This window comes from Nocardiopsis sp. NPDC055879 (assembly GCF_053615935.1).
The window spans coordinates 1-115,343 of record NZ_JBSHCT010000001.1; the positions used below are offsets into that span (position 1 = coordinate 1).

At 68.3% G+C, this 115,343-nt stretch carries 95 protein-coding genes and 1 pseudogene (1 of these 96 running past the window's edge); 50 read left to right on the forward strand and 46 right to left on the reverse strand.

From position 1 onward, the window contains the following. Window positions 1-291: pseudogene (locus ACWGKS_RS00005) on the forward strand (serine hydrolase); the annotation flags it as partial. Window positions 292-404: 113 nt separating this feature from the next. Here the strand turns inward: ACWGKS_RS00005 and ACWGKS_RS00010 are convergent. Next, a complete protein-coding gene (locus ACWGKS_RS00010) occupies window positions 405-1,004 on the reverse strand; it encodes a TetR/AcrR family transcriptional regulator (protein WP_358504264.1) in 600 nt (199 codons plus the stop codon). Between the two features lie 95 nt (window positions 1,005-1,099). Here ACWGKS_RS00010 and ACWGKS_RS00015 point away from each other — a divergent pair, with 95 nt between their 5' ends. Then, entirely contained in the window at window positions 1,100-1,558 is a 459-nt protein-coding gene (locus ACWGKS_RS00015) for a nuclear transport factor 2 family protein (protein WP_358504261.1), read from the forward strand. Between the two features lie 67 nt (window positions 1,559-1,625). Here the strand turns inward: ACWGKS_RS00015 and fabG are convergent, their stop codons facing one another. Next, window positions 1,626-2,384, reverse strand: a complete 759-nt coding sequence (gene fabG, locus ACWGKS_RS00020; RefSeq protein WP_358504258.1) for a 3-oxoacyl-ACP reductase FabG — start codon at window positions 2,382-2,384, stop codon at window positions 1,626-1,628. Window positions 2,385-2,702: 318 nt separating this feature from the next. Here fabG and ACWGKS_RS00025 point away from each other — a divergent pair, with 318 nt between their 5' ends. Both ACWGKS_RS00025 and ACWGKS_RS00030 read left to right on the forward strand, forming a co-directional pair. After that, complete coding sequence (locus tag ACWGKS_RS00025) at window positions 2,703-3,200, forward strand: ATP-binding protein (RefSeq protein WP_358504256.1); 498 nt, start codon at window positions 2,703-2,705, stop codon at window positions 3,198-3,200. 247 nt (window positions 3,201-3,447) lie between these two features. Next, on the forward strand, window positions 3,448-4,284 hold the full coding sequence (locus ACWGKS_RS00030; protein WP_067597277.1) for a helix-turn-helix domain-containing protein: 837 nt from the start codon (window positions 3,448-3,450) through the stop codon (window positions 4,282-4,284). 239 nt (window positions 4,285-4,523) lie between these two features. Here ACWGKS_RS00030 and ACWGKS_RS00035 read toward each other — a convergent pair whose 3' ends face one another. The 5 genes from ACWGKS_RS00035 to ACWGKS_RS00055 all read right to left on the reverse strand — a co-directional run bounded on the left by ACWGKS_RS00035 (window position 4,524) and on the right by ACWGKS_RS00055 (window position 9,393). Then, entirely contained in the window at window positions 4,524-4,757 is a 234-nt protein-coding gene (locus tag ACWGKS_RS00035; RefSeq protein WP_304074560.1) for a DUF397 domain-containing protein, read from the reverse strand. Window positions 4,758-5,064: 307 nt separating this feature from the next. Beyond that, window positions 5,065-6,081: a metal ABC transporter substrate-binding protein gene (locus ACWGKS_RS00040; RefSeq protein ID WP_358504251.1), complete on the reverse strand. Its 1,017-nt coding sequence runs from the start codon at window positions 6,079-6,081 to the stop codon at window positions 5,065-5,067. Between the two features lie 82 nt (window positions 6,082-6,163). Continuing rightward, window positions 6,164-6,844: a potassium channel family protein gene (locus ACWGKS_RS00045; RefSeq protein WP_358504248.1), complete on the reverse strand. Its 681-nt coding sequence runs from the start codon at window positions 6,842-6,844 to the stop codon at window positions 6,164-6,166. A gap of 40 nt (window positions 6,845-6,884) precedes the next feature. Next, complete coding sequence (locus ACWGKS_RS00050) at window positions 6,885-8,327, reverse strand: TrkH family potassium uptake protein (RefSeq protein WP_358504245.1); 1,443 nt, start codon at window positions 8,325-8,327, stop codon at window positions 6,885-6,887. Window positions 8,328-8,481: 154 nt separating this feature from the next. Further along, window positions 8,482-9,393, reverse strand: a complete 912-nt coding sequence (locus ACWGKS_RS00055; protein ID WP_358504243.1) for a cation diffusion facilitator family transporter — start codon at window positions 9,391-9,393, stop codon at window positions 8,482-8,484. A gap of 89 nt (window positions 9,394-9,482) precedes the next feature. Between ACWGKS_RS00055 and cmtR the strand changes: the two genes are divergently transcribed. The 3 genes from cmtR (at window position 9,483) to ACWGKS_RS00070 (ending at window position 14,053) form a co-directional block, all read left to right on the forward strand. Further along, window positions 9,483-9,824 carry a Cd(II)/Pb(II)-sensing metalloregulatory transcriptional regulator CmtR gene (cmtR, locus tag ACWGKS_RS00060; RefSeq protein ID WP_358504240.1) on the forward strand — a complete coding sequence of 114 codons (342 nt, stop codon included), beginning with the start codon at window positions 9,483-9,485 and terminating at the stop codon, window positions 9,822-9,824. A 575-nt stretch (window positions 9,825-10,399) separates the two neighbouring features. After that, the gene (locus ACWGKS_RS00065; RefSeq protein WP_358504237.1) at window positions 10,400-13,639 is read left to right on the forward strand and encodes an efflux RND transporter permease subunit; all 3,240 of its coding nucleotides are present in this window, start codon (window positions 10,400-10,402) and stop codon (window positions 13,637-13,639) included. A gap of 219 nt (window positions 13,640-13,858) precedes the next feature. Further along, on the forward strand, window positions 13,859-14,053 hold the full coding sequence (locus ACWGKS_RS00070; RefSeq protein WP_358504234.1) for a hypothetical protein: 195 nt from the start codon (window positions 13,859-13,861) through the stop codon (window positions 14,051-14,053). Window positions 14,054-14,155: 102 nt separating this feature from the next. On the opposite strand, the gene ACWGKS_RS00075 is transcribed toward ACWGKS_RS00070, so the two are convergent. Continuing rightward, the gene (locus ACWGKS_RS00075) at window positions 14,156-14,653 is read right to left on the reverse strand and encodes an ATP-binding protein (protein WP_358504231.1); all 498 of its coding nucleotides are present in this window, start codon (window positions 14,651-14,653) and stop codon (window positions 14,156-14,158) included. Window positions 14,654-15,284: 631 nt separating this feature from the next. Between ACWGKS_RS00075 and ACWGKS_RS00080 the strand changes: the two genes are divergently transcribed. The 6 genes from ACWGKS_RS00080 to ACWGKS_RS00105 all read left to right on the forward strand — a co-directional run bounded on the left by ACWGKS_RS00080 (window position 15,285) and on the right by ACWGKS_RS00105 (window position 24,742). Further along, window positions 15,285-16,835, forward strand: coding sequence for a family 2 glycosyl transferase (locus tag ACWGKS_RS00080; RefSeq protein ID WP_452521273.1), 1,551 nt, complete (start codon window positions 15,285-15,287; stop codon window positions 16,833-16,835). A 603-nt stretch (window positions 16,836-17,438) separates the two neighbouring features. Next, window positions 17,439-18,419, forward strand: coding sequence for an ABC transporter permease (locus ACWGKS_RS00085; protein WP_358504225.1), 981 nt, complete (start codon window positions 17,439-17,441; stop codon window positions 18,417-18,419). An 82-nt stretch (window positions 18,420-18,501) separates the two neighbouring features. Next, complete coding sequence (locus tag ACWGKS_RS00090; protein ID WP_358504222.1) at window positions 18,502-19,407, forward strand: ABC transporter permease; 906 nt, start codon at window positions 18,502-18,504, stop codon at window positions 19,405-19,407. A gap of 15 nt (window positions 19,408-19,422) precedes the next feature. Next, entirely contained in the window at window positions 19,423-21,591 is a 2,169-nt protein-coding gene (locus ACWGKS_RS00095; RefSeq protein ID WP_358504219.1) for an ABC transporter ATP-binding protein, read from the forward strand. Between the two features lie 70 nt (window positions 21,592-21,661). Then, complete coding sequence (locus ACWGKS_RS00100; RefSeq protein ID WP_358504216.1) at window positions 21,662-23,377, forward strand: ABC transporter family substrate-binding protein; 1,716 nt, start codon at window positions 21,662-21,664, stop codon at window positions 23,375-23,377. A 201-nt stretch (window positions 23,378-23,578) separates the two neighbouring features. Continuing rightward, window positions 23,579-24,742 carry a pectate lyase family protein gene (locus ACWGKS_RS00105; protein WP_358504213.1) on the forward strand — a complete coding sequence of 388 codons (1,164 nt, stop codon included), beginning with the start codon at window positions 23,579-23,581 and terminating at the stop codon, window positions 24,740-24,742. Between the two features lie 13 nt (window positions 24,743-24,755). Here the strand turns inward: ACWGKS_RS00105 and ACWGKS_RS00110 are convergent, their stop codons facing one another. From ACWGKS_RS00110 to ACWGKS_RS00130, 5 genes are all read right to left on the reverse strand, one after another. Further along, window positions 24,756-25,577 (reverse strand): hypothetical protein, encoded by an 822-nt coding sequence (locus tag ACWGKS_RS00110; RefSeq protein ID WP_358504211.1) that lies wholly within the window; start codon window positions 25,575-25,577, stop codon window positions 24,756-24,758. Window positions 25,578-25,652: 75 nt separating this feature from the next. Further along, window positions 25,653-26,270, reverse strand: a complete 618-nt coding sequence (locus ACWGKS_RS00115; RefSeq protein WP_358504208.1) for a hypothetical protein — start codon at window positions 26,268-26,270, stop codon at window positions 25,653-25,655. Continuing rightward, a complete protein-coding gene (locus ACWGKS_RS00120; RefSeq protein WP_358504205.1) occupies window positions 26,267-27,139 on the reverse strand; it encodes a hypothetical protein in 873 nt (290 codons plus the stop codon). Before ACWGKS_RS00120 ends, ACWGKS_RS00115 begins: the two co-directional genes overlap by 4 nt. 361 nt (window positions 27,140-27,500) lie before the next feature. Then, entirely contained in the window at window positions 27,501-28,595 is a 1,095-nt protein-coding gene (locus tag ACWGKS_RS00125) for a pilus assembly protein TadG-related protein (RefSeq protein WP_358504202.1), read from the reverse strand. 322 nt (window positions 28,596-28,917) lie between these two features. Further along, a complete protein-coding gene (locus tag ACWGKS_RS00130) occupies window positions 28,918-29,289 on the reverse strand; it encodes a hypothetical protein (RefSeq protein ID WP_358504199.1) in 372 nt (123 codons plus the stop codon). A gap of 386 nt (window positions 29,290-29,675) precedes the next feature. Here ACWGKS_RS00130 and ACWGKS_RS00135 point away from each other — a divergent pair, with 386 nt between their 5' ends. Then, complete coding sequence (locus ACWGKS_RS00135; RefSeq protein WP_358504196.1) at window positions 29,676-30,062, forward strand: hypothetical protein; 387 nt, start codon at window positions 29,676-29,678, stop codon at window positions 30,060-30,062. A 103-nt stretch (window positions 30,063-30,165) separates the two neighbouring features. Here ACWGKS_RS00135 and ACWGKS_RS00140 read toward each other — a convergent pair whose 3' ends face one another. Further along, window positions 30,166-30,402: a GntR family transcriptional regulator gene (locus ACWGKS_RS00140; protein ID WP_358504194.1), complete on the reverse strand. Its 237-nt coding sequence runs from the start codon at window positions 30,400-30,402 to the stop codon at window positions 30,166-30,168. Window positions 30,403-30,576: 174 nt separating this feature from the next. On the opposite strand from ACWGKS_RS00140, the gene ACWGKS_RS00145 reads away from it, so the two are divergent. Together ACWGKS_RS00145 and ACWGKS_RS00150 are read left to right on the forward strand one after the other, a co-directional pair. Continuing rightward, entirely contained in the window at window positions 30,577-30,777 is a 201-nt protein-coding gene (locus ACWGKS_RS00145) for a hypothetical protein (protein WP_358504191.1), read from the forward strand. After that, window positions 30,774-31,163, forward strand: coding sequence for a hypothetical protein (locus ACWGKS_RS00150; protein WP_358504189.1), 390 nt, complete (start codon window positions 30,774-30,776; stop codon window positions 31,161-31,163). The genes ACWGKS_RS00145 and ACWGKS_RS00150 overlap by 4 nt, the downstream gene beginning before the upstream one ends. An 89-nt stretch (window positions 31,164-31,252) precedes the next feature. Here the strand turns inward: ACWGKS_RS00150 and ACWGKS_RS00155 are convergent, their stop codons facing one another. The 5 genes from ACWGKS_RS00155 to ACWGKS_RS00175 all read right to left on the reverse strand — a co-directional run bounded on the left by ACWGKS_RS00155 (window position 31,253) and on the right by ACWGKS_RS00175 (window position 37,810). Further along, complete coding sequence (locus ACWGKS_RS00155; protein ID WP_358504186.1) at window positions 31,253-33,793, reverse strand: glycosyltransferase family 4 protein; 2,541 nt, start codon at window positions 33,791-33,793, stop codon at window positions 31,253-31,255. A 1,435-nt stretch (window positions 33,794-35,228) separates the two neighbouring features. Then, entirely contained in the window at window positions 35,229-35,879 is a 651-nt protein-coding gene (locus ACWGKS_RS00160) for an aggregation-promoting factor C-terminal-like domain-containing protein (protein WP_452521278.1), read from the reverse strand. 58 nt (window positions 35,880-35,937) lie between these two features. After that, window positions 35,938-36,465, reverse strand: coding sequence for a hypothetical protein (locus tag ACWGKS_RS00165; protein ID WP_452521280.1), 528 nt, complete (start codon window positions 36,463-36,465; stop codon window positions 35,938-35,940). A gap of 8 nt (window positions 36,466-36,473) precedes the next feature. Continuing rightward, window positions 36,474-37,550 (reverse strand): OmpA family protein, encoded by a 1,077-nt coding sequence (locus tag ACWGKS_RS00170; protein WP_452521282.1) that lies wholly within the window; start codon window positions 37,548-37,550, stop codon window positions 36,474-36,476. Between the two features lie 47 nt (window positions 37,551-37,597). Continuing rightward, the gene (locus tag ACWGKS_RS00175; protein WP_452521284.1) at window positions 37,598-37,810 is read right to left on the reverse strand and encodes a hypothetical protein; all 213 of its coding nucleotides are present in this window, start codon (window positions 37,808-37,810) and stop codon (window positions 37,598-37,600) included. A gap of 794 nt (window positions 37,811-38,604) precedes the next feature. Here ACWGKS_RS00175 and ACWGKS_RS00180 point away from each other — a divergent pair. From ACWGKS_RS00180 to ACWGKS_RS00200, 5 genes are all read left to right on the forward strand, one after another. Continuing rightward, window positions 38,605-39,798 carry a hypothetical protein gene (locus ACWGKS_RS00180; protein WP_452521286.1) on the forward strand — a complete coding sequence of 398 codons (1,194 nt, stop codon included), beginning with the start codon at window positions 38,605-38,607 and terminating at the stop codon, window positions 39,796-39,798. Window positions 39,799-39,804: 6 nt separating this feature from the next. Next, window positions 39,805-40,290 (forward strand): hypothetical protein, encoded by a 486-nt coding sequence (locus ACWGKS_RS00185; protein WP_452521288.1) that lies wholly within the window; start codon window positions 39,805-39,807, stop codon window positions 40,288-40,290. A 197-nt stretch (window positions 40,291-40,487) separates the two neighbouring features. Beyond that, window positions 40,488-41,291 carry an FKBP-type peptidyl-prolyl cis-trans isomerase gene (locus ACWGKS_RS00190; RefSeq protein WP_452521289.1) on the forward strand — a complete coding sequence of 268 codons (804 nt, stop codon included), beginning with the start codon at window positions 40,488-40,490 and terminating at the stop codon, window positions 41,289-41,291. Window positions 41,292-41,625: 334 nt separating this feature from the next. Beyond that, on the forward strand, window positions 41,626-42,075 hold the full coding sequence (locus ACWGKS_RS00195) for a hypothetical protein (protein ID WP_452521291.1): 450 nt from the start codon (window positions 41,626-41,628) through the stop codon (window positions 42,073-42,075). Window positions 42,076-42,108: 33 nt separating this feature from the next. Next, window positions 42,109-42,462: a hypothetical protein gene (locus ACWGKS_RS00200; RefSeq protein WP_452521293.1), complete on the forward strand. Its 354-nt coding sequence runs from the start codon at window positions 42,109-42,111 to the stop codon at window positions 42,460-42,462. Between the two features lie 58 nt (window positions 42,463-42,520). Here the strand turns inward: ACWGKS_RS00200 and ACWGKS_RS00205 are convergent, their stop codons facing one another. Beyond that, the gene (locus ACWGKS_RS00205; RefSeq protein ID WP_452521295.1) at window positions 42,521-42,877 is read right to left on the reverse strand and encodes a hypothetical protein; all 357 of its coding nucleotides are present in this window, start codon (window positions 42,875-42,877) and stop codon (window positions 42,521-42,523) included. Next, on the reverse strand, window positions 42,874-43,221 hold the full coding sequence (locus ACWGKS_RS00210) for a hypothetical protein (RefSeq protein ID WP_452521297.1): 348 nt from the start codon (window positions 43,219-43,221) through the stop codon (window positions 42,874-42,876). The genes ACWGKS_RS00205 and ACWGKS_RS00210 overlap by 4 nt, the downstream gene beginning before the upstream one ends. An 81-nt stretch (window positions 43,222-43,302) precedes the next feature. Between ACWGKS_RS00210 and ACWGKS_RS00215 the strand changes: the two genes are divergently transcribed. The 5 genes from ACWGKS_RS00215 (at window position 43,303) to ACWGKS_RS00235 (ending at window position 49,392) form a co-directional block, all read left to right on the forward strand. After that, the gene (locus ACWGKS_RS00215) at window positions 43,303-43,608 is read left to right on the forward strand and encodes a GntR family transcriptional regulator (RefSeq protein ID WP_452521298.1); all 306 of its coding nucleotides are present in this window, start codon (window positions 43,303-43,305) and stop codon (window positions 43,606-43,608) included. Window positions 43,609-44,236: 628 nt separating this feature from the next. Then, a complete protein-coding gene (locus ACWGKS_RS00220) occupies window positions 44,237-44,461 on the forward strand; it encodes a hypothetical protein (protein ID WP_452521300.1) in 225 nt (74 codons plus the stop codon). Beyond that, window positions 44,458-44,841, forward strand: coding sequence for a DUF6507 family protein (locus ACWGKS_RS00225; protein ID WP_452521302.1), 384 nt, complete (start codon window positions 44,458-44,460; stop codon window positions 44,839-44,841). Before ACWGKS_RS00220 ends, ACWGKS_RS00225 begins: the two co-directional genes overlap by 4 nt. A 67-nt stretch (window positions 44,842-44,908) precedes the next feature. Further along, on the forward strand, window positions 44,909-48,508 hold the full coding sequence (locus ACWGKS_RS00230; RefSeq protein WP_452521304.1) for a hypothetical protein: 3,600 nt from the start codon (window positions 44,909-44,911) through the stop codon (window positions 48,506-48,508). Window positions 48,509-48,684: 176 nt separating this feature from the next. After that, window positions 48,685-49,392: an immunity 49 family protein gene (locus tag ACWGKS_RS00235; RefSeq protein ID WP_452521306.1), complete on the forward strand. Its 708-nt coding sequence runs from the start codon at window positions 48,685-48,687 to the stop codon at window positions 49,390-49,392. A 188-nt stretch (window positions 49,393-49,580) separates the two neighbouring features. Here ACWGKS_RS00235 and ACWGKS_RS00240 read toward each other — a convergent pair whose 3' ends face one another. Beyond that, entirely contained in the window at window positions 49,581-50,645 is a 1,065-nt protein-coding gene (locus ACWGKS_RS00240) for an LLM class flavin-dependent oxidoreductase (protein WP_358504127.1), read from the reverse strand. A gap of 113 nt (window positions 50,646-50,758) precedes the next feature. Here ACWGKS_RS00240 and ACWGKS_RS00245 point away from each other — a divergent pair, with 113 nt between their 5' ends. From ACWGKS_RS00245 to ACWGKS_RS00255, 3 genes are all read left to right on the forward strand, one after another. After that, entirely contained in the window at window positions 50,759-51,085 is a 327-nt protein-coding gene (locus ACWGKS_RS00245) for an ArsR/SmtB family transcription factor (RefSeq protein WP_067597387.1), read from the forward strand. Window positions 51,086-52,013: 928 nt separating this feature from the next. Next, on the forward strand, window positions 52,014-54,224 hold the full coding sequence (locus ACWGKS_RS00250; RefSeq protein WP_358504123.1) for a serine/threonine-protein kinase: 2,211 nt from the start codon (window positions 52,014-52,016) through the stop codon (window positions 54,222-54,224). A gap of 343 nt (window positions 54,225-54,567) precedes the next feature. Beyond that, a complete protein-coding gene (locus ACWGKS_RS00255) occupies window positions 54,568-56,619 on the forward strand; it encodes a serine/threonine protein kinase (protein ID WP_358504120.1) in 2,052 nt (683 codons plus the stop codon). A 3-nt stretch (window positions 56,620-56,622) separates the two neighbouring features. Here ACWGKS_RS00255 and ACWGKS_RS00260 read toward each other — a convergent pair whose 3' ends face one another. Continuing rightward, complete coding sequence (locus ACWGKS_RS00260) at window positions 56,623-57,786, reverse strand: DUF418 domain-containing protein (protein WP_358504117.1); 1,164 nt, start codon at window positions 57,784-57,786, stop codon at window positions 56,623-56,625. A gap of 479 nt (window positions 57,787-58,265) precedes the next feature. On the opposite strand from ACWGKS_RS00260, the gene ACWGKS_RS00265 reads away from it, so the two are divergent. After that, complete coding sequence (locus ACWGKS_RS00265; protein WP_358504115.1) at window positions 58,266-59,243, forward strand: nitroreductase/quinone reductase family protein; 978 nt, start codon at window positions 58,266-58,268, stop codon at window positions 59,241-59,243. 10 nt (window positions 59,244-59,253) lie between these two features. Here ACWGKS_RS00265 and ACWGKS_RS00270 read toward each other — a convergent pair whose 3' ends face one another. The 8 genes from ACWGKS_RS00270 to ACWGKS_RS00305 all read right to left on the reverse strand — a co-directional run bounded on the left by ACWGKS_RS00270 (window position 59,254) and on the right by ACWGKS_RS00305 (window position 66,713). Continuing rightward, entirely contained in the window at window positions 59,254-60,150 is an 897-nt protein-coding gene (locus ACWGKS_RS00270) for a type II secretion system F family protein (RefSeq protein WP_358504111.1), read from the reverse strand. Window positions 60,151-60,176: 26 nt separating this feature from the next. Next, window positions 60,177-61,109 carry a type II secretion system F family protein gene (locus ACWGKS_RS00275; RefSeq protein WP_358504109.1) on the reverse strand — a complete coding sequence of 311 codons (933 nt, stop codon included), beginning with the start codon at window positions 61,107-61,109 and terminating at the stop codon, window positions 60,177-60,179. A gap of 64 nt (window positions 61,110-61,173) precedes the next feature. After that, the gene (locus ACWGKS_RS00280; RefSeq protein WP_358504106.1) at window positions 61,174-62,499 is read right to left on the reverse strand and encodes a CpaF family protein; all 1,326 of its coding nucleotides are present in this window, start codon (window positions 62,497-62,499) and stop codon (window positions 61,174-61,176) included. Window positions 62,500-62,534: 35 nt separating this feature from the next. Then, a complete protein-coding gene (locus ACWGKS_RS00285; protein ID WP_358504102.1) occupies window positions 62,535-62,888 on the reverse strand; it encodes a TadE/TadG family type IV pilus assembly protein in 354 nt (117 codons plus the stop codon). Further along, a complete protein-coding gene (locus ACWGKS_RS00290) occupies window positions 62,885-63,289 on the reverse strand; it encodes a pilus assembly protein (RefSeq protein WP_358504547.1) in 405 nt (134 codons plus the stop codon). Before ACWGKS_RS00290 ends, ACWGKS_RS00285 begins: the two co-directional genes overlap by 4 nt. A gap of 49 nt (window positions 63,290-63,338) precedes the next feature. After that, window positions 63,339-64,760 carry an AAA family ATPase gene (locus tag ACWGKS_RS00295; RefSeq protein ID WP_358504099.1) on the reverse strand — a complete coding sequence of 474 codons (1,422 nt, stop codon included), beginning with the start codon at window positions 64,758-64,760 and terminating at the stop codon, window positions 63,339-63,341. A 6-nt stretch (window positions 64,761-64,766) separates the two neighbouring features. After that, window positions 64,767-65,525: a Flp pilus assembly protein CpaB gene (cpaB, locus tag ACWGKS_RS00300; RefSeq protein WP_358504096.1), complete on the reverse strand. Its 759-nt coding sequence runs from the start codon at window positions 65,523-65,525 to the stop codon at window positions 64,767-64,769. A 78-nt stretch (window positions 65,526-65,603) separates the two neighbouring features. Next, window positions 65,604-66,713 carry a hypothetical protein gene (locus tag ACWGKS_RS00305; protein ID WP_452456706.1) on the reverse strand — a complete coding sequence of 370 codons (1,110 nt, stop codon included), beginning with the start codon at window positions 66,711-66,713 and terminating at the stop codon, window positions 65,604-65,606. Between the two features lie 597 nt (window positions 66,714-67,310). Between ACWGKS_RS00305 and ACWGKS_RS00310 the strand changes: the two genes are divergently transcribed. The 4 genes from ACWGKS_RS00310 (at window position 67,311) to ACWGKS_RS00325 (ending at window position 71,820) form a co-directional block, all read left to right on the forward strand. Continuing rightward, the gene (locus tag ACWGKS_RS00310; protein WP_358504094.1) at window positions 67,311-67,727 is read left to right on the forward strand and encodes a YkvA family protein; all 417 of its coding nucleotides are present in this window, start codon (window positions 67,311-67,313) and stop codon (window positions 67,725-67,727) included. A 180-nt stretch (window positions 67,728-67,907) separates the two neighbouring features. Further along, window positions 67,908-69,161: a 4-hydroxybenzoate 3-monooxygenase gene (locus ACWGKS_RS00315; protein WP_358504091.1), complete on the forward strand. Its 1,254-nt coding sequence runs from the start codon at window positions 67,908-67,910 to the stop codon at window positions 69,159-69,161. A 19-nt stretch (window positions 69,162-69,180) separates the two neighbouring features. Continuing rightward, window positions 69,181-69,783, forward strand: coding sequence for a hypothetical protein (locus ACWGKS_RS00320; RefSeq protein WP_358504088.1), 603 nt, complete (start codon window positions 69,181-69,183; stop codon window positions 69,781-69,783). A gap of 669 nt (window positions 69,784-70,452) precedes the next feature. Beyond that, window positions 70,453-71,820, forward strand: a complete 1,368-nt coding sequence (locus ACWGKS_RS00325) for a DUF222 domain-containing protein (RefSeq protein WP_452521314.1) — start codon at window positions 70,453-70,455, stop codon at window positions 71,818-71,820. Window positions 71,821-72,707: 887 nt separating this feature from the next. Here the strand turns inward: ACWGKS_RS00325 and ACWGKS_RS00330 are convergent. From ACWGKS_RS00330 to ACWGKS_RS00355, 6 genes are all read right to left on the reverse strand, one after another. Then, window positions 72,708-72,914, reverse strand: a complete 207-nt coding sequence (locus tag ACWGKS_RS00330; RefSeq protein ID WP_452521315.1) for a hypothetical protein — start codon at window positions 72,912-72,914, stop codon at window positions 72,708-72,710. 1 nt (window position 72,915) lies between these two features. Beyond that, window positions 72,916-74,355, reverse strand: coding sequence for a TRAFAC clade GTPase domain-containing protein (locus ACWGKS_RS00335; RefSeq protein ID WP_358507278.1), 1,440 nt, complete (start codon window positions 74,353-74,355; stop codon window positions 72,916-72,918). Window positions 74,356-74,375: 20 nt separating this feature from the next. Continuing rightward, window positions 74,376-76,337, reverse strand: a complete 1,962-nt coding sequence (locus ACWGKS_RS00340) for a GTPase-associated protein 1-related protein (RefSeq protein ID WP_358507280.1) — start codon at window positions 76,335-76,337, stop codon at window positions 74,376-74,378. Window positions 76,338-76,357: 20 nt separating this feature from the next. After that, window positions 76,358-77,557: a TRAFAC clade GTPase domain-containing protein gene (locus tag ACWGKS_RS00345; RefSeq protein ID WP_358507282.1), complete on the reverse strand. Its 1,200-nt coding sequence runs from the start codon at window positions 77,555-77,557 to the stop codon at window positions 76,358-76,360. Continuing rightward, window positions 77,554-78,834 carry a hypothetical protein gene (locus ACWGKS_RS00350; RefSeq protein WP_358507284.1) on the reverse strand — a complete coding sequence of 427 codons (1,281 nt, stop codon included), beginning with the start codon at window positions 78,832-78,834 and terminating at the stop codon, window positions 77,554-77,556. The genes ACWGKS_RS00345 and ACWGKS_RS00350 overlap by 4 nt, the downstream gene beginning before the upstream one ends. A gap of 384 nt (window positions 78,835-79,218) precedes the next feature. Beyond that, window positions 79,219-81,318: an acyltransferase family protein gene (locus ACWGKS_RS00355; protein WP_358507286.1), complete on the reverse strand. Its 2,100-nt coding sequence runs from the start codon at window positions 81,316-81,318 to the stop codon at window positions 79,219-79,221. A gap of 371 nt (window positions 81,319-81,689) precedes the next feature. Between ACWGKS_RS00355 and ACWGKS_RS00360 the strand changes: the two genes are divergently transcribed. The 3 genes from ACWGKS_RS00360 to ACWGKS_RS00370 are packed head-to-tail and all read left to right on the forward strand — an operon-like array spanning window position 81,690 to window position 85,650. Continuing rightward, window positions 81,690-82,430 carry a toll/interleukin-1 receptor domain-containing protein gene (locus ACWGKS_RS00360; RefSeq protein WP_358507288.1) on the forward strand — a complete coding sequence of 247 codons (741 nt, stop codon included), beginning with the start codon at window positions 81,690-81,692 and terminating at the stop codon, window positions 82,428-82,430. Beyond that, window positions 82,427-84,466, forward strand: coding sequence for a hypothetical protein (locus ACWGKS_RS00365; RefSeq protein ID WP_358507290.1), 2,040 nt, complete (start codon window positions 82,427-82,429; stop codon window positions 84,464-84,466). Before ACWGKS_RS00360 ends, ACWGKS_RS00365 begins: the two co-directional genes overlap by 4 nt. Next, the gene (locus ACWGKS_RS00370; protein ID WP_358507292.1) at window positions 84,463-85,650 is read left to right on the forward strand and encodes a hypothetical protein; all 1,188 of its coding nucleotides are present in this window, start codon (window positions 84,463-84,465) and stop codon (window positions 85,648-85,650) included. The genes ACWGKS_RS00365 and ACWGKS_RS00370 overlap by 4 nt, the downstream gene beginning before the upstream one ends. 46 nt (window positions 85,651-85,696) lie before the next feature. Here the strand turns inward: ACWGKS_RS00370 and ACWGKS_RS00375 are convergent, their stop codons facing one another. Beyond that, window positions 85,697-86,974 carry a helix-turn-helix domain-containing protein gene (locus ACWGKS_RS00375; protein WP_358507294.1) on the reverse strand — a complete coding sequence of 426 codons (1,278 nt, stop codon included), beginning with the start codon at window positions 86,972-86,974 and terminating at the stop codon, window positions 85,697-85,699. Window positions 86,975-87,199: 225 nt separating this feature from the next. Between ACWGKS_RS00375 and ACWGKS_RS00380 the strand changes: the two genes are divergently transcribed. Beyond that, a complete protein-coding gene (locus ACWGKS_RS00380; protein ID WP_358507296.1) occupies window positions 87,200-88,285 on the forward strand; it encodes a hypothetical protein in 1,086 nt (361 codons plus the stop codon). A gap of 114 nt (window positions 88,286-88,399) precedes the next feature. Next, a complete protein-coding gene (locus ACWGKS_RS00385; RefSeq protein WP_358507297.1) occupies window positions 88,400-89,047 on the forward strand; it encodes a dihydrofolate reductase family protein in 648 nt (215 codons plus the stop codon). Between the two features lie 39 nt (window positions 89,048-89,086). On the opposite strand, the gene ACWGKS_RS00390 is transcribed toward ACWGKS_RS00385, so the two are convergent. Then, window positions 89,087-90,295 carry an ROK family transcriptional regulator gene (locus tag ACWGKS_RS00390; RefSeq protein WP_358507299.1) on the reverse strand — a complete coding sequence of 403 codons (1,209 nt, stop codon included), beginning with the start codon at window positions 90,293-90,295 and terminating at the stop codon, window positions 89,087-89,089. Window positions 90,296-90,468: 173 nt separating this feature from the next. On the opposite strand from ACWGKS_RS00390, the gene ACWGKS_RS00395 reads away from it, so the two are divergent. From ACWGKS_RS00395 to ACWGKS_RS00405, 3 genes are all read left to right on the forward strand, one after another. Beyond that, complete coding sequence (locus tag ACWGKS_RS00395; RefSeq protein WP_358507301.1) at window positions 90,469-91,833, forward strand: extracellular solute-binding protein; 1,365 nt, start codon at window positions 90,469-90,471, stop codon at window positions 91,831-91,833. Window positions 91,834-91,932: 99 nt separating this feature from the next. Beyond that, window positions 91,933-92,769, forward strand: coding sequence for a carbohydrate ABC transporter permease (locus ACWGKS_RS00400; protein WP_358507456.1), 837 nt, complete (start codon window positions 91,933-91,935; stop codon window positions 92,767-92,769). Beyond that, window positions 92,766-93,650: a carbohydrate ABC transporter permease gene (locus ACWGKS_RS00405; protein ID WP_358507302.1), complete on the forward strand. Its 885-nt coding sequence runs from the start codon at window positions 92,766-92,768 to the stop codon at window positions 93,648-93,650. Before ACWGKS_RS00400 ends, ACWGKS_RS00405 begins: the two co-directional genes overlap by 4 nt. Before the next feature lie 16 nt (window positions 93,651-93,666). Here ACWGKS_RS00405 and ACWGKS_RS00410 read toward each other — a convergent pair whose 3' ends face one another. From ACWGKS_RS00410 to ACWGKS_RS00420, 3 genes are all read right to left on the reverse strand, one after another. Next, complete coding sequence (locus tag ACWGKS_RS00410) at window positions 93,667-96,789, reverse strand: alpha-mannosidase (RefSeq protein WP_358507304.1); 3,123 nt, start codon at window positions 96,787-96,789, stop codon at window positions 93,667-93,669. Between the two features lie 65 nt (window positions 96,790-96,854). After that, on the reverse strand, window positions 96,855-98,276 hold the full coding sequence (locus tag ACWGKS_RS00415; protein ID WP_452521322.1) for a PEP/pyruvate-binding domain-containing protein: 1,422 nt from the start codon (window positions 98,274-98,276) through the stop codon (window positions 96,855-96,857). Further along, window positions 98,273-98,890, reverse strand: coding sequence for a transcriptional regulator (locus tag ACWGKS_RS00420; RefSeq protein WP_358507308.1), 618 nt, complete (start codon window positions 98,888-98,890; stop codon window positions 98,273-98,275). Before ACWGKS_RS00420 ends, ACWGKS_RS00415 begins: the two co-directional genes overlap by 4 nt. Window positions 98,891-99,060: 170 nt before the next feature. On the opposite strand from ACWGKS_RS00420, the gene ACWGKS_RS00425 reads away from it, so the two are divergent. The 5 genes from ACWGKS_RS00425 to ACWGKS_RS00445 all read left to right on the forward strand — a co-directional run bounded on the left by ACWGKS_RS00425 (window position 99,061) and on the right by ACWGKS_RS00445 (window position 103,997). Beyond that, a complete protein-coding gene (locus ACWGKS_RS00425; RefSeq protein WP_358507310.1) occupies window positions 99,061-99,747 on the forward strand; it encodes a GntR family transcriptional regulator in 687 nt (228 codons plus the stop codon). Between the two features lie 201 nt (window positions 99,748-99,948). Further along, window positions 99,949-101,292, forward strand: coding sequence for an MFS transporter (locus ACWGKS_RS00430; protein WP_358507312.1), 1,344 nt, complete (start codon window positions 99,949-99,951; stop codon window positions 101,290-101,292). Next, window positions 101,289-102,209: an ornithine cyclodeaminase family protein gene (locus tag ACWGKS_RS00435; protein WP_358507314.1), complete on the forward strand. Its 921-nt coding sequence runs from the start codon at window positions 101,289-101,291 to the stop codon at window positions 102,207-102,209. The genes ACWGKS_RS00430 and ACWGKS_RS00435 overlap by 4 nt, the downstream gene beginning before the upstream one ends. Before the next feature lie 274 nt (window positions 102,210-102,483). After that, window positions 102,484-103,422, forward strand: a complete 939-nt coding sequence (locus tag ACWGKS_RS00440) for a VOC family protein (RefSeq protein WP_452521325.1) — start codon at window positions 102,484-102,486, stop codon at window positions 103,420-103,422. Window positions 103,423-103,550: 128 nt separating this feature from the next. Next, window positions 103,551-103,997 carry an N-acetyltransferase family protein gene (locus ACWGKS_RS00445; RefSeq protein WP_452521327.1) on the forward strand — a complete coding sequence of 149 codons (447 nt, stop codon included), beginning with the start codon at window positions 103,551-103,553 and terminating at the stop codon, window positions 103,995-103,997. A 27-nt stretch (window positions 103,998-104,024) separates the two neighbouring features. Here ACWGKS_RS00445 and ACWGKS_RS00450 read toward each other — a convergent pair whose 3' ends face one another. After that, on the reverse strand, window positions 104,025-107,027 hold the full coding sequence (locus ACWGKS_RS00450; protein WP_452521329.1) for an NB-ARC domain-containing protein: 3,003 nt from the start codon (window positions 107,025-107,027) through the stop codon (window positions 104,025-104,027). A 369-nt stretch (window positions 107,028-107,396) separates the two neighbouring features. Between ACWGKS_RS00450 and ACWGKS_RS00455 the strand changes: the two genes are divergently transcribed. After that, window positions 107,397-109,946 carry an MMPL family transporter gene (locus tag ACWGKS_RS00455; RefSeq protein ID WP_452521331.1) on the forward strand — a complete coding sequence of 850 codons (2,550 nt, stop codon included), beginning with the start codon at window positions 107,397-107,399 and terminating at the stop codon, window positions 109,944-109,946. Window positions 109,947-110,056: 110 nt separating this feature from the next. Here the strand turns inward: ACWGKS_RS00455 and ACWGKS_RS00460 are convergent, their stop codons facing one another. Further along, window positions 110,057-110,923, reverse strand: a complete 867-nt coding sequence (locus tag ACWGKS_RS00460; protein WP_452521332.1) for a tetratricopeptide repeat protein — start codon at window positions 110,921-110,923, stop codon at window positions 110,057-110,059. Between the two features lie 241 nt (window positions 110,924-111,164). Then, window positions 111,165-112,064, reverse strand: coding sequence for a dihydrodipicolinate synthase family protein (locus tag ACWGKS_RS00465; protein WP_358507326.1), 900 nt, complete (start codon window positions 112,062-112,064; stop codon window positions 111,165-111,167). 153 nt (window positions 112,065-112,217) lie between these two features. Here ACWGKS_RS00465 and ACWGKS_RS00470 point away from each other — a divergent pair, with 153 nt between their 5' ends. Together ACWGKS_RS00470 and ACWGKS_RS00475 are read left to right on the forward strand one after the other, a co-directional pair. Further along, the gene (locus ACWGKS_RS00470) at window positions 112,218-112,955 is read left to right on the forward strand and encodes a DUF2071 domain-containing protein (RefSeq protein WP_358507328.1); all 738 of its coding nucleotides are present in this window, start codon (window positions 112,218-112,220) and stop codon (window positions 112,953-112,955) included. A gap of 247 nt (window positions 112,956-113,202) precedes the next feature. Beyond that, the gene (locus ACWGKS_RS00475) at window positions 113,203-113,994 is read left to right on the forward strand and encodes an SGNH/GDSL hydrolase family protein (RefSeq protein ID WP_358507330.1); all 792 of its coding nucleotides are present in this window, start codon (window positions 113,203-113,205) and stop codon (window positions 113,992-113,994) included. A 200-nt stretch (window positions 113,995-114,194) separates the two neighbouring features. On the opposite strand, the gene ACWGKS_RS00480 is transcribed toward ACWGKS_RS00475, so the two are convergent. Continuing rightward, window positions 114,195-115,343, reverse strand: partial view of a DUF262 and DUF1524 domain-containing protein gene (locus ACWGKS_RS00480; protein ID WP_358507332.1) — the 3' portion only. The gene runs 948 nt beyond the window's last position; 1,149 of the gene's 2,097 nt are visible here — the last part of the coding sequence; the start codon falls outside the window, past its right edge; it ends in the stop codon at window positions 114,195-114,197.

Here is a 115,343-nt window from a genome sequence, read left to right on the forward strand (position 1 = left end):
GGTCCCGACCAGGCGTGGGGTGTGTCGGCCGTCGCCACCGGCGGCGACACCGTCGGACTCAAGAACGGGTGGACCCCACGCGAGTCCAACGGGGGACTGTGGATCATGAACAGCGTCGGCTACGTGGCCGGGCCCGAGCACGAGTACCTGATCGCGGTGATGTCGGACCACAACACCGACTACGCCACCGGGATCACCCTCCTGGAGGACCTGGTCACCGAGGTGGTCGAGGCCATCGAGGGGCCCGGCGCCCACGACGACCACGTCGCCGTCGGCACCACGCTCTACTGAGGAACGGTCACTCCTCCAGGGAGGAGAGCACACAGAACTCGTTGCCCTCGACGCTCGCGCACCCGCCGACCACGGCCGGTGGGTGCGCGAGCGTTCGGGTCCGGCCCTCGTCATCAGCGGGCGTTCAGGGCCCGAAGGAGGTATGTGACCAGGGCGTTCAGGTAGTCGGGATCGACCTCGGCACGGAGTATGTTCAAGCGCCAGTACAAGGGCGCGGCCAGCAGGTCCAGGGCCAGGGGCAGATGGGTGTCCTCGGGGAGTTCCCCGCGCTCGATGGCCCGACGCAGGGTGGCTTCCCCGAGCGCGCGGCGTGGTCCGCCGATCGCGCTCTCGATCGCCCGGGCCAGGTTCGGGTCGCGTCCGGCCTCGGCGGTCAGGTCGGGCAGGATCGCCGCGAAACGCGGATGGGTGAGCCAGGCGCGCACCGCTTCCAACGTGGCGCGCAGGTCGCCCTCCAAGGATCCGGTGTCGGTGATCTCGGCCGGCGGCACGCTGAATTCGGTCAGTGCCGCGATCACCATCTCTTGTTTGGAGGGCCAGCGGCGGTACAGGGAACTCTTGCCGGTACCGGCGCGCTTGGCCACGCCCTCCATGGACAGGCGCCCGTATCCGCGCTCGGCGAGTTCGTCCAGTACGGCCTCGGCGATGGCCGAGGTGACTTGGGGACGCAGGACGGCGGCTCCGGTGGGTGTGCGCCGGGTGTGGTCGTTCATGTCGCCATCATACGTGTGGACGATACGGTACCGTTCCGTTAGAGTTCGTCGGGACGGTACCGTATCGTCCCAATGGAAGGAAAGGTGGTCGCGTCATGGGCGCACCGCTCAAGAACGCCTCCGACCTCATCGACGAGGGCCTGAGGCTGATTCTGGCCAAGGACATGCTCGGTTTCGCCGACCTGTGGGCGGAGGAGGGGACCATGGAGCTGCCGTTCGCGCCACCCGGCGCGCCCCGGTGGTTCGAGGGGCGCGCGGCGGTGCGGGAGTACCTGCGCCACTACACCGACCACTTGGACGTGCGGGCGGTCCACCGGAACGCGGTGCACGTCACCACCGACCCGAACGTGGCCATCGCCGAGCTCGAAGTGGAGGGTGTGGCCAAGGAGACCGGAAGTGACTACCGGATGCGCTACATCGCGGTCGTGATCGCACGCGACGGGGAGATCATCGAGTACCGCGACTACTGGGACCCGCTGGCCGCCCAGGAGAACACGGGCGAATCCGCCGCCGAGGCGACCCCCTTCCCCGAGCGCGCCGGCCACTCCGCCTGAGTGTTCGTCCGAAACGACAGTGCCCCACCGGACATCATCGCCGGTGGGGCACATGTTCTCCCAGCGGTCAGTCCAGGGGGCCGCCGGCGACGTAGAGGACCTGGCCGGACACGAAGCCCGCGTCCTCACCGGTGAAGAACGCCACCGCGTTGGCGATGTCCTCCGGCAGGCCCACGCGTTGCACGGGGATCTCGGCCTGCTTGAAGGCCTTCATGTCGTCGTACTTGATCCCGATCCGCTCGGCGGTGGCGCGGGTCATCGCGGTCTCGATGAAACCGGGGGCCACCGCGTTGCAGGTGACACCGAACTTGCCCAGCTCGATGGCGAGGGTCTTGGTGAAGCCCTGCAACCCCGCCTTGGCCGCCGCGTAGTTGGCCTGGCCGCGGTTGCCCAGCGCCGAGGAGCTGGACAGGTTCACGATCCGGCCCCACTTCTGGGCGGTCATGTGGGCCTGGGCGGCCTTGCTCATCAGGAACGAACCCCGCAGGTGCACGTTCATGACGGTGTCCCAGTCGTCGGGGGACATCTTGAACAGCAGGTTGTCGCGGAGCACCCCGGCGTTGTTGACCAGGATCGCGGGAGGGCCGAGCCGCTCGGCGACGGTGTCGACGGCGGCGGTCACCTGGTCGGCGTCGGAGACGTCGCAGCCCACCGCGATGGCCTGGCCACCGTCGGCGGTGATCCGGTCCACGACCTCTTGGGCGTCGGACTCCTTCAGGTCCAGAACGGCGACGGAGCGACCTTCACGGGCGAGGCGCTCGGCGGTGCCGGCGCCGATGCCGCGGGCCGCGCCGGTCACGATCGCCACACGAGGCGTTGGGGACATGGTGTTACCTCCATTGATCACGTGGTGGGCGCGGAGGAATCATATCCGCATGCCTACTGGTCGGTACGTACCCGGGTACGCCTTTCAGTTCTGCGGGAAACCGGCGTTCCATGACTTCTTCAGTCGTCCGTAATGGTGTTGACCTGCGCCGCCGCAAAGCTTTTCGGTTGGTGCCGCCGTTTGCCTGCGCGTGATCGGGCCGTGGCTTACGATGTCATCCAAGACTGAGATGCACGTGCATTCGGCCCGTGCAGCAGCACGAGCTTCACACCCATTCTGTGGTCTGCGGTGCGGTGCGTCAGTGAGGAGTTGAAGGGCATGGAGTGTGCGGAGGCGGTGGCGGAGCCTGCCGACGCATGGTGGCTCAGGGTCCTGACCCACGGGTCCCCACGCTGGAACACACCGGTGTGCGGTGATCGGCACGACGCCGTCACGTGGACTTTCGAGCCCCGCCCACGGACGGTCGGCGCGGCCAGGGAGATTTCCGACGCCCTGCTCCTCGAATGGGGCATGGAGCACTTGTCGAGCGATGTCTCGGTCGTCGTTTCGGAATTGGTCACCAATGCGGTACGTCATGGAGGCCCGATCGCCTTGACCGAACGGGGCCGATCGGGTATTCAGCTCTCCCTCATGCGCAGCGGTAGTGAATTCATCTGCGCGGTTCGTGACGGTGGAGATCACTTGCCGCGCAGAAGGGAAGCGATCTCCGGGGTCGAGGGAGGCAGAGGGCTTGCCCTGGTGAGTGCTTTCGCGCGAGAGTGGGGAGTGATTCCCACGCCGCCCGGTGGAAAGTTCGTTTGGGCACAATTCGTGTGAGTCGATGACTCGGGGCTCGTTGCCGGGCGTCCCGCCGTGCGAGGCGGGGCCGTCGGCCGGGTGGGCCGCCCCGGGGAGGGGCGGGCGAGGGTGGAACGGGACGCCGTCGATACCGTGGAGGTGTAGTGTCCCGGTCGCACGACAAAGGGGACCGGGCGAACCGATACTCTTGTTCGGAGAAAGAAGAGAGGCGGCGAACGTGGATATCGCTCATTTGCGTCAGGGGAGTGGCCCCACCGTGCGCCGCATGCTCCTGGGAGAGCAGCTTCGACGGTACCGGCAACTACGTGGCATCTCCCGTGAGGAAGCGGGCGAGAGGATTCGAGCCTCCGCTTCCAAGATCAGCCGTATGGAACTGGGGCGGGTCGGATTCAAGCCTCGGGATATCGAGGACCTCCTCAAGATGTACGGGGTCACCGACCGTAAGCTCCTGAGGGAATTCAAGGAACTGGCCCTCGAATCCAACAAACCGGGTTGGTGGAAGGAGTACGGCGACGCCCTCCACAAGTGGTTCACCCGCTATGTGGGCTTCGAGGAGGCGGCCGACCAGATCCGTGTCTACGAGTCCCAGTTCGTGCCGGGGTTGTTGCAGACCGAGGACTACGCCCGCGAGGTCATCTCCGGTGGTGTCGACACCGACACCCTCTCCGAGCAGCGCATCCAGGCCAGACTCAAGAGACAGGAACACCTCAACAGCGGCAAGAAGATGTGGATCATCCTCGACGAGGCGGCGGTACGTCGGCCCATCGGGGGCCGCGAGCGCGGCAAGGAGATCATGTGCGGTCAGCTGCGCCACCTGATCGACATCTGTGAGAACCGGGACAACATCACCCTGCAGATCATCCCGTTCGAGGTGGGTGCGCACGCCGCCGAGGCCGGGTCCTTCACGCTGCTGCGCTTCTCCGACTTCGAACTGTCCGACGTCCTGTACCTGGAGCACCTGACCGACGGCGACATCGTGGACAAGCGGTCCACGGTCGAGGCCTACACCAAGGCGATGACCAAGCTCAGCGTCTCGGCCGCCACCCCTGACGAGACGGTCTCGATGCTCAAGGACATGCTCAAGGACCTCGACGAGGCCTGAGTCCCTTCCAGCCCCCACACCCTTTGCTGAAGAACCTCTTCGCCCCGGTGGGTGGGGCAAGAGAAGGCTCCGTCTGCGACGGAGCCCCCTCTTCTCGCTGGAGCCCGTAGCTCGGGTGACCCGGGAGAGAGCAAGGGGGGTGGCTTACCGGATCGGCACGTACACCGCCCCACGGTGTGTCGCACCGTCGTGCCACGAGATACGGGTGGGCCCCTCCGTTCCGCGCGAAGCGGGCCGCCCTAACCGAGCAGGTTGTCGAAGTCGCCGTCCTTGGCGCCCAGGATCAGGCAGTCGATCTCCTCCTGCGTGTAGACCAGGGCCGGACCGCTGGGGAAGCGCGAGTTGCGAACCGCGATGGATCCGTCGTGGAGACGCGCCATCTCGACGCAGGCCCCCTGTGAGTTGCTGCGCTTGGCCTTCTGCCAGGAGGCCTCGGTCAGGTCGGTCGCGCGGATGCCGTTGTGTGCGGTCATGTTCCTGTCGCTCCTTGCGTCTTCGACTGAGGGAATGCGTGCGTGCTAATGCATTAACGAATGCACGTGCATCAGCACCATCACTCTCACGAGCATAGCGTGATGCTCGCCACTTGTCCGTGGGTTTGGTCGGATGTAAGCGCTATGTAATCGTGTCCTCGTCGGCAAGACGCCCAATCATGGCTTCGTTGCTGGTCAGGAGTCTGTGAGTTGCTTTGGGACCTTGGTCTGAAAGTGACGCGGATGAACGCTCGGTAACGCGCGAAGGCCCCGCCGAAGTATCGACGGGGCCTTGCGGGGCCGGTGGCTATTCGCAGGAGAGCGCCGTGGTCAGCGCTTCCAGGTTCCCGCGCATGATCGAGGGGTAGTCGTCGCCGGGCGACTGATCGGTCACGCCTTCCAGGGGGTCGAGCACCTCCACCTGAGCGTCGGTCTCGGCCGCGATGGTGTCCGCGGTCTCGGCGGGCATGAGCGGTTCGGTGAAGATCGTGGAGATGTCGCGCTCGTTGACGATGTCGGCGATGTCGGCGATCTGCGCGGGGGAGGGCTCGCTGTCCGGGTCGACCCCGCTGACGCCGATCTGCTCCAGGTCGTACCGGTCGGTCAGGTAGCTGAAGGCGGTGTGTCCGACCACGACCTCACGGTGCTCGCAGGAGGACAGCCCCTCCTCGTACTCATCGCCGATGGCGGCCAATTCGTCGGCGACCCGCTCGGCCTCCTGCCGGTAGGTGTCGGCGCCCTCGGGGTTCGCCTCTCCCATGCGTTCGGCCAACGCCTCGGCGGTCTGGGCCATCAGGTCCACGTCCAGCCAGAAGTGGGGGTCGTGCTCGCCGTGGTCGTGCCCGTCCTCGCCCTCGTGGTCGTGCCCGTCCTCGTGGTCGTGCCCGTCCTCGCCCTCATGGTCATGGTCGTGACCGTGGTCGTCGTCCTCGCCACCGTCGGCGGGGCGCAGCGATACGAGGTCGGCGACGTCGAGAGAGGCGTCCTCGCCCTCCTGGGCGACGGCCTCGTCCACGGCGGGTTGGAGGCCGCCCACGTGGAACACGATGTCGGCCTCGCTGACCTCGGCGATCTGGCGGCCGGTGAGCTCCAGGTCGTGCGGTTCGGCGCCGGGTTCGGTCAGCTGGACGACGGCGGTGGTGTCCCCACCGATCTCCTGGGCCAGCCATTCGAGCGGGTAGACCCCCGTGACGACGGTGAGGTCGGCGTCGGCGGGGGAGACCCCGTCGCCACCGGTGTCACCGCCCTCACTTCCACAGCCGGTGATGATCATGGCGAGGGCGGCGCCGAGGGCGGCGGTGCGCACGGAGGTCCTGGTTCTCATGGGACCATTTTCGGGAAAATGAAAACGGTTGTCAATTTGTCCGCTTTGGCGCCTCGATCACGGTCCGGTCCTCCGGGAGGGTTCAGGGACGTTGACTCTCGGCGAACCGTTCCACGTCGTCGGTCCTGCCGGCCACCACGATCAGATCTCCCTTGTGCAACACGGTGTCCTGGGTGGCGTAGGTGAAGGAGGCCCCCACCCGCTTCACCGAAACCACGGTGATGCCGAACCGTTGCCGAACCTGGGTCTCTCGCAGGGTCTTGCCGAACATCTCCTTGGGTGCCTTGGTCTTGCCCAATGCGAACCCCTCCTCCAGTTCGACGTAGTCCAGCATCCGGCCCGAGACCAGGTGCGCGACTCGCTCGCCGATGTCATGTTCGGGCAGTACCACGTGGTGCGCGCCGACCTGTTCCAGGATCCGACTGTGCCTACGGCTGGTCGCCTTCGCCCAGATGCTCTTCACTCCCAGGTCCACCAGGAGCGAAGCGGTCAGGATGCTCTCCTCCAGATGGGAGCCGATGGCCACGACCGCCAGGTTGAACTGGTGGGCCCCCACCTGGCGTAGGGCGTCTTCGTCGGTGGAGTCCGCGATCACGGTGTGGGTGAGCACGTCGGCGTAGGACTGGACCAGGCGCGGGTTGGAGTCCATACCCAGGACCTCCCAACCGCGCCGGACCAGTTCCAGGGCCAGTGAACTACCGAATCGGCCCAGGCCGATGATGAGGATGCGCTTGTCATCGTTGCGTCGGTCGATCTGGGGCAAGACCCCTCCTTGCGTGGGTTGGACTGCGCGGTGTGCTGTCTCAGCCGATGATGGGCCTGGCCTCGGCGAAGGTGTAGTGACGGTGTCGGTCACGGAACGCGAGTGCCGCTACGAACGTGATGGGACCGATGCGCCCGGCGACCATGAGCACGGTCAACAGCACCTGGGTCCATGCCGGAAGGTCCGGGGTGATTCCGGTGGACAATCCGACAACGCCGAACGCGGAGACCATCTCGAACAGGACGTGGAGGAACTCGAACGTGGTCGTGCGCAGCACGAGCAGGATGCTGAACGCCACGAGGGTGGCTGAAAGGAAGACCAGGCTCAGAGCCTGACGGATCACGTCCGGGGGAAGGGCACGGTCGAAGGTGTGCACCCGGGTGTGTCCGCGGACCTCGGACAGTACGACGAGGAAGAGGACGGCCAAGGTCGCCACCTTGATGCCTCCGGCGGTTCCGGCGCTGCCGCCGCCAACGAACATCAACATGATAGTGAACAGCAAACTGGAGTCCGTCATCTCGCTCACGGGGACGACGTTGAGTCCACCACTGCGCGGCATCACGCCGTGGAACACACCGTCGGTGAGCCTGGCCGTCCAATGAAGCTCGCCCAACGTGAGCGGGTTGTTCCACTCCATGAGAGTGATGAGGAGGGTGCCGCCCAGCAGGAGCACGAGGCTCGTGGTGATCGTGAGTTTGGTGTGCAGGGACCAGCGGTCGCCCTTTCGCAGACTCCGCCATACCTCGAGGATCACCGGGAAACCGATGCCTCCCAAAATCACGGCCGCACTGATGGGCAGGAGGATCATGGCGTCGCCGGAGAACCGGGTCATGCTGTCGTCGTACAGGGAAAGCCCGGCGTTGTTGAACGACGAGACCGAGTGGAAGAGCCCGGAGTAGGCCGCCTCCCACCAGGTCATGCCGTAGCCGAGCCACAGACGAGGAGTGATGAGAACGAAGATCGTGCTCTGTACCACCAAGAAGATGACGACGACACGGCGTACCACTCCGGAGACCTCGCCGACCTCCAGGCTTCGGGTCTCCGCTTGCACGTTCAGGCGCATGCGCAGGCCGAAGCGGTGGGCCAGGGCGCTTCCGAGCAGGGCCGCCAAGGTCATGATGCCCATCCCGCCGACCTGCATCAGCAGCATGACGATCACTTGACCGTAGGTACTCAGGTCCTGACCGATGGAGATCACGCTCAGGCCGCACACGGCCAGGGAGGTGGTGGAGGTGAACAACGCCGGGACCAGGTCCAGCCCTTGGCCGTCCGTGGTGGTGAAGGGGAGCATGAGCAGGAACGTGCCCACCAGGTTCACCGACAGGAACATGGTGAGGAAGGCCCTGGCGGGCTTGCGCCAAGCGCCGATCTCCCGATGGGTGACCTCGGGCGCCTGGGTGGCGATACCCGAACTGTGTCTACGTATCGTCCAGGGAAGACGTCTCCACCAAAGTCGCACGGAGCCCGGGTTCTTCCTGCTCATGGAGCGACCTTACTCATACCGTCTTTTCGACCCACCGCTGCTTCTACCTTCTCATTCGTGAACCCGTCCGATGGTGCCACGGGCCAGGGGCGAGGTGGTACGTGGAAGTGGCGCGAGACGAGAAGGTGAACGGTGTCATCGGTGGTGGCGGGGTTCAGTCGTGGCGGGCGCCCTCGTGGTCGGCGTGGCCCGGCGGCTCCAGTTGCAGTGTCGAATGGTCCACGTCGAAGTGTCCGCTCAGACACTCGTGCAGTTCGTCGAGCATCCGTCCGGTGTCGTGCAGGTCCTCCTCGGCCACCACCACGTGCGCGGACATCACCGGGACCCCGGAGGTGATGGTCCACACGTGCAGGTCGTGCACGTCGATGACGGCGGGGTGCCCCATCAGGTGCGAGCGAAGGTCGGCCAGGTCCATGCCCTTGGGCGCGGCCTCCAGCAGGATGTGCACGGCCTCCTTCAGCAGCGACCACGCGCGGGGCACGATGATCGCGGCGATGGCGAGCGAGACCAGGGTGTCGGCCTGCTGCCACCCGGTGAAGAGCACGATGAGACCGCCGATGATCACGCCCACGGAGGCGAGCGCGTCACTCATCACCTCCAGGTAGGCGCCCTTGACGTTGAGGCTCTCCTTCGCGCCCGACCTCAGCACGAACATCGCCACGATGTTCATCACCAGGCCGAACCCGGCGACCACGATCATGCCGAGCCCGGACACCTGGGCGGGTTCGCGGAACCGGTCGACCGCCTCCAGCACGATGAACCCGCACAGGACGAACAGCACGATCGCGTTGACGGCCGCGGCGAGGATCTCGGCGCGTTGGAGTCCGAAGGTGCGCCTGCCCGTGGCCGGCCGACCGGCGATCCACACGGCCACCAGTGCCAAGGCCACCCCGAAGGAGTCGGTGACGGTGTGTCCGGCGTCGGCGAGCAGGGCGAGACTGCCGCTGAACGCGGCCCCGGTGACCTGGACCACCGCCACGGTGAGCATCAGTACCAGAACCACGGCGAGCCTGCGCTTGTTGGCGGCCCCGGCCGTGATCGGCCCGTGGTCGTGTCCCACGCCCATCGTTCCCCCGTCCTCAGATCCATTAGTACACTCAAGACTGTTTATACAGCCTGCACTGTCTATACAGCAAAAAATGTACAATGGTTTTCATGTTGACCTCAGAGCAACGCCTCTCCGCGATCCAGCGCCTCGGACGCGCACTGTCCGATCCCACCCGGTGCCGTCTGCTGTTGGCCCTCCTGGAGGGGCCCGACTACCCGGCCGGGCTCGCCGACCGGCTCGGGCTCACCCGGCAGAACGTCTCGAACCACCTGGCCTGCCTGCGCGACTGCGGACTCGTGCGCACGCACGCCCAGGGTCGGCAGGTCAGCTACGAACTGGTCGACGAATCCCTCGTCCATGCCCTGGACGACCTCCTCCACGTGGTCTGGGGCACCACCCAGCCCCACGAGACGCTCGCCCCCTCAGAGGAACAGCCCCGAGCCGTCTGAACCACCCCGCCGCGCCGTCGCCGCTCACCCGACGCATGCGTACGGGTGCGCATCGCGTGTACCCCCCGTGCTCGCTTCCGGATGACCGGAATCGGTCATCGTGATGTCCGTTACACCTTCGGCAGTCGCCCCTGTCGGCGTGAAGATCCACTTCGGGCCAGTGGGTCCCCCTCACCCGGCGAGTGTCCCTAACTTTGGTCGATACCGACCCTGACGGAAGACTGACATCTCCCTGATAGTTCCCTGAACTCTCCGGAGTCGGCGCAACTTCCGATATAACGCGACGTAAGGTGAGCGTGCGCCCGGCGGATGCGGGGCCCGACGACGGGTCTACCCGAGCGGGCGTCCCGCCCCGGACGAAACGAACACCCGCATCCCCCATCACACGACTCGCGGATCGGCCCGTGCCCAAGGTCGCCCGTTCGACCACGAACGGGCGCACCCCCGGTCCGGGAACCGTCCCATCACCCGGCGAGCTAGGAGCGAGCACCTCTCATGTCCAGACCGGCCATCACGGCACACGGCGAGCGGTACCCGGACGGACCCACCGCCCCCCACGCGGAAGGGATGCGCGCGTGAACCGCCTTTCGGTCATATCGCTCGGCAACCGGGCGCTGGTCCTCCTCATCACGCTGGCCGTGCTGCTCTTCGGCACCTTCGCCGCGCTCTCGGCCAAGCGCGAACTCTTCCCCGAGATGACCCTGCCGATGGTGATGGTCTCCGCCCAGTACCAGGGCGCGACCCCCCAGGTCGTCGAAGGACAGGTCACCGAACCCCTCGAACAGGCGCTGCAGGGCGTGGAGGGCATCGACACGATCACCTCCACCTCCAGCACCGGTTCGGCGCAGATCATGGCGGAGTTCGACTACGGCCGCGACCAGGACGCACTGGTCCGCGAGGCCCAGGTCGCCGTCGACCAGATCGCCGGCATGCTCCCCGAGGACGTCGATCCCTCAGTCATGTCCATGAGCATGGACATGATGCCGGTGATGCTGTTGGCCGCCGCCTCCGACAACGGCGACGAGCAGGCGATGGCGTCCACCATCGAGAACGTGCTCATCCCCGAACTGGAGTCGGTGCCCGGCGTCCGTTCGGCCGACCTGACCGGTCTGCCGGAGGAGCGCGTCGAGATCACCCCCGACGAGGACGAACTCGTCGACGCGGGCGTGAGCGTCCAGGACCTGTCCAACGCGCTGGAGTCCAGCGGCCTGCTCATGGCCGGCGGCTCCATCGACGAGGACGGTCGCAGCCTCAGCGTCACCACCGGCGACCAGCACACCGACCTCGAAGCGATCGAGGACCTGTGGGTGCAGCCCTCCGCGGGCGCCGCCGACGAGTCGGCCGCGATTCCCGGCGCCCCGCCGGCCGCGGCACCCTCCGCGGTGCGGCTCTCCGAGGTCGCCGACGTCGAGATGGTCACCGAGGATGCCTCCTCCATCGCTCGACTCGACGGCAACCCCAGCATCGCCCTCATGGTCATGGCGACCCCCGACGGCAACACCGTCGAGGTCTCCGACGGCGTCCAGAACGTGCTCGATGAGCAGTCCGACCTTCTCGGTGACGACGTCGAACTCGCCGTCGTCTTCGACCAGGCACCCTTCATCAACGACTCGATCACCGACATGTTCGAGGCCGGCGGTTACGGTCTCGTCGCCTCGGTCATCGTGATCCTGGTCTTCATGCTGTCCATCCGCTCCACCCTGGTGGTGGCGGTGTCCATTCCGGTGTCGGTCCTGGCGGCCTTCGTCGGCATGCAGGCCTTCGGCTTCACCCTGAACATGCTCACCCTGGCCGCGATCACCATCGCGATCGGCCGGGTGGTGGACGACTCCATCGTCGTCCTGGAGAACATCCGTAGACACATGGACTACGGCAAGGAACGGATGTCGGCCGTCAAGGACGGCGTCCGCGAGGTCGCCACGGCCGTGGCCTCCTCCTCCTTCGCCACCATCGCCGTGTTCCTGCCCCTGGCCTTCGTCGGCGGCATGGTCGGCGAGATCTTCATGCCGTTCGCGGTCACCAGCAGCCTGGCTTTGGCCGGTTCGCTCCTGGTCGCGCTGACCATCACGCCGGTGCTGTGCTACTGGTTCCTGCGGCCCGCCGAGGTCGGGGACGTCCCGAGCGAGGAGATCGAGCGCAAGGCGCACGAGCGCGAGATGCACACCCCGCTGCAGCGCGCCTACCTGCCGGTCATCCGCTGGATCACCACCAAGCGCAAGACCGCCACCGCGGTCACCCTCGCGGCCAGTGTCGCGATCCTGGTCGGCACCGTCGCCCTGGCCGCCACCTCCGAGACCGACTGGCTCGGCCAGGCCGAGGAGAACAGCTACACCGCCATCCAGGAGCTCGAACCGGGCACCTCCCTGGAGGCCGCCGACGCCGAGGCCGCCAAGGTCGAGGAAGCACTCGCCGGAATGGCCTGGATCGACACCTACCAGGTCAACGTGGGTGGCAACCCGATGATGGGCGGTGGGGCCGCCGACCAGATCGACTACACGATCACCGCCGACCCCGACACCGACCAGTTGCGCAACCGCGAGGTCCTGCGCGACACCTTCGCCGACCTGGACACCGAGCACGAACCGCGCCTGGACTCCACGGGCGGTATGGGCGGCTCCGGCATCGAGGTGCGGGTCACCGCCGAGGACCAGACGACCCTGGCCGAGGCCGCCGAGCTGGTGGAGGACGAGCTGCGCGCCATCGACGGCGCCGACGACGTCACCAGTGGTGTCTCCGAGTCGCAGCCCTCCCTGGAGGTGCACGTCGACGGTGAGGAGGCCGCCGAGCAGGGGCTGAGCGAGGCCGCGGTCGGCCAGACCGTCGCCGCCGCCTTCAACGGTCAAAACGTCGGCACCGCCACCATCGACGACATCCGCCGCGACGTGGTCGTCCTGGTCCAGGACGCACCGCAGACCGTGGCCGAGCTCGAAGAACTGCCGATCGCCACGCCCACCGGGCAACTGATCGAGCTCACCGACGTGGCCGAGGTCGTCGAGGTCCAGCAGCCGCCGGAGCTCACCCGCATCGACGGTGTCACCAGCACCACGGTGTCGGCCAACCCGAGCGCCTCCGACCTGGGCGCGGTCAGCGCCGAGATCACCCAGGCCCTGGACGGGCTCAGCCTGCCCTCCGGCGCCACCGCCGACCTGGGCGGTGTCAGCCAGGACCAGACCGAGGGCTTCGCCCAGCTGGGTCTGGCCCTGCTCGCCGCGATCGTCATCTGTTACCTGATCATGGTCGCGACGTTCAAGAGCCTGATGCAGCCGCTCATGCTGCTGATCTCGGTCCCGTTCGCCGCCACCGGTTCGCTGGGTCTGCTGTGGCTGACCGGAACCCCGATCGGCGCCGCCGCCCTGATCGGCATGCTCATGCTCATCGGCATCGTCATCACCAACGCCATCGTGTTGATGGACCTGATCAACCAGAACCGCAACAAGGGCATGGAACTGGGCGAGGCCATCGTCGAGGGTTCGCGCCACCGCCTGCGGCCCATCCTGATGACCGCGGTCGGCACCATCGCCGCGCTCATCCCGATGGCCACGGGCCTGGCCGGTGGCGGAGCGTTCGTGTCCGCACCCGTCGCCCTCGTGGTGATCGGTGGTCTGATCACCTCGACGCTGCTCACCCTGATCCTGGTGCCCGTCCTCTACCAGCTGGTCGAGGTGCGCCGGATGAAGCGTGAGGCCAGGGGGCAGGCCCGCTACGAGCGTCGCCGCGCCAAGGCCCGTGCCAAGGCGGGGGTCGACACCGCCACGGGTGAGGCCGACCGGGTGCCTGAGGAGACCTCCTCAGAGGACTCCGGCCACGGTCGCTGACCCGAGCGCGACCGACGAGAAGGGGGCGTCCCGCACACCACGTGCGGGGCGCCCCCTTCGTCGTCCGTGCCCGTAGCGGTGACATCGTCGCGACACGCCCGGAAGCGGGGGTGGACCAAAGTCCGGAAACCCCTGTGAATCAGGGGATCTCGGACGCTTCCTCTGTGTCACCGGTATGTCGATTTGTGCTATCCGCGCACTCCAGGCAGGCTTCCCCCCATGGATGACGCGAAGAAGAACCTCGAAGACCTGCTGCGCGACGAGCTCGGAGACGAGCCCTCGCAGGAGGCCAAGGACTACGCCCGCGAGCTGTACGAGCGCTTCAAGCTCCCCGCCACCGACCCCGCCACCGCGAACCCGGCCCCGGCCGCCCCCGCGGCCCCGACCGAACCCGCCTCCGGCTCGGAGGGCTGAGTGCCCGACGCCCTCGGTACCGTCACGGAGACCACGGGGCCACCGTTCGGGCGCCAAGGTGTCTCCCGTAACCCATTGCCGACCTAGGGCGCCCGAACACCCCTAGGGACAGGGACGGTCGTCGCCGTCCCATTCGAGTTCGAACCACACCTGGCGGCCTCGGCCGTCAAGTCGTGGCTCGGTGCCCCATTTGCTGGCGAGCGCCTCCACCAGGTCGAGCCCCCGGCCGTGCTCGGCCGTGTCGTAGGGGTCCCGATGCTGGGGCAGGGGCGCTTCCGTCGTGCTGCCCAGGTCGCGCACCTCCACGCGGGCCCAACCCGGCGCCAGCCGCACGCACACCTCGAACTTGCCGGTGTCGCACCCCGAAGCGCTGTGCCTGATGGCGTTGGTGGCGAGCTCACTGGTCAACAGCGTCGCCGTGGTCAGTTCCGGTGACTCGGCCAGTTGCCTGGCCACGAATCTGCGAGCGTAGGAGATCTGGCTCGGCAGACCGGGAAAGCGTCTGCGGGCCGGTCTGGGAATGGACCCCGTACGGGCGGAGCGTCGATCGCCGCCGTCCTGTCGGGTGGTGGCGTTCTGGGTGCTTCTGGACTCTGCCATGGGTCTCGCCGGGCGTTGGGAACGGTGGAGAGGGGCCGAAGTCGAGTGGTCGTGGTCCGAGGGCGCGGAACGAGGGGTGGCGGTCTCACACATGTGGGTTCACTCCCCGGGGATGTGTGTGCGCGGGCAGGGCTGATGGGAAGCCTGGCCCTCGGAGCGTCCATGCCCTTTGTGGGTCACGGCGCGTGGACACACGGGGCGAAGCCCCCTGGGTCAGGGAGGGAAGCGTCTCGGTATCGCCGGGAGTGCGGTACGAGGGCGGCGACATGTGTCGGCGGCGAAGCCGCGGGGCTTCACGCCGTGTGGTGGTGGGGCCTGCGGGCAGCCCATGGGCGATGGTCATGTCCGGTGTTCGGTGTGCCCTACGACACTGAAGGGCCTACTCGCGCTCAGCATACGCTCCGTGCCTCCCTGGAAACCCAGTCGACCTGGTTCGGACAGGGTAACCCTGCCTGAACTGGATAAAGGGGGGATGAAGTGGTCCGGGACGGTCCTCGACCGTTGGATCGAAGCGGGGAACGGCGCTCCGGCGGACTCTCGTAACAAGATAACAATTAGATGACACTGGGTCGAATTTTGCCACTTCGTCCACTCTTGCGTGTGTCCATCATCACGGGCCAAGGTATGGGTCATGGCCGTGCCAACCCCCGAACCACTGCCCATGGGTCTCGGTGTCGAGATCGATCGCGCCGTCCGGTTCACCGACGAGGGCCACGTCCTCGTCGGTGGGTCCCCACCCCACGCCCTGCGGTTACCGGCCGAGGGCGTGAGCTCGGTGATCCGCCGGCTCAGCGGGGCTCGGCCCGACCATCACCATGAACGCGTGCTGGCCCGGATCCTCGTGGACGCCGGACTGGCCCACCCACGCCCCGAACCCACCGAACCCGGAGCCGACACCCAGGTCGTCCTGGTCGGGCACGGCGTCGACATCGACTCCGGCGCGTTGGACGCGACCCTGACCCTCCTCCACGCCGAGCACCCCCACGTGCGCGTGCTCGTGGTCGGCGTGACCGGAGCGGCCGAAGAGGTGGCCCTTCGACACGGTGCGCGCGTGGTCCGGGGGCCCACGGAGGGCGCCGCCGCCCGGACGGTCGGGCTGTGGGCCTGCGACGCCGAGTTCGTGGCCTTCCTGGACATCGGTTCCGAACCCGGACCCGGTTGGCTCCGCGCCGCGCTCGGCCACTTCGCCGACCCCGACGTCGCGGCGGTCGTGCCGCGTGTCCTGGCCGCTCGGGAACCCCACGGGAACCTGGGCATGACCATCGCGGCCCTGCGGGCGTCGGGCTCCGACCGTGGCACGGACCCCGGGCCGGTGCTCGCCTCGACCCCCTTGGAACCGTTCCGTGCGCTGGTGGTGCGCCGCGAACCCACCCGGTCGGACCCGGCCCTGGGCGCGGTCGCCGAGGCCGACCTGGTCTGGGCACTGGCCGGGCGCGGCTGGTCGGTGCGGTACGAACCCCGCTCCCGGGTGCGGATGCCCATGACCGCCGGACTCGGCGCCTACCTGCGCGCGCGTTGGGAGTTCGGGGCGGCCGGAGCCGCGTTGGCCCGACGTCATGGCCTGCGTGCGACCGGTCCGCGGGTCTGCCCGACCGCCCTGGCCGCCGTGGCGCCGGCCGCGGCCGGACACCCCCTGATCGGGCTCACCGTGGCCGCCGCGGGGGTTGTGGCCACGGCCGGGGCCCTGCGCTCGGGGGTGGCCTTGTCGCCGGTGGACGCGGTGCGTCCCGGGTTGGTGGAGTCCGCGCACACGGTGCGGGCGCTCGCGCGGGAGGTGCGGACGACCTGGTGGCCGGTGTCGGCGGGGGTGGCCGTGGGCGGTGCGTTGGCCTGGGCGCGTGGTCGCTCTCGGAGCGGTGGGGCCGGCGCGGGTCGAAGGGCGGGTCGTCGGGCCTTGGTGGCGGGCGCGTTGCTGACCGTGCCGCATCTGGCCTCCTGGCGACGCCGACACGGTGCCGCGCTGGTGGGTCCCCTGGCGTGGACGGGGTTGTCCGTCGCCGGGGACGCGGCGTGTGCGTTCGGTACCTGGTGGGGGGTACTGCGTTCCGGTTCGGTGGCCCCGCTGGTACCACGTCCCCGACCGCCGGTGTCGACCACGTCCTTGGTATCCCGGCAGGTGGGAGGGGGTCCTTCGATCCCCTTGCGCAAGTCCGGGTCAACCTCCATCGTTAGCGAGCGTTAACTCGTGTCACACACGGTGAAAATATTCGAGTGTTCGGCGGCCGGGCTTCGGGGTCCCCGATGCCGGTTCTCGTGACCCTGCGTGATATTCGGCCTCGTCTTCGGGGGAGCGACGTCGCTCCGGTGGGCCTTGTTCCGCGTGTGGCGTGAGCGCCGACGTTTCCGTGGGCGAGGGTCGCGGAGAGCCCGGTTTTTGTAAACGCCGTTTACCGAATTGCCCCCTGGTGGGTGAAGTCTCCCCAGTTCAGGATGTATATAATGACGAAGTGTGTTCGCCTGGGTGCTGTCTGTGTAGAATTCGACATTTCACCAAGTGCTTGCGGTCCAAATCGCCACCGTTGTCCTTTCTTGATGCGTCGGTTACCGGCAAGTGTCTAGACGTCGCGCAGACTCTTGACATTCCGGTTACGGAACGTGAATCGGATGTCAGTGTGTTTCTTCGATCACTGGGAGTGACCCTCGTGGGGTCGGGAGACCGCGAACGCTTAGCCGTCCTTACGGTTGGAGCGCGAGCGAACCCCTGCCCGACCCGGATCACTCCCAGTGGTGGTGACTCACAAGCACAGATCAAGCGCCGGGCTCGGTGTGAGGTTCGGAGATAGTTTTGGGCAAGTTCCTGGCCAGGCGGCTGCTGAACTACGTCGTCCTGATTTTTCTGGCGACGAGTTTCGCGTACCTTCTCGCGGCCACCAACCTGCAGCCGCGCGTGTACTTCGAACAGATGCAGCCGCCACCGGCGCCCGAGGTCGTCAACGCCCAGCTGGACACCCTCAACCTCAACGACCAGACCCCGCTCGCCGAGCGATACGTCACCTGGCTCAAGGGCGTCGTCACCGGTGACTTCGGCAAGAACATCCAGGGCGGCGACGTCTCCGCCCAGATGTGGATGAAGGCCGGGGTCACCCTGCGGCTCATCACCGTCGCCACCGTCCTGGGCAGCGCGCTGGGCATCGCCATCGGCGCCTACGCCGCCGTGCGTCAGTACCGTGCCTTCGACAAGGCCGCCACCGGCGCCTCCTTCTTCGTGCTGTCGATCCCCACCGTCGTCATCGCGATCGTCATCCAGGTCATCGCGGTCGCGATCAACGACGGGCTCGGCTTCACCTTCCTCAAGTACGTCGGCGAGTACTCGGCGGGCTTCCAAGGAAACGCGTGGGAGCTGCTCCTCAATCGGATCCACCACGCGATCCTGCCGACCCTGGTGCTGGCACTGGCCCTGTTCGCCGCCTTCGCCCGCTACCAGCGCAACATGATGCTGGACGTCCTCGGGTCGGACTTCGTGCGCACCGCCATGGCCAAGGGACTCACGCGACGCCGGGCGCTGTTCAAGCACGCCCTGCGCACCGCGCTGATCCCCACCATCACCTACTTCACGTTCACCTTCGGCGCCCTGGTCTCGGGTTCGACCTTCACCGAGAAGATCTACGGCTGGCACGGCATGGGCGCCTGGCTCATCGACTCCATCTCCCGCCAGGACGTGCACGTGGTCGCCGCGGTCTCCTGGTTCATGGCCGTCACCATCATGGCGGCGTCGTTCCTCTCGGACATCCTCTACGCCTGGCTCGACCCCCGGGTGAGGGTGTGACGATGTCCCGCGACCCCGAACCGACCAGCCTCCTCGCGCCCCACAAGGGTGCCCCCGCAGCAGCTTTGTTGGAGACCACGCCATGACCACCGTCACCGAGACGACACCGGACGTGCCCACCGCGCCACCGGCACCCAACCGGTTCAAGGACATCGCCCGCCAGCTCATCGAGACCCGACGCGTCATCGTCGGCATCGTGATCCTGGTGCTGCTGACCCTGTTCGCCTTCCTCGGGCCGCTGATCAGCGCTTGGGGAGTGGGAGAGCGGGACTACACCGCGCTCCTGGAGGGGATCTCACCCGATCACTGGTTCGGCACCAACCGAACCGGCCAGGACATCTTCACCCAGACCACGGCCGGTCTGCAGAAGTCGATGCTCATCGGCCTGCTGGTCGCGCTGATCTCCACCGCGATGGCGGCCGTCATCGGTGCCTTCGCCGGCTACTTCGGCGGGTTCACCGACAAGGCCCTCACCTGGATCGCCGACCTGGCCCTGGTGCTGCCCAACTTCGTCATCCTCGCCATCCTGTCCCGGCACTTCGTCGGCAACGGAGGTTGGCTCATCCTGGTCATCCTCCTGGCGGCGTTCAGCTGGATGGTCACCTCCAAGATGGTCAGGGGACTGACCATCTCGCTCCGTGAACGCGAGTACATCCATGCCGCCCGCTTCATGGGCGTCCCCTCGCACAAGATCATCTTCCGGCACATCCTGCCGAACATGTCGTCGCTGCTCATCGCGGACGCCACCATCATGGTCAGCGCCGCGATCATCGGCGAGACCGCGCTGAGCTACTTCGGTCTGGGCGTTCAGTCGCCCGACATCAGCCTGGGCGTGGTCATCGCCGACGGCGCCTCGTTCGCCACCACGGCGCCCTGGGTCTTCATCTTCCCGACGGTGCTGCTGGTGCTGCTGGTCCTGGCCGTGAACATGATCGGGGACGGGCTGCGCGACGCCCTCGACCCCGCCGCCAAGTCGCGTCGGTCCTAGGGGGAAGACACACCAATGAGCACCGAGACCATCGTGGAGAACGAGTCCACGAACAACGACGACACGGCCCGCACCCCGGTCCTGGAGGTCAGCGACCTCACCGTCACCTTCCCCGGGATGAACAACAACCCCGACGTCAAGGCGGTGCGCGGCGTCAGCTACGCCGTCCACTCCGGTGAGGTCCTGGGCATCGTCGGCGAGTCCGGGTCCGGCAAGTCCGTCTCCTCCATGGCCGCGATGGGGCTGCTGCCCGAGCACGCCGAGATCACCGGTTCCGTGCGCCTGCACGGTGAGGAGCTCCTCGGCAAGAACGACAGGGAGATGGCCCGCAAACGCGGCAAGGTCATCTCGATGGTCTTCCAGGACCCGTTGTCGGGCCTGACACCCGTGTACACCGTGGGCGACCAGCTGGCAGAGGCCTTCCTGGTGCACAACCCCAAGGCTGGCAAGGCCAGGGCCCGGAACCGCGCGGTGGAACTCCTGACCCTCGTGGGCATCCCCAACCCCGAGGCGCGGTACCGCTCGTTCCCGCACGAGTTCTCCGGCGGCATGCGCCAGCGCGTCATGATCGCCATGGCCATGGCCAACGACCCCGACGTCATCATCTGCGACGAGCCCACCACGGCCCTGGACGTCACCATCCAGGCGCAGATCCTGGACCTGCTCCGTACCGCCCAGCGCGAGACCGGGGCCGCGATCGTCATGATCACGCACGACCTCGGCGTCGTCGCCGGGTTCGTGGACCGACTGTTGGTCATGTACGCGGGCCGTCCCGTGGAGATCGGCAGCGTCGACGAGATCTACTACGGCAGCCGCATGCCCTACACCATGGGCCTGCTCGGCGCGGTCCCCCGGATGGACCTGGAGGACCAGGGCGCGCTGGTGCCGATCAAGGGCAATCCGCCGTCGCTGTCCGACCTGCCCCCGGGGTGCCCCTTCGCTCCGCGTTGCCCCATCGCCCGGCCCGAGTGCGATGAGGCCGAGCCCGAGCTGCTCACCATCGGCTCGCGCGCCTCCGACACCGACGTGGACCAGGACGAGGACACCGACGCCCAGCGTGTGGCGTGCGTCCGATCCGCCGAGATCGAGGCCGGCGGGTGGACCGCCCAGGACATCTACCCGGTGCCGGAGATCCCCGAGCCGGTGCGCGCCACGGGCGACCGGGAGGACCTCGCCGAGGTGCTGCGGGTCCAGGACCTGATCAAGCACCACCCCCTGATGAAGGGCGCGGTCTTCAAGCGTCGCGTCGGCACGGTGTACGCCGTGGACGGTATCGACTTCGACATCCGGGAGGGGGAGACCCTCGCCCTGGTCGGGGAGTCCGGTTGTGGCAAGTCCTCCACCCTCATGGAGGTCATGAGCCTGGACCGGCCACAGCGCGGCGGCGTCGAGGTCATGGGCCGTGAGGTCGGCACGCTCTCCCGAAGCGAGAGGTTCGGGCTGCGTCGCGACATGCAGATCGTGTTCCAGGACCCGATGAGCTCCCTGGACCCGCGTATGCCGGTCTTCGACATCATCGCCGAGCCGCTGCGCACCCACAAGGTTCCGGTGAGGGAGGTCACCGAGCGCGTCTACGAGCTCATCCGACTCGTCGGACTGAACATCGAGCACGCCACCCGCTTCCCCGCGGAGTTCTCCGGTGGTCAGCGTCAGCGCATCGGCATCGCCCGGGCCCTGGCCCTGGAACCCAAGCTCCTGGTCCTGGACGAGCCGGTCTCGGCACTGGACGTGTCCATCCAGGCGGGTGTGATCAACCTGCTGGAGGAGCTCCAGGCCAAGCTCGGTCTGGCCTACCTGTTCGTGGCGCACGACCTGTCCGTGGTCCGGCACATCGCCGACCGGGTGGCGGTCATGTACCTCGGCAAGATCGTGGAGATCGGCGACACCAAGTCGATCTACACCCGGCCCAGTCACCCCTACACCCAAGCCCTGCTGTCCGCCATCCCCGTTCCGGACCCGGAACGGGAACGGGCACGCACGCACATCGTTCTGGAAGGGGACCTCCCCAGTCCCGCGAATCCGCCCTCGGGTTGCAGTTTCCGAACGAGGTGCCAGAAGTTCATCACTCTCTCGGAGTCCGACCAGGAGCAGTGCATGAGCGTCGAACCGACGATCCGTCCCACCAACGGTGGGGACCAGGGATCCGCCTGCCACTTCGCGGAACGGCGTAGCGACCTTGTCTGATCCACGGTTCGAAGGCACGGCCGGTGCCGCCCCGCGCACCGGTCACACCATCCCTAGGAGGGAAATCCCCATGCGTATCGGGAAGGCGCGTTACCTCGCCCCCGCTTTCGCTCTGGTGCTGTTGGCCAGTGCCTGCGCGAGCGACGACGGCCAAGACGAGGGCGACGCCCAGGCAGAGCAGGCGTCCCTGCCGGCCGACGACCTCAACCCCGCGGACCGCGACGACCTCAAGGACGGAGGTGACTTCATCTGGGCCCTGAGCGAGTACGAAGAGCAGCACAACATGCACCACGTCCAGGGCAACAAGGGCGACGTGCGTCGTGTCATGGCGGCGGTCATGCCGTCCCCGATGCGCTTCGACGCCGAGGGCGGGTTCGCCGCCAACGAGAACTACGTCCTCGACTACGAGGTGAGCGACGACGGTCTGGAGACCGACTTCGTGCTCAACCCCGACGCGGTGTGGTCCGACGGTGAGCCCATCACCTGGGAGGACTACGAAGCCCTCGCCACCACCATGAAGGGTGAGCGCGGCAGCGAGTTCGAGATCCTCTCCAGCACCGGCTACGAGCGGATCGACGAGATCGTCGAGGGTGAGGACGAGTACTCCTTCACCATCAAGTGGAGCGAGCCCTTCGGCGACTGGCCCACCCTGTTCTCCCCCCTGTACCCCAAGGAGTACATGGAGGACGAGGAACTCTTCCTGGAGGGCTACGACAAGGACATCCCCGTCACCGCAGGTCCGTTCGGTGACGTGGAGTTCGACGACGTCGCCTCCCGCATCACCGTTCACAAGAACGAGGACTGGTGGGGCGACGAGGCCAAGCTCGACCGCATCATCTTCGCGGGCCTGGACACCAACGCCCAGTCCGGTGCCTTCGCCAACGGTGAGGTCGACGCCTTCTACCTCGGCTACGACGCCGCCGGCTACGAGCGCGTGAAGGACATGGAGAGCGAGGGTGCCTACTTCACCCGCGCCGTCAACCACGGGCACCGCTTCACCGCGCTGAACGGCTCCAGCCCGCGCCTGGAGGACAAGAAGGTCCGACAGGCCGTCGCCCTGGCCATGGACCGCGACACCATGGCCGAGGTCGCCCTCGGCGCCGTGGACTGGCCGATCACCGGTGAGGTCAACCGCCTCCTGCGCTCCAGCCAGAACGGTTACCAGGACAACAGCGGTGACCTGGGCGAGCGTGACCTCGACCGCGCCGCCGAGCTCCTGGACGAGGCCGGCTGGACCCTGGAGGACGGTGAGGAGGTCCGCACCAACGAGGACGGCGACAGCCTGACCCTGGCCTACGTGGCCTCCGAGGGCATGGACCTGGCCGTCGACGAGGGCGAGATGACCCAGCAGATGCTCGCCGAGGTGGGCATCGAGGTCGACGTCCAGCAGGTGCCGGCCAACGCGCTCTTCTCCGAGTACGTGACCCCCGGCAACTACGAGTTGGCCACCTTCGTCTACACCGGCACCTCCCCCTTCTCCTCCGACTCCAAGGGCAACTACGGCATGCCCGTGGACGAGGAGGGCGAGAACTGGGGCGCCAACGTCAGCCGTTACTCCGTCCCGGAGGTCGACGAGCTGTTCGACGAGATGGCGGTGGAGACCGACCCGGACGAGTACGCCCGGATCGCCAACGAGATCGACGCCCTGCTGTGGGAAGAGGTCCTGACCATCCCGCTGTTCGAGCGTCCCGGTTTCTGGGTCATGAAGGACGACCTGCACAACTTCGGTGAGTTCGGTCTGGCCGCCGACTTCGTGTACGAGGACATCGGCTGGGCCGCGGAGTAACCTCCACGGTCGCCTCCGACCTCCGGGCGCGGTGAGCGTCCCGGCGGCCCCGAACACCACCGAAAGGGCGTCGTCCCCCGAACAAGGGGGCGGCGCCCTCGCTCGTGCGCGGCCGGGGACCGCCTTGCCCACGCTCTCCCCGGGCCTGAGAGAATCGGTACGATTCGACCCCCTCCCTCCCCGCTCGTTGGAAAGTTCCAGATGCGAATCCACCCCCTCGCCGCGTCCTGTCTCGCGGTCCTGCTGTGTGCGGCCCTGGTCTCCTGCTCCCGTTCCGAGGAAACCGCCGAGAACACCGAGACGCCCACCGGCGCGGCGGTGAATCCGGACCCGGAGGACGCCGACGAGAGCAGTCCACCGCCGCAGGAGCCAGAGGAGGAACGGCCCTACGGCGCCCCGGTGGGTTGGGCGGCCGAGCCCGGAACGGTGGAGGCGGTACCCGGCCAGGACGGCCAGGACGGACAAGACGGCCAAGACGCCGATGACGGCGAAGGCGGCGGGGACGGTGCGGAGGCCGAGGAGGCCGAGGAGACCGAGGAGGGCGCCGAGGGCCAGGACGCCGAACATCCCGGGGTGACCGGTGGCGCCGAAGGGGAGACCGTCACCGCCACCGACGCCGACGACCTCGCCGAACACCTCTCCTCCGACGAACCCCTCGTGGTGGAGGTCGAGGGCGACATCGACCTCGACGGCACCATCGCGGTCGGCTCCGACAAGACCGTCCTGGGGGTGGGCGAGGGCGCCGAACTGACCAATGGCCGACTGGACGTCGACGGCTCCACGAACGTCATCGTGGCCAACGTCGGCATGGACGTGGACGGCACCGCCATCGCCGTCCACGGCGACGCCCACCACGTGTGGGTGGACGGCTCCACCTTCACCGGTGAAGGCGACGCCGCCCTCGTCATGGTGACCGACGGCGCCGACCACGTCACCCTGTCCTGGAACCACTTCGTCGAGGCCGAGGCCGCCGTCACCATCGGCTCCGCCGAAGACGACACCGGCGCGCTGCGGGTGTCGGTCCACCACAACTTCTTCGACGGCACCACCTCCCGGCACCCGCGCGCCCGCAACGCCGAGCACGTCCACGTGTTCAACAACTACTTCCGGGACAACCCCGAGTACGGGGTCAGCTCTGCCCAGGGCTCCAAGGTGCTGGTCGAGGGCAACTACTTCGAACGCACCCCACTGTCGGTCTCCAGCGAGGACGACGAACCCGGCGACGTCGTCACCCGCGACAACCTGCTGGTCGACTCCGAACAGCCCGAGTTGCGCGGCGAGGTCCCCGACCCGCCCTACGCCTACGAACTCGACGACACCGTCAGCGTCCCCGACCTGGTCACCGCGCGAGCCGGAGCGCTCTGAGCCGGTCGACCGTTCATTCGGTCACCGCGTGGTAGTCGTAGGTCTCCCCGTCCCCGTCGGCCGTCTCGTAGCTGAGCCGGCGGGGATGACCTTCCTCGTCGACCCACAGGTCGAACTCGGCGTTCGGTAGAGGCGTCAGCGTGTTGCGGCCGGTGTCGCTGTCGTAGCCGCCCATCGAGGCGGGGAAGTTCCCCGAGTACCGGTGCGCGGTGTGCGTGCTCGCCGGGACCCCCTCCGGGCCCGTTGGCAGACGAACCTCCTCGATCTCCACCAGTTCCAGTCCCACGGCGGACTCCACCAGCGCGTCCATGGTGGCCAGGAGGAAATCCACCGAACACAACCGCAGGTCCGCCTCCGTGGGAGGGTCCAGCAGGGTGAGCCCGTCCAGGCCCTTCTCCGCGGTCATCAGGTGGCCCGCGTCGGCCAGCTCGTACCGGAACACCTCCACGCCCTCCCCGGTCCGGTGGTAGTGCTCGAACTCGACGTCGAGGTCCTCGCCCGCGCGCGCCCAACCCCGGCCCGCCTCCGTGCCCTGCGAGTACTGGGCGTAGCTCACCTGTACCGAGGGCGAGGATCTCAGCTCCTCCGCGGCCATCTCCAGGACGGCCTCCGCGTCCGCGGGGTCGGCTTCCCCGCTCCGCTCCTCGGGTGGATGGGTCTGTGGACTCGGGTCCTCCACCGGGGTGGACACCCCCTGTGAACCGCCGTTGAGGACCAGCCGGGACACCCCCCAACCACTCGCGATGACCGTGAGACAGACCGCGACCACGAGCAGGGTCATCGGCCAGTCCGGGCTCTGCGTCGGAGCCTGGTCCGCCGGGTCGGTGAAAGGCATCGATGTCGACACTGACAACGCCTCGTTTCTGCGGTTCGAAGTGGGGGTGTACCGCCTACGGGGAGTACGACGCGGTCACTCACCGCTCCGTTCGAGCACGACCCGCACATAATCCCTTCCGACACCGACGAAACGGAGGGTGTACTGGATCTCAGGGGACTCCAGGTACCCCTGGAGGAAGCCGAAGGTCTCCGTTTCCGCCAGCGCCCGCAGCAGGCGTCGCGAGCCGTGTTCCCACACCAGCCGCACCGCCGTGCGCGCCGCCACGGTCGAGTCGAACCCGCCCCCGGCGAACAGGTCGTGGAGTTCCTCGGGGGTGAGTCGCAACAGCGTGGCCTCCAACAGGTCCGAGTCCAACAGCCCCAACAGGGCGAGCGCGCAGTCCACCCTCCCCACCGGGTCCGGGGTGGGCAGACAGCGCAGGACCGTCTCCGCGATCTCCACCGGGTCCGGGTCCCCGTCACCGAACGGTGTGCCTTCGTGGTCGGTCGTGGTCGATCCCGGGTCCAGGGCTCGCTCCGCGGCAGTTCCCCACGGTTCGGCCACCCGTGGTGCGATCACGGTGAGCGTGGCCGCGAGCGACGCGATGAGGGTCAGGAGCGCGGCGTACTCCACCACCCCCGCGCCCTGGTCCGGGTGTGGTGGGCGGTGGTCGTGTGCCTTCGCGTCCCGGTGGTGCGGACTCCGGTTCACGCGCCCACCTCCCCGACCGGCCGGGGCGGGCGGGTCTCCAACCGGCGAATGGCCCAGCGGATCCGCTCGCGTTCGGCCCGGGTCGGGTTCCAACCCCGCGCCAGCAGTGCGTCCCGCAGCCGACGCATCAACCGGGCCGGACGACGTTGCAGGTCGTGCACCCCGATCGACACCACCAGCCACCCCGCGTCCGCCATCGCCCGGTAGCGGACGCGGTCCCTGGCGCGCTCGTGCCGGGCCGAATGGTGGGCGGCGCTGTCGTACTCCACCGCCACCCGGTGCTCAGGCCACCCCAGGTCGGCGTGGAACAGCCCCTGCGCGGTCTCCACCGGACACTGGGTCCTGGGCCGGGGCAGACGCGATGCGCACACCATCACCCGGGTCCAACTCTCCGCCGGGGACCGACCGCCCGGATCGGAGAGGTACACCGCCCGCCGTAGCCGGGGCCGCGCACCGCGTGGGTGCCGCGACAGCGCCGCACCCAGCCCCTTCGGATCCACCAGTCCCAGGGCCAGGAACCGATCCAGCGCCGCCGTGGCGTCGTACAGGTTCTCGGCTCCGTGGGCCACGTCCAGCGCGGTGCGGGCCGGCGTGGTCAGCCGCACCCCTCTCAGCAGGGCCCGATCGGCCGGGGCGAGCAGCTCGCGATGGGGGATCACCGCGTGCCGCGACACCTTCTCCACCCCGGCCGGCACCGCCACGTGCAGCCGTGTCCGGGTCACCCTGGTGCCCCGTGGATACAGGTCCACGCCCCACAGGTAGGCGGCGGTGCGACCGAAGGCGAACGCGTCCCCCGACAGCTCCGCCAACACCGGCCGCAGGACGCCCGACAGCAGCTCGCGGTCGGGAGGTGGTGTGCCCAACGGCACGGAGGGCCACCCCGGGTGACGAGGCCGCGGCGGGGGAGGCGTGCTGTGAGGACGGGGGAAGAGCGGGATGCTTCCGTGAGGTACGACGTGTTCTCGCGTCATATCTCAAGGTTCGGCGGCCCGTGTCTTCGCGGCAAGCCCCGATCCCGAACCTGTGGATAACCGAGAACCCCCTGCTCAGAGGGGGTTCTCGGGTGTGGTTCCCAGGCCTAGTGCGGTGACCGAGAAGGTTCACCGGCTCGACCTGTCCCCGTGATCTTGCTACCAGAAGCAAGGAAAGCTCTTTCCTTGCTTCTGGTAGCAAGATCACGGGAGATGAGAACTCATGAGCCGACCCGGGCGAACGTTTCCGGCCACAGGACTAGCGGAAGGGTGGTGGCCCGGCGGACAGGTGGATGTGGTCCACGTGGTCCTGCGTCGGACTTCCCCGGTACCCGGCGGACCTCCTCACGCTCTCCCAGGGTCCCACCGCGTCCCGCGCCGGATTCCAGATGTGGTAATCGTAGATGATCCCCTTGACGTTCAGCTCCTGGTGGTTCTGGATGAGCCAGTCGATCACCTGGATGGCGGTGGCGTGCATGTCCGGCGTCGGCGTCGCGCCCAACTCGGCCATCATGTAGTCCACGGCCTCGCCGTACCCGTGGTCGCTGGTGGGCTCGTCACGGTAACCGCCCGCGGACAGGTAGAAGCCCGGGAACTGGTCGTTGAGCGCCTGGTGGGCGGCGCACATCTGCGGGTGCAGGCTACCGAGGTTCGCGCAGTCCACGATCGCGCCTCCACCGAACACCGAGTTCGGATCGAACTCGTACTGACCCTCCTGGTCGACCAGGTGTACGTCGAACAACCCCGAGGCCTGCTCCGAGTCGCCCACCGGCGAACCGTCACAGTTGATCCCGTCGTCGTCACGACCACAGTCCGCGTCGAGCTCGATGATCGCGATCGCCGCGGCGCTGCCGAAGGACGTCTCGCTCATGTCCTCCTCGCCCTCGCAGACGATGTCGTTCCAGTGCCGCGAGGCGTCCGGCTCCAGCTCCCGCTGGCAGAGCGCGCCACGTACCTCCACCCGGACGATGTTGCCGGAACGTCCCATCACGTTGTCGCTGGCCCGGATGTCGGTGAGCACCGCCCCGTTCTCCCGCGCGAAGTCCTCCGCCCGAGACTCGGCGATCTCCTCGTCGTAGCGGGGCATCGGATAGGAACCACCGGCGAGTTGGTCGGACGCGCTGTCCTGTAGGGCGCTCACCGCGGCCAGGGCGGCGGCGTCCGCCGCCGTCTGGGCCTGGGAACGCTGGTCGTTGGCGAACCCCACCCGCATGAACAGCACGGTGAGCGCCAACAGGGCGATGGTCATGCCGAACAACAGGAGGATGTTGGCCTGGCCGTCGTCGCGGCGTCCCTGGAGGTGCCGTCGACGCCGCGTTCGGGGTCGTTCGGGGCTGCGGAGGATACGTCGCATGCTGGTCCGGGGGTCGTTCCCGCGGGGGAGCGGGGCGGGGGCTCGGGCGGGGCCGCACGAGCCGAAGGCAACGAGCGGCACGGGGACGTAGGCGACCGAACACGAATCGCGCACACCCCCGCGCCGGGCAGCTTAACCCGGCCGGTTCCACCGGTACAGGGTCGACCGGGACATAGCGTCCGGTGCGGGGTCGTCACCGCAGGTGGTGGCGGTGCCGCGCGGAGTGGGGTGACCACAGGCGGCCAGTGACCGCCTCGGGAGACCACCCACGGCACTCACGTCACGCGGAGCCGCTCACGTGGTCTCGGTCGAGCGGACTCGGTCAAGGGGCCGGCGACCGATGGGTGGCGTCGTCGAGGATGTGCGCGATCTCCTGGGCGGCGGCCCGGGCGGTCTCGGTGTCGGTGGCCTCCGCGGCGGCCAGTTCGAGCCGGGCCAGCCGGGCCGCCCGCCGTGGGCAGTTGCGCAACTCCACGAACACACCCCACCGGCGTAGGAACATGCGCACCGGGATCGGATCGCCGGTACGCGAACACAGGTCGCGGACGTAGCGGTGCTGGATGTCGAAGGTCGACAGCGCGTCGGGGGACACCCGACGCACCGCGGCGCGCAGGGCCTTCCCGTCGGCCGGTGGCTCCACTACGGACGCCTCGGGGACCGTGGACGGTTCGGGGCACAGTGGCTCACAGGACATTCGACTCACCTCATCGCAGGTGGACCGGGGGACATGGGTAGAGCATGCGCTGTTCCCAGGGGTGGGACAAGCGAGATCGCGGAACCTGTGGAAAACTCCCCGCTCGGTCGTTGCGCCCGTAAAAGCGGTGGCTCGCCCGGTGGTGCTTTGAGTGGAATGCGCCGGAACCGCCGCGTACGAAGGCACCGGAACGAGCCTCGACACATAGGACCGAAACTCTCCGTGAACGGCCGTGCGCTGTCCGAAACCCCTTGTCGTGGGAAGTCGCGCTCGGCCGAATCTAGGGAAGCCGACCGCGGCGTATTCTGCTGGCCAGGCCATGGCCGCCCTCGGCCGTGGTCGAACGCACGGAGGGTCCAGCGGCCGTGAACCGTCCACCAGAACCCATGGAACAGCTCCCGACCACGCCCTACCCGCGTGCGGCCCTGGCCGCCTGCGCGGCGCCACCGGTGGCGGCCCTGTTGATCGGCCCATTGGCGCGGATCTTCGACGTCTTCGCGATCGAACTGCCCAACGGTGCCGTGTTGCCCATGGGGTACGTGGTGTTCCTGGTGGCCCTGTTCCCGCTTTTCATGCCACCCGACGTCCGCCACCTGGCCTCGCTGGTCTCCGCCGGACTGCTCGCACCATTGGCGGTGGTGTGGCTGCTGTGGTCCGCTCCGGTCGGGGTGTACCTGCTGCCGGTGGTGGGTCTGTCGTTGGCCGCCTGGGCCGTCGACCACCCCAGACTCCTCAGCCGCCCGCAACGCACGGTCGTCCCCGGCGACGGGTAGCGGCACCGGTCAGGGGTGGTCGTCCCCGCTCGTGGGGGTGGCGTCGGGGCGGGCGGCAACGAAGGTGCCGCGCCCGTGCACCGTCACGATGATTCCGCGCCCGTCAGGCTTCTTGGCGTTTGACGTAGGTGCCCTTGCCCTGGGACGTCACGACGAGGTCGCGTTCGATGAGGATCGCGTACGCCTCTCGTGCGGTGCGGCGGGAGACATCGAATCGGGCGCAGACCTCCGCTTCCGAGGGAAGCCGGGAATTAGGTCGGTAGGTACCGTCCTCGATCTGCGCGGCGATGATGTCGGCGATCTGCCGATACATCGGTTCGGGGCCTTCGAGTTCGTGCATAGTTCGACACTAAACGGGTCGGAACGGCCTGTAGCGGGACGTAACGAGACGTGACAAGTTGATACAAGTGCTTTATCGTTGGAAGACCGCGAAAGGCGGGACCCCGGCGACGTACCGCAAATACGTCCCGGGGCCGTGGCCGACCTGAACAGACAGGACGACATGAAGACCCTAATGGCAATCCTCGCCCTCCTCGTACGACTGTCCCGGCCCAGCCGTGGCTGGCACACCACCTACGACACCTACCTGGGCGCCCTGCGCACCGAATTCAGCGTCGGCCGCGCACGTCGCGTGCGCCGGGCCCGACGCGTACGTCGTTACGTCGAGTCACTCCCCACCCTCGGGGAGCCCACCCTCGGGGAAGCGGTCGCATGACAGCCCTCGACATCCTCACCCATGACGACAGCGCCCACACCGAGGAACTGGTTCGCCACCTCACCCACCTCCTGCGGCACCCCGGCGGTCCCGTGCACGCCCGAGCCGACCTCGACCGGGCGGACATGACCTTCTCCCGACTGGATCGGATGCTCAGGCAGGGTCGGTCACTGCCCAGCTCCTGGCACATCGACCCCTACGCCTCGGACACCGAACACTCCCGCATCACCGACCTGTACGACCAGGTGAGCGAGGAACTGCGCACGCTCGGAGACACGAACCTCTCCCGGCGGGCGTTGACCCGGGCGGGGGATCGGTGGGGCAGGCTCGACACCGCGCTCCGCTTCGGGGCGCCCCTGCCCGAACCCTGGTGGCCCTCGCCCTGACCCTGGAATCACCCTGGGCCACGCACGGGGCGCGGGTTCGACCACCCGCGCCCCGTCGACCGTGCTCCGACCACTCGCCCCCGGCCTCGTCAGCGGAACCGTCGATTCAGCCCATCCACCAAGTGCACGTCGGCGACGGTCAACAGCACGTCCCCCGAGTCCAACGGCGCCACCGTCGCCGACCGCACGTACACGCCGCGACTCCACGCGCGATTGGTGCTCGGGAAGATCGCGTTGGCACCCAACCGTCCCAACGCCCCAGGCGGCCCGGCCAACAACCGCAGCTGCCACTGCGCCCGCAGGTTCTTCGTCCCCAGGTGGTCGCCATGTCGCAGCAACGGCAACCGGCCCGCCAACCGCGCCTCCTCCTGGCCGGACGCCGCCGCCACCGCCTCCAACGGGAAACGCCGGCCCGCGTCGGTGCCGCGCACCACCTCCAGCGCGTACGACACCCCCTCGGGCAACGACGAACCCAGCAGCACCTCCAGGCGCAGATCCTCCCCACGTCGCCCACCCGGACGGACCCGGACCGACTCCACCGGAATCGTCGGCGCCAACGGAGACGTCTTCAACCCCAACCGGTCGTTGATCGTGTAGTACGGACGCACCTTGGTCCCGGGCCCATAGGTGGGTTTCACCGGCTGGGCGGCGTACTCGATGATCTTCTTGTAACCCACCACACCGGACAGGTGACGGCCCACGGTGCACTCGGTCCCGTCGGACAACACCAGCCGCAACTGCCACTTGTCGGAATCGCCGTGCCGCCCGCGTGCGACCGTTTCCGGGTCGATCACCGCCGTGAACTCGCCCCCGTGCGCGACCGCCGACGGAAACTCGTGGCGGGGCTGCGGGGAGCCGTGCAACCGCACCACCATGCGAGCCCGGGCGTCGGGCTGTGACCGGCCCAGCATCCGTCCCTGCACGGTGATGAGACCATCGGCGACCTCCACGTGTTCGACCTCGGCGTGGTGTCGCGAACTCCGCACCTGCAGGATCAACCGACCCTTCGGGGAACGCGCGGGGATCACCAGGGCCAGATCGCTCATGTGCGCGCTGGACAGCGGAAACCCGTGCTGGTGGATGGTCACGTCCCGCACCGGCGTCTCCTTCCCGACCTCCTGGTTCAGGGCGTCCACGGAGTCCAAGGCGTCCATGGCGTCCGTCCGCTCCGAGGAACCATCGACCCGGCTCACCTGCCAGGTCCCGGTGGTCAGGTCCAGTTCGGCGGCGTCCACCAGGACCCGGCCATCGGGCTCCGGGATCAGCTCCACCCGCCGTTTCTCCGTGGTGAGCACCACCGCGTCCGGCACCCGCGAGTCGAGCGGGTCTTGCACCTGCCCGGACTCCGTGCTCGGCCCGAAGTCCAACTCCGTCACCCCGTCCGGACCCACCTGGACCCGGCACGACGCCGGCATCTCCGCCCGCGGCATCGGCAGGTGCGGGACCGGGTTCGCGGGCATGCTCGCCCCGGCCAGCTCGTGGAAGAGCTCCTCGTGCCGGCGCACCACGTTCACCGGGTCGAAGCGTTCCGAATCGCTCAACGCCGCCGCCGACATGCGCCGCCGCAACCCGTCATCGCCCATCAGGTGCGCCAACCCCTCCGCGATGCCCGGGGCGGACTTGTTGGGGACGAGCAGGCCGTCCTCCTGGTGTCGGATGATCGACGCCGGCCCGTGCGGGCAGTCCGTGCTCACCACGGGCAGCCCCGAACGCATGGCCTCCACGATGGTCATCCCGAACGGCTCCTCACTGGAGGTGACCGCCGCGAACGCGCCCTGGGCCCACGCCTCCTCCACCCGAGGATGCGGACCCATCAGCCACACCCGATCCTGCAACCCCAGCTTGCCCACCAGTCTGCCGATCGCCCCGCGTCTGCTGCCGCGCCCGTAGATGCGCAGGGTCCAGTCCGGGAACTCGTCGCTGACCATGGAGAACGCCTGTACCAGCAGATCGTGGCGTTTGCTGGGGGCGAGCCGGCCCGCCGCGACGATCGTGCGGGTGTTGTGCCCGTTGACGGTGAACGGCGGCGCCGGCACCGAGTTGGGGATGGACAGCAGCCGCACACCCGGCAACGGCATCCGCTCGGAGTAGGTGCGCGCGTCGGCCTCGGTGACCGTGACGAAGGCGTCCAGGTGCGGATACTCCTCCGCCATGACCTGGCGCAGTTCGTCGGAGTGCTGCTCGTAGGTGAGGTGTTCCTGGCCGACCTTGACGATCCGATTGGGCGCCGCCCGAGCGATCACCACGTTCAACCCGGGGCGGGTGCCCACGACCACGTCGGCGTCGGTGGTGGCCAGGTACTCCTCCAACCGGTCGTCGGTGAGGCGGCTGTGCGTGGAGCCTCGGCCGTCCTCCGGAGGAAAGAGGATCGGTGGCAGACCGGCACGTTCCGAACCTTCGTACAGCGGACGCCCGCCGACCCCGGTGGCCTGGTCGTCCTTTTGCCGGATGTCGACCAGTGGGCGCAGGGTGACCTGGGCGGGGACGGGAAGGACGGGGTCCGCGCGGTGCCGGAACACCGAGACGATCTCCACCTCGTGCCGCGCCGACAGGGCCGCCGCCTGGTTGGCGACCGTACGCACGGTGCCGCCGATGCCGTACATGTCGTTGATCAGATAGGCGATCTTCATTGAGCCCCCATGCTCCGGCACCACCCTTCGCACGTCCACGAAGGCGACGCCCGTGTCTCCCTGCGCCCACACCGAGCCGCGCCTCCCAGGGGAGGTGGTGCGGGGGTGAGCGATCAGATTATGAGGAGGAATGGGGGCAAAAGTTCTGATCTGTCCACTACTGTCCGAAGATTTGCCGGTATCTGTGGGGGTTTTGCGGCGATTCCGAACAGCGGAAACCGGAGCGTGAAAGTGGGGGCCGACAGCGTGCCACGCGGGTGGGCGAGAGCCGGCGAGATCGTGGAGCGGGCGCACGACAAGGAGGACACGACACGCGGTCGTGCGCCCGACCACGGCACGGGAACCCGCAGAGATACCCGTGGTCTGAGAACCCGCTCCCCCGCCTTTGCAAGGGGTGCTCGAAGAGGCAGGGGAGCGGGGCGGAGGCGACACGGTGGATTCCGACTCGTCCGGTACGAGACCGGAACGGTTCCCGAACGACCCTCCGGGGTTCGGGAACCCCCAGGCCGCGGAACCGTACCTACCGGGTGGGGCCCGCCCCCCACACCGGCGCCGCCTCCTGGTCCGAGGTCACCCGCCGAGCGGGGACCGCGAGATCCGAACGCCCTCAGGGGGCGCCATGGCCGGCCGCGCGGGCTCGACGGTGAGCGGCCGTCGGCGCGCTCCGGTTTCGGCCTCGCCGGGAGTGAGGGGTGGGGGTGCATCACCGTGCGTCGGGGGGTTACGGACGGCGATCAAACTCAGGAGGGTCAACCGCTGGAGCGTTCGCGCCAGGGTGTCCGCGTGCCGGGGCCTTGGGCCTCGAACCACCCGTTTGGGCAGGGGCGAGACCGCGCCTGGGGAGGCTGGTGAGACGAGTGCGTCCGGTGCGGCGGAAGTGCCGGAGACCGCAGTGGTGGTGGGGGAGGCGCCGGGCGTTGAGGACATGTTGGGAGGTGTGCTGTCCAAGACGGTTCCTGACGAGTCGGGGGCTCGTTGTCGGACGGGCCGAGGGCGGATGCGGGGGCAACACCCGTGGGTCCGTCGGGACGCGGAGAAGTAGGCCACTTCCTTATCCACCGAGCAAACGTGTGGTGGAAGAGCCACCTCTCATGTTCCATGCTTGGCAACGCTGCGTTGCCTTCCATGGACACTCTGCCGGATGAGAGGGAAAAAGTCGTGGCCCGAAGGTGACTTTCCGTGGCCGAATCCGGCCACCATGGGGGACTTGCAGGTCGCAGAGGGTGAGTGACACCGATACGGCTGTGCTGCCCTTGGAGTCGGTGCGGCCAGTGCGGTGAAGGCCGATTCTGGGGCCGGTGCCGGTTCCGATGGCGGAGCCAGGGAACGGCGAAATGGGTCTCCGGGCCGACTCACGGATGGCTGGAGAGCCGCGTGTGAGCGAGCTCGGAGCGCGCGCCGCCGGGGCTGCTTCGGTGGGGGAGCTGCGGCGGCCTCAGTAGGACTTGGTGCTCTGCCAATACGACCAGGCCTGGCATGGGGTGCCGTAGGTGTTCTCGATGTAGCTCAGCCCCCAGTCGATCTGCACCGAGGCACTGTTCTGGAAGCCATCCGGCATGGCTCCGTGCACGGCCGGGTTGAATCCGACGATGCCGTGCGTGCCGTACTCCGGTTCGACGATGCTCGGGTCCCAGCCGGACATCTGGCTCCACATACTGTCCAGACAGGTCCACTCCTGGTCGGTCCAGCCATAGGCCGTGGCGGACTGCATGGCGATGTTCTGGTTGTCCGCGTGGTTGTTGTCGCCGCCACCACCCCACTCGTATTCCTCGGGGTCCTCGGGCCGGTCGTGATCCACCCAGGTCTCGTCACCGCATTCGGGCCCGCCGACCAGACAGACCATCTGGCGCACCCCGTTGTTGAAGGTGGAGCTGATCTCGCTCTGGTAGATGAGCGTGATGATCGCGGCGGCGAAGACGGTGACGACACCGATCTCTACGAAACCCGCCCCACGGTCACCGTTCTCCCGCTGGGCAGGACGGAACCAGCACAGGGCTTTGTTGAGCCGGCGGTTCACCCGGCCTGAGGGCCTGGGCGAAGAGTTCCGTCGTGAATCCCCGAGTTCGGGGCGGTGGGGAGTGGTCAACGCCGCCTCCAGCGGAATCCATGTGGGGGTGTGAGGGAGCAGGTGATCGGGTCAGAGGTCAGGAGATCGGGATGTCCTCGATCGGCTCGAAGCCAGGGATCTCCAGGGTGATGGCGTCCACGTCCTCAGGCACGGAGTACATAGACCAGTAGGCGACCTGTTCGCCTGGATCAATGATCGCCAGGAACTCGGTTGACGTATTCCCGGAACACAGGCATTCAGTAGTTGAATCCATGAGTGGATGGTGCCTGCTTGATCCATTTTCAGAAGTTGCAGTTACTCCCGAATAGTATGTTGGGTCGCTATAAGTGTAGGACTGCCCGTGGGGCCATCCAAAGTAAACTTCTGAACCGCCATTATTCTCTATGCTCCACGTGATGGAAACAAAGGTGCCAGCTTCTCCACGCTCGGCCGTATGGGCCTCTGCAATTAGTCCGTTGCTCATGTCTTCGTTGGACTCTGCACTCCCAAGAGAATCCAAATTCTCGGTCATTGGGAACTGAGAGGCGAGTGCTCCCGATGCAGTGCTGAAAGGAAGGAGGCATGATATGGCCAAGATGCTGGCTGCTCGCATCTTATTTTGCATGACGATCCTTACTTCTCGAACGTGACACTGACTCGCCGATTTCGCTCGCGACCTTCTTCAGTTTCGTTGTCAGCAATCGGATCGGAGGATCCGTGCCCCTCTACCTCGAATGTGATTCCAGAGCGTGTAACAAGATCGTTCAAAGCAGTCTCTACGCTCTCGGCTCGTTCCTCGGAAAGGGGGACGTTGATGCTATCGTCTCCGGTATTGTCCGCGTGCCCGTCAATGGAAACAACGGAAGCACTAGCATCATCGACTTCCTGTGCAACCTGTTCCAGGATCTCTTGAGCCTCGTTGTTCAGTTCGGATTTGTTGGTCTCAAATAGAACATCCGATGATAGAAGGATGCTTACTTCATCTGAGTCTTCGGTTCTGCCGGATTGGTCATTATCCAAGCTATCTGTGATAGTCGTTAGATTGAGTACCTGGGCTTCGCCCAGGTTACTGTACTCTTCAGAATCTGAACTGTTGCTGATGGGAATATCAATAAGTGGAGGGGTTATGGGGGTTGTGACCGTCATTGATCCTAGGTCGTCCGGTGGTTCCGGGAAGGCGACCCAAAGATCTGCGGACTCACCACTTGGAATTGCCCCGGTTAGTTCATTGCAGAAGCAAAGGCCGTTGTCAATGGTGTAGCTAAGGTACCGTTGCTGATTAACTTCATCGACTAAGCTTACTTGGCTTGCAGAGTGTGGTGAGTTAGAGTCTGAAAGACTGTAGCCTAGAATGTAAGGGTCGCTGGAGTTGTTGATGACACCGAGTCGTAGGCGAAGTAGGTTGTTTTCAAGTCTTTCAAGGGCGTAGATATCAATTTGAAGGTCTGCACCTTCGGTTGTTGAAGATGTGGTTGAGCTTGCCAGGATCTCATTTTCCCCAGAAGCTTCGGGGCTTTCCGTAGAGTTTGCCTCGGGATCCGCCCCGCTTCCAGTCTGTCCATCTTGAGAGTTTCCTGATGAATCCGTCACGCATCCAGATGTAAGAAACATAATTAGAATGGTGGGTAAAGTGAGCCATGGATAATACTTTTTAGTAATAGGAGAACCTCCGACAGGGTTCAACTTCTCCCCATTCCTCTGGTTGTCCAATTCTTATATCTTAGGGTCGGGTAATTTGGTGGGATTTCTTGATCTACTTATTCGACCATGAAGACTCGATCGATGGCCCCAGTGATGCCTTGAACGATGCGCTCGCCAATGCCGCTTCCGTAAAGGACAGCGGCCACGATGCCGACGAACACGATGATGGCCCCGTATTCGACGAAGCCGGCGCCCTTGTCCTTGTGCTCGGTGTCCTGCGGCATGACCATGGTGCTGGCCTTGGCCCAAAGCTTGTGAGTGAAGTTCATGGGGGTGACTCCTTACCGGGGTGGGGGCTATGTGGACTACCGCTACTGCGCGGCAATCCGCTGATGGTCCTGGGGCTTGGGTCCGCCGGCGCTTGTGGCGGGGGCTCTGTGACCCCTCATCACTCCACTATCGAATAGGAGGCGGTGCACTACGCCGGCCTCTGACCGGATGTGGCCAGGCCTGTTGACGTCACGCCCATTGCAGCGCAGCCAGCCTGAGATTTCTGGGGGTTTCCGTGAAATCCCAGGTGAATGCGGGTGCGCATTGAGTTCTGTGTTCACGTGGCCGCCGCTTCGTGTGACCGCTCGACTTCCCTCAGCTTCCATGATCGCACGCACTTCTCTGATACGTCACGAGTGGGTGTATTCACCCAGTTCAGAGCGTTGGCGTCCGACGTGGACGATCTTCACCGCTCATATTCTGGTACCTGGTTCCAACTAGTCGGTCGCTCATATCGCCGAGCAGGTCAGTGACTCCTTGTCCCCGCAGGTCACAACTTCACCGTGCGCATCAGCGGGTGGAAAACCACCTGGAGGCTTCGGTCTTCTCACCGTGGGACAGCTCTTCGGACCCGCCTCTGCCCTGGCCCCACCCTGGGTACCTGTCGCCATGACCGCCCCAACCGAACCGGTCCTGCGAGCCTGTCTGTGGTCGGTGGCCGGTTTTGGCCATCTATCGACGTTGCCGACCGTGGGGGGCCGGCTACTACTCTGATGTCCGCCCCGTCATTCCCCCTGCGAGCGGATGTCTTGTGTTGCGCCGTATTCATGACTCCGATCGTGGAGCATCCCTTGTGGAATACGCCGCAGTGATCGTGCTGGTGGCAGCGATCGCAGCGGCCTTCTTCCTCTCTGGACTGCCCCGAGTCATCAGTGATGGGATAGCCGATGCTGTAGGCGATGCTCTCGATGGTGGTGCGACCGCTTCGGGGGGTGACCCCGGCGAGGTCGACCCCGGCGACTCCGATCAGCCCCTTAACGGTGATGGTGCACCTGGCGGAGGGACTCCCGGAGGGGGAACCGAGGCGCTGCCTCTCCTCGACGGTTCCGAGGGCTACGAGGCACAGCCACTCCTTTACCAGCCAGAGGCAGGTAACGGGGTGACACCGACACACGGTTCGTACGACGCCGTGGTCGCGGAGGTCGGTGCCGAGGGTGGAAACCGTCGGGACGACGGGTACGAGACGGAACTCACCGAAGATGGCACAGGTGGAAGCGGGCCGGACGAGGACTTCGATGAGATCGGTTTGGGCCCTCCGGTCGAAGGTTCCTCAACCGGAGAGGAAATAGATCCGCTGGAGTGGGAGGCTCCCGATGGCCACAACGAACATGGGTCGGTGGAGGTCACGGAGGAGCACGAGGATTCACACCGCACCTGGGCGCAGATAGCCGCGATGGCGGGCGCAATCCGTCTGGACAACGCTTCCAAGAACATGACCCACTTCCTCGCGAACAGTGGGGAGCCTCTGGAGCAGGACGTTGACGATATGCTGAATTCTGTCGACAGGTTCAGCGCTGCCGCTGAAGTGCAACAGCAGGACCTCCTCGAAAGAGCGATCCGTCAGGCCGACGAGGAGGGCGGCAACGGTCCCTACACATTCCCTGTCAGGACTGATTGGTCAGTGCATGTGGGGGATAAAGAGGAAGACGGAATGGACTGGTACTACGGCTCGGGGAGTTGGAGCTACAGCCAGACCGGGGAGATCACCGTCACCCGTGAGGACGACGGGAGCTGGTCCTATGATATGGAGACCCAGGTTCATATGAGAGACCAGTACGATTGGCACGGGGATGACGACGGAGGGTTGGGGGTCACCATCCCCTTTTTGGGTCAAGTCAATGACGAGGAGCTGGCGGAGCTCACGCGAGCAGGACTGGCTCAGGAGTACACCATGTACGGTACTTCTGACTCGGTCACCCGCAGCGGTTCGTATGATTCGGACGAGGGGCCGCATGATGAGTCCTCAAGCGGCCCGGGGACCAGGTGAGCGCTGATGACACCACGAGCTACATTTCCTGCACTGGCCGTAATTCTTTCGGTGCTTCTGGCCGGTTGTTTCGGCGCTGAAGAGGAAGCCGATCGCGAGCCTGATTCTGACACCACGGCAGAAGCCGAGCCGAGTGACTTCGAATCGCTCTCCGGTGCTGATATCCCTGAGTCCGCCGAGTCCGTCGAGGTATTCTCTGTCGGTGACGTCGATTCGCTTCCCACGTACGTCGCCACCTTCACCCTGCCCGACGAAGAAGATGCCAGAGCCTTCTGTGAGAGCGGAAGCATTGGCAACTATCTTCCCGTATCCGGCGGTGAGTTGCTCGATGAACAGCACGAGCGCCACTTCATCGGGGAAGCGGAACTGGTCGATCCCCACAAATGCTCATCAGCCAAGCAGGGTGAGAACGTCGACCGCAGTGTCGTGTTCAGCTTTCCAGAAGCGGAGCGAGTTTCGGTGTGGGCCGTGACGGAAGAATTTGGGCGGTAGAGGTGACTTCCCCCCGCCCCCTCGCGTTCACCTGGCGAGGCGCACGAGGTTGGCGCCCGTGCGCCGGTGTCGCCGTGCTCCTGTTGGTCGCGTCGACCGCGTGCTCTTCTGACACCACGGCCACCTTCCCGGAAATCTCAGGGGATGTTGGAAGAACCCCTACCGTTGAATTCACCGGAGACCCCGATATCGACAGGGTGGAGACCCTCGTCGTCACCAGCGGGTCCGATGGCACGGTCGCCTCGAACGACCTGGTGGCATCGCACCAGGTGATCTATGAGTGGGGCTCGGACGGATACGTGCGCGAGACCTATTCCAGCTACGAGGACGACCCCCTGTTCATCTCCGTGACCGCCCTCGCCGAAGTGGCCCCCGAAGCGGCTGGGGCCTTCGAGGGTGAGGAAGTGGGAACGCGCATGGCCATGGTCTTTCCACCCTCTCATTCCGCGCTTTCTCCGGACCCCGAGGGCGAGGTGGAAGCCGATGAGGGTGACACGTCGACGCTGTTCGTCTACGACATCGTGGACCGTTACCAAGCCGGGGCGACCGTGGGCCAAGAGGAGAACCTGGCGATTTTCGACGGCGACGGTGAACTGCCGGACGTTCGTGTCTCGAAGGGGCGACAACCCCAGGTGAGCGTGCCGGACATCGAACCTCCCGATGAACTGATCACGACAAGCCTGATCGAGGGAGATGGGGAAACCGTCACCGCAGGGTCCACGGTGATCACCCAGTTCCACGCACAGACCTGGGATGACGACGAGGAGTTCGACTCCACCTGGGAGCATGGAGCCGTTCCCAAGAACTTCGCGCTGGAACCGACTTCGGTGATCGAGGGCTGGCTCGACGGATTGGAGGGCGTGCGGGCCGGCAGCCGCGTCATGCTGATCGTTCCACCTGAGTCGGGGTACGGGGCCAGCGGGAACGAAGCGGTGGACGTGGGCCCCGATGAGACGTTGGTCTACGTGATCGACATCGTCGACGTCATCCCATCCTCCTGATTCTCGCCAAAGGGCCTGATCACCATTCCACCCCGTGTGCACCACTCCCTGCGGCCGCTGCTCGGCTCTTATGGGTTCGTACTACTTGATCCCCTCGGCCTCCTCTCGTTCCAGCGCTACGCTCGCGACCGTTGGGAGCGGAGGCATGGGTGATCACCCTTCTGCTGAGTTCCTTCTGAGGGGCCGGTCCGTGCGGGCTTCGTACGAGGTACGGCACCGGGAGTTCGGAGGCAGCGAAGGCATCGAGCTCGTCATGGACGATGGTTCTTCGGTGCGGGGAGGAACCGATCAGGGAGCCGGGTGAGGGGCGATGACACCACGAGGTTTCGCTCCGGTGTCCACGGCGCTTTTGTCGGTGCTCCTGCTCGGTTGTTCGGCGGTCGAGGATTCCACTGAGCCCGAGCCCATGGCGGAAGCCGAGGTGAGCGACTTCGAGGAGCTCTCCGGGGCGGAGATCCCTGAATCTGCCGAGTCCGTCGAGGTCTTCGCCGTTGGTGATGTGGATTCTTGGGCGACGTATGTCGCCACCTTCACCCTGCCTGACGAAGAGGAGGCCGGAGCCTTCTGTAGGAGCGGAGACATCGGCAACCACCGCATCGTTTCCGCAGGAGATTTAGAGGACAAGGATCGTCAGAGACACTTCATCGGGGACACGGAATTGGTCGATCCTCGCCGGTGCACCTCGGTCAAGCAAGGCGAGAACGTCGACCGCAGTGCTGTGTTCAGCTTTCCCGAGGGGAAGCGGGTCTTGGTGTGGGCCGTCACGGAAGAAATCGGCTGGTAGACGTGTCCATGGATCGCGTGCATGGAGGAAGGCGTGTCCGAACTTTCCAGGTTGGCTGCGGTGCTGACGGACCCCAAGGGCTTCCGTGCTGACCAGGACCGGCAGGTCGCCGTCATGGAGTTCGTGGAGAAGCTGACCTTCGCCACCGTGGACGACATCTTGGAGATGCTTCGCACCGACTTCGAGAGTCGATGGGGGTTGCCGGTATGGGCACGCAACCTGGCCTACCGGCTGGCCTGCCTACAGCGGCCGGACGACCCGTACCTGCTCCGGATGGCCGCGTCGGACCTCTACCTCCACGGACCGGACTGGGACCGCCAGGCGGAGGAGCTGAACCGGCGCGCTGCCCGGCTGGAAGCCGAATCCGCGGACACTGGGCTGGGATGAAGCGGAACCACGAGGGCCCGGCCGGGGCGCCACTTCCGGCCGGGCGCTCGGGGTGTTGCTAGCCGCGTTCCCAGGGTTCGGGTAGCGGCGCGCCGCCGGCGATGGCGGTGCGCAACATCCCCCAGCGGTCTCGGGCGCGGCAGAGCGCCCGCCAACAGGCGGCGTCTCCGCCGGTTTCCCGGAGTGCTTCGGATAGTGCGTCGTAGTGCTCGGTCACCTCCATGCACTCCACGCCCCCACTACCGAGCCGGATACCCCAGGGTGCGGGCAGGGCGTCGCCGGAGCGAAGGAGTCGGTCGAGGCGTCCGAAGACCGCGTCGGCGGAGATCAGACGTGTGACCGGGTCCGCAGGGAGGTCGGACTCGTTGAGGAGGCGGGTGAGCCGGTCAGCGAGGGCATCGGTGGCGCGCATCATGCGGGCACCCCCTGGAGGAGAGCTCGCCGGGTCTCCCAAGCTCGGTAGGGGCCCCGGACGATCTCGACTCGCAGCGAAGCGTCCTCGATCGGCCGCCGAGGTGCCGGGATCGGAGGACCCGGAACCGAGGGAAGGGGCGGAGCGGGCGGCAGCGGTTCGGGACCGTGGGAGTGCGCGGCGGCGTGGTCGGCCGGGGCGAGCACGTAGCGGCGGACCCGGCGAGAGCGACGGCGGCGCATCTCGCCACCCAGTTCACGCAGATATCCGAAGGCGGTGGTGTGCGCCCCTCGCGTGGGCCGCGACAACCGAACCAGTAGGGATAGCAAGGCAGTAACGTATGACATGGCAAGCGCTCCAAGTTCGCTTGTCCGGGCCCGGGGTGTTGACAGCACCGCCGGGCCGCATGATGTTTAGGAACGATAATAGTGCAGTACAGCTATAGCACGCTAGGCGTTTCAGCATTGCTCGAAGTGGATGAGATTCTTAGCGTGCTCGACATGGATTGGAAAGAGGGGCTCTCTCGCTGGGTGCAGATCACTGATGAGCTGGAACGACGTATCGAAGCCGGTGAGTATGAGCCGGGTGATCGAGTCCCTTCAGTCCTCAGCATCATGCAGGAATTCCAGGTTGCCTCCGCGACGGCTCAGAAGTCTCTGGTGGGCTTGCGAGACAGAGGACTCATCAAGACCTACCCAGGTATGGGGTCGTATGTGAAACAACGTGGCTCTTGAGTGGCTCGAAGCCGAGGTGCGCAGCTTTGGGGCGGTGGGGGTGGCTGTCCCTATGCCGCCCTGCCCGCCAAGGTCACCTGGCTAGTGGTGACGTTGCCCCAGCGGGGAACGTTCGTCGCACCGACGTCGGATACCTGAATCCCGGCACCTGCCCTTTGCCCTGTCCCTGAGCCGTGACGATCTTGCTCGTAGCGCCATGTTCGGCGCCCAACATGGCGCTACGAGCAAGATCGTCACGGTGAAGGCGGCCAGTGTCGGCCACTGTCACTCCCTCGTAGTGGCCTTCGTCACCCCACTCCCTCGTCCCCTCGGGGCTCCTCTGCCGCCCACGTGTCGTGACCTGGAGTGTTGGGGCGGATCCAGTTTTTGCCCTGAGCCACCCAGCGCCACCCCACGCCACACCAGGGCTCCCCAAGCGTGCGTCGACGCGGAAAAATCACCAGAATCGCAACCACACCGACGATTCAGGCAACCAATCTGACAACAGGCGCATATCGACCCTTGGGAAGGCAGGCCCGTGAGGTTCGCGTTCGTCTATGACGAAACGGGGAGCACACATCCGACCGGGGACACACCCCCACCCCCGGAACAAGAGGAACAACGATCGGACCGGCCGCCGCACCCCGCTGTGCGCATCGCCGTAGCCGCCGAACGGGTGCGCACCCGAGGCGCCACCGACTTCCATCGGACCCTGGCATGTCTGGACCGGATGTGGCACACCATCTCGGTCCACGACTCCACATCGCCCAACGCTTCCGGGCAGGCGATCGACTGGGCGAGCGATGAGGTCGACTCCGACGAGATGTTCCGTCCCCAGGCGTTCCGCGCTCCGACCGAGGGAAGCCGACCGTGAGTGAGTGGTCCATCGACCCCGTCCAGGTCGGCGCGGTGCTCTCCGAAACCGCCGAACATCTGGGTGAGGAGGGTGGCGGCTCCGGGCTCATGGGACACATGAGCCAGCTGGAAACACGGATCACCGCGGTCAACTCCCACATCAACAGCGCCCCCATCGGGATCGCGATCGGTGAGTTCGCCGAGCACAACTTCGCCATGTTGGGCGACATGCTCTCGCTGACCGCCTCAGGTCTGCAAGGCGCGGGTGAGGCCACCACCGCCTATGTCGAGGGTGATCAGGACATGGCCGCCGAAGCCCAGGCCCAGGCCGGCGATATCCCCGACCCCAACGCTCCGTCCGGACCTGTGGACGGTCCCGGCGCGGGCCGACCCGTCTGACCCACTGACCCCCTGATTCCTGGTTCCTCTGTTCCCCCTTCCCCCTGTCTTGTTTTTGGAGTTCGTTGTGCCGATCGCGGACCCGGGTGCGGGTGCGGCCACTCCCGCACCCCCTCTGAGCGTCAAGGAGCAGGAAGACAGTCTCAAGGACGGCGATGGCATCATCAGCCCGTTGACCTTCCCCGACCCGCCGGTGTCGGTGGGTTATGTCGAAGCGATGGCCTCGGGGTTGCGTGAGTTGGGCACCTCGATCGCCGACACCGGTAACGACATCACCGGGTCTTGGGCCGGGTTGAGTGCTCACTACTCCGCTCCGGAGGCCGAGACCCTGTTCTCGGTGCTGGACCCGGTGGCCACCGACGGCGACACCGTGGGTGAGGAGTTGGACCGGGTGGCCCGGGCGTTGGAGAACTTTGCCGAGGATGTCGCCGACATCAAGACCCGCTGGTCCAACCTGCGGGTGGAGGCCTATGACCTGCGCTCGCGTATCGCCGCCGAGGGCGATGACTGGGACAAGGGTGGTGGGTTCCTCGGGTTCGGTGATGCCCCGTTGAAGGAGGAGAACGACGCCCTGGTCGAGCAGGGCCGCACGATCATCACCGATTACACCGAGGTGGAGAACACCTGCGCCAACGCCATCAACGCCGGGATTTCCGGTCGTACCAACTTCGAGAAGCAGCCCGAGGGTGACGCCGAGCTCGACCCGAACGTGTTCTACCACGGGTTCGATCAGGACCTGTCGGAGTTGGCCGAGGCGTGGGGGCATGAGAGTGCCCAGACCGACCACGGGTGGTGGGTCGATGTCAGCCATGCGGTGTGGGACTTCGGTGTGGACGCGGTGCAGGGTGTGGGCGCGATGGTGGGCGCGCACTCTTCCGAGGGCTGGTTCCAGGCCTCGTGGGGGGACGCGCTCAAGGAGTACCACTGGGACAACCTGACCTCGGCGGCCTCGTTGGTGGGAATGTACGACGCCGAGTCCGACTCGTTGGGGTGGAACGGCGGGGAGGGCGTTGGTGAGGCGTGGAAGGACCTGGCGCACTCGGTGGTGCCGTGGGAGGAGTGGGGGGATCGGCCCGGTTATGTGATCGGGACGGCGGCGTTGAACGTCATCGGCCTGGTGGGTGGTGCGGCGTTGACGGCCACGGGTGTGGGTGCGGTGGTGGGTGTGCCGTTGATGGCCTGGCGTGGGATGTCCATCGTGGACGGGATGGGCGGCTCGGGTCGCGGCGGTGCCGGTGGGGTGGATATCGATCTGCCCGATGTGTCCCATGTGCCGCAGTTCGGTGGTTCGGGGTCGCCGCTGATCAACCTGGCCGGCAGGGCGCTGGACGCCACCGGGTTCGGCCCGAGCCAGTTGGCCGATTTCAAGGCCATGGTCAACCGCTTGATGCCGTCCGGGCATAGCGGGGTTGAGCCGGCCGGTTCCGCCTCGACGCAGACGGCCGGGGAAGCCGCCGGTGGTGGTCGTGGTTCGGCGCAGACCGTTGGGGAGGCCGACCCCCGTTCGATCCGGCGTCCGGTACAGGTCTCCGCTACTGCTGACTCGGGCGGGAGTAGTACGGCTGCGGCGGGTGATGCGACGGTCTTCATTGAGCACGGCGCAGGGGAAGCGGATGGTGGCCGCTCCGCTGGTGCTCGGCCCGTGCAGGCGACCGCGGAGGTCGAACAGCGCCCGACCCAGCGTCCGGCGCAGGACCCCACAGTGGGCGATGCGTTGGTCGGTGACGACATTCTCAACCACCCCGACCTCGCCGAGATCGACAACAAGACCAAGTCCGACCCCGCAGCCCAAAGGGACCTGGCCACAGTGGACCGGGACCGCGCAAGCTCCCGACCCGAGATTCCTTTCTCACCGGAGGTGCGGGAGGCTTCCGGGGCTTCATCGCAGTCCACGGACGACTCCCTCAGCAGGGTCGAAGACAACGATCAGAACCGCGACCCGAACGCGGGCAAGGCCCTGGCGACAGTGGGTGCTGGTCACTCGCCGGACACCCTGAGGGCGTCCGCGTCCAGGAACCCCCCGATCTTCCCGGAACCGATGTGGCTCGCCGGCAGTAACGAGTTCGGAGGCGGTCGGCCCTTCGGTAACGAGATCGCCGAGGGATCTGGGAACCGCAACACCGACATGCACGACAACAACCCTGTCGCCCGTAACCAAGACGGGGGATCCCTCAACTCGGCCAAACCCGATCTGGGCACCTCGGGCCATCGTGACCCGATCAGCTCTAGAGAATATGGAAGCACCCAGCGGGACGGCGGGGATTCGACCACAGGTCGAAGAGGTGACGGTCCGGTACCTCCTGGCGGACGTAGAGACGGCATCGACCCTGATCTTGAACCCCGCAAGGATGCCTCTGAACGGGACACCGGCCCTCGGCGCACAGATCAGGACGGGGGCTCGCCCAAGGGTTCTCCGAATGAGGGAGGCGACACCCGGGTGCCGGGTCCCCATCCGACCGTGGACTCTCGGGACAATGACAAGGATGGGACGGGCCCCTCTACATCCGATAAGGACTCGACGGACAATAAGGACAGTAAGCCTGTCTCTGTCCCCAAGGACAGGTTCGACGCACAGGACAAGGCTTACGACCTTCTCCGGGACATGGACTTGGGAACCGGGAGAGAGTTCCGGAACAACCTCGTCGACCTTGTCAACAGTAAAAAGTACGGACCGCTCCTGGAAAGAGCATTCTATCTCTCCAACGGTCATCGCTATAGAACCGACATTGAGATCAACGGGGAAGCCATCCCCACCCTTGTTCGGGCGGGGGATAAAGGCCCCTGGCTCTCTCGTGATGACCTGCTCCCTCCCAAGCCGCCGGACTATCTTTTCGGAACGGCAACCGGGACAAGGGCTGGCCTCGGGGCCGCTGTTCTTCGAAAGTTGGATATAGCCGCAGCGATGCGCAAGGCGTCCTTGATCGCCCACAATCCCTTGGATAAGCGAGTCCAGGCTCTCAAGGAAAAGCTTAAAAATGATAAGTCGAAAATGACCGAGGGGCAAATCGAAAAGCACCAGAAAAAAATCGAAGTCGCCCGTGCCATTCGCTCTCCGATGGCCGCGATGAAAACGAGGCTCACTGAAAGCTTCGGAGAGAAGGCCGCGCATAGAGGTGTGCTGGACAACTTCACGGGAAAGAATGTCACCCTTGAGGAGGTGAAAAGAGATAAGTACGGAAGGATCGTCAAAGACGAAAACGGTAAACCGATCGTAGAAAGTCGGGAAGTCCGGCTTCCGAAGCTCGCTGAAAGTACTGAAGCAAATCCGAACCCGATCCCGGCCAGTGAAAGCGCGCCGAAGAGTGGGAACAGTCAGTTCGATCAGATCTGGCGCACTGACCTCGGTGATGGGAAGATCGGGTACGTCATCGTCGAGGCGAAGAGCAGCCAGGACACACCACTGGGCAAGCGTCTGCTCAAGCCTGTTGATGGTAAGGGTGAGCCCAAGTGGGTATCCCAGGGTAGTCGCGAGTACTTTGATGAGATTCTAAGACTTATGCAAAGCAGGGGCGGGGAGGAAGCGACGCTTGCTCAAGAAATTATCGACAAGCTTGTATTGGAGCCAGATTCTATCCACTATGTGGAAGGCAGGGGTAATCCAGGTGAAACTGGAGACTATCAAGGGAATTCTATGAGGTTTTATGATATTGAAAAGAGGCGGAAATGACCTATTTTATCCCTGCGCATGACCTTAGGCACCGTGAAGAGTCTGACTTGATGGAGAGGATGCGTGGTAATCGAGACAAATATCCGCCAGTCCTAGAAGAGTACCCTGGCAGGATTGATGTCATGGTCGGGTCTTTTCACGTCGCCACTACTTATAAAACTTTGGCGGATCCTGAGGTGGCTGAGTTGGACACCTGGGAGGCGTGGGTGATCGATATGCAGATGCACTACGCACTGTTTAAGATCATGACCTCTCCTGAGGGTGAGCCTTTGGAGTTGATGATCCACCATAAAGTGCGGAAAACGAAGGGGTTCGGGCCGGACTACTCGGCCAACGCGGGTAACTGGACCACCGCGTTCTTCCTGGCCGTGATCTGTCGTGAGCAGGAGCGATACCGGGAGCTCTGTGAGATCTCGGTGGAGACGCTTCGTGAGTACGGGGAGTCGGAGGGCACCCGCTACAACCCCTACGTCTACTACTGGATCGCCGCTCTTCAAGACTTTGTTCTGGGCAGACCGGATCTGGGTGAGAACCTGCTCAAGGCGATGGAGCTGTCCGCGCCTGAGCAGTCCGAGATCGGTACCGCGGAGAGCCTCGACAAGCTGATCTTCCCCCAGCTGAACGCCTTCCGGTACCTGGTGGAGCGGGACAGTGACCGGTTCAACGAGGCGCTGGCCGAGGGGTTGGTGTCGCATGCCGAGTTCTGGACGACCGAGGACCGCGTCAACGAGATCGATGGGGTCTTCCACCTGGGTCTCCTCGCCCTCGCGTGCCTGGCCTATGACACCGCGGAGGTGGATCCTGACTTCAGCCTCGAAGTCGAATCCGGGTATCTGCCCAAGCATCTCGTGCGCAGGTCCTGGTACGGCGAGTTCCCCACGTGAGCGGCCTCTGCGTGATCGACCTCTGTTCGTGCGGAAGCCTGCCCGCCCCAAGCCTTGGACATAAGCGTGGGGCGAGGCCCTCGCGACCTCGCCCCACGCCCCGGTGGCCGGGGGAGACGGTCCGGGTCCTGCCTGACCCGGTTCCGCCACCCTTGACCCAGTTCCCCCGACCAGGGTCTTGTGTCCCGTCAGCCCTCTTTGACCGCCCCCAGGCCGTACAGGTCGGCGAGCGCCTCATAGGAGTACATGCGGGCCTTCTTATCGAAGATCATCGACGAGACCATCAGCTCGTCCACACCGGTGTCGGCGACGAACTGGTCGATCTTGGCCTTGACGGTCTCGGGCGAACCAACGAACGAGTAGCGCAGCATCGACTCCAGCTGCTGCTTCTCCCCGGGCCGCCACATGGTGTCCAACGACGTGGGGTCGATGGGCGGCGGCAGGAGCCCGCGGGCGTTGCGCAGGGTGCCCAGGAACGACTGCTGCATGGACGTGAACAGCCTCCGCGCCTCGTCGTCGGTGGGGGCGATGAACACGTTGACCCCCGCCATGACGTAGGGCCGCGTCGACTGCTCGGAGGGCGCGAAGTTCTCCCGGTAGGAGGCCAGGGCCTCGTACAGCGCCTGCGGTGCGAAGTGTGAGGCGAACGCGTACGGCAGCCCCAGGTGGGCGGCCAACTGGGCGCCGAACAGGCTCGACCCGAGGATCCACAGCGGCACGCGAAGCCCCTCGCCGGGCACGGCGCGCACCGGCTGGCCGGGGGCGGCCGGCTCGAAGAAGGCCTGCAACTCCTGGACGTCCTGCGGGAACGTGGAGGAGGCGGAGTGATCGCGGCGCAGCGCACGCATGGTGCGCGGGTCGGTGCCGGGCGCGCGGCCCAGCCCCAGGTCGACGCGGCCGGGGTAGAGAGAGGCCAGGGTGCCGAACTGTTCGGCGATCACCAGGGGCGAGTGGTTGGGGAGCATGACGCCCCCCGAACCCACGCGGATGGTGGAGGTGCCCTCGGCGATGAAGCCCAGGGCGACGGAGGTGGCGGCGCTGGCGATGGCGCGCATGTTGTGGTGCTCGGACAGCCAGAATCGGGTGTAGCCCCAGCTCTCCAGGTTCTGGGCGAGTTCGCGGGCGTCACGGAGGGCCTGACCGGGCTCGGAACCCTCGACGATGCTCGCGTGGTCCAGGACGGACAGCGCGAGCCCACCCCCGGGTACGGGCGATCCGGGAAGGTTCACTCTGGCGCTCTCGGCTTCGGTCATCTCAGTTACCCCCACTGACCTCGAATGTTCGATGATCGACGATCATCGAACATTGACGGTACACTCGCGCCTGAACGCATACCAAATCCGAACGGGTGAGTGGAGGTGGGGCCTTGGCGCCCCGGGGTGTGTCCAAGGGGCCGGAGCATCCGGCGCTGGACGAGGTCGAACTGGTCACGGTCCTGTCCGCGCTGGCCGAGCCCACGCGGCTGCGGATCGTGTGCATGCTCGCGGCACTGGAGGGTGAGCGGGCCTGGAAGGACATCGATCTGCCGATCGCGCAGTCCACGCTCAGCCATCACCTGAAGATCCTGCGCAACGCGGGTCTGCTGCTGAATCGGACCGAGGGCACGCGGTGCTTCGTGTCGTTGCGCGACCAGGAGTTGGAGGGGCGCTTCCCGGGGCTGCTTGAGACGGTGCTCAACTGCCGGGACCGCTGACCCCACCGCGACCGGTGTCATCCTCAGCTTGTTCACGATGGGACCAACGAAGGTGGCCGCGGTCGAGTTCCCCGGACGTACGGAAGACCCGGCGATCTCTTCCCCCCTGATGCGAGAGATCGCCGGGCCTCCACCCCCCTACGGGAAGGGCCCCTGAACCCTCTGGTCCCCATCTCCCTCCCGGTGCCCGTCGGTCGGAGGGCAGTAGATCCAGAGGCCCTGTGGCGGTGGTGAGGCATCCACGTGCGTGAAGAACGTGGATTCCCCCGATAAACCTCACCGCCGCACTTTGGAAATAGGACTATCGGAAAGTTCTACCCGGGAATGACGAACTTCCGATATTCCTCTCTTCGGTCCGCCCGACCTCGTGTGACTAACGTGGAAAAGCGGGCCCGTGATGTACTCTAGCGCCTCGCCGGACCATTCATGACCCGTGCCGTGGGGCCGGGCCGTGGCCGACGCGACCCCTCGGACGTGGAGTGTCGAGTGCATCGTGTGGACACCACGACTGCCACGGTCCTCGATGCGAGGACCACCACGGTCGGCTGTCCGACGACAACGAGTATGCCCGAGGGCGCGCGTCGTCCGCAGCCATTCGCGATTAATCGTTGAAGTTGATCTTGGGGTTCGGCCGGATCCGGCCATCGGTCTTTTGTTGGTTCATATGCCTCGAAGGAACCGCTTGGTGGTACTGCGGGTCGATCGTGTAGGGCCAACGGGGTTCAGGACGAAGGGCCCGATATCTGGAGTTCGACTGGAAAGCGGGCTCGCGCGAACGCAATGGTTGCACGGGGTTGCAGCCGATGGGTCCGGCGATGGAGGTGAGAACCGCGTCCGCGCGGGCAGGTCCTAGCACCAAGAGGCCGCTGACGGCATCCCACCCTCAGGTAGTGTGCCTCGCTCCCCCCGGCTTGCAGAAGGGTCACTCGTGAACATCGGCGAAGAGTCCACCAACGGCCATCGACCGACCGACGACGTCGGGAACCGGATCGGCGAGACCTTCGGTGGATACCGGCTCACCGAGGTTCTGGGCGTGGGCGGTTTCGGCACCGTCTACCTGGGGCGCCATGACGACGGCCACGTCGCCGCCATCAAGGTCCTGCACGAGCCGGCGGGCGTCTCCCCGGTCGAACGCGAACGCGACCGGGAGCGTTTCCGCAAGGAGGTCGAGCACAACAAGCAGGTCAAGCGGTACTTCATCGCCGAAGTGTTCGACGCCGGGACCGAGGAGGACCCGCCCTGGGTGGTGACGGAGTACGTCGAGGGCCGGACCCTGCGCGAACTCGTCGGTGAGGAAGGCCCCCTGTACGGCGACCCCCTCTACCGGCTGGCGCTCGCCACGGCCACGTCCCTGGGCGCCGTGCACGGCGCCAACATCGTCCACCGCGACTTCACCCCCACCAACATCATCATCACCAGCGAGGGCGTCCGGGTCATCGACTTCGGGATCGCCCGCACCCTGGACAACCGCACCGCCCTGGCCAGCGGCCTCATCGGCACCCCCCGGTACATGGCACCCGAACAGGCCAACGGCTCCGAGGTCACCGCCGCCATCGACGTGCACGCCTGGGGAGCGGTGATGGCCTTCGCGGCGACCGGTGGGCACGTGTTCGACGCGCCCAACGACCACCGCATCCTCGAACGGATCAAACACGACACCCCCGACCTGCGGGGAGTGCCCGACTACCTGGCGAGGATCGTGGCGAGTTGTCTGCACAAGGAACCGGAGCGGCGCCCCACCTCCTACCAACTCCTGGCCATCCTCCTGGGCAAGGAGGTCCCGCTCGAGCACGAACGCCTCGAAGCCGGCCACGCGAGCGGCACCCTCCTGCTGGACGAGGGCGTGCAGGCCTACTGGCGCAGCGTCAGCGGCAGTAGACGGGCGCCCTTCCAGATCGCCGGCGTGTACTACGCCGACCCCACCGAACTCGCCGCCGGCATGCAGGAACGGTGGGCGGAGGCGCACGAGATGCTGAGTGAGCCGCGCGAACGCCACGCGTTGCTGCGTTGGCTGCCCGAGAAGGACAGCGGGGCCCACCGGGTGGTGGGAGCGCTGCCGGAGGACTACGGGGGCGCCGACGTCCAGGCCGCCCACCTGATCGCCGAACTCGACCCTCACCTGGGCGCGCTCTTCCGCGACGTCGACATGTCCTGGGGCGCCCTGTTCAGTACCCGGGACGGGCGCGCCTGGCCGTATCGGGACGGCGAGTACGACTCGCTCATGCACTTCATCGAGCGCTATGACCTGTTGGGGGCGTTCGGCAAGCACCACTGCTTCCGTAACGAACATGAGCCGTGCGTGTGGGGCGCCCCTTGCGTCCTGTACGGCAGGGTCGCCCGCCAGGCCACGGTCCTGTTCGATCGGCTGCGCAAGGGACAGGAGTGGATGAACAGGGTCGCCGAGTCCCTGGCGTTCACCCCGAGGGAGATCTCGCCGGTACGCAAGGGCGACCTGGTCCACATGCTCGCCACCCACGACAAGCGCGACGCGGACGCGGGTGTGCTGGTGGCGTGGGTGACGCAGGGGTTCCAGGAGGGTCCCGAACAGCAGGTCCTCCAGCGGGTGCGCGCCGCCATCGAGGGGGCCGACGACCCATGGCCGGTGGCCGTGGCGCTGCGGGCCCAGCGCGAGGACCTGTCGACGGTGGCGGAGCGGGGGAAGCGGCTGCGCGACCGTGCCGAGGCGCGGCGGGCACGGCGGGCGAAGGCCGTGGGGGAGGGCCGGGACGAGGGCCTGCCCGCCAAGTCGCGCACCGGTGAGGCCGAGCGGGAGCGGTCCCAGGAGAGGCTGGAAGCCTTGGAGAGCGGTGTCTCCCGACACCTGCCCCGGGGCATGTCGATCCTGGGCGCGGGTACTGCGGCGGTGGGGCTGGTCTTCGGTGTCGCCTACACGACCTCCCTGGGCGTGCTCGCGGTGGTGATGGTCCTCGCCGGGGTCGCCCTCGGCGCGATCGGAATGGTCCTGGGACGGGACCAGGGCAGGGAGATCGACGCGCTGCGGCGGCGTCTGGAGGAGGGGCCCGGCACGATCACCCGACCACCCGCCGTCGTCGAGGACGACGACGGCTACGAGGGCGATGTGGGAAGCGAGGAACAGCTCAAGAAGTTGCGCGGGCACCTGTCTGATTTTCCGGGTTGAGTACGAATTCCCTCCTCCCGCCCAACAACCTGATAACGGCCGAGGACGCGAAACGGGGCCTTTGGATGCTGTGGCGCCGGTCTCATTCGCCGATTCGCGAAGGAACGTGTGGAACCTGGAACCACGATGAGCAGCGGCTTCCCGGTCCAGGGGTGGTCGCATGTGTGGTGGCGGGTGGTCGGCCGAAAGCCCTTTCCGGGCGGCCCCGTAGGGCTTTTCGATACCGCAGACCCGGCGACGGGTACCCCGACGATTGGGTAGATTCTCAGGACCACGGGATCGAATGTGCTATCCCGGCACAGGCCACCACAACCGTCCCTTGATGTGTGGAAAGCTGCCCCCAATGGATTTCTCCTCTCCCGCCCTACCGCCGAACGTCGCACCCCTGACCGACGGCGACCCGCTCCAGGTCGGCCCTTACCGCCTGATCGGGCGGCTCGGAGCCGACGGTCTGGGCACCCTCTACGCCGCCGTCTCGCCGGACCACGAGACGTTGGCCCTGAAGATCGCCGACGCCGAATGGACCGATGGCGCCGATGCCGCCGACGAGGACGCGCTCATGCGTCAGGTGGGTGGTGTGTGCACCGTCCCGGTCCGGGACGGCGGTGTCCACGAGGGACGCCCCTGGTCGGCCGTCGGATACATCCCCGGGTTCGAGCTGTGGCAACGCATGCGCGGCCAGGGGCCCTTCAGCGGCAACCAGCTCCTCGTCCTCGCCGCCGGAATGGCCGAGGCCCTCGCCGGCTTCCACTCCCTGGGCCTGGTGCACGGGGATATGCGCCCGGGCAACGTGGTCGTGGCCGCCGACGGTCCCAAGGTCCTCGACTACGGCATCGTCCGCCGTATCGACCCGAGCGCACCCACCCAGAGCGCCCAGAGCCTGGGTTGGTTGGCCCCCGAGCGCTACGAGAGGGCCGCCACGTCCACCGCAACCGACGTGCACGGGTGGGCCGGTCTGGTCGTGTACGCCGCCACCGGCGTCCCGCCGTTCGGCCCCAACCCCGCCGGCCACGTGCCCGGGCGGGTCCCCGGACAGATCGTGTGGGAGATGGCGGCCCGCGCCCGCGAGGCGCGCGTGGACCTGAGCGCCCTTCCCGAGGAACTGCGCCCGCTGCTCGAACGCGCGTTCTCCCCGGACCCCGCCCGGCGTCCCTCCGCGGACGAGGCGTACCTGGAATGCCTGCTGCTGCTCGGTATCGACGAACGGGCCACCGCGGACACCTGGCCCGACCGGCTGCGCGCGCTCATCGCCGAGCACTGGTCCGCCCAGAACATCCCCCCGCACGACCCGGTGACCTGGACCAACGCCGCCCTGGCCCAGACCACGACCGAGCCGGAGCCCGCTCCCGCCGCCGCTGCCGGCACTCCGGTCCCGGCCCAGACCCGGTCCCCGGCCCCGGAGCCCGAACCGGACGCCAACGCCTACCTGTTCGGGGCCCGGGGCGAACCCGGCGCCGCGAACCACACCCAGGAGCTGGTGCTCGAAGAGGACGAGGAGACCGCCGGCGGGCCACGCGTGGGCCTGTGGCTGGTGGTCGGCGCCCTCGGCATGGCCCTGGCGTTGGGTATCGGCTACCTGCTGTTCGAGACGCTCGGCGACGCCGAGCCCGAGAACGTCGTGGCCGAGGAACCCGACCAGGGCTCCCCGGGCGGTGCCGCCCAGGAAACGGAATCGGAACCCGAACCGGCCGAGCCCGAGCCCATGGCCTGTGACGACCCCGAACGGGTCGATGCGCAGGACGCCCGGGCACAGTGGCGTCCGTTCGACCCGGGGGCCGCCGCGGCCCAGACCTACCTCGAACTGCTCACCCCTGGGCCGGAGGGCACCCCGATCGTCGACCCGGAGATCTGGCCGTTCGTCTACCCGGTCGACCACGACACCGTCGACTACGGGTTGGCCACGCCGGGCCTGAGCGCGTTCCCCGTTCTGTCCGTGTGCATGACCCAGGTGGTTCCGGCCGCGGACGGGGCCGAGTTCTCGGTGGAGCTGCGCTACCACCCCGACGTGGGCAGCCACATCGTGTACGCCGAGGACTTCATGACCCTCGTCCCGCTCGACCCCGCGGAGAACGCCGGGGTCGACAAGGAGGTCCACCGAGGCGGTACCGGCAGCGAGCTGGAAGCACCCCTGACACCCCTGACCGTGTTGGGTCCGGACCACCCCTCCGAGACACTGACCGTGTACATCCCGGGAGCCCCCGAGCGCGGAGGGGTGGCCTACCGGCCGGCCGCGCACTCGGGTCCGCTGACGCACGAGATGAGCGGACACTGCTACGACGTGGACGGCACCCTGGAGTGGCGTGAGGAAGAGGCGATGGGCTCGGGCTTCTTCGCGGTCCCGGACACCTCGCTGGAGTCCAACACGATGATGGACTGCCCCGTCGAGGAGGGCTGACCCCTACTCACCCGTGCGACCGGGCAGGTGGATCCCGGCGTACACGCGTCGGCGCAGCAGCGTCTCGGCGGGGCCGCGCCCGCCGCGACGCCGGGAGAGGTCGGCCCACACCAACGTCGCCGCCCACGTCGCCACCGCCACACCGGCGGCGGCCGAGGCACTCGCTGTCGCGCCCCAACCCAGTCCGTAGGGCGCGAACACCAGGGTGAACACCACCGCCTGCGTCAGATAGCAGCTCAGGGAACGCTCGCCCACGGCGGCGACCGCCAGTACCAACGGGTGTTCGGTCGCGTTCGCGTTGGACAGTCCGAGCGCGACCAGGGCGATGAGGGCGGCCCAACCGGCCCCACCCGCCCAGCCGACCGCATCGTGCAGGATCCACAGGGCCGGCTCGACCTCCGGGCCCGGGTTCGGCACCAGGGACGCGCTGACCAGGGCGTCGGGCAGGCCGCCCGCCACCGCGAGCCCCAGACCGACGACGACGGTGCGCACCAGCAGGGTCCGGTGCTGTTCGGGGTGCTCCAGGATCCGGTGGCGTCCGGCCCAAACACCGACCAGCAGTGGGGGCATCACCACCAACACCAGGGTCACGGGCGTGTACAGCACCCACTCGGCGAAGCGTTCGCCCATCGCCGCCACGAGGTCCGACTCCACCAGGGAGGGCGCCGCGGCGTACGCGGCCGGGCCCTCCTCCTCGCCCTGGCCGCCCAGGACGAAGGTGAGCAGGGAGTTCAGGGCCACCGAGACCCCCGCGAACAGGCCGGCCGCCCACAGCAGCGCCCGGTCACCGACCCGCAGGAAGAACAGGAACAGCACCAGCGACAACCCGTAGGCGCCGATGATGTCCACCGGCAACAGCAGCACCCCGTGCGCCAGGCCGATCAACAGCATCCACAGCCCGCGCCGGTGCAGCACCGTCCGCACGTGCACCCATCCGCCCCCCGACTCGGTGACCCGACGGGCGATCCAGACCATGCCGTAGCCGAACAGCAATGAGAACAGCGGGATCGCCCGGCCGTTCACCAGGAGGGATTGGACGAAGGTGAGCGCCTGGTCGCCCACGCCCCGGACCGTGTCGGCGTGGGTGAGGAAGAACTGCGCGTTGACCAGCGCGATGAACAGCAGCATGAAGCCGCGGGCCAGATCCGGGGCGAGGGAACGCCTCATGGTTCTCTCCGAGGGGTGAGGTGCGTGAGGGGACGACCTCGAAACTACGGATCGGCCCGAGGGGAACCGATGGGGCTGAGGCGAGACCTCCGGTGGGGTTCCCCCTACCCGCACGGCCGGTTAAGGTGGTGGGGCGTCGCGTGTCCCGAACCAAGAGCAGTGGGCCGGTCGGTCGACATGGAGGCGCCTGAATTCTTCGGGGAGCCAATCGTGAGCCACTACTTCGCGTACGGAATCTGAGCGGCTGAACCGCTCGCGGCCCTCTCCGGGCCGCCGCACCGTCCGGCATCTTGACCGGCGGCCTCCCCGAACACCATTCGCCTCGGCGCTTCCGTGCGCTCCCTTCGCCTTGCCCCGCCAGGCCTGTCCACGTCGCTTCGGCCGCGTCGTTTCGGCCACGCTGTGCCGGACAGTGCCTTCGACGGCGATACCTCGTGTGCTCGGGGTCGGCCGCCTCCACTCACTCAGGAGGTACTTCCATGACCGACCAGACCACTCAGTCCGACCGATCCGACCAGGCCGCTCAGACCGCGCAGTCCGACAGGCCGCATCCGCACGCCCGCCCCGAACCGGTGGTGAGCCCCTTCAACGTGCCGGTGGTGGAGGAGTTCCGTGCCAACGGAGGCCACGTCGGCGGCATGTTCGAAGGCGGTGACCTGCTGCTGCTCACCACCACCGGGGCGCGGTCGGGTCGCGAGTACACCAACCCGCTCGGGTACCTGAGGGTCGACGACCGGCTGCTGGTCGTCGCCTCGGCGGGAGGGTCCTCGCGCGACCCCGACTGGTATCGCAACCTGCTCGCGCATCCGATGGTGGTCGTGGAGCTGGGCACCGAACGCTTCGAAGCGGTCGCGGTGCCCACCGAGGGCGCCGAACGGGACCGCCTGTTCGAGGAGGTCGTTCGTCGCGAACCGGGGTTCGGCGACTACGAGTCGCGGTCCGGGCGCCGGCTGCCGGTGGTGGAACTCCAACCCGCCGCCCTGGAGAGCGCGGGGGAGGTCACCAACCTCGCCGAGAAGCTGTTCGAGGTGCACGGGTGGCTGCGCGGCCAGCTCGACCGGGTGCGCGAGGAGGCCGAGGCGTACCTGGCCGAACACGCCGGCAGCGGCGCCCCGGTGGGGCTCAACCTGCAGATCCGCCAGCACTGCCTGGCGTTCTGCGAATCACTGCATTTCCACCACAGTGGAGAGGACGGTGTCTTCCCGGGTCTCGCGCAGGGCTACCCTCACCTGCGCGAACCCATCGAGCGGTTGATCGCCGAACACCGGGTCGTGGACCGGATCCGCGGCGAGCTGGAGCGGCTGTTGGCCGACCTGGCCACCGCCGACCCGGACCGTTTCCGCGCCGAACTCGACCGGATGTCCCGGGAGCTCAACGCCCACCTGGACTTCGAGGAGGAGAGCCTGATCCCGGTCCTGTCCCAGATCCCCTTCCCGCCGCCCACCCCCGCGGAGTGACCCGCCGGGGTCAGCCGCCGAGGAGGCTGCCGAAGTCGATGTCGCTGCCCAGGATCATCGACCCGACGATGAGGATGAGCAGGCCCGGCAACAGGGTCGTGGCGGTCACCACGGTCACGCGCGGGTTGAGCTGCTGAGCCTTGCGGCGCATGTACTGGGCGTCCTCGCGACGCATGTCCTGGCTGATGTTGACCAGGGTGTCGCTGAGCGGGGCGCCCAGTTCCTCGGCCTGCTGGATGGCGGTCACGAACTTGCCGAGTGACTCGTTGCGGTTGCGGCGGCGCAGGGCGTCGAACGCCTCCCGGCGGGAGGTGCCCAACTCCATCTGGCGCAGCGCGATGACGAACTCGCCGGAGAGCACACCCGGCATGGAGTCGGCGACCCGGGCCACGGCGGCGCGGAACGACATGCCCGCGCTCACCGTGACCGCGAGTACGTCCAGGAAGTCCGGCAGTTGTGACTGCACCTGGTCGGCCCGCTCCTGGGCCTTGACGTACATGCTCAGGTCGGTCAGGCCCACGAAGGCCAGCATCACCAGGCCGAACATGGCGTTGTCGGACAGCAACAGCAGCACCGACAGGCTGCCGTAGAGCGCGACCTCGCCGATCTTGCGCCGGACGTACCTTTCCACGGTCAGTCCGTCGACCCGGCCGGACGCCTCGATCCGTTCGTGGATGGATCCGCGGCGCTTTTCGGTGAGCGAGGCCAGGACCGAACCCGCGAAGGGGCGGCCGATCGCCTCGGTGATCCGGTGCAGGAAGAACGTCTCGTCGCTCTTGACGACGGGACGCGCGGTCGGCTCGTCCACCGGCACGCGCGTCTTCGACATGCTCAGGTGCAGGCCATAACAGGCGAGTACCACGATCAGTGCCGACGCCAGTGCCACCAGCAGGGGGAGCAGGTTCATCCGAGTTCCTTCGGGGGGATTCGGGGCTACATCTTGAACTTGGTGATCCGGGACACCGCCACGAATCCGATGACGAACAGGGTCGCCACGACCAGCAGCAGCCCGATCCCGGCCGGTTGGGAGGTCATGGTGCGCATGATGCCCGGCTGGATCATGTTGAGCAGGAACAGGGCGCCCACCGACATGAACCCCAACGCCCACACGGTGCTGGTGGTCTCGGACAGGATGGTGCGCACCTCGCGCCGGGTCTCCTTGCGGTTCTCCAAGGTGGCCGAGATGTTGCGCAGCGCGCTGACCAGCGAACCACCCGACCTGGACGCCACGATCAGGGTGGAGAGCAGCACGCCGAGCTCTCGGGAGGGCATGCGTTCGCGCAGTTCGGCGACGGACTCCTCGAAGCTCGCGCCCAGCTTCATCGACTCGGCCATGCGTCCGAGCTCCTCGCCGGCGGGCCCGTCGAGTTCGTCGGCGGCGATGGCCACCGCGGTGGGCAGGGCCAGCCCGGCGGAGGTGGCGTTGCCCAGCACCCGCGCCAGGTCGGGCAGTTGACCGGTGAACTCCTCGCGGCGCTTGGCCTCGGCCCGGCTCAGGTAGGAGAAGAACAGGAACCCCACCCCCACCGCGGCCAGCAACCCGAACATCGGCGCGAGGATCTGCCAGACCACGATGACGGCGAGCAGTGCTCCGCCCACCAACGCGACCAGGAAGGTGGACAGTCGCGTATCGGTGCCCGAACGGGCCAGGCGGCGGCTGAGCCGGGCACCCCACTGGGTGCGGTGCAGCGCCACGTCCAGGCGCGCCATCGGGGTGGAGGCGTCGTACTCGGCCTGGGCCAAGGCGCTGCGGGACGCGATGAGACGGCGCTGGTCGGAACTGGCCACGAACTCCCAGATCGCCCACAGCAACACGGCCAGAACCAGAGCGACCCCACCGAGGATCGCTGCGAACTGCCAGGTCACGCTGACTCCCATCGCGTCGGGCCCGGCGGTGACGCCGAGGATCGGGGGGTACGGGGGAAAGTGGTCACCGGTGTCCTCCGCCGGGGCCGTCGGGGACCACGCCGAACACCGAGGGGATGCTCTCACCGACGTGGTAGATCCGACCGGCGACGTGGCGTGGCAGGGGGCGGTGCCGGAACTCGCCCTTCACGTCGTGGTCCGCTCCGGCGGGCAGCGACGCGAACTCCAACAGCGAGTCCAGCCGGAACTCCTCGCTGCGGCGCGAGGACACCACGGCCACCTCGGAGACCCGACGCGACCCGTCGGGCCACCGGCCCAGGTGCACGATCGCGTCCACCGCGTTGTTGATCTGGTCGCGCAGCGCGTTGTAGGGGACACGTCCGTCGCCCAGGGTGGCCAGGGTCTGGATCCGGTGGATGGCGTCCTCGGCCGAGTTGGCGTGCACCGTCACCAGGGAGCCGTCGTGGCCGGTGTTCATGGCCTGGAGCATGTCGATGGTCTCGGGCCCGCGCACCTCACCGACGATGATGCGGTCCGGGCGCATCCGCAGCGCGTTGCGCACCAGGTCACGGATGGCGATCTCGCCGCGTCCCTCGATGTTGGCGGGCCGCGACTCCAACCGCACCACGTGGTCCTGCATCAACTGGAGTTCGGCGGAGTCCTCGATGGTGACGATGCGTTCGGTGCTGGGCACGAACGCCGACAGGGCGTTGAGGAAGGTGGTCTTACCGGTGCCGGTACCGCCCGAGACCACGATGTTGAACCGGGCCCGGACCATCGCCGACAGCAGCACGCCCGTGGCCTGGTCCAGGCTGCCCATGCGCACCAGGTCTTCGATGGGGTAGGGCTTGGGGAAGCGTCGGATGGTCAGCACCGGACCCGACAACGACAGCGGCGGGATGATGACGTTGACGCGCTCGCCGCTGGGCAGACGGGCGTCGACCATCGGGGATGACTCGTCCACGCGCCGGTTCACCAGCGAGACGATCCGGTCGATGGTCTGGTAGAGCTGCTCCTCGCCGTTGAAGGTCGCGTCGATGCGCTCCATCCGGCCCGCGCGTTCCACGAACACGTTGTCGGGGCCGTTCACCATGATCTCGGTGATGGTCTCGTCGGCGAGCAGGGGTTCGAGTACACCGAGGCCCAGTGCCTCGTCCACGACCCGTCGGGTGAGGATCGAACGTTCCCGGTCCGACAGCACCGGCCCCTCGCGGGAAAGGATGTGCCCGACGACCTTCTCCAGGCGGACCCTGCGCTGGGCCAGGGTGAGCCGTGACAGGTCCTCCAGGTTGATCTCGGCCAGGAGTCGCCGTCGCCAGTGCGTCACACTGCTCCGGTCGGCCCGTTCCTCGTTGGAACGGTCCTCTTCCAGGCGGTCCTTCAGCCCCATGTTCCTCGTTTCCTCCTTGGTGGACGGGCCACGCGTCACATGTTCGGCATGTCCACCCGACGGGTCAGTGTCACGTTCAGGTCCACCGAGAACACGATCGGCAGCGAGTGCGAGACCTCGACGTAGAACCCGTCACTGTCATTGGTGCCGCTGGTGACGGTCGCTTCGTCCAACCAGCTCGGCAAGGCCTGATGGGCGGCCTCCTCGGTGCCCTCCCGGGCCCCGGCGCGCGCCGCGGACTCCAGCCGTTCGATCGCCACGAACGAGATGAAGGCCTCGAAGGCGACCACCACGGTGAGCAGCAGGATCGGCAGGACCGCGGCGAATTCCAGGATGGGGCCGCCGCGGTCGGCGTCCCGGCGCGCTCGGGGGCAGAGGCCGCGTCTCACGTGTCGTCCTCCCCCGGCTCCGATGGCTCCGTGCCAGGTGGTGGCTCGACGACGCCGTCACGCGGGACGACCTCGGTGACGACCCTCGCCTCACCCGTGATGTCCCAGGGTCCGCTCGTACCTGGCAGGAACACCGGCATCGCCACGGTCACCTGGGCGTAGCGTGCGCCGTCGCGCTCCACGACGGAGGTGGTGAGCACGTCGGGGGCGTCCCACGGCGAGAGCACGCGCTTGCGGGCCTCCTCGTCGATGCGCTCCATGTCGTCGGGGGTGACCGCGGCCTGCCGGGCGGCCTCGGCCGCGCCGTGCGAGGCGTACATGGAGGTGAGGCCGATGAGCAGCACCTGCCACACCAGGGCCAACGCCAGCATCATGAAGGGCACCATGGCGGCGAACTCCACGATGATCGCGCCCCGGTCGTCGCGACGCGAGGAGGTGCCGCCGCGTCGCTCAGCCACCGAACCCCCGCCCCGTGGACCCCGGATCCCAGCCGCCCGATCCACCGGTTCCGCCCGTTCCCCCGGGGCCACCCGACCCGCCGGGGCCCCGCGCCCCGGTCACCGCGTGCCCGTTGAACACGTTGTGGCCGCTGGCGTTGAGGAATCCGGACACGTCCCGGGTGGAGGGTGGTCCGTCAGAGGAGACCCCCGGCGCCGGGGTGGCGCCGCCGGAGGGGGTGAACCCGCCCTTGCCGCTGCCGCCCGGCCCGGTGGGCGCGGTGAACAGGTCAAGCTCCGCGGCCAACCGCGCGAAGGCCTTGCGCAGCCCCTCGTCGGTCACCTTGGTGGGGTCGCCGTTGTTCTCGCCGGGCTCCAGCGCCCGGTAGGCGGCCGGGACCGGGGTGCGCAGCACCTTGGTGCCCAGCAGTTGCTGGAGGAAGTCCGGTTGGATCTCGTTCTTGCGGCTGTGCCGGGTGACCAGGGAGTGCACGTTGTCCTGGGTGCGGATCTGTAGCCGTTCCCACATCGCCATCAGGCGTTGGGCCCCGCGCATCGCCGGTACGTCCGGGGTCACCGTCACCACGGCGTTGTCGGCCAGCTCCACCGCCATCGCGGTGGCCTCGTTCATGGTGGACCCACAGTCCACGATCACCAGTTCGTAGCGTGAGCGCAGGGCGCTGAGGATGCGTCGGGTGGCGCGGGCGTTGACGTCCTCGCCGCGTTCCCCGTGTTCGGGGGCGAGCAGAACGTGCGGGCCGCGCGGGTCCACGTACAGGGTCTCGGCGAGCATGCCGGGGCTGATGTCGTCGGCGCTCTCCACCAGGTCGGTGATCGACCGACGGTGCTGGAGATCGAGGAAGGCGGGCAGGTCACCGGCCTGCAGGTCGAGGTCGACCAGGCACACGACCCGGTCGCGTCTGGCGGCGGCCATCGCCAGGTGCACCGCGCAGGTGGTGGTGCCCACCCCGCCCTTGGCGCCGCTGATCGTCAGTATCCGACCACGAACCCCGGAGGCCGGTAGTTCGTGGGAGGCGGACTCCAGGTGGCGGCGCAGGGTGCGTGACCATTCGGCGGCCTTGGCGATCCGCGTCTCCAGCTCGCCGATCCCGGCGTCCGCGGACAGCACCCCGCGGGCGCCCGCCTCCATGGCTCCGGTGAAGGTGTTCGGGTCCATGGCCGAGGACACCAGCAGGATCGCCAGTTGGGGATGGCGGTGGGACAGGTCGCGCACGGTCTCCAGGACCGGCGCGGGCCCCATGTCCTCGTGGATGAGGATGACGTCGAGTTCGGGGAACTCGCCGGCCGCGTCGTGCAGTGCCGTGCCGGTGTTGCGGATGGCCACCAGGTCGCACGTGCCCAGTTCCTCGAACCGTGCGGCGAGCACCATCTCGGTCTCGGATGTGGGCATCCCCGCCAGAACGCGGAAGTTCACCGCTGTCTACCCCCCATGCGGCACGCGCCGCTCGTCGGTCTGGTCGGCGGCCTGATCGATCAGGTCGTCGAAGTCCCCGCTGCAGAACTGTTCGTCACCCACGGAACCGCCACCGTCCGCGCTGACCAGGGCCAGCCGCAGTTTTGTGGAGAACTCCTCGGCGTAGGCGAGCTGCAGCGCGCTGTCCGGATCGAGCCGGAACGTCACCGGAACCACACCGGTCACCCCCGAATCGGTCTCCTGACTGCGCAGCTCACCGATGTCGAGGACCTCGACCTCGGTGATGACACGGGTGGCGCAGGCCTCGCCGTGGTCGCGCGGCTGGAAGGTGCCGTAGATGTCCACGACCGAGCCGCGTCGCACCTTGCCGGCCACGCCGGTCTCGGCGTTGACCATGATGGCGATCTCGCGTTCGCCCTCGGTCAGGGTCGGCTGCGGCTGCACCATGCCCTGCTGCAGGAGAACACCGCTCTCCAGATGGGAGGCGGCGACCAACTGCTGATCGGCGGGAGTGTCCACGTCGGAGAGGTCGGAGATGAACACCTCCGGGTCGAAGTACATGCTGGGGACCTCGACCGACTCGACCTGTTCCTGGGTGATCGGTTGGTAGGCCTCCACGTCGTCGACCAAACGCAGGACCGTGGCGAACTGGCCCAGGCGTTCCTGCTGGCTGTCGAGGTAGGTGAACACGGACGCGAATACTGCCACTGCGCCGACCGCGGCCACGACCATGAGCAGGACGCCTCGTCGCTGACGGGGGTTCATAAGGGGGCTCTATCCGTTTCCAGTGTCGTCGTGGATCCCGTCGCGGACATGGCGATGGGACCCGGCCGGGAGGGGCTGTCACCGTGAGTAGGACCGTGGGTCCAGTCGGCGGTGCGGTGGTTCCTCCGCGGGGGCGGGCGGGGACTGTGGGGGTCGAGAGAGCTGTGGGGGGCGCACGCGGGCCTCTCCGTTGGGTGGCGGCCCCGGTACCGGAGCGCCGGCCCCTGGTGGGGGTGGGTTCGTCGGTGGGCCCGTCGGTGGGCCCGCGGGTGGGGTCGATCGCGGCCCCGGGGTCGGGGGACGCACCGGCGAGGTGGCGGACGTGTAGATGGGGTGCCCGGCGGAGTTGGCCGAGCAGAACGGGCAGGGGCGTGCGGCCATGGGTTCGCCGCACCAGGCGCAGGCGGAGGCCCGGATGGAGCCGGCCGCGTAGGCCAACGCCTGTGGGTGGGCGCTCAGCGCCACGAACTCGACGTACTTGGAGGTGCCCCAGTAGGCGCTGCCCAGGGGCTGTGCGGGCAGGTTGCGGGTGGCCACGGGTTGGATGGCCTGTGGCAGGTGGTCGTCGAACACCTTGGTGATGGCCGGGTCCGGGGTGGAACTCAGCAGCTGCACGGGTTGGACGGGCCGGAACGGCAGCCCGACGGCGAGTTCGGCCGGGCGTAGCCGACCCACCCGCGCGGTGGGCGCGCAGAACGCCAGGAAGGACACCGACGGCGCGTAGGAGCCCATGTGCTGGCGCATGCTGGTGGGCAGGGTGGAAAGGCCGGAGACGGTACGGAGCCAGGCGCCGGCGAGCAGGTGTTTGGGCAGTTCACCACTGAGCGCGGCGACCATGCCCGGTGGAAGGTAGGGGGCCAGGTAGGCGAGCTGGTCGGCCACCAGGGACAGGGCCAGTGGGGACAGGTCGACGCCGATACCGGCGATCCGGTCGGTGCGCAGGGCGCCGCGGGCGAAGTTCACCGCGCGTTCGGCGTCCGTTGCCTGCCAGGCCGGGTAGAGGGCGACGACCTTACGGCCGGCCCGGACCTGTTCGATGGCGAAGGCGACGAAGGCGGAACTGCGCGCGCCCACGGTGTCCCCGTTGAGCGGGAACCGGTGGGCCCCGGCCTCACCCACGTGCCCCGTGCTGGGGATATCCGCCAACAGGGCTACGGTCGTCGCCGACCTGGGTTGGGCGTTGGACACTGGGAAAGCTCCATCGGTTCTGCGCGTTCGGCGAATTCGAGATGTGGAGCGGCGGCCCATGTGACGGGGTACCACTCGGACGCATCGTAACGAATGGGTGGCTCGGGGTGGGAGGGGCGGTATTCGTTACGGTGCGGCGGGGTGCGTTCCGCTAGACGCCTTTCCGGTGCCTTGCTGGTGGGGGCGACCTGCTGTGGGGGCATGCTGTGGCCTCTCAGAACGGGGAACGGGGGCCGTTGGCCGTATGCGGCCACCCCATGCTGGGTGATTTGTGGTGTTTGGTCCGTTTTTTGGTTTTCGATGTTCCCGATGTGCCGGCCCGCGTGACAAAGGGTGTGCCGACTCCCCAAGGATGCCTTTTCCGGATCAGGACCACCAGTGTCCCCGTCAATGCTGTGGACAACTCCCCTCGAAAGTCCTCCCAACTGCGTAAAAGCAGTCACAGTGGCCCCACGTGCCCCTTCGGCCACCCTCTGGCCACCCTCCGTGGTGTCATCTACGTCTCCATCCTGGTTGCACGGCCACTCCGCGGGAACGATCAGGGGCGAGATCGCGTCATATCTTGAGTAGTCACTTGCCCCCTGAGGAGAGCGAACGATGCGCAACACAAACCGGGCCGCGGCCGGGGCGGCCGCCTGGCAGGTCATCCAGAACACCGACGGCAAGGTCTCCGTGTGGCAGCGCGTCCGCGCGCTCCCGCGCATGATCACCGCCAAGCTGCGCGGCCGTTACCCCGAGCTCGGCGGCGGCAAGCTGTTCACCATGCTGGCGCTGGTCGTGTACGTGATCTCGCCGATCGACTTCATCCCCGAACTGCTGTTCTCCGTGCTGGGCCTGGTCGACGACGTCGCCGTCGCGGTGTGGCTGACCACCATGGCCCTGGGCGAGAGCGAACGCTTCGTGGTGTGGGAGCGCGAGCAGCAGGCCCAGGAGGCCTTCTATCGGGCCAACCCCGACGGTCCCGGCCAGGGGGCCGAGGACCACGTCGCCGGTGGCCGCAAGCAGCACAGCTGACCGACTCTCATCGAGCGCCCGGGGGGAACGATCCTCCCGGGCGTTTCGTGTGCGGGGGCCATGGACAACGGGCAGATCCGGCCGTATCGTACGCATAACGCACATGCGTGCTTAATGCGAACATGTGCGCGTTCCCGTCCCGGAGCACGCCCCCTACGCCACGGAGAGCCGAGCGCACCCATGAACGCGACGAACCAGAGCCGACGGACCCAGGTCGCCATCATCGGGGCCGGCCCCGCCGGGCTCATGCTGTCCCACCTGCTCTCCCTCTCCGGCGTCGACTCCGTCGTCGTCGACGTGCGCGAACGCGACACCATCGAGGCGACCATCCGGGCCGGGATCCTGGAACAGGGGACCGCCGACCTCATGACCGCCACGGGGGTGGGCGACCGCCTCCTCGGCGAGGGCAAACGCCACGACGGCACCTACCTGCGCAGCCGCAAGGAGTCCCGACGCATCGACTTCGCCGCGCTCACCGGCCGATCCGTCTACCTCTACCCCCAGCACGAGGTACTCAAGGACCTCATCGGGGCGCGCCTGGCCGCCGGGGGAGACCTGCGCTTCGGGGTGCGCGACGTCGAGGTCGACGGCGTCACCACCGACGACCCCAAGGTGCGCTTCACCGAGGCCGACGGCACCCGCGTGGAACTCTCCTGCGCCGTCATCGCCGGCTGCGACGGATCCCAGGGCGTGTGCCGGAGCGTCATCCCCAAGGACGCGCGCACCGATTACTTCCACGCCTACCCGCACGGCTGGTTCGGGATCCTCACCGAGGCCCCGCCCAGCTCCGACGAACTGATCTACGCCCATTCCGAGCACGGGTTCGCGCTCATCAGCTCGCGTACGCCCACCCTGCAACGCATGTACTTCCAGTGCGCCCCGGAGGAGGACGCCGCCACCTGGAGCGACGAACGCATCTGGGACGAGCTACGCGCCCGCGTCAACGGCAACGGCTTCGAGCTCCAAGAGGGGCCCATCACCCAGCGCGGGGTCATCCCCATGCGCAGCTACGTCATCGACCCGATGCGCCACGGGCGGCTGTTCCTCGCCGGTGACGCCGCGCACACGGTCCCGCCGACCGGGGCGAAGGGCATGAACCTCGCCGTCGCCGACGTCGTGGTCCTCTGCCAGGCCCTCGAACGCTACTTCCACCAGGGTTCGGCGGAACTGCTGGACGCCTACGGCGACACGGTCTCCGACCGCGTGTGGCAGGCCCAACACTTCTCCTGGTGGATGACCTCCATGCTGCACCTGGACCACGAGGGCGACGCCTTCGACCACCGTCGACAGCTCGGTGAGATCGACCAGATCACCGGATCCCCGGTCGGCGGCGCCTACCTCGCCGACATCTACACCGGCAGGCCCATCACGCTGACCAACCCCGACTCCGTCGTCGCCGAGGCCCTGACCCGCACCGCCCTACGCACCCCCTGAGGCGGCCGATAATGGGGGAATGTCCCCTGAACCACAGCCTCGGGCCGAGCGGGTCGAATCCACCGACCTCGGGCATCCAGCCCTGCGCCGGGACGAACTCGTGGCGCTGGCCGAGCTCGTTCGCGACGCCTGCGCGGGCGACCTGACGATCGGCCTCACCGACGGCGGAGGCGAGGTCGGGCACACCCCGGAGGCCTTCGCCGAGTTCGCCGAGCGCGCTGAGTTCGCCGGGCGTTCCGAGAAGAGCAAGCTGCGTGAACTCTTCATCACCGGGCGACGAGGGCGGACCCACGTCACCGTGATCCTGGGCCACGATTCCCGTGTGCGGGTGAGCGAACCCGACGCCGTCGCCAAGGAGGCGGTCGCCGCGATGGTGGAGGTGGTCCGTGGCCATCAGCGCCGGTTCACCGACCGCGCCTGGACCGGCATCCTCCTCGGCATACTGGGCCTGCTGGTCACCGTCGGCTACACCGGGGTGATCATGGGCCAAGGGCTCATCGGCACCGGGTACGGCCTCGGGGTGGTGGCGTTGCTGGTGGTGAGTCTGGGGTTCGTGTTGTGGGGTCAGTCCAATCCCAGGGATGGCGAGGGCGCCCGCATCGTCAACACCCCACGTCGCTGAGTTGCGCCGGGGGTGGGGGTGGGTGGTGGGGTGCCTCGGGTCGGGAGTCTTGGGGTGGTTGGGCGGGGTGGGGGTGGGTTCTCCCTCCTTCCCCGCCGCGTGATTGTTGCCGCCCGCACCGCACGCGTCAAGGCAATGTCGGGTGCTCTGGCAGCGGGGCTGGTGGCCTTGACCCGTACGGCACGGGCGGCGGTTTGGCGGCTATCGGGGAAGGGGGGAGAGTGGTTGGGGTCCCAACGGCCCTGTGGGCCTTCGGCCCACTCCGGCCGCAGGCGGCCGGATGCCTTCCCCTCCCTCTGGCTTTCTCGTGGAGCGCGTCGCCACTACGTGACGGGTGAGGTAACGAAGGGCCCGCTACAGGCGGGGCGGGTGGCGGAGCGCGTCCCCGCGGTGGCCGGCCCTGGTCTTCTCAGCGATGATCTTGCTCGTAGCGCCCATTTGGGCGCCCAACATGGCGCTACGGACAAGATCGTTTCCATTCAGAGCCCCTCCAACGAAGTCGCTAGGAGCATCTCCGTGATAGGTGGATCCGGTCATAGGGGAAGGGGTTGTGGATAACAAAGAATGGCCATCCCACATATGGTAGGCGCATTCGCCGACCTGGAAATAGGTTGAATATACCCGCCGGTAGGCCTGCCATTTCCTGGGGTGTTCGCATATAATCAGAGTATGAGCTTTCCTCCCCACGCACCGCGCCCGACCGGGAACACCCCGGTCGATAAGGCGATGGCGGGTGCGCGGGAGATCGCGGTGGAATTCTCCGGCCGGGATATCCCGTTCGGGTGCGAGGGCGATGTGCTCGCCCAGTTCGGCCGGCTCAATGGGGAAGTCGACCGGATCCGTTATGGGATGTTGCCCGCCCTGGCCCGTATGGAGGCCACCGGCGCTCTGTTGGAAGAGGGTGGCCAGCGCAGCATCCAGGCGTGGATCACCCACCAGTGGGGGACCTCCCCGGCCGAGGCCAAGAGTCTTGCCACCCTCGCCCGGGCGTTGTACAAGCAACAGCTGCCCCTGGTGGAAGAAGCCTTCCAGGGTGAGGTCTTGTCGTTGGGTGAAGCGTGCGCCATCGCGACCTCCACCGAAAAGGCCACCACCGAGTGGGCGAAGGTCCTGGAAACGGCGGATGAGGAATTCCGTGCCCAGCGTCCTTCGGCGGAAGGGTTTCGGGCCCGGTTGGAATTCGGGCTGATCGGTTTCAAGACCGAGTGCCCGCAGGCTTCGGTGCGCCAGTTGCGGGACGCGGCGAAATGGTTCGTGGCCCGCTTGGATCCGGATAAGGCCGACCGGGACTACGATGAAACGTTCGAGAACCGGGGTGCGCAGTTCTCGCCCACGTTCGAGTCCGGGTTTTTGTTGCGGATGTGGGGTCCGGGGGCCGATAACGAGCTGATCCAGGCCGCCTTGGAGGCTTACACCGAGCCGTATGGGCCGGAGAACGCGGCGATGCCGAAGCATCAGCGTACCTATGACGCGATGATGCGCATCTTCGAGACCGCTCTGACCCACCGGGGTTGCTCCAGCCTGAGCCGCCAACCGTTGGCCACGTTGAACATCACCGTCCCGCTGAAGCGCTTCCTGGGAGACGGCACCGCAGAGCCGGCCACCACGGAGGATGGTGTGGTGTTGCCCGATCAGATGGTGGCCCGCCTGACCCCCGACAGTTGGTTGCGCCGGTTCGTGACCGACGAACAGGGCCGCACCTTGTTGGATGTGGGGCGCAAGCAGCGGTGCGCTCCGGATCCGGTGCGCCAGGCAGCGGGGTTCAAGAAGCCCTACTGCGAGTGGCACGAGGGCTGCGACATGCCGCGTAGCTGGTCGCAGTACGACCACATCGTCCCTTTCTCCCACGGCGGGGCCACCAGCTCCGACAACATGCAGGTGCTCTGCTCCACTCACAATCGGCTCAAGCACCGGTTGCAGGCGAAGGTGAACCGGCAGATCTGGGAGCACCACCACGCCCAGAACCGCCAGGAAGCGGGAAAGGAAAGCGGGTCAGGGGATGGGGAGGGGGAGCCAGCCCCAGCCACCGCCCCCTGACCACCACCATCCGCTTCCACCGCCCGTTTCCGCCAGGTGGAACACCACCCCGGCGAGACCCCCGCTGTGACCACCCCGAGTGGGTGTCAGACCCCAAGGGCCCCATGCCCTGTGGGGATATCCCCATGCCCAGGGGCAGAAACACCGCGAACCCCCGCCCAGAGCCATATCCCGGGGCCGGGGTGGCTCCCGTTGGGGGTGTCGGCACGGCTCCCGCCCCTGGTACCGGCTCCCGCCCCGGGTATCGGCCCACCGGCACCATCAACCTCGTGTTGTCTCTCCATCATGATGATCTTGTCCGTAGCGCCATGTTGGGCGCCCAACATGGCGCTAGGAGCAAGATCATCGCTGAGAAGACCAGGGCCGGCTACCGCGGGGACGCGCCCCGCCCCGTGCCCGACCTGTAGCGGGCCCTTCGTGACCGGACCCGTCACGTAGTGGCGACGCGCCCCACGAGAACACCAGACGGATAGGGAAGGGATCCGGCCGCCTGCGGCCGGACCGGGCCGCAGGCCCGGGGCCGTTGGGACCTCAACCACTCTCCCCCCTTCCCCGATAGCCGCCAAACCGCCGCCCGAGCCGCACGGGTCAAGGCCACCAACCCGATCGCTACAGAACCCGACATCGCCTTGACGCGTGCGGTGCGGGCGGCAACAATCACGCGGCGGGGAAGGAGGGAGAACCCACCCCCACCCCGCCCGACAACCTCAAGACTCCCGACCTGAGGCGCCCCATGCACCCGCCCGAGTAGCGCCCGACAACCCCAAGACTCCCGACCCCAGGCGCCCCACCCCCCACCCCCCACCCCCCACCCCCCACCCACCCCGGGCAGCACGAAACCGGTGACACCTCCGGGTGCGAGCAAGCGGGAAAGAGAGTGTGGGCGGTCAGGTGACGAGGGTGAACCAGACCGAATGGAGCAAGGCCAGGGTGCCCCGGGCCAGGTGGAACAAGGCGAAGAGCGTGGTCAGGGCGATGGCCGCGTACAGCACCCAGGCGGTGGCGCGACGGGCGGAGCGGTAGGGCGGGGACGCAGACGGAGACGGTGGCGGTGCCAGGGGCGAGGGAGGGTACGGGTTCGGGCCGACGGACACCTCACACCTCCAGGGGGAGGGCGGCGGGAATCGGGACCCGTCGCGGGCCGGTGAGCATCTCGCCGAACGCCGACGCCTCGCGGGCCAGCACCCAGCGCAGCAGTTCCGTCAGGCTGGGGTCCGGCAGACCGTCGGGGTTCACGACGGCACTGGTCACGAAGGTCGCCATGGTGCCGAAGTCGGCCCGCGCCGCGCGCAGCAGGTTGTCGGCGCCCATCACCTCGCGCAGCCACAGCTCGGGCGGAACCCCCGTGGGGTCAAGGGATGTGTGCGCGAGCAGGTCGCCGCGGGTCACCACCACCGCGATCCGGGTCCTGGCCTGGCCCATGCCGTGTGCGCGATACCACCGGTGCACCTGGTCTCGGACCTGCATGTAGGCCCGTTCGGGGTCGGGCGTCTGGGAACGGTCGCCGGCGAGCCGGAGCCGTTCGTCGGGGTCGAGGGCGTTCCATACGGCGGGGACCGCCAGGGGGTCCAACACCAGCAGGAACGTGGTGGCCTCGCCCAGGTAGGTGAGGTCCTCGGTGCGGTCGGTGGTGTTGAACGATTCCCCGGCGGTGTCGTAGAGCTGCATCAGGAGGGCGCACCGGTCGGCCTCCACGCGCAGGGTCAGCCCTCGGGCCCGGCGCCCCGGTGGGGTGGACGGCACCCGGTGGTCGGGTGCGAGCCGGGGCCGGCTGTCGCGCAACCTCTGTTCGGTCTCGCGCCCCATCGCCACGGTGCGGGCGCGGACGTGGCGTTCGGCGGCGTACGTCAGGGCCACGTGCAGGCCGTGGGTGAGTCGGGTCTTGCCCGCGCCGGCCGCCCCGAACAACGGCAGGACGAACTCGCGGGCCTCGCCGGGCCGGTGCTCCAACACCTGGGCACAGTGCGGGCAGTGGGTACGCAGGTCGGCGCTGCCCAACAACAGCAGTGTGGGCAGGTCCCCGCCGCACACGCACCGGCGACGGAACACACCCCGTGCCCCGGGCCGCACGTCTCGGTGTCGCCGGCCGCAACCGTCGCACGCGTAGGAGGGGTAGGGCATGTGTTCGAAGCAGCGTGGGCACACCATACGGATCCGGCGTACGAACAGCGACGCGCCGTCCACCAGCCGTAGCGCGCCGACCCCCGTCCAGGCCACGGCGGAGTGGACCAGTGCCACCACCAGTTGCAAGCACAGGAACGGCGTCAGGAACACCACGAACGGGCCGGCGTCGAGGTGGACTCGGCGGTGTACCTCGGCCAGGTCCCGCCAAAGGGGACCGCCGTGGTACCCCCACCACGCGGATTCCTCGGGCCCCGGTGGTGTCACACGCGGACCGTCACCCCGATACAGCACCTCGTGGATCCGCCGTAGGTGCAGGACCACCAGGAACACGAGCCCGGCCGCCAGGGCGGCGGCGACCACCACGATCACCGTGTTGACCAGGAGGGCGAACACCCCCACGACACCTTCCACGACCCTCTCCTCCTGCGCTCTCATCGGCTCCCTCCGAAGCGCGGCCCGAACAGGCCGTTCGTCCTGTCGCGTTCTCGGACGCCGCGCACCCACCGGTCGAAGTCCCGTTCCCGGCCGGGGTCGTGGAAGGCCCGACGTGCCGCCGTCACGTCCCTGCGCGACCAGGTGGGCGCGGCGGGTTCCAGCACGTGGAGGAGGAGCGAGCGGCCCCGGTCGATCGCCATGGCCGGGCCTTGCGCGCACAGTCGTCGGGCGGTCAGGAAAACCCGTGCCACGAGTTCGGCCTCCAAAGGTCGCGGGGACAGACCCAGGATCGAACGGGGCGGCAGGGTCAGACGCTCGGCGGCCACGCGACGGTAGGCGTCGAACAGCGCGTCCGGGCAGTCGGCCAACGCCCGCGTGGCCAGGGGGCCCGTGTCCGTGCCGGTGTGCAGCAGGCGTAGTTCGCGCAGTACCGACACGGCGGAGGAGACCTCCCGATCCGCGGCGAAGAACGCGCCGATGGGATCGGCGGCCAGCGCGGTGAGGGTTCGACGCGGCAACGAGCCCAACACCCGCGCGACCCCGCGTCGCAGTGGGGCGTGCGCCTTCAACAGCTCGGCCAGTTCACGACCCGGCGGAACGTCGGCCAGCGCTCGGGCGAGGGGCTCGGCCCCGTAACGCTCCAACGCGGCCTCGGGCGGCCGCACCCCGCCCGCGCGGGTCCAGCGCAGCAGCTCCACCACGCGCGCGGGTTCGAGGGCACCGTCCAACAGTGCGGCCACCCGGTCCTCGGCCATGGACGACATTCGGGGAGATCGGATGGTCGCCACCGGGGGAGCGGGCGCACCGGACGCGATCCGGGCCAGGGAGTGCCGTACGAGCAGCCCTTCGGCCCGTTCGATCAGCTCCCACGAACCACAGGCGTGCGCCACCGTCTGGAGTCGTGCCGGTTCGTCATCCGCGCATTCCAGGGACGGATCGAGGAGCCGCCCCAGCAGCTCCCGGGCCGGCCCGCGGGGCAACCGGTCAACGGCTTCGGGCAACCAGGCGCGGACCACCCGCAGGTCGGGTTCGGTGACGGGGACACCGGCGTCGCTCAGACGGGCCGCCGCCAGCGGTGGCCGCCACATCGAAAGACCCTCTTCGGCCCCGGAGGCGTAGAGTCCGGCCGAGGCCCAGAGCCGCGGGGCGAGCTCCACACCGGTCAGCAACACGGTCGAGACCACCGACAGCGTGTCCGGGGTGGTCTCCGGTTCCCCCACCTCCTGTGCGGCGCAGTCGCCGGCCCCCAACCCCGCCGCCCCGAAGACGACGAAGCGATCGCGTAGCCCACCCGTGTCGGTCTCCGGCGGCACCGCCACCACGTGCACCGGGGCGTCCTCCGGGCTGCCGCTGTAGGTGGCGAAGGACATCCGCCGGGCGCGCCGGGGCGGCAACAGGTGGGACAGGGCGGCCACCCAGTGGGCGGCGTCCTCGTCCCGGGCCGGCAACAGCACCGGAGCACCTCCGTCGATGGCCGCGTCCACCGCCACCAGCAGCCGACGCAGCAATGCCTCGTCCCGGCCGCGAAGCCAGGCCGCGGTGCGCGTACGGTCCAACGGTCCCGCGACGGGGGAGAGCCGCGGCAGTTCGGGGTCGGTCACCGGCCGACCCGCCCAGAACCCCGCCCCCCACAACTCGGCGGGCAGCGGCCCCTCCTCCCCGTCCAACAGGAGACTGTGCGCGAAGTAGTTGCCCGGCCGGCCGGAGGGATCGTGTCCGCTGGAGACCACCCGGCTCAGCACACGCGCCCCGCCCAGGTCGGGGGAGTAACACAGGTTCACCGGGTGTCGGTGGACCTCCTTCGCCGGCATCGACCTCGGCGGTTCGTACACGGTGAACCGCTCCACCTCGCGCAGCACGCGCGTGTCCACACCCGGGGTGGCGGCGTTGAACTGGTAGCCGCCGCTGCCGGACAGACCGTGTTCGCACGAGGTGTAGTAGAGCTGCGCCGCACCCATCGCCTGAACGTGTCCCTTCCCTAGCGGTCCTTCGCCGGGACCACTCCGAACTCCGAGAGCATCCACAGGAACGGGTCCGCCACCCGATAGGGCCGCACCCCGCCGTGCAGCACGTTGTCCTCGTCGGGTCCCTCACCCAACGCCGACACCCCGAAGTACCGGGCGTTGGCGTAGTGCGTGCGCACGTGGACGTCGACGTCGGCCGCGCCCCAACGGTGCAGGAGCTGTTGGACCTGGGCGTGCACGTCCTGGCCGTCGCGGACGTCGAAGTGGGGCGCGTCCGGTTGGGGTCGTTGCAGGGGGGAACCCTCGTCCAGGTCCTCGCGCAGCGCGTCGATCTTGCTCAGGCACACCGCCACCGGTGTCCTGATCCGTCCCCGAACGTGGTCGGACCGTCGCATCAGCAGGTCCGTGACCCGGCCGAGCATGTCGAACGACCGGTTCCGCGGACTCTCCATCGCGGGCATCCGTGTTCCGGGCGCGGCCGAGGGACGGGCGCCCTTCATCTGCAACGGGTCCAGCAGCACGATCACCCCGTCGGCGTTGCGCAGGTAACGCAGGTTGGTCTCCACGCTGTCCATGTCGTGCAGGTCCTCGCCCGCGGTGTCCAGGAACGACAGCAGCGTGTGGTGCGGGCGGTCCATCAGCAGGCCGGGGCGTAGTCCGGTGTACCGGAAGACCAGGGGTTCGCGGGCCGTCCCGGTGCGCCGGGTCGCCCGCAGCAGCCGGCCCTCCTCGTACAGGGGGGCCTCGTAGTCGCTGCCGAACCGGTGCCGGGTGTGGTCGTCCGCGCCGCCCACCGACGCCCGGAAACGCGCGCCGACCCGGTGTTTCAACTCGTGGATGAGGACGGTCATGAACACGGTCTTGCCGGAGTCGCGGGCACCCACCAGCGCGATGACGCGGCCGCGCATCCGCCCGAAGTTCACCGGCAGCCGTGAGTGGCAGACCAGGCACACCTGTCGGTCGCTCGCCGACGAACACTCCGGGCAGTGGGCCCGGGGACGGCGGCCGTCGGCTTCGAACACCGGAGGCAGTCGTTCCTTGCGGCCCAGGTGGTCGCGCAGCGCCCGGTCCTCCTCCTCGGCGCACATCCGACCGTCGGGTCCGGGGCGTCCCGGGCAACGGAACCCGATCCGCCGTTCGGTGAAGACCGAGTAGCAGTACGGGCACACCAGACGCGACCCCGTGAGCGGGTTCGCGGGGACGACGAGGTTCACAGGCGCAGCTCCCTGACCGAGGGCTGGCGCAGGCGCACGGCGCCGCCCGGACCCAAGGGGAAGCACGTCAACCAGCCGGGGGCGGCGTCCCACGGCGGACGCACCCGTACCGACACCCGCTCACCGGCGTCCAGGTCCCGTGCGGGCAGGACCGACAACACCCGGTCCCGGCCGCTGCGCGCGTGCGGCTGCACCTCACCGGGGGTGAACACGACCGCGATCCGCGGCATCCGACAGGGCACGTCCGCGCTCAGGTGCACCAGCCGTTCGCGGCGCAGCAACCCCACCGGTTCGACCCGGTAGTCCAGGACGACGCGGCCGGGCAGGCGCACGGTCGTGGGAACGCTCAACGCCTCGTCGGTTCCGGAGTGGACGGTGGTGCGGACCGTCACCACGAGGGGACCCGAACCCATGGGAGTCTCGAACCCGCCCTCGGCGTCGTAGCGCACACGCGTGCGTCGCTCCCAACCGGCGGGCTCCCCGTCGGTCTCCTCCGCCCACGTCACCAGGGCCGATGAGGTGTGCTCCGGCCAGGACCAGCCGAGCCGCACCACGGTGTCGTATCGTTCGGCCCGCAGACCCGTCACGGGCGGGGCGACGACCACCCGCACGGGCGAGCCCACCACCCGGTGCTCCCCGTCCTCGGTCATGGCCACCACGTGGGAGACCCCGGCCGGCAGGGACAGCGATAGCCGGTGGCGACCGTCGGACCCCTGGACGGGTTCGCCCGCCACCGGGGCCCCCGACGTCGCCGCGGTCGCGGTCCGGCCCGTGTACAGCCTCACCCGACCCCGTTTCGGTGGGGTCCAGGACGCCACCCGACCGCCTTCGCCCGGGTCGACGCGAAGGTCGCGCACGGGTTCGGCCCGCGGCCCCGGCACCGCCCTGATCAGCAGCCCCGGGGAACCCCGTGTCCACCCCTGCGAGGTCAGGTACACCGCCCGTACCCGGTAGAAGTACTCCTGGTCGGCGCGCACCGACGTGTCGCGAAAGCCCGACCCGTCGTGCTCCACCGACACCACCCCGGTGCCCTTGCCGTGCGGTGGCGCGCCGGCTCCGCGCAGCACCTCCACCCGGGTCGCCTCCGGTGGCCGATGCCAGGACACCGACACCTCCGACTCGTCGACCGTCGTCCGCACCTCGGACACGTCCGGGGCGATCATCGCCGGGGTGCTCACCGACGCCTCCGACTCCTGGCCCTCTCGAACCGTCACCACCGCGTAGTGGGCGTCCACGCCCGCGCCGATTCGGTCGTCGACCAGTTCGACGCCGGTCACCTCACCGAGAGACTCCTCACGAGCGGTGCCTCCGCGACCGGTCCGGCGAGTCACCCGGTAGCCGACCGGGCCCTGCGTATTCGTGTCCGGCCGCCACGTCACCACCACGCGTGACCCGTCCACCCGTGCGGTCACGCCCCGAGGCGGGGACGGTGTCCGTGTTCGTGCGGTCGTTCCCCGACCTGCGGGGGCTTCGGTGGAATCCAACGGGTGGCCTTTCACCGTGGGGACGAAGGTGCTCGGCAGGATTCGACGAGCATACTTCGCAGAGCCCCGTCCCAACGTGGCGAAACACCCTTTTGCGAAACGACTCGGGGGCCGTTTTCGACCTTTTGCCGGAACGGAAGCGAAAATTCTCTCCGATAAAGGTGAAAAGGGATGAATCTATGGCAGGGATCCCTGTGAGGTCCGTGACAACGCCTGGTCCATCCGCGTCGCCAGATCGTCGCTCAGCAGCCGCGCGTAGGTGCCGGTGATGTGGTGGGAGTCCCGGTACACCAGCACGTTGCCGATCACCACCGAACACGTGCCCTCGACACAGAACCGGTCGGTGAGGTCGACGATCTCGGCGTCCTCGACCTGCTCCACCGCCACCTCCTGCGGGTCGGCGGTCTCCATGGCCTGTTCGATCGGACGGTCGCACTCGGTCGGGCTCTCGATGTTGGCGGCCAGGCAGTCCAACACGTCCTGGCTCACCCGCGGGGTGTCGCGTACGGCCAGTACCGGCACGCCTGCTTCGGTGATCTCATCCCACAGTTCCGCCATGCCCTCGCCCATGACCCGTTGGACCTCCGCGGGGCCCTCGTCCCCCAGACCATAGGGGTTGCCCTTCACCGAGGAACTGGTGAACACCAGGTCGGGGTCGATCTCCAGGATCTCGTCGACGGTCTCGCGGTTCCACTCCTGACAGTTCTCGTAGGGCCCGCCGTCCCGTCCCACCAGGATGTCGGTGAACGCGCACGCGGACTTGCTCAGGACCACCAGGCGCCAGCCGCGCTCCTCGCCGAGCTCCTCCAGGGCGGGGATCCACTGCAGACTGTGCGAGTCGCCGGTGATCACCACGGTCGACTCGGCGTCGTCGGGGCCGTAGGCGCACCAGTCGCTGGGATCGTCGTCGTCGAACCCGGCGTGACAACCGTCGTCGTAGGTACGGGGCACGTCGTCCTCGGCGTCGATGGGGGAGGGGTAGAGCATCTCCGAGGACACGGCCCCGCTCTCCAACGCCTTGGGCCCCACGTGCACGGACGGGTCGAACTCGACCGAGGCCATCCGGTCGACCCGGTGCGTGGCGGCGGCCGAGACCAGGGCCACCCCCAGGATCCCGCACACGGCCAGCGCCAGCGCGGCGCGGCCGCTGCGCACGAGCTTGTGCCGGGCCACCGGATCCTCCACCCACACCTTGGTTCCCCAGGCCAGCAGCACCGAGACCCCGGCCGCGAGCGCGATGCCGAGCGGACCGAGAGAGGCCCGACCGAGCAGTTCCAGCGTGAAGATGATGACGGGCCAGTGCCACAGGTACAGCGAGTAGGAGATGTCGCCGAAGAACCGGGCCGGTCGGGTGCTCAACACGACCGAGGCGGCCGGCCCGGAGGGGCTCTCGGCCGCGATCACCGCGACGCAACCCAGGATCGGCAGCAGCGCCGTGTACCCGGGAAAGGGAGTGCCGGAGTCGTAGAGCAGCGCCGATGCCACGATCGCCGCCAGCCCGAGCCATCCCAGCGGCAGCCGCAGACGTTCCGGCAGCGACCCCTGGGACATCGCCACGGCCGACAATCCGCCCGCCGCGAGCTCCCAGGCCCGGGTGACCGGCCAGAAGTAGGCGCCCGCGTCACCGGAGAGGGTCATCCAGATCGAGCAGGCCAGGGACGCCACGAACACCGTGCCGAGCACGGCGGTCAGCACCCCGTTCCCCGCTCGCCACCGACGCGCCGCCAACGCCCACAGCAGGAACAACAGCGGCCACACCAGGTAGAACTGCTCCTCCACCGAAAGCGACCAGAAGTGCTGCACTGGGCTGGGCGGGGTCTCCGCCGCCAGGTAGTCCAGCGCCTGGTCGGCCAGGTACAGGTTCTCCACCCACAGGGCCGAGGCGAGCAACTGCCAGGCGGTGTCGCCCAGCCTGGTCACCGGCAACACCACCAGTGACACCACGCCGGTGACGAGGAGGACCAGTGTGGCCGCGGGCAGCAACCTGCGCACCCGCCGCACGTAGAACTTCGCCAGCGACACCCGCCCGTGTTCGGTGACCTCGCGCAGCAGCAACGACGTGATGAGGAAACCCGAGATCACGAAGAAGACGTCGACGCCCACGTAACCACCGGGGAGCAGTTCCGGCTCCAGGTGGTAGACGAGCACGAGCAGGACGGCGAGGGCGCGGAGGCCTTGTACCTCGGGTCGGAACCTGGTCAGGGTGGTTCCGGTCCGCCCATCGCCCTTGCCTGAGGAAGGGATGGGCGGTTGCGCGGGGAGAGCGGGTGATCGCATTGTGCCATGGTGGCGTGTCCCGGGAAACCTCTGGCACAGACACGGCAATGCTTCAGTGAGAATTTCCCGAACCGTCGTTCCGAAGTGAACCCGGCCTGTCTCGAACGTCACCGAATCACCCACTCCGGGACACCGTTCCGCCCCACGATGACCTATGGGTAACGCAGATCACACCCTGGTCGGAGTTTCCTGTTTCCCCGTCGAAAGAACGCAGGAAACGAGGCGATCGACCTTTCTGATTCCGCCCTTTCCGAACATTATCGAGTTGCGGTCGAGTTGTCGTGATCAGGGGAGTGTGTCGTTTTTCCCTGTTTGATGGCAAGTTTCGAGGCCGCGGAAACGACATCTTCCCGAAAGGTCGGAAGGACGCCATGAACAGCTGTTTCGTCAACTACCGGACGGGCGACGGAGAACATGTAGCGACGCTGATCGACCGGGAGCTCTCCCGGCACTTCGGCGAGGAGGAAGTGTTCCGAGCCAGTAAGTCGATCCCTTCCGGAGCGGACTTCGAGAAGGAGCTGCGCAGGGCCGCCGCCGACTGCGCGGTGCTCTTGGCCGTCATCGGTCCCCGCTGGGCGTTGCCGGGAGATGACGGACGTCGACCCTTGGACGACCCCGAGGACTGGATCAGAAGGGAGATCGTCCTCGCGTTCGACTCCGATGCCACCGTCATCCCCGTCCTGGTGGAGAACACGCCCCGTCTCAGGTCCGCCGACCTGCCCGCCGATCTCGCGCCCTTGGCCCGCTGTCAGTACCGCCGCTACCGGCACCGCAACAACGAGAGTGACATCGAGGAGCTCGTGGCGGCCGTCGAGATCGCCGTACCGGACCTGGAGGACAAGGCCGCCTGTCGGGCCGGGCAAAGGGACGAACAGGTGGCGGACCGGCCCGGCACCACCAACACGATGCGCGACGTCGACGGTTACGCGGTCCAGTCTCAAGAACACACCGTCAACGGGGTCGCGGGGGTCAGTGGTGAGGTCGGCAGCATCATCACCGGATCCCCGGGCACTGTGCATCACGGGACCGGGGACATCAATCAGAACTCGCCGACCCACCACGGCACCGGTGACCAGATCATCGGCGCCCCCGAGCGGCGGAGGACACGGTGACCCCACCCGAGGCGCCGATCGACTCGACCCTGGTGGAATCCGACGAGAGCACGCTCCACTCCGGGCACGGGGACATCAATCAGAACTCGCCGACCCACACCGGCTCAGGAAACCAGCTCGTGTTGTCCGGGGTCTCCTTGGAAGAGGCCTCGCAATTCGAAATCGATGACGAGGGGCGCCTGCGGCGTCGGCGTGAACGCCATGTCATCGCCGAAGATCGCCTCGGGAATCTGCGTCGTCGCTTCGTCGCTCCTCCGAACCTGGACGAGGACGGCCTGCGCGAACATCTCGCCACCTATGGTGCCGTGGTGCTGGTCGGTGGTCAGGGTGAAGGCCTGCGCACCGCGGCCCAGATGCTGTTGGTCCCACGAGGTCAGGAAGACGACCACGACATCCGTGAGGACCTCACCACCGAGGACGAGGTTCCGCGCCTGGACGTGGGAACGTTGCGGGGAGGGGAGCGACTGTTGCTCGACCTCACCCGCAACGGGGTTCCACGGACACGGGAGATCCTCCGTTGGCTGGAACCCCTCCGGAACCATGCGCGTCGGGCAGGCGCCCGTCTGGTCGTGCTCTTCGACTCCAAGGACAAGGACGACATCCCGATCGAACTGCGCGATCACGTGGTCCGACCGGGGCGTCCCGACCCTCTTGCGGTACTCCGCAGCCACCTCGACGCCAAGGACGTTCACGGGTTCTTCCCGGCCCACGCCCACAAGCATGTACGGGAGTGGGCCGTCCGGGCCTCGATGGGGGAAGTGGAGGAGCTGGCGCGCAGGGTGAAGGAGGTGGGCAAGGAGCGTGGTGGTGAAGGGCTCATCGGGGAGTGGCTCGACGCGGCTCTGAAAGGTGACACGGACAAGCTCCTCGAACCATTGAGGAAAGCGGGTGGTCGTGGTCGCGCGCTGTTGCTCGCCGCCTCCGTCCTGGAAGGAACATCGGTGGAGCGCCTCGCCACGGCGGTGGAGCACCTCCTGCCGATGGTCCGTCTTCCCGAGGACGTGACACCTTTGATCGAACGTCCCCACTTTCGGACGGAACTGTCGGAACTGGGACTGGAGGTCGGAGCGGACCGTCGGGTCCGGTTCCGGCGCGTTGGTCAGGCCGCCGCGATCCGGGCCGAACTCTGGGACGCGCACCCTTGGCTGCACGACGTGTTCGACCGATGGGTCGATATTTGTGTCCGCGGCCCGGTCCTGTCACCGACCGACCGCGACCGGGTCGCCGAACGGTGGACCGAGCAGAGGTTGCGGGTGGACCGGCCGGACCGGGTGTTCACCGCGGCCATGGATTGGAGTGGCGGGGCCGAGAAGGCTGGGAACAGGGCACCTCAGTCCGCGATCGCCCTGTCCACGGCCCTCAAGGATCCGCGGTACGGGCGCCTGACCCGCCGACAGATCTACCGATGGGGAGAAAGGCCACCATCCGAACGACTCTCCCATGTCCTGATCGCGGTGTGCGCTCAGGAACTCGCTCGTACCCACCCGGAACGGGCCCTGGTCCGGCTGCACCTGTTCGCGAGTCACGCGGCCGACAAGGTCTCCGAGGCCGCGCGCTCGGAGTTGAAGGGGCTGGCCCGGGACCGTTCCTTCCACCGGCGGGCCGTACGGAGGTTCTCCTACAAGCTCCGTGAGCGGAACGAAGCCGTGGACCGGACCTTGTTCCGGGAGATGACATGCCCCGATCTCCTGCTGCGCGGTGGTGGGCGACATCCGATCGAACCCGGCGTGCTGGCCATGGTCGCCGAAGGGCTTCCACTCCTCCTCCAACACGAACCGGATCGGACCAGGGAATACGGAGAGCTCTGGATCGGCCGTTCGGAACAGTTCACGGAGATTCTGGTGGTGGCGGCGACGCAGGCGCGAACCCTGGCCGTCCTCTACACGACAGCGCTGCGTCTGCCCCGATACGGCGAGGGCACCCAAGAACCGTCAGGTCGAAGAAGAGAACGGGACGCCCTCCTCCGCAGGATCGATGAGGCACAGGGAATTCCGCCCACTCGGGAGCGTGTGGCTCCGCGAAAGGAGAACGGATGAACGGCACACGTCGAGGTGTGGTCATCATGCTCGGGGTGGTGGCCGTACTCGTCGCCGCCCTGTATCCGCTGATGGACCTGTGGATCTTGGTGGCGGCACCGGTCATGCTGCTTTTCGGTGGACTGGTGCTCATGTTCGGCAGCACCAGGCCGTCGGTCCCCGGGCAGACCGAAACCCCGCCGGATCCGTTCATGGAGAGCGGGCCGCGGAACGTTCGCATCAAGGACGAACCGCTGTCCAGCCGGGACGAGCACTATCCCTTCCTGTTCTCGGCGATGGTGATGTGGCGGTGGACGGGTGTCCCCGACCCTCGTCTGCACAACCCGGCCGGCCAGGCCCAACGGGTCGTCGCGGAACAGGCGCGCAAGGGCGTGGTCCGGTTTCGTCCGGAGCACTACGACATGGCCCGGCATCAGCTCGCGGCCGATCTGGGTGTGGCCGTGTACGCGTACGACGGGGCCCTGGAGGTGTGGGCCGAGGACGTCGAACTCACCCTCTCCGACGACGACATGACGCGTCTGGAACGGCTTTCGCGAATGCGCAAGGAGAGCGTGGTCTGGGAGGTGGAGAAGTCGGTCGAGTCCGCCAAGCGCCGGTATTACGCCGATGACGTCCTGGCGACGCCGGGCAGCGCGATCGTGTGGGACCTGGTGCGGGGAGACGCGGACGTGGGCCGAACCCATGGTCTCATCGAAACGCTCGCGCGGTTGGCCGAGGCCTCCAAGGGCGAAGACCTGTCCGACCTGCTGGTGCGCCTTCGGGGCGCCGCTCCTGAGGAGTTCGCCTTCCTCGGCGAGTCCGAGCCGGAGGTCCGGGAGTACCGGGATGACCGAAGGGGTCATGGGTTCGACGACTTCGTTCCCCCTGGGACCATGGACGACCACACTACTTCGGACGCCTCCGATACGGCCCGGCTCATCCTTTCCTGGTACGACGATGAGGACGAGGACACCAGGATGCAGAACGTGCATCGCCAGGTCAGGCTCTTGGAGGACGCGGGGGCTCGGGACATCGCCAGGGAGCTCCGGAGCCTTTACCCGCTGCCCGACGATGAGGACTTCGAGGAGGCCGAACCCTCTGACGGTCGTCGACCCGCCCCCGACCTCGCGGGCGCGGACTGGATCGGTCATGAGACCGACACACCCATCAACACGCGCAACGGCTATGGAGCTCCTCTGAAGTGAGCCCTCACCGGGGCCGCGTCCCAAGGGCGCGGCCCCACACGGTCGTTCAAACGCCGTGGAGCACGCTCAACAGCCGGGGCGAGAGCTCTCGAACGGGGGCGTGACCGTGGTGCCGGTTCAGGGCCTGATGCAGGCGGCGAAGGTCCACGCGAACCGTCGCCGAGTCCGAACCGGCCCCTTCGCCCAGTAGTTCCTCGGTGAGGGCGCAGGCGTGGTCGACCTCGCCGGACAACGCGTGCGCCAGGGCACGGCGAACTCCGAAGCGGGCACGGGCACGTGCGGCGTTCACGGGTAGGGCCGCGCACTCCTGATCCAGAAGTCGTGCGGCTTCCTCCGTCCGCCCCAGGTCGACCAGGCACCAGCCACGCACCACACCGACCGGATCACCTACGTGGCTGGAACCGAGTATCTCCGGGCCTCCGTTGTCGCCGGGGTCGGATGTCAACAGGGTGCGGGCGCGTTCCAGGGCACGCTCACATGAGAGGGGATCACCGGCCAGCGCGTGGCCCTGGGCCTCACGCTTGGCCGCGAGACCCTGTACGCGATCGGAGGTCGATGGGTCGCGTTGTGCGTGTCGGGCCAGTTCGAGCGTGCCCAGTCCGTCGTGGGCGTACATCGTGACCAGCGCCCTGCGAACGAGCGCGTACTCACCCATGTTCCGGTCTCCCCCTTCCCGAGCCATCGCAACGGCGGTGTCGGTCCACCACAGGGCGCGCCGGTCGTCTCCGGACTCCTGCGCCATCCATCCCGCGTACTCGGCGAAGCGAGCGGCCAGTCGCAGGGTCTCCGGCCGGTCTGCGGGGGAGGCCGACGCGGCGAGCTGCCTGAGCGCGTTGGCCAGGGAGACCGCGACGGGGAAGACCATGGAGGGCGCGGTGTGCTGTCCCAGTGAGCGCAGACCGCCCAGTTGCGCGCGAAAGCCCTCCAGGGCCGGCGCGACCTCGCGAGTGCGGGAAGAGGGGTTCGGATCCCCGATCTCCAGTAAGGAGAAGGCACTGAGGGAGAGGACGGTGCGCCGGTCGAGGCCGACGAATCCCGTCTCACCGTTCGGGGTCAGGCCCATCAGCCATACCTCCTGTTCTTGGGTGGTGGACTCCGTCGGGGTGTCGTGCCGGGGGATGGAGGGATCGGTCCGCACCAGGGCGGCGAGCTCTCCGTTCGCGTCCAGTGCCGCGTCACAAGCACGGGCGACGTCGGAGGTGGCGGGCTTGGTCCCGTTCTCCACCTTGCTCAGGTAGCCCTTGCTGTAGTGGGCGCGGCGGCTCAGTGCTTCGAGACTCATCCCGGCCGTCGTTCGACGGCGACGGAGTTCGGTATGGAACATTCTGGTCACCTCTGCTGATTTCGTCGGGGGTGTCCCGCCGCCCGGTGATGGGGGAGGCGGGAAACGTGGGCTTCGAGGTCAGGAGGGGGAGGTTCCCGCGGCGACACGGGAGGGTCTCCGGAGGAGCACGACTCGGCATTGGTGGCACGAGCACGCTCGTTCTCGGGCAGACTGGCATGTGGACCTTCCCAAGTCATTCCCCTGCCCCCGCAAGAGGAGACACCCGTGGCCACCTACACGCGCACCCGCCTGACGGCGGTCGTCGTGGTGCTGCTCGTCCCGGCGGTGCTGTATCCGCTGGTCGGGCTGTGGACACTGGTGTGGATTCCGGTGGCGTTGATGCTGCTGGGGGTGGCCCTGGCGCGGCCGGCGGTGTTGGCCGGAGTCGGGCCCGCACTGGCGCGGGCGCTGTCCGCGACCGAGTCCGAGGCCGAACCACGACCCGTTGAGGCCGAGGAGCGTCGCGATGGTTCCGACCGGGGCTCCGACCATGGCGACGAACCCGACCCGGTGCCCGCCCCGCGTGGCGAGAGCGGCACCCGCGGGATACGTCTGCGCCGCACCGCGCTGCCCAGCGCCGAGGACGACTACGACTTCGTTTTCTCCGCGCGGGTGCACTGGCGGTGGGCCGGCCGGGTCGACCTGCGCCTGCGCAACCCCGCCGGTCCCGCCTCGCGTTCGATCCTGCTGCGCGCCCGTGAGCTCCTGGCCCACACCCTCCCGCAGGACCGTGGGGTGGTCGAGGTCGAGCTGACCGCGCTCTTCGCCACGGAGTCCCCCGTGGCCGACGGCATCGTCGAGGTGTGGGCCGACGACGTGCGCGTGGACCTGGACGACGAGGACGAGGAGCGCCTACGGAGCATCGTCCGCCTGCGCAAGGACCGCGCCCTGTGGGAGGCCGAGCACGAGGCCGAGTCGGTGCGCGCCGTCCTGCGGGACGCCCCGGCGAGCGGACCGGGACCCGTACCCGGCGGCCCGGCGCCGGACCCGAGGCCCTCGCCCGCGCGTCCGTCGTCCGAGGAGTCGATCGAGGAACTGTCCGGCCAGATCATCGAACACTTCGAGCACCCCGTCTCCGGCAGCGGTGTCGACGACGAGGGTTACGAGAGCTACTGGTGGCCCGCCGACCCCGGTGAGGACGAGGCCGCCATGCAGCAGGACGTCCAGGTCGCCATCCTGCGCGGGCTGATCGAATCGGTCCCGGGCGAGGCCGAGCGCGCCGCGTTCGTCCGGGAACAGGTGCACATCCTGGAGCGCGGCGGCTTCGCCCACGTGGCCGAGCGCATCCAGTCCGTCTACCCCGACCACTGATCCCGGGTCACTGACCCCGGCCCCGGACTCGGGCCGCTCACCGCGATGAGTTCTCCCCGTTCGGGAAGTCTCCCCTGTTGTCGACGTCACCCCTCGACCACACAGGAGGAACACGTGTCGCAACTGCTGAGAGTCCAGAACTTCAGTGTCTCCGAGGACGGGATCGCCGCCGGGCGGAACCAACGCCTCGACAGCCCGTTCGGCGACGTCGATCGTCCCGAGCTGCTCTTCGAGTGGGCAGGGGCCACGGCGGGATGGCCGGGCCGCACCGACCCGGGAGGCAGCCGGGGCCTCGACGACTACTTCACGCGCGACTTCGCGAACAACATCGGCGCCGAGATCATGGGCCGCAACAAGTTCGGCCCCCAGCGCGGGCCTTGGCCCGACCACGAGTGGCGCGGCTGGTGGGGAGAGGAACCACCGTTCCACACCCCGGTGTTCGTGATGACCCACCATGAGCGCCCCTCGTTCACGCTGTCCGACACCACGTTCCACTTCGTCGGAGGCGACCCGGCCACGGTCCTGGAGCAGGCGCGGCGGGCCGCGGGCGGCGGGGACGTCCGACTCGGCGGCGGGGTCACCACCATCCGTCGGTTCCTCGAAGCCGACCTCGTCGACACGATGCACGTGGCGGTCGCGCCGCTGGAACTCGGGGCCGGTCTGAAGCTCTGGGAGTCCCCCGAGGAGCTGCTCGACCGGTTCCACCTGGAGGTCGTGCCCAGTCCGAGCGGTGTGCGGCACCACCTGTTCTGGCACAGGTGACGCGAGGGCTCCGATCCCGGACATGCCCGGGTACGGGGCTCAGGCGGTGGTGAACTTGGGGGAGTAGGCGGCGTGCAGGACCAAAGTGGCCGCGCCGATGGCCCCGACGTCCTCACCGATCAGGGACGGCTCCACCCGTACCCGGCGCACCCCGCGGGCTATGGTGCGTTCGGCCACCGCGCGGTCCAGCGCCCGGGCGTACAGCGCCCCGATGTGCGACATGCCCCAGCCGCCCAGCACCACCACCGGGACGTCCACCAGGTTGAGCAGGGTCACCGCGGCGTCGCCCAGGCGCCGACCGGCCTCGCCCACCACCGCCGCGGCGACGGGGTCCCCGGCGCGCGCCTCCCGGCACACCTTCCGGTACGCCGCCACCGTGCGGGCCTGTCCGCGTTCGTAGTCCGCCCGGTCCTCCCCACGTCGGCGGGCGGCCTCGGTGGCGACGGCGTGCGGGGCCGTGTAGGTCTCCAGGCAACCCCGGTTGCCGCACGGGCAGTCCGGTCCCCGAGGGTCCACGGTCACGTGACCGATCTCGGCCGCGTTGAAGGTGCCGCCGCGGTACACGTCGCCGTCCAGCACCAGACCGCCGCCGATGCCGGTGCCCACGTACACGAACGCCATGTCCTCGGAACGCTCCCCGCCCCCGGCCCAGCGCTCGCCGATGGTCGCGGCGGTGGCGTCGTTGTCGATCACCACGGCCAACCCGGTGCGTTCGGCCAGGTCCTCACGGAGCGGAACCGACCGCCAGCCGGGCAGGTGGGGCGGGGTGACGGCGCTCGCGGAACGGTCGATCGGCCCGGGCGTGGCCACCCCCAGCCCCAGGACCCGATCGGGGGCGGGCGAGTCCGCCACGATGGCGCGCACCGAACGGCTCAGGGCGTCGATGACCCGGCGCGGACCTTGGGCCGAAGGTGTGCGCCTGCGGGCGCGGGCCACCACCCGGCCGGCCAGGTCGGTGACGATCAGGGTGGTGGAGGCCGGGTCGATGTGCATGCCCACCGCGTAGTAGGCGCCGGCGTTGAGCCGCAGCATGGTGGCCGGTTTGCCGCCTCGGGAGACGGCCCGACCGTCCTCCAGGACCAGGCCGTTCTCCAACAGGCGCCGCACGATGTTGGAGACCGTCTGCGCGGTCAGCCCGGTCTGTTCGGCCAGTTCGACCCGGCTGACCCCGTCGGAGCGGCGTACCGCGTCGAGCACCCTGCTCTGGTTGAGGTCGCCCAACCACAACAGGTTGGTGCTGGTGCGCATGCGTGGAGTCCCTCCGCCTTGCCGGTGCGGACGCCCGGCCGTCCGTCCCACCCGAGGGTAACCGCACCGGTTCACCTCACTTCCCCCATTGTCTTTATCCAAGGTTTTTAGTAAGCATGTGATGCGGCTCACTTTCTCGGGTCGCCCGGCCATCGCTGCGTGAGGGGTACACGATGAGGGGAACTCCAAGGAACACCACCCGGGCGGCGGCCGCCGCCGCGCTCCTGACCCTGATCGCCGCCGGCTGCTCCTCGGGGGACGAACGGGACGCCACCACCGTTCGGATCGCCTACCAGAAGTTCGGCACCTTCATCGCGATGGACTCGCTGATGCGGAAGGTCAAGGAGGAGTTCGAGGCCGACAACCCCGACGTCACCATCGAACTCAACGCCATCGAGGCGCAGGCCGAGGACTACCAGACCCAGGTCAACCTCATGAACGGCTCCGCGAGCGAGGCCCCGGACCTGATCTACCAGGACACGTTCACCATCAACCAGGACGCCGACGCCGGGTACCTCATGCCGCTGGACGATCACTTCGACGCCTGGGAGGACGCCGAACGGTTCAACGAACAGGAGGCCGAGGCGGTCACTTCGCTGGACGGAACCCGTTACGGGGTCATGCTCGGCACCGACGTGCGCGGCCTCTGGTACCGGACCGACTTCCTGGAACAGGCCGGTGTGGCACTCCCCTGGGAACCGGCCACCTGGGACGAGGTGCTCGACACCGCCCGCGCCGTGCGGGACGAGTTCGGCGACGAGGTGGTCCCCCTCAACGTCTACTCGGGGACCCCCGCCGGTGAGGCCGCCTCCCTCCAGGGCTTCCAGATGCTGCTCCGCGGCACCGACGACAGCCTGTTCGAGGAATCCTCCGAACGGTGGGTCTCCTCCAGCGCCGGGTTCACCGAGTCCCTGGAGTTCGTCCGGACCATCTACGACGAGGACCTCACCCTCGACCCACAGGACGCCCTGGACGCCAACATCGGCACCGTCAACAACGAGGAGCGCTTCCCCAACGGGGAGATGGCGATCAGCCTGGAGGGCTCGTGGGCCACCCAGTCCTGGATCGAGGAGGCCAACCAACCCTGGCCGGAGTGGGAGGACCACATGGAGTTCACCCCCATGCCGACCCGGGACGGGCAAGGCGCGGGCGCGAGCAGCATGTCCGGTGGCTGGGCCCTGTCGATGGGCGCCCACGCCACCGACCCCGACCTGGCCTGGCGGGTCATGGCCCACGCCCTGAACCAGGAGAACGCGGTGAAGTTCGCGGTCGAGGGCGGCCAGATCCCGGTGCGTTCCGACGTCGCCGAGGACCCCGGTTTCCTGGAGGCCGCGCCCAAGGCCGAACAGTTCGCCGAACTCGTCGACATCACCGGCTTCCGGCCCGCCTACAGCGAGTACCCCAGGGTGTCCCTGGCGGTCCAGGAGGCCATGGAGGTCGTCATGCTGGGCGAGGCCACCCCGCAGGAGGCCGCCGAACTCTACGCCCAGGAGTTGGAGTCGATAGTGGGCCCCGACAACGTGACGGACGGTTCCTGACCGGTGGCGACCACGACCACCCACGACGACCGGACCATCCGGGAGGCCGCGGCCCACCGAGGCCGGCGGTGGGCGCGTTCGGCCCGCTGGGTCCTGCCCATGGGCCCCGCCCTGTTCCTGCTGCTGGCGTTCTTCGCCGGCCCCATCCTGTGGACGGTGTGGGCGTCCCTGACCAACGCCGCCCTCACCGGCGCGCAGGCCGCGCAGACCGAGTTCGTCGGCTTCGCCAACTTCGAACGCCTGCTCGCCGACACCCGTTTCCGCGAAGCCACCGTCCTGACCGTGCTCTTCCTGGTGGGGTGCGTGTTCGGGCAGACCGTGCTCGGCCTGACCCTGGCGCTGCTGATGCGCAACCGGCACGGCGCGGTGCGCGCCACGGTCGGCGCGATCGTGGTGGGCGCCTGGGTGGTCCCCGAGGTCGTGGCGGGGTTCGTCTGGTACGCGTTCCTGGAACGGGAGGGCAGCTTCAACTCCGTCCTCGGGTTCTTCGGCGCGGAGCCGCAGAACTGGCTGTTCACCGCGCCATTGCTCGCGGTGGTGTTGGCCAACATCTGGAAGGGCACCGCCTTCTCGATGATGACCTACTCGGCGGGTCTGGCGGAGGTGCCCGACGACCTCAAGGAGGCCGCCAGGGTGGACGGCGCCTCCTCCTTCCAGGTGCTGGTGCACGTGGTGTTGCCGTTGCTGCGCCGCACACTGGCCACCACCCTGCTCCTGATCACGTTGCAGACCGTGCAGGTGTTCACACTGATCTTCGTGATGACCTCCGGCGGACCGGGCGCGCGCAGCACCACGCTGCCGCTGCTGATGTACCAGGAGGCGCTGCGCCTGGGCGACCTGGGCTATGGAACCGCGATCGCCCTGGCGCTGCTGGTGGTCGCCGGCCTGTTCTCCGTCGTCTACGTGTGGATGCTCAGCAGGGAGGAACAGCGATGAGTCACGAGCGGAGCGGCGGGAACGGCGCACGCACCGGAACGCGGATGGTGGTGAGCGCGCCCGGCCGAGTCGCCTCGACCCTGCTGACGTACCTGATCCTGGGTGGACTGGCCGTGGTGTTCCTGGTGCCCATGCTGTGGATGCTGTTCGCGTCCGTGGACACCGAACCCTCCCTGCGCGCGGGACTTCCCACCTCGCTCACCCTCGACCACTTCACCGCGATCATGACCCCCGAGATCGTCTACCGGCCGATCTGGAACAGCGTCCTGACCTGCGGGGGAGCGGCGGTGATCACCGCATTCTGCTCCATGCTGGCCGCCTATCCGCTGTCCCGGTACAACCTGCGCTTTCGCAAACCGTTCCTGTACTCGGTCCTGTTCGCCACCGGTCTGCCCATCACCGCGATCATGGTTCCCGTGTACGGGATGTTCGTGCAGGCAGACCTGTTGAACTCGCTGACCGCCACCACCCTCTTCCTGGCCGCGAGCACCCTGCCGTTCGGGATCTGGCTGACCAAGAACTTCATCGACGGCATCCCCATCGCCCTGGAGGAGGCAGCCTGGGTGGACGGGGCGTCCGCCTGGCAGTCCCTGCGCTACCTGGTGGCTCCGCTGCTGGCGCCCGGCCTGGCGGTGGTGGGGATCTTCACCCTGGTCACCACCTGGGGCAACTTCTTCGTGCCGTTCATCCTGCTCACCAGCCCGGAGAAGATGCCGGCGGCGGTACGCGTGTTCACGTTCTTCGGCCAGTACGGGAGCGTGCGCTACGGAGAACTGGCGGCGTACTCGTTGTTGTACACGGTGCCGGTGGTGGTGCTGTACATGGTGGTATCCCGCGCCATGGGCGGCCGGTTCGCCCTCGGCGGGGCGATGAAGGGCTGACCGGCCGCCGGGGGAGTCAGAGCTCCAAGCGCAGGGTGAGGATCTGGAAGGGGCGCAGACCCACGTTCACCAGACGCGGGCCTCGACCGTCCCCGTCGGCCGGTGCCACGGCCGACAACGGCTTCGGGGCGTCCTCGTGGTCCTCCTCCAACAGGTTCACCGCCCGCACCCCGCGCACGGGGAAGCCGGTGCGCAGCGACGTCCGAGCACGCCCACCGCGAGCCTCGTAGAGGCGCACCACCACGTCCCCCGAACGGTCGTCGGCGAGCTTGACCGACTCCACGACCACACCGGGGTCGGCGACCTCCACCAGCGGCTCCACCGCCCTCGCACCCGGCGCCGAACGCACCGGCAGGTTGATCCGGTACCCCTCGCGCACCGCGTCCTCGATCTCCGCGCCGGGTGCCAGCGCGTAGCGGAGCCGGTGCTCGCCCTGATCGGTCTCGGGGTCGGGGAAGCGCGGTGCCCGCAGCAGCGACAGCCGCACCGTCGTGGTGGTCCCCCCGTCGGAGCGCACGTCACGGGTGATGTCGTGCCCGTAGGTGGAGTCGTTGAGCACCGCCACCCCGTAGCCGGGTTCGGCCACGTGCACCCAGCGATGCGCGCAGATCTCGAACTTGGCGGCGTCCCAGGAGGTGTTGGTGTGGGTGGGCCGCTTGACGTGCCCGAACTGGATCTCCGACGACGACTCGTGCGCCCGCACGTCCACCGGGAAGGCGGCCTTGAGGAACTTCTCGCGTTCGTGCCAGTCCACGGTGGTGTCCACGTCCAGCCGCCGAGCGCCCGGTGACAGCGACAGCACCTGGGTGAGCGAGGACTCCCCGAAGGAACGGGTGACGCGCACGCCCACGGTGTCTACGGGCAGATCGGACTCCGCGGCCTCCGCATCGGTGAGCGCGGTGACCGAGTCGACCTCGGTGAGGTCGGTGACGCTGTTGCGGTAGAACTCGTCCACGTCCCAGGCGTCCCACTGGTTCGGGACGTCCTGGTGCAACTGGAGCAGATTGCCGGGCAGCCCCGGGGCGAGCACCTCCCGGCCCTCGGGTTCGGCCGACCGGTCCAGGACCGACATCACCAGCCCTCGGTGGTCCACCCGCACCGTCAACAGTCCGTTGTCCAGGACGAACCCGCCGTCGACGCCGGTCAGGGTGGGCTCGACGGCGCCCTCGACGGTGGGGGAGAGGACCCGAGAACGCGGCGACGCCCCCAGCGCGGGCACCCCGTCGCGTTCGTGGGGGGTCGGGTTGAACACCACCTCGTCGCCCTCACCGCCGGTACCGTCGCCGGCGCCGGCCAGCGCGGCCTGGGCCCGGCCGATGACCTCGGTCAGTTCCGCGGCGACCTCCCGGTAGGACTCGGCCGCCTCACGGTGCACCCACTGGATCGAACTCCCCGGCAGGATGTCGTGGAACTGGTTGAGCAGCACCGTCCGCCACACCCGCTCCAACCGCTCATAGGGGTACTCGGCCCCCACACGCACCGCGGCCGTGGCCGACCACAGCTCCGCCTCGCGCAGCAGGTGCTCCGAACGCCGGTTGCCCTGCTTGGTCGCCGCCTGGCTGGTGTAGGTGCCCCGGTGGAATTCCAGGTACAGCTCGCCCGACCAGACCGGGGCGTCGGTGTACTCGGCGTGCGCCCGCTCGAAGAACTCCTCGGGGTGCTCGATCGTCACCCGAGGCGATCCCTCCAGATCCCGCAATCGCGCGGCCCGGCCCAACATCTCGCGGGTGGGCCCACCACCGCCGTCCCCGTGCCCGAACGGCACCATCGAGTACGAGGACCCGCCCTTGTCCCGGAAGTTGCGGGAGGCGTGCGCCAGCTCCGCCCCGGTCAGTTCCGCGTTGTAGGTGTCCACCGGCGGGAAGTGCGTGAACACCCGGGTGCCGTCCAGCCCCTCCCACCAGAACGTGTGGTGGGGGAACCGGTTGACCTGGTTCCACGAGATCTTCTGGGTGAGGAACCAACGCGACCCCGACAACCGCACCAGCTGTGGCAGGGCCGCCGAGTACCCGAAGGAGTCCGGCAGCCACACCTCCTGGGTGTCCACGCCCAACTCGTCACGGAAGAACCGCTTGCCGAACACGAACTGACGGGCCAGCGCCTCCGCCCCCGGCATGTTGGTGTCGGACTCCACCCACATGCCGCCCACCGGAACGAACCGGCCCGCCTCGGCCTCCTTCACCACCCGATCGAACAGCTCCGGCTGGTGCTCCTTGATCCACGCCCACTGCTGGGCCTGCGACATCGCGAACACCAGCTCGGGGTGGTCGTCCATCAACCCCACCACGTTGGCGCTGGTGCGCGCCACCTTCCGGACGGTCTCGCGCAGCGGCCACAGCCACGCCGAGTCGATGTGGGCGTGCCCGACCGCCGAGATCCGGTGCGCTCCGGCCGTGGCGGGTGAGGCCAGCTCCGGGGCCAACACCTCACGGGCGCGCTCGGCGCTGCCGGGCACGTTCTGCGGGTCCAGCGCGTCCAGGGTGCGGCCCAGCGCGCGCAACAGCCGCCAGCGCCTGGGATCGCCCTCGTCGAGTTCGCGCGCCAGCCCGCCGGCCACCTCCAGGTCCAGGGCGAGCTCCCACACCCGGCTCTCGAAGATCGCCAGGTCGGCGCGGGCCAACCGGTACAGGGGTTCGTCGTCGGGGCCGCGTCCGCCGCCCAGCTCGGTGGGCTGGAACGGCGGGTCGTCGAGGATGACGGGGTTGGCGGCGGCCTCCACGTGGAACTCCACCTCCTCGCCGCCGTCGACGGGGGAACCGACCGGGATCCACGCGTTGCGCGGGTTGAGGCCCTTGACCACGGTGCCGTCGGCGCGGTGCACCAGCCCCTCGCTCTGGAAACCGGGCATGCCCACGTCGAACCCGAGGTCGACCACCGCCTCCACCCGTCGACCGGCCCATCCGGCGGGCACCCGGCCGCGCACCCGGAACCAGGTGGTGCCCCACGCCGGCCCCCAGGCGTCACCCACCCGGGCGGGTTCGTGGGGTGCGGCGATCCCCTCCGCCGCCGGTACCGGTTCCCCGGGCGCGTCCCAGCGCGCCACCTCCAAGGGGACCGATGTTCCATGCACCGCGGGCCACACCCGTTCCCGCAGAGCCCGTTCCAGTCGTGCCTCGATCAGCCGCCGGTCGTCATGCACGGTGGGTCTCCGATCACTCGTCCCCTGGCAGGTGCTGCGTACGTTGCCGGCGTCACAGCACTTCGTCAACACTTTGGACGAAGTGGTGTGCGGAGAGTTTCGGGTCGGTGGCGATCGAGAACCCGATGGGCGGCGCGGAGCCGTTCGACCTCGGGCAGGTCGGGGTCCTCGCCGGAGACCTCGTCGGCCCAGATGAGCAGCCTGCGCAGGTGGGGGAGCGCGGCTTCGGTGGTCACCTCCGAGCGGCCGGCGACCACCAGGCCGGCGGTGCCGTCGACCGTGACGAGGTCCCCGTCGGTGAGCGTGTGCGCGCCGACGCCGACCACGGCGGGCCTGCCCAGGGAACGAGCCACGACCGCCGCGTGCGAGGCCGGTCCGCCCCGTTCGGTGACCACACCCGCCGCCGCGGCCAACCCGCTCATGTCCATGGGGGAGGTCTCCGGACGCACCAGGACCACCGGGCCCTCGGCCGCCATCCGGACCGCCGCCTCGCAGGTGGTGGCCGCCCGACCCGTCACCACACCGGGGACCGCGCCGATCCCACGCGCGAGCGGTTCCACCCCGGGCGGCGGCACCACGCGCGGGACCCGCGCCCGCCCCAGGTGTGCGGGCGTCACACGCAGCAGCGCCTCCCGCCGGGTCAGCGTTCCCTCGTCGACCAGGTCCACCGCCACTCGCACGGCCGCCGCACCCGTGAACCGGCCCGGGCGGGCCTGCAACAGCCACAGCCGGCCGGACTCGAAGGTGAACTCCACGTAGCAGGTGTCGCGCAGGTCCTTCTCGATGAGTGTCAGCGCACGTGTCAGGTCGGCCCACACCCCGGGCTCGCGGTGGGCCAGATCGTCCAGGGGCAGGGTGCGGCGCCCCCCGGAGACCACCGCGTCGCCGCGACTTCCGAACAGCACCTCGCCGTAGGGGCCGGGCGCCCCGGAGTTCGGGTCGCGTCCGAACGCCACCCCCGCCCCGCTGTGTTCGTCCCGGTCTCCGTCCACCATGGCCTGCACGACGACGGCGGTGCCCAGGTCGTGCGGGATGCCGTGCAGGGTCCGGTAGGTGCGGGCGCGCGGGGTGTGCCAGGAGGCGAACACGGAGCGGATCGCCGCCCGCACCTCCTCCCCGGGGTCGGAACCGGTGCCCAGGCCCAGGACGGTGTCCATCATCCCCGGCATGGACACGCTCGCCCCGGAGCGCACCGACACCGTCAGAGCGCGAACGGGGCCGGAGCCGGGGCCGGGATCGCCGAAGGTCCGGCCGGTGACGGACTCCAACCGGGCCAGGGCGAGGTCGAGTTCGGCGTCCAGTCCCGGGGGGAACACACCGGAGTCGAGGAAGGCGCGGCAGGCCTCGGTCGTGACGACGAAGGCCGCCGGAACCGGCGATCCCAGCCGCATCAGGCCCACGAGCCCGTGCGCCTTGGCGCCCAGCAGTTCGGGGGTCCCCGTCTCGTCCACCGTGAGCGGGCGCGTCCAACGCGCCTCGGGGCTCATCGGGGGATCCCCAGGGTGGCGAGCAGGTCCTCGTGCAACTGCGACCACACGGTGTGGAAGGAGTCGGTGGCGTCGGCCACCCGGTCGAGTTCACCGGCGTGGGCCCGCTCCAGCGCTTCGGACAGCCGCACCCGGTAACGCCCGAACCGGGGCAGGGCCAGGGCCAGGTCCGCGCAGACGTCGTCGCGTCGGCGTTCGAGGTCGGTGAAGGCCGCCAGCACCCGGGCGTCGTAGGCGGGATCGGTGTGGTCGTTGGCGGTGACCACCCCGTCGAGGGGACGCAGCTGCCAGGCGCCGCACAGGTCGAGTGCCTCCGGGTTGAGTTCCTCGAAGGCCTTGTGGGTGCGCACGGCCAGGTCGCGGGCGCCGGTCCGGTCGAGTTCGGCGCCGACGCGCTCGGCGTCGGAGATCCGGCCCGCCTCGGTCGGGCCCCAACCACCGAAGGGTCCGGGGGTTCGTGTGACCAGTCCGGCCACGGCCAGGTCGATCAGCTCGGACTCGACCTCGTCGTGGTTCAGCCCGGTGGCCTCGGCCAGGCGTTCGATGTCGCAGAACCCGACGACGCGCAGGCCGTGCAGGACGAGTAGATCGTGCGGTGTGGTCACCGGTGGCATGCGGGTCGGCCCTCTCGGACGATGGGATCCGAATGTTGACAACATCCAGATGATAGGAACATCTCTATTGTAGGTCGGGGATGGATGGCGACCGCACGCGGCGACGGCGCGTGCGGGTGGGCGTGGCATCCTGGGAGGCCACAAGTCCGCGCGGGGAGGAACAACACCAGATGAGCATCGACGCGCCGCGCGAGCGGCCGGTGATCGGGTCGCTCGCCGAGAGCAGCAGTCTTCGGTCCCGGGTGACGGAGGTGCTGCGTCAGGCCATGGTCGCCGGTGAGCTCGAACCCGGCCGGATCTACTCGGCTCCCGCGCTGGCCGAACGTCTCGGCGTCTCGGCCACCCCCGTACGCGAGGCCATGATGGAGCTGACCAAGGAGGGGCTCGTGGAGACCCTCCGGCACCGCGGGTACCGCGTGGTCGAGCTGGGCGAGGTGACCCTCGACGAGATCATCGAGGTGCGCGAGCTCATCGAGGTGCCCACGGTCGGGCGGGTCGCGGCCCTCGCGACACCCGAACAGGTCGCCCTGCTCCGGCCGCTCGCCGATCGTCTCAACGAGACCGCCGCGGCCGGGGACCTGCAGGAGTTCATCGCCACCGACACCACCTTCCACCTGCGCCTGCTCGGCATCGCCGGGAACCAGCGCCTGGTCGAGGAGGTGGGCCGGCTGCGCGGGATGGCGCGTCTGTCCGCGTTGCGCCGGCTGTACGAGGAGGGGCGCCTGGGCGCCACCGCGCGGGAACACCACGACCTGCTCGACCTGATCGAGGCGCGGGACGTGGCCGGGGCGGAGGCGTTGATGCGCCGGCACCTGGGGCACGTGCGCGGGGTGTGGGCCGGGCGCGAGGAGAGCTGACCACGGCCCGCCAAGCCAGTCCCCACAGGCTTGGCGGTCGTTTCGGGGTCGCCTCGAGAACCCGGAGTGATGGACTCTTCGCAGGTCACGGCTTGATCGCGTCACCCCAGATGGCTTGTCATGTGCAACGTAAAATTGTACGTTGCACTTATTCGCATCATGAGGCCCACATCACGTGGTCCACGACACGAGGAGCGCTGAGTGTCCCCCACGCAGTCCGCGGTCGGCCGACCGGCCACCAACCGCCGTGTGCTCATCGGCAGCCTCAGTGGCAGCGCGATCGAGTGGTTCGACTTCTTCCTCTACGCCACCGCCGCCGCGCTCATCTTCGACAAGCAGTTCTTCCCCAACGACGACCCCGTGATCTCGTTGATGCTGTCGTACCTGACGCTGTCCCTGACCTTCTTCATCCGGCCGTTCGGCGGCATCGTCTTCTCCCACATCGGCGACCGCATCGGTCGGAAGAAGACCCTGGTCATCACCCTGTCTCTGATGGGCGGCGCGACCGTCGCCATCGGCCTGCTGCCCAACTACGACCAGGTCGGCATGCTCGCCCCGCTGCTGCTGATCCTGTGCCGGGTCATCCAGGGTCTGGCCATCGGCGGCGAGTGGGGCGGTGCCCTGCTGCTCGCCTACGAGTACGCGCCCAAGGAGCGCCGAGGCTTCTTCGGATCGGTGCCCCAGACCGGCATCACCATCGGCATGCTCCTGTCCACCATCGCGTTCGGCCTGGTCAGCATGCTCCCCAACGACTCCTTCGAGGCGTGGGGCTGGCGCATCCCCTTCATCGCCAGCATCATCCTGGTCTTCGTCGGCCTGTGGATCCGCAAGGGCCTGGCCGAGACCCCCGCCTTCCGGGAGGCCAAGGAGAGCGGCAACGTCGCCAAGCTGCCCATCAAGGACACCCTGCGCGACCACTGGCGCTCCGTCCTCGTGGCGGTGGGCGCCAAGGTCGTCGAGACCGCGCCGTTCTACATCTTCGCCACGTTCGTGGTCAGCTACGCGACCGGCACCCTCGACATCCAGCAGTCCGTGGTCCTCAACGCGGTCAGCGCCGGCGCGTTCGTCAGCACCATCGTCATCCTGCTGATGGGCCGCCTCTCCGACACCCTCGGCCGAACGAAGGTCTACCTCGGTGGCACGGTGATCATCGCCGCCATGGCCGTCCCCTTCTTCACGCTGCTCGACCTACAGATGAACTGGGCCGTGTACGTGGCCGTCGTACTCGCCCTCGGTGTGGCCTGGCCGCCGGTCACCGCCACCCTGGGCACCCTCACCTCCGAGATCTTCACGACCCGGGTCCGCTACACCGGTGTGACGCTCGGCTACCAGATCGGCGCCGCCCTCGCCGGCGGCACCGCGCCGCTGCTGGCCACCTGGCTGCTGGCCCGCTTCGACGGCGCTTGGTGGCCCATCGCGACCTACCTGGTGATCCTGGCCGTCATCTCCTTCACCGCCGTCGCCGTCTCCGGCTCGGTCGTGCGCAAGGAGACCGCCGCCATCGCACGCCGCGAGGGCATCGACGAAACCGAGGTGATGTCGTGAACGGCCTGCCGTTCGTCGACGCCGACGAGGTCCGCCGCCGGATCGACCCCGACCGCGCGCGCACCCTGATCGAAGGGGCCCTGAAGGCGGGATTCGACCCGGCCGACGACCCGGCGCGCTCCCACTCCGACGCCGGGTCCGGGCACCTGCTGCTCATGCCCTCGACACTGGGGGACTGGGTGGGAGTCAAGGTCGCCTCCGTGACGCCCGGCAACCCCGCGCTGGGGCTGCCCCGCATCCAGGCCGTCTACGTGCTCATGGACGCCAAGACGCTCACCCCGCGGATGTTCGTCGATGGGGTGAGCCTGACCTCGCTGCGCACCCCGGCCACCTCCGCGGTGGCGGCCGGCCACCTCGCCGACCCCGAGGCCTCTCGCCTGGTGGTGTTCGGCAACGGACCCCAGGCGGTGGAACACGTCGTCGCCATGGCCCGGATCAGGGCGCTGAAGGACGTCCGGATGGTCGGCCGCAGCCCGCACAAGGTGGCGGCGGCCATGGCCGAACTCGCCGAACGCGGAATCACCGCCGAGGCGGGCGTGGCGGCCGACGTCGCCGACGCCGACATCGTCGTGTGCGCCACCTCCAGCGCCGAACCGTTGTTCGACGGTTCCCTGGTACGCGACGGGGCCTGCGTCGTCGCGATGGGCTCGCACGAGGCCGATCGCCGTGAACTGGACGCCGCCCTGATGGGCCGCGCCCAGGTCGTGGTCGAGGAACGCGACAGCGCCCTGCGCGAGTGCGGTGACGTGGTGCTCGCCATCGAGGAGGGCGCCCTGAACGCCGACGACCTGGTCGGACTGGCCCCGCTGGTGCGCGGTGAGGTCACCCGCCGCACCGACCGGCCCAACGTGTTCAAGGGCTCGGGCATGTCCTGGCAGGACCTGGCCGTCGCCGTGGGCGTGGCGCCCACCGACTGACCGAAGTAGGGGACCGGCCCGACGCCGCGAGGCGGGCGGGCCGGTCCGGGGGTTCCGGGGCGGCCTCCAGGCCCACGACGAGAAGATCCTGGTCCTGTCTGCCGCGCGCGGGGTCCGAGCGCTTGTCGAAGGTGCCCCGAACAGGGGGACTTCTCTGTCGCTAAATAATTGAGAGCTCAAGTGACTAGCTAATATCTTCCTGGGAAGGTATGCTGTGTTCAAGCGAGTGGGGCGACGAGGCACCACCCGGACCCCTGCGGAAAGGAACCAGGTCATGGCCGCCAACGCGACGACCCGGCAGAACAACGACATCGCGCGAGTCCTCAACCCGGACACCGCGATGGACGCGGTCACCCTGCACGTGGGCGACCTCGAACTGATGAGCTCCTACTACGCGAACGCCCTCGCCCTCGAACCGGTGGAGGAACGCGCGAACGGCCGCCGCGTCCACCGGGTCCTGGGCCGCGGCACCACACCCATGGTCCGGCTCATCTCCACCCCGGACCTGCCCGCCGTCGACCGCCGCGAGGCCGGCCTGTTCCACACCGCCTTCCTCTTCGAGGACCGACAGAGCCTGGCCGCCACGGTCTACCGCGCCGCCCAGGACAGCCGCAGCCGCTTCGTCGGCTCCTCCGACCACCTGGTGAGCGAGGCCTTCTACTTCACCGACCCCGAGGGCAACGGCATCGAGCTCTACATCGACCGTCCGCGCTCCCAGTGGAGCTACGCCCCCGGCGGCGAGCTGCGCATGGCCACCGAGTACCTGGACCCCAACGCCTTCCTGCGCGAACACCTGGACCAGACCGTCGTGGACTCCGCGCCCCGCCTGCCCGGCCTGGTCGGCCACGTCCACCTGCAGGTCGGCGACATCGACCAGGCCCGCGACTTCTACGTGGACACCCTCGGGTTCGAGACCACCGTGGGCAGCTACCCCGGAGCCCTGTTCGCCGCCGCGGGCGGCTACCACCACCACGTCGCGATGAACACGTGGAACAGCCGGGGCGTGGGCCCGCGTGCCTCGCGCCTGGGCCTGGGCGACGTGGCGGTCACCGTGCCGGCCCGCGAGGACCTCGACGCGCTGGTCGCCCGCCTGAAGGCCAAGGGCACCGGCTTCGCGGACGACGGCCGGTCCATTTCCGCCAAGGACCCGTGGGGCACCCAGGTCACCGTCAGCCTTCCGGACACCGGTGTGGAGGACCTGCTCAAGGCCTGACCCGCACCGGAACGGGGCCCGCCTTCCTCATCCCTCGGAAGGCGGGCCCCGAACACCTCTTCCGGCCTCGACCGACGGCACGGGAAAACCCGGTGCGCCCGGGCCCGCGACCGTGGATCATCTTCGGCATGGAGACATTGCGCCGGGCGACCGCCCACGACGCCCGTGTGGTCGCCGACCTGTGGTTGCGATCCTTCACCGCCGCACTGCCCACCGTGTCCCGGGCGCACACCGACGACGAGGTGCGCGCCTGGTTCGCGGCCGTGGTCCTGCCCGGCTGTGAGACCTGGGTGGCGCAGCCCCACGACGGACGGCCGGTGGGCGTCATGGCGCTGGACGGGTCCGACCTCGACCAGCTCTACCTGGACCCCGATCATCGGGGTCGCGGCCTGGGCGACCGGTTCGCGGACCTGGCCAAGGAACGGCGACCCGACGGCCTGGACCTGTGGTGTTTCCAGGTCAACGAGCCCGCACTGCGCTTCTACGCCCGGCACGGCTTCGACGAGGTCGAACGCACCGACGGCGCCCGCAACGAGGAACGCGAACCCGACGTCCACCTGCGTTGGCGCCCCTGAGAGCGAGCCATTCGCGCTCTGGCCGCGTCAACTCGGCCGACTGCTCTCGATGGCCTCCTTCAACGCCCGGGTCCGGTGCGACAACCGCTCCATCTCCCGCAGCAGCGACTCCGGGACGTCGCCCGAGAGCACCCCTTCCTCCGCGATCGCCCGCGCCTGGTCCAGGATCCGCCACGCCGCCACCGGGTTGGGCACCGCCAGGATCTCGGCCAGCAGGATCGTCGCGCGCAGCCGCCCCGACCGGTGCCGCAGCCCGCGATACCCCTCGATCGCCACCCGCGCCAGCTCCTCGGCCTCCGCGAGTCGACCGGCCCGTCGCAACGACTCCGCGGCCCGGCGGTGCGCCCGCGCGTGCCACCACTTGTCGCCGAGCTCCTCGAACCCCCGGGCGGCCCGTAGGAACTCCTCCTTGCCGTCGCCACCGCCGTGGTCCAGCAGCGCCTCGCCCAACACCAGGCAGGTGCGCCACCGCCCCCAGTCATCGCCGATCTCCTCGAACGTGCGCTCGGCCTCGCGCAACCGTTCGACCTGACGCTCCACCTTCCAGGTGTCCCGCAACCGTCCTGCCCGCCCCAACGACCACCGCGACGGCCCGGGACGGGCGCAACGCTCCGCGTACTCCGGATACCCCTCCACGAACAGCGCGCGCACCTTGGTCTCCTGCAGGGCCCGCCATCGCGGGTCCCGCGCCTGCGACCTGCGATCCCGCGCACGCCAGGGCGCGAACAACAGCTCGCACTCCCCGGCCTCCCGATTGAGGTCCCGAGTGGACAACTGACCCAACGAACGCAGGAAACGCGCCCGGTACCAGTACTCGTTCGACGCCCGGCTCAGCTGCTCCAACCCGTCGGACAGCACGAACCAGGCGTTGAGCGTGAACCCGCGCAGCCGCAACACCTCACCGCGCTGCAACTGCACCCGCGACGACAACTCGGGCAGGTCCCGCGAGCCGGCGATCAACGCCTCCGCCTGGAAGAGCAGGTCGTAGGCCCGCTCCAGGTGACCCTGGAAACGGTCCACCTCGGCCAGGTTGCACAAGGTGCGCGCCGTCCACCACGGATCGTCGTGCTCCTCGAAGATCCGCCTGGCCACCTCCAGTTCGTCCCGCCCGTCGTCCAGGTCGCCCCTGCGGTACAGGTTCACCCCGATCGCCCGGTGCGCCCGCGCGAGCCGGCGCGGATCCACCGCCGGCTCCACCCCCTCCAACACGTGCAGGGCGGTCAGCGCCCGCTCGTACCCGGTGTCGTGGTCCCCGTGCCCGCCCGCCACCTCGGCCCGGTCCAGCAACGCCACGCCGTAGGCCGACGGATCCTGTGACTCCAGGGCCAGAACGGTGGCCTCCTGGGTGGCGACGCGCATCGCGGACCAGTGTCTGCGCCCGGTCCGGCACAGCACGGCGAACGCCCGCCGCAACCGTTGACCGTGGACGATGAGCCGAGGGTCGACCGGCTCACCGGTCCGGCCCGGCCTGGTCTTTTGGAAGCACACCTCGAACCCGCGTCGCTCGGACTCCAACCAGGCCAGGGGGTCGTCCGGGGCGGGGACCATACGGGAGCGGTCGGCCGGCTCGGAAGGATCGGCGGGCGCGACACCCACGTTCCACTCGTGCGGGGCGGCCCGTCGGGCCGCGGCCTCCGCCCGGCGCGCGTAGGCGGCCAACAACCGCCGCTCCGCGATCTTGAGCCGCTCCGCCGACCAGTCCGGCCGTTCCTCCTCGGGGATCCCCAACAGGTTCGGGCCCTCGCCCCGCAGGGTGGCCCGGACCCGGTCATGCAGCTGGAAGCGCCTGAACCCGGCGCTGCGGTACAGGTAGGTCAACAGATACCGGTCGCTCAGGTTCTCCAACATGCCCATGGCCTCCTCCTCGTCGGAGTCGACCAGGGCGGCGGCCGCCCACGCGGTGAAGGTGGTCAGCCCGGCGCCCGCCAACCGGCCCAGCAGCAGCCGTTCCCCGGGTTCGCACTGTTGCAGACCGAAGGCCAGGGAGGAGGACAGCCCGGGCAGCAATCTCGACTCGCGCATGTCCGTCAGGAGTTCGGCGGCGCTCGTGGAGTTGCTGCGGGTGATCTGCGTTCCCACCTGCCGGATCGCCAACGGCAGACCATGGCAGGCCTCGACCAGCCCGGGCAGGGCCGCCCGGTCCTCCTCGGTCAGGGCGCGCCCCGAGGCCGAGACCAACCGCTCGATCAGCTCCAGCCCCTCCTTGTCGCTGAGGGTGTCCAGCGGACGCTGGACCATGGAACGGTCGGCGCCGGCGAACGTGGTGCGGCCGGTGACGAGCACCGCGCATCCTCGCCCACCGGGCAGCAACGGCTCGACCTGCTTGTGGTCCTTGGCGTTGTCCAACACCAGCAGCAGTCGGCGTTCCTCGGTCGCGGTCCGCCACATCCCCTTGAGTTCCTCCAACGAGGCGTCCTCGGTGGGGTGCCGGCCCATCTCCTTGACCATCTCGGCGAGGACCTCCTCGGGCGCTCGCGGTGAGCGGCCACCCGCCGGGCCCTGGGGCGCGGCGCCGTACAGCTCGAACTCCATCTTCCCGTCGGGGAAACGGTCCGCGACCCGGTCGGCGATCTGCACCGCGAGCTCGCTCTTGCCGGTGCCGCCCTCACCTGTGATCGCGATGACCAACGGACCACGTGAGTCGTTTCCCCGACCCGGACGAGGAAAGCGGTCCACCAGGCTCCGGGCGCCGGGTCGGGGGAAACGGTCGAACAGGGCCGGCAGTTCGGACATGAGTTCGTCGCGCCCGGTGAAGTGGTCGGTGGGCGGCGGCAACCGTGGACGCAGTCGTGGCCGCGACATCGGATCCGGTTCGGGTGCCCGCGCGTGATCCGCACGTTCCAGGAGGGTCTGGCCGGTGACCGCGGCCGCGGTGCCGAGCAACCCCGACAACGCGACCCACACCCCGGCGCCCTCCGGGAACAGCCCGGGCACCTCCTGCAAGGCGGTGCCCGCACCCACCAGCGTGGCCAGGGCGCCGACCAGCCCCGTATGGGCCGGCCGCCACCGTGTGCCTGTCGGTCGGCTCACCCTGGTCCCTCCCGAACCCGCGGATCCTCCTGCCATACCGGGCCTTCGGTGCTCGTGGCCCGGCAGGGAACCGATCCTTGTGCGGTGGGACGGACGGTGTCCAGAGCGGGGGAGAGCCGCCCGGCGACGTTCACCGGTTGCTCACCCCGCGTACACCGTCAGGGCGGTGGGTGTCGGCGCCGGTGTTCCCGGAACCTCCTGCTTCCTCGCTCCCGAATCGGCCTCCCGCAGTGCGTTCGGGCGACACGCCCCCCACGAAACACAAGAATCCATCACCCGGTGTGAGGATTTCATCGCGGAAGGCGACGAAAATCGAAGGTAGCCGGATCACGCACGTTCGAACCACCCACTCACGAAAGGTCGAGCGCGATGGCCACGTTCCTCTACCACCTGGGTAAGTTCTGCTACCGGCACCGATGGTCGGTGGTCCTGGCCTGGGTGGTGCTCGTGGCGGCGTTGGGCACGGCCGCGTTCGTCTTCCGGGCCCCCGTCTCCGACTCCTTCTCCATCCCGGGTACCGAATCCCAGGACACCGTGGACGCCCTCCAGGAACGCTTTCCCGAACGTAGCGGAGGGCAGGCCACCGTCGTCCTCCAGGCACCCGAGGGAGAGGAGGTCACCTCCCACACCTACGAGGAGGCCGTGCGCGCCACCGCCGCGCACATCGAGGACCTCGACGGAGTCGAATCGGTCACCGACCCCTTCGACCTCCACGACCAGGGCCACGAAACCGCTTTGGAGAGCGACGAACTGCGCGCCACGATGGTGGAGCAGGGGATGCGTCAGGCCCGTCAGGAGTACGACTCCGAGCTCTCTGACGCCGAGGACGAGGCGGTCGAACAGGCGCGCTCCGCCGTGGAGGCGCAGTTCCCCGAAGGCGCCCCCGGCCGTGACGACGCACTGGAACAGGCCGAGGAACAGGCGCGCGAACAGGTCCGGGCCCAAGCGCCCGCGTTCGACGAGGACCAGGTCCGCCCCCGGGTGGAAGCCGAGGTCGACCGCGCCATCACCGAAGACGACCTGCCCGCCGAGGCCGATGAAGAGCTCGACGAACAGGTCTGGGAACAGATCCCGGTCGTCTCCGAGGACGAGAGCACGGCCCTGCTCACCGTCCAGTTCACCGACCCCGACGGCAGCGTGCCGCCCCGGGTCGTGGACGAGTTGCTCGACAGCGGGTCCCAGGCCGAGGCCTCCGGTCTCACCGTGGAGTACAGCGGACAGTCCATCACCGCGGCACAGGTCGCCGGTGTCAAGGGAGGCGAGGGCGTCGGTCTGGTGGTCGCCCTGATCGTCCTGGTGGTCAATTTCGGGGCGATCGTCGCGGCGGGTATCCCCCTCCTCATGGCCCTGGCGGGTGCCGGCGCCGGCATGGGCCTGCTCTACGCGCTCTCCCGAGTCCTGGAGCTCACCAGCACCGCCCCTCTACTGGCGCTGATGCTGGGGTTGGCCGTGGGCATCGACTACAGCCTGTTCGTGCTGGCCCGCCACCGCCAACAGCTCTCCGACGGCATGGATCCTCAGGAATCCACGGGCCGCGCCATCGGTACCGCCGGCAGCGCCGTCACCTTCGCCGGTATCACGGTCGTGATCGCGCTCCTGGGCCTGGGCATCGTGCGGATCCCCTTCCTGACCGTCATGGGTGTGGCCGCGGCGATGACCGTGGCCTTCGCCGTCCTGGTGGCGCTCACCCTGCTCCCCGCCATCCTGGGCCTACTGGGATCCCACCTGAACACGGGCCGAGTGCCGGTCCTGGGCAGGCGTGCCCAACGAGCCCTGACCGCCGAATCGACCCTGGGCTCCCGCTGGGCCGGCGTGATCACCCGACACCCACTGCCCATCACCGTCGCCGTGCTCGTCGTGCTGGGCCTGACCATGCTCCCGCTCCTGGGCATGCGACTGGGCCTGCCCACCGACGAGTCCAGCGCCCCCGACAGCACCCAGCATCGGGCCTACGACATCATCACCGACGAGTTCGGGGAAGGGTACAACGCCCAGTTCCTGGTGGTGGTGGAATCGCCGGACACCGACGACGCCGACCGGGTCCGGGAAAACCTGGAGGACCTCGACGGCGTCGATGAGGTACGGCCTCCGCTCCACAACGACGACGAGGACACCGCCATGGTCGTGGCCGTGCCGCACGAGGGCCCCTCGGCGGTGGCCACCGAGGACCTGCTGCACGAGATCCGCGACGCCCGGTCGGGCTGGGAGGACGGCACCGGCGCCGAGATCTCCGTGACAGGGGCGACCGCGACCAGCATCGACACCTCCGAACGCCTCTCCGAGGCCATGCCCCTCTTCCTCATCGTCGTGGTGGGCCTGGCCCTGATCCTGCTGATGCTGGTCTTCCGCTCCATCCTGGTCCCGGTCAAGGCCGCGCTGGGCTTCGTGCTGAGCATGGGTGCGGCCCTGGGCGCCACCGTCGCGGTCTTCCAGTGGGGCCACGGCGCCGACCTGCTGGGCGTCACCCCCACCGAAACGTTGCTGTCGTTCCTGCCCATCGTCTTGATCGGTACCTTGTTCGGGCTGGCCATGGACTACGAGGTCTTCCTGGTCAGCCGGATGCGTGAGGACTTCGTGCACGGGGGCGACGCGCGCCACGCCGTCGTGACCGGGTTCCGGGCCAGTGCTCGCGTCGTGGTGTGCGCGGCCGTCATCATGATCGCGGTGTTCGCCTCGTTCGTCTTCAGCGACAACACCACCATCCAGCCGGTCGCCTTCGCCCTGGCGGTCGGTGTGCTGGTGGACGCCTTCCTGGTCCGGATGACGCTGGTCCCCGCGGTCATGGCCCTCTTCGGGAAGGCGGCGTGGTGGCTACCGAAGTGGCTGGACCGGGCGCTGCCCGACGTCGACGTCGAAGGCGCTCGCCTTCGTCCCGACGACGGCGGGACCGCGACGAGGGGGCGCGAGCGGCCGGAGTGAGGGTGAGCACGTCCCGGCACGTCGGCCCAGCCCTCCGCCAGGCCACACCGACCCGCCCGTGGACGACCCGCACGCCTGTCGACGACCGGCGGCTCAGGATCGGTGGGTGCTCACAGGGCCTCGCGCGGGTCCGTGGGCACCGGGTTCTCGTTCAGGATCTCCGGGTAGAGGCCCTCGGCGGCACGCAGGGCCTCGGCCGCCCTGCGCTTGAGCGGGTCGGTGGCGTCCACGTTCAGCAGGATCGCGTTCGCCTTGGTCACCCTCGGCACCCCCTTGCCCCCGTCGCCCAGCAACATCTCCAGGTGCCCCAAGGACACCAGGGCCCCCGCCAGCCCGGGCCAGGTCCGGGGCGCGTCGCGGTCGAGCAGGAGGTTGCGCACGGTCAGCGCCGCGTTCGCGTGCAGGAGCGTCTCCTCCAGCAGTTCGGGGTCGGCGCGCTCCTCCTGCGCCGCCCGCACCGTGGCGTTCACCCGGGCGACGACCACGTCGTCCAGGGTCGAGGCGTAGTTGTCGGCGAGCTCGGGGGCGTCCCGGACCAGCGCTTCGAAGTCCTGGTCGGGGATGAACTGCTGGAGCAGTGCGAGCGCCTCCGCCCCCGCGTTGACGGCGTCCTCGAAACGGCCCAGCTCGATGAGCGCCTTGCCGCGCGTCCGCGACGCCATGGCGATCTTCAAGACGACCTCGCCCGAGGCCCGACGCGTGCCCAGGGATTCGGTGGCCCGACGGTACTCGTCCGCGGCCGCGTCGAAGAGGATCTCGGCCCGCGCGAACTCGTCCTGGTCCAGGTGGGCGTGTGCCCGATCCATCAACTCGTCGGCCCCGTCGTAGAGGCCGGGCGGTACGGACGCGGGTTCGAGGTCCCCCGAATCCTCCGGGCCCTGAGCGGACCGCCCGGCGGAATCGGCCGCACCCGAGGCCTCCGCGACCTCCCCGGGATCGGCCTTCTTCCTCCAGCGTCCGCCGAACCAGCGAGCCACCCTGCCACCTCGTTCCGTGTCCTTCGCGTCCTGTCCGACCGCGGGAACGACCGGGGACCGGCGTGCGGCGCGAACCCGCCGCCACACCCTATGCCAGTGCGAACCGCCTCCCGCGGGCGGTGAAACGCGTCGACCGGGCCCACCGGAACCGGGCCGGAGAACGGTTTCCGGTCAGAGTTTCGTCACGAAGACGAGACCGTACCGCCGGGGTCGTGACCGCGCACGGAGATGTGAGGCGCCCCTACCCCTCCAACCCCGATTCCTCCACCACGGCGACCACCCTCGCCCGCGCCCGTCCCGACAACCCACGGATGGGGGAGGGCAGGCTCGGCCCACGCACCAGGCCCAGGTGTTCGGCGACCACGGTGACCACGCGCAGGCTTCCGTGCTCGGCGAACAGGTCCCACAGCGGCCGCAACCGCTCCGAGGCCGCCACCGCGCCCGCCGCGTCACCCGCGCTCGCGGCGCGGCTGATCGCCAGGCTCGCCTCGGGAAGGGTTCCACCGATCACCGAATACCAGGTCTCGCACCCGGCGTTCAGTCCGGTCGCGGCGAACGGATCGCCGGAGACCCCGATGGTCACGTGCTCGGGCAGTAGCTCTCGCAAGCCTCCCACCCGCTCGCTCGCCGCCCCCGGATCGACCGGTACCCCGGGGATCTTGATCGAGGCCACCCCCGCAAGCTCCGCCACGGCCCGGTACAGGTCATCGGTGAAGGTGAAACGCGTGGTGCCGGGGTTGTCGTAGACCACCAATGGCACCGACAGTTCCCGGGTCACCTCCTCGTACAACCCGAACACGTCCTCCGGGGTGAGCGGCTGGTAGGAGACCGGTGCGAGCAGCACCGCCGAAACCCCCGCCGCCTGCGCGTCCTCGGCGTGGGCGAGCACGTCCCGGGTCCGCGCCGCCCCGACGCTCACCATCACCGGAACGTCCCCCGCCGCCTCGACCGCCACCCGAGCCACCCGGGCGCGTTCCTCCCGGCTCAGGTAGGCGTACGAACCGGTCGACCCGAGCGGGGCGATGGAGTCGACCCCGGCCGCGACCAGGCGGTCGACCAGACCCACGAACGCGGCCTCGTCGACCTCGCCTTCAGAGGTGAACGGGGTGAGCGGAAAGGCACTGAGGCCGGTGAACTCCATCGGGCTCCTTCGACGAGATCCTTCAACTCGGAGGCGGAGGCCTCCACCCGGTCCACCCTGAGCCGCTCAGTGGTCACCCGGACCGCCGGCCAGCATACGGACACGAACCCTTCGGGAGCCCCGGCGCCCTCCCCACAAGGCAGGATGTGTCGTATGGAGACGGCCACTCGAACCCGCCGGTGGGACGCCCGTTCCCACCTGCCTCCACCCATGCCGGGCCCGGCACCGCTGCGGCAGGCCTGGGTGGACGTCGCCTTCGTGCACTGGCGGGTGGAACCCGATGCCGTGGCGCACCTGCTCCCGGCCGGGACCGGCCCGGACACCCTCGATGGGTCCACCTACGTGGGCCTGGTCGCCTTCCGCGTACCCAGCACCCTGGCCCTGGGCAGCGTGCCCGCCGGCGCCTTCGCCGAGGTCAACGTGCGCCTGTACTCCGTGGACGAACATGGGCGACGCGGGGTGGTCTTCCTGACCATGGACGCCGACTCCGCCCCCGTGGTCGCGGCCGCCCGTAGCCTGTCCGGCCTGCCCTACACCTGGTCGGACGTATCCCTGCGCAGCGGACCCGACGGCCGGCGCGCCGGTGCGGTCCGCCGTCGCTTCCCCGGCATGGCCTCCGGTTCCTGGAGCCTACGAGTCGGCGATCCCCTACCCGATCCGAGCCGACTGGAGCACTTCCTCACCGCCCGTTGGGGCCTGCACACCCGCCATGTGGGCCGCACCTGGTGGGTGCGCGTGAGCCACCGCCCCTGGCCCCTGCATCAGGCGGAGTTGCTCCACCTGGACGGAAACCTCCTGTCCGCCGCCGGAGTCACCCCACCACCCGAACCCCCGGTCTCCGTCCTCTGGGCCTCCGGGGTCTCCTGCCCCATCACCCCCACCCTCCTCTGACAGGGTTCTTCCGGTCGTCCTGATCCGCGCCGTGTAAGTCAATGCCAGTAGGTCTTGTCATTGCGCAATCCCATGAGGAATCATGAGCCCGGTCGGTAGTTTGCCCCCAAACTTCCGATGTTCATTTCATTATCCCCGACCATTCAATCGATATCGCACTGGCCAACTCCCCGTTCTTCGCCAGCGCTGATATCGCACGACACCCGCACTATCAGCCCCCGATCCCCCTCATCGAGCGGAGACCCCCTTGTCCGTCAGTCGTGCCTTGGCGGCCGTATCCGGCCTTGCCTTCATCCCCCTGATCTTCGCCGCACCCGTGTCGGCGGAAACCGCCGAAATCAACTATGTCGCGCTCGGTGATTCCTACTCCTCCGGTCTGGGAACCCGCGACTACGACGACTCCGGTGACTGCAAGCGAGGGCCTTCGGCCTTTCCCGAGCTCTGGGCCGCCTCCCACGCGCCCGGTTCCTTCGATTTCGTCGCCTGTGCCGGAGCCACCACCACCGACGTGCTCAACGACCAGATATCCGCCCTGACCCCGGAAACGAACCTGGTCTCCATCACCATCGGCGGAAACGACGTCGGATTCGCCGACGTCATCACCACCTGCCGCACCGGCAGCGACGCCGCCTGTGACGAGCGAGGCGAGGAGGCCGAGAACGACGTCCGCGACGTACTGCCCGGCCTTTTGGACCAGACCTACGCCGCGATCACCGAGGCCGCGCCCCAGGCACAGGTCGTGGTCCTGGGTTACCCGAGCCTGTTCGAGCTCGGACCATGCGGCGTCGGTAGCATCGGCGAGACCAAGCGCGAGAGGCTGAACCAGATGGCCGATGTCCTCGCGGGCGGCATCGAAGACCGTGTGGCGGCGGCGGGGTTGACCTACGTCGACGTGCGTGGCGGCTTCGAGGGCAACCGGGTCTGCGCCGACGAGCCGTGGATCAACGGCACCACCGTTCCCATCAACGAGTCCTACCACCCCAACAAGGCCGGTCACTCCGAGGGTTACCTGCCCGCCATGACGGGCGCCGTCGGCTGACCCGTAAGCAGCCGAGGGCGTCTCGACCAGCGCGATGCCCAGGGTCGGTCCCGCCCGAGCCTTCCTTCAGGACGTTTCCTGTTGGAAGGGGACGGTGGGGCCGGCGCCCCCTTCCGTCTCGGGCCGATCGCCTCTCCACGCGGAGGTGATCGGTTTTGAGTAGCTTCGATCGGCGTATCGGTCTGATCGCACCAGACGGCTCAGACACCGACCTGGTACTCGTACGCCTGTCGTACGAGGCCCATGATGTGGTTGAGGTCCGACTGTTCGTTCAGGTCGATCTGAACGTTTCCGTTGCCCCACTTGCCCCTGCCGGTCACGTCCAAGGCGATGCCACGTTCGTCGTGCAGTGCCTCGAACGGCATGTTCAGAATGAGCTTCAGTCGTTCGGTCTGCGGGACCACGTCGACGAAGTTGGTCTCGGTCTTGTAGGCGACATAGTTCTTCAGGAACGTTTCACTGACGGCATCGTCCAGAGCGAGCACCTCTCCCCTGAACTTCTCGAAGAGTGCCCGTGGGGTGGGGCGTGACAGGTTCGGATGGTCCTCGATGGTGTAACTCGACTCGGGCTTAGGCACGTCGGTCGCCGCGACACCCTCGGGGAGGGCCGGGCGGGGCCAGACCTTCAGCGCCCATGCGGCCAACCTCTCGGCGCGCCCCACGATCCCTTCCTCATCCCAGGTGTTCAGCGTGCCCAGCCCCTGGTTCAGCCGAAGCGGACTCTCCCGGAAACCACCGAGCATGTCGCGCTTCTCGGCGAACGGGAGATCGCCGTATTCGGAGTTGTAACCGGTCAGCGTCAGATTGCCGAGTGTGTGCAGGTAGCGCGTGTGGACTTGGGCCCAGTCCCCACCGAGGTCGTCGCGCCACTCTCGGGAGAGGTTCTCGTTCTGCGGCATGATGTGCTCGATCGTGTAGTCCTCGATCGACACGCGTTCCTTGCGGCCGAAGTTCTCCAGCCGCCGCAGGAGATAGGACCTGCGCTGGAAGTTGTACATGTTGCCGCTGGTCAGTTCGTCGATGAAGTCCTTGTCGGTGGGAAACGCGCGGTAGCTCTTCAACCCCAGGAAGTGGGCCTGGACGCTCGGGACGTACCGTTCCTTGTCGATCGCCTTCGTGAAGGTACTGAACGTCCTGTTCAGTGAGTTGGTGGGTACACGGCAGACCGCGCGGCGAAAGATGTAGGACGTGACCATGCCGACGATCGAGATCAGTTCATCCCTGGTCAGGACCTCGTGCTGGTAGTCGGTGTAGAGCTCCAGCAGCAACGGATAGACCACGTCCGCCTTGATCTCCCGCAGATCCCGGAAGGCCGCGGCGAGCTCCTTGTCCTGCTCGTGTCCCAGGGC

Excerpts from the sequence above, each read along its gene's own strand:
- ACWGKS_RS00080 (WP_452521273.1), top strand. The coding sequence starts at position 15,285 with ATGGCCGTGCCAACCCCCGAACCACTGCCCATGGGTCTCGGTGTCGAG.
- ACWGKS_RS00030 (WP_067597277.1), top strand. The coding sequence starts at position 3,448 with ATGCTCCTGGGAGAGCAGCTTCGACGGTACCGGCAACTACGTGGCATC.
- ACWGKS_RS00135 (WP_358504196.1), top strand. The coding sequence starts at position 29,676 with ATGGAACAGCTCCCGACCACGCCCTACCCGCGTGCGGCCCTGGCCGCC.
- ACWGKS_RS00015 (WP_358504261.1), top strand. The coding sequence starts at position 1,100 with ATGGGCGCACCGCTCAAGAACGCCTCCGACCTCATCGACGAGGGCCTG.
- ACWGKS_RS00105 (WP_358504213.1), top strand. The coding sequence starts at position 23,579 with ATGCGAATCCACCCCCTCGCCGCGTCCTGTCTCGCGGTCCTGCTGTGT.
- ACWGKS_RS00440 (WP_452521325.1), top strand. The coding sequence starts at position 102,484 with ATGGCCGCCAACGCGACGACCCGGCAGAACAACGACATCGCGCGAGTC.
- ACWGKS_RS00175 (WP_452521284.1), bottom strand. The coding sequence starts at position 37,810 with ATGAACTTCACTCACAAGCTTTGGGCCAAGGCCAGCACCATGGTCATG.
- ACWGKS_RS00255 (WP_358504120.1), top strand. The coding sequence starts at position 54,568 with ATGGATTTCTCCTCTCCCGCCCTACCGCCGAACGTCGCACCCCTGACC.
- ACWGKS_RS00100 (WP_358504216.1), top strand. The coding sequence starts at position 21,662 with ATGCGTATCGGGAAGGCGCGTTACCTCGCCCCCGCTTTCGCTCTGGTG.
- ACWGKS_RS00055 (WP_358504243.1), bottom strand. The coding sequence starts at position 9,393 with ATGGGCGTGGGACACGACCACGGGCCGATCACGGCCGGGGCCGCCAAC.
- ACWGKS_RS00205 (WP_452521295.1), bottom strand. The coding sequence starts at position 42,877 with ATGATGCGCGCCACCGATGCCCTCGCTGACCGGCTCACCCGCCTCCTC.
- ACWGKS_RS00470 (WP_358507328.1), top strand. The coding sequence starts at position 112,218 with ATGGAGACGGCCACTCGAACCCGCCGGTGGGACGCCCGTTCCCACCTG.
- ACWGKS_RS00050 (WP_358504245.1), bottom strand. The coding sequence starts at position 8,327 with ATGAGCAGGAAGAACCCGGGCTCCGTGCGACTTTGGTGGAGACGTCTT.
- ACWGKS_RS00395 (WP_358507301.1), top strand. The coding sequence starts at position 90,469 with ATGAGGGGAACTCCAAGGAACACCACCCGGGCGGCGGCCGCCGCCGCG.
- ACWGKS_RS00185 (WP_452521288.1), top strand. The coding sequence starts at position 39,805 with ATGACACCACGAGCTACATTTCCTGCACTGGCCGTAATTCTTTCGGTG.
- ACWGKS_RS00445 (WP_452521327.1), top strand. The coding sequence starts at position 103,551 with ATGGAGACATTGCGCCGGGCGACCGCCCACGACGCCCGTGTGGTCGCC.
- ACWGKS_RS00035 (WP_304074560.1), bottom strand. The coding sequence starts at position 4,757 with ATGACCGCACACAACGGCATCCGCGCGACCGACCTGACCGAGGCCTCC.
- ACWGKS_RS00210 (WP_452521297.1), bottom strand. The coding sequence starts at position 43,221 with ATGTCATACGTTACTGCCTTGCTATCCCTACTGGTTCGGTTGTCGCGG.
- ACWGKS_RS00325 (WP_452521314.1), top strand. The coding sequence starts at position 70,453 with ATGAGCTTTCCTCCCCACGCACCGCGCCCGACCGGGAACACCCCGGTC.
- ACWGKS_RS00150 (WP_358504189.1), top strand. The coding sequence starts at position 30,774 with ATGACAGCCCTCGACATCCTCACCCATGACGACAGCGCCCACACCGAG.
- ACWGKS_RS00310 (WP_358504094.1), top strand. The coding sequence starts at position 67,311 with ATGCGCAACACAAACCGGGCCGCGGCCGGGGCGGCCGCCTGGCAGGTC.
- cpaB (WP_358504096.1), bottom strand. The coding sequence starts at position 65,525 with ATGAACCCCCGTCAGCGACGAGGCGTCCTGCTCATGGTCGTGGCCGCG.
- ACWGKS_RS00155 (WP_358504186.1), bottom strand. The coding sequence starts at position 33,793 with ATGAAGATCGCCTATCTGATCAACGACATGTACGGCATCGGCGGCACC.
- fabG (WP_358504258.1), bottom strand. The coding sequence starts at position 2,384 with ATGTCCCCAACGCCTCGTGTGGCGATCGTGACCGGCGCGGCCCGCGGC.
- ACWGKS_RS00010 (WP_358504264.1), bottom strand. The coding sequence starts at position 1,004 with ATGAACGACCACACCCGGCGCACACCCACCGGAGCCGCCGTCCTGCGT.
- ACWGKS_RS00390 (WP_358507299.1), bottom strand. The coding sequence starts at position 90,295 with ATGCGCACCAGCACCAACCTGTTGTGGTTGGGCGACCTCAACCAGAGC.
- ACWGKS_RS00360 (WP_358507288.1), top strand. The coding sequence starts at position 81,690 with ATGAACAGCTGTTTCGTCAACTACCGGACGGGCGACGGAGAACATGTA.
- ACWGKS_RS00370 (WP_358507292.1), top strand. The coding sequence starts at position 84,463 with ATGAACGGCACACGTCGAGGTGTGGTCATCATGCTCGGGGTGGTGGCC.
- ACWGKS_RS00260 (WP_358504117.1), bottom strand. The coding sequence starts at position 57,786 with ATGAGGCGTTCCCTCGCCCCGGATCTGGCCCGCGGCTTCATGCTGCTG.
- ACWGKS_RS00240 (WP_358504127.1), bottom strand. The coding sequence starts at position 50,645 with ATGACCGAAGCCGAGAGCGCCAGAGTGAACCTTCCCGGATCGCCCGTA.
- ACWGKS_RS00280 (WP_358504106.1), bottom strand. The coding sequence starts at position 62,499 with ATGGGGCTGAAGGACCGCCTGGAAGAGGACCGTTCCAACGAGGAACGG.
- ACWGKS_RS00455 (WP_452521331.1), top strand. The coding sequence starts at position 107,397 with ATGGCCACGTTCCTCTACCACCTGGGTAAGTTCTGCTACCGGCACCGA.
- ACWGKS_RS00165 (WP_452521280.1), bottom strand. The coding sequence starts at position 36,465 with ATGCAAAATAAGATGCGAGCAGCCAGCATCTTGGCCATATCATGCCTC.
- ACWGKS_RS00090 (WP_358504222.1), top strand. The coding sequence starts at position 18,502 with ATGACCACCGTCACCGAGACGACACCGGACGTGCCCACCGCGCCACCG.
- ACWGKS_RS00040 (WP_358504251.1), bottom strand. The coding sequence starts at position 6,081 with ATGAGAACCAGGACCTCCGTGCGCACCGCCGCCCTCGGCGCCGCCCTC.
- ACWGKS_RS00405 (WP_358507302.1), top strand. The coding sequence starts at position 92,766 with ATGAGTCACGAGCGGAGCGGCGGGAACGGCGCACGCACCGGAACGCGG.
- ACWGKS_RS00400 (WP_358507456.1), top strand. The coding sequence starts at position 91,933 with ATGGGCCCCGCCCTGTTCCTGCTGCTGGCGTTCTTCGCCGGCCCCATC.
- ACWGKS_RS00125 (WP_358504202.1), bottom strand. The coding sequence starts at position 28,595 with ATGCGACGTATCCTCCGCAGCCCCGAACGACCCCGAACGCGGCGTCGA.
- ACWGKS_RS00315 (WP_358504091.1), top strand. The coding sequence starts at position 67,908 with ATGAACGCGACGAACCAGAGCCGACGGACCCAGGTCGCCATCATCGGG.
- ACWGKS_RS00375 (WP_358507294.1), bottom strand. The coding sequence starts at position 86,974 with ATGTTCCATACCGAACTCCGTCGCCGTCGAACGACGGCCGGGATGAGT.
- cmtR (WP_358504240.1), top strand. The coding sequence starts at position 9,483 with ATGTTGACCTCAGAGCAACGCCTCTCCGCGATCCAGCGCCTCGGACGC.
- ACWGKS_RS00355 (WP_358507286.1), bottom strand. The coding sequence starts at position 81,318 with ATGCGATCACCCGCTCTCCCCGCGCAACCGCCCATCCCTTCCTCAGGC.
- ACWGKS_RS00425 (WP_358507310.1), top strand. The coding sequence starts at position 99,061 with ATGAGCATCGACGCGCCGCGCGAGCGGCCGGTGATCGGGTCGCTCGCC.
- ACWGKS_RS00415 (WP_452521322.1), bottom strand. The coding sequence starts at position 98,276 with ATGAGCCCCGAGGCGCGTTGGACGCGCCCGCTCACGGTGGACGAGACG.
- ACWGKS_RS00340 (WP_358507280.1), bottom strand. The coding sequence starts at position 76,337 with ATGGGTGCGGCGCAGCTCTACTACACCTCGTGCGAACACGGTCTGTCC.
- ACWGKS_RS00130 (WP_358504199.1), bottom strand. The coding sequence starts at position 29,289 with ATGTCCTGTGAGCCACTGTGCCCCGAACCGTCCACGGTCCCCGAGGCG.
- ACWGKS_RS00465 (WP_358507326.1), bottom strand. The coding sequence starts at position 112,064 with ATGGAGTTCACCGGCCTCAGTGCCTTTCCGCTCACCCCGTTCACCTCT.
- ACWGKS_RS00140 (WP_358504194.1), bottom strand. The coding sequence starts at position 30,402 with ATGCACGAACTCGAAGGCCCCGAACCGATGTATCGGCAGATCGCCGAC.
- ACWGKS_RS00145 (WP_358504191.1), top strand. The coding sequence starts at position 30,577 with ATGGCAATCCTCGCCCTCCTCGTACGACTGTCCCGGCCCAGCCGTGGC.
- ACWGKS_RS00420 (WP_358507308.1), bottom strand. The coding sequence starts at position 98,890 with ATGCCACCGGTGACCACACCGCACGATCTACTCGTCCTGCACGGCCTG.
- ACWGKS_RS00265 (WP_358504115.1), top strand. The coding sequence starts at position 58,266 with ATGACCGACCAGACCACTCAGTCCGACCGATCCGACCAGGCCGCTCAG.
- ACWGKS_RS00070 (WP_358504234.1), top strand. The coding sequence starts at position 13,859 with ATGGATGACGCGAAGAAGAACCTCGAAGACCTGCTGCGCGACGAGCTC.
- ACWGKS_RS00270 (WP_358504111.1), bottom strand. The coding sequence starts at position 60,150 with ATGAACCTGCTCCCCCTGCTGGTGGCACTGGCGTCGGCACTGATCGTG.
- ACWGKS_RS00320 (WP_358504088.1), top strand. The coding sequence starts at position 69,181 with ATGTCCCCTGAACCACAGCCTCGGGCCGAGCGGGTCGAATCCACCGAC.
- ACWGKS_RS00110 (WP_358504211.1), bottom strand. The coding sequence starts at position 25,577 with ATGCCTTTCACCGACCCGGCGGACCAGGCTCCGACGCAGAGCCCGGAC.
- ACWGKS_RS00075 (WP_358504231.1), bottom strand. The coding sequence starts at position 14,653 with ATGGCAGAGTCCAGAAGCACCCAGAACGCCACCACCCGACAGGACGGC.
- ACWGKS_RS00025 (WP_358504256.1), top strand. The coding sequence starts at position 2,703 with ATGGAGTGTGCGGAGGCGGTGGCGGAGCCTGCCGACGCATGGTGGCTC.
- ACWGKS_RS00095 (WP_358504219.1), top strand. The coding sequence starts at position 19,423 with ATGAGCACCGAGACCATCGTGGAGAACGAGTCCACGAACAACGACGAC.